94 protein-coding genes and 1 riboswitch (2 of these 95 only partly in view) are annotated in these 115,343 nt (G+C 73.2%); of the genes, 63 read left to right on the top strand and 31 right to left on the bottom strand.

Annotated elements, in window-relative coordinates:
- The 3 genes in view from ACZ5T9_RS11675 to ACZ5T9_RS11665 are tightly spaced (each overlapping or abutting the next) and all read left to right on the top strand, a layout consistent with a single transcriptional unit that may run on beyond the window.
- Positions 1-66: the 3' portion of an ABC transporter permease gene (locus tag ACZ5T9_RS11675; protein ID WP_464833263.1), read on the top strand. The gene continues 1,629 nt to the left of window position 1, outside the view; only the last 66 of its 1,695 coding nucleotides appear in the window; its start codon lies off the left edge, out of view; it ends in the stop codon at positions 64-66.
- Entirely contained in the window at positions 63-1,397 is a 1,335-nt protein-coding gene (locus ACZ5T9_RS11670) for an ABC transporter ATP-binding protein (protein ID WP_464833262.1), read from the top strand. Before ACZ5T9_RS11675 ends, ACZ5T9_RS11670 begins: the two co-directional genes overlap by 4 nt.
- Positions 1,394-2,461 carry a GDP-mannose 4,6-dehydratase gene (locus ACZ5T9_RS11665; RefSeq protein ID WP_464833261.1) on the top strand — a complete coding sequence of 356 codons (1,068 nt, stop codon included), beginning with the start codon at positions 1,394-1,396 and terminating at the stop codon, positions 2,459-2,461. Before ACZ5T9_RS11670 ends, ACZ5T9_RS11665 begins: the two co-directional genes overlap by 4 nt.
- Before the next feature lie 398 nt (positions 2,462-2,859).
- On the opposite strand, the gene ACZ5T9_RS11660 is transcribed toward ACZ5T9_RS11665, so the two are convergent.
- On the bottom strand, positions 2,860-4,869 hold the full coding sequence (locus tag ACZ5T9_RS11660; RefSeq protein WP_006904342.1) for a sodium-translocating pyrophosphatase: 2,010 nt from the start codon (positions 4,867-4,869) through the stop codon (positions 2,860-2,862).
- Between the two features lie 448 nt (positions 4,870-5,317).
- Between ACZ5T9_RS11660 and ACZ5T9_RS11655 the strand changes: the two genes are divergently transcribed.
- The 3 genes from ACZ5T9_RS11655 (at position 5,318) to ACZ5T9_RS11645 (ending at position 9,439) form a co-directional block, all read left to right on the top strand.
- Positions 5,318-6,679 carry a 5-formyltetrahydrofolate cyclo-ligase gene (locus ACZ5T9_RS11655; protein WP_464833260.1) on the top strand — a complete coding sequence of 454 codons (1,362 nt, stop codon included), beginning with the start codon at positions 5,318-5,320 and terminating at the stop codon, positions 6,677-6,679.
- A gap of 113 nt (positions 6,680-6,792) precedes the next feature.
- Positions 6,793-7,299, top strand: a complete 507-nt coding sequence (locus ACZ5T9_RS11650) for a MarR family winged helix-turn-helix transcriptional regulator (RefSeq protein WP_464833259.1) — start codon at positions 6,793-6,795, stop codon at positions 7,297-7,299.
- A complete protein-coding gene (locus ACZ5T9_RS11645) occupies positions 7,289-9,439 on the top strand; it encodes an MDR family MFS transporter (protein WP_464833258.1) in 2,151 nt (716 codons plus the stop codon). Before ACZ5T9_RS11650 ends, ACZ5T9_RS11645 begins: the two co-directional genes overlap by 11 nt.
- Positions 9,440-9,785: 346 nt before the next feature.
- Here ACZ5T9_RS11645 and ACZ5T9_RS11640 read toward each other — a convergent pair whose 3' ends face one another.
- The gene (locus tag ACZ5T9_RS11640; RefSeq protein ID WP_464833257.1) at positions 9,786-10,349 is read right to left on the bottom strand and encodes an MOSC domain-containing protein; all 564 of its coding nucleotides are present in this window, start codon (positions 10,347-10,349) and stop codon (positions 9,786-9,788) included.
- A gap of 188 nt (positions 10,350-10,537) precedes the next feature.
- Between ACZ5T9_RS11640 and ACZ5T9_RS11635 the strand changes: the two genes are divergently transcribed.
- Positions 10,538-10,936, top strand: coding sequence for an HIT family protein (locus ACZ5T9_RS11635; protein ID WP_006904337.1), 399 nt, complete (start codon positions 10,538-10,540; stop codon positions 10,934-10,936).
- Between the two features lie 68 nt (positions 10,937-11,004).
- Here the strand turns inward: ACZ5T9_RS11635 and ACZ5T9_RS11630 are convergent, their stop codons facing one another.
- The gene (locus ACZ5T9_RS11630; RefSeq protein ID WP_464833256.1) at positions 11,005-11,979 is read right to left on the bottom strand and encodes a lysylphosphatidylglycerol synthase transmembrane domain-containing protein; all 975 of its coding nucleotides are present in this window, start codon (positions 11,977-11,979) and stop codon (positions 11,005-11,007) included.
- Positions 11,980-12,143: 164 nt separating this feature from the next.
- Here ACZ5T9_RS11630 and ACZ5T9_RS11625 point away from each other — a divergent pair, with 164 nt between their 5' ends.
- From ACZ5T9_RS11625 to serA, 11 genes are all read left to right on the top strand, one after another.
- Entirely contained in the window at positions 12,144-13,286 is a 1,143-nt protein-coding gene (locus ACZ5T9_RS11625) for an ROK family protein (RefSeq protein WP_464833255.1), read from the top strand.
- Positions 13,287-13,507: 221 nt separating this feature from the next.
- Positions 13,508-13,978 carry a DUF4260 family protein gene (locus tag ACZ5T9_RS11620; RefSeq protein ID WP_460038476.1) on the top strand — a complete coding sequence of 157 codons (471 nt, stop codon included), beginning with the start codon at positions 13,508-13,510 and terminating at the stop codon, positions 13,976-13,978.
- Positions 13,979-14,426: 448 nt separating this feature from the next.
- The gene (locus tag ACZ5T9_RS11615; protein ID WP_464833254.1) at positions 14,427-15,161 is read left to right on the top strand and encodes an RNA polymerase sigma factor; all 735 of its coding nucleotides are present in this window, start codon (positions 14,427-14,429) and stop codon (positions 15,159-15,161) included.
- Entirely contained in the window at positions 15,148-16,479 is a 1,332-nt protein-coding gene (locus ACZ5T9_RS11610; RefSeq protein ID WP_464833253.1) for a hypothetical protein, read from the top strand. The genes ACZ5T9_RS11615 and ACZ5T9_RS11610 overlap by 14 nt, the downstream gene beginning before the upstream one ends.
- A 31-nt stretch (positions 16,480-16,510) precedes the next feature.
- Positions 16,511-17,194 (top strand): ABC transporter ATP-binding protein, encoded by a 684-nt coding sequence (locus tag ACZ5T9_RS11605; protein WP_464833251.1) that lies wholly within the window; start codon positions 16,511-16,513, stop codon positions 17,192-17,194.
- On the top strand, positions 17,119-17,646 hold the full coding sequence (locus ACZ5T9_RS11600; RefSeq protein ID WP_464833250.1) for a VanZ family protein: 528 nt from the start codon (positions 17,119-17,121) through the stop codon (positions 17,644-17,646). Before ACZ5T9_RS11605 ends, ACZ5T9_RS11600 begins: the two co-directional genes overlap by 76 nt.
- Positions 17,647-17,761: 115 nt before the next feature.
- Positions 17,762-18,931 carry an ABC transporter ATP-binding protein gene (locus tag ACZ5T9_RS11595; RefSeq protein WP_464833249.1) on the top strand — a complete coding sequence of 390 codons (1,170 nt, stop codon included), beginning with the start codon at positions 17,762-17,764 and terminating at the stop codon, positions 18,929-18,931.
- Complete coding sequence (locus ACZ5T9_RS11590) at positions 18,928-21,186, top strand: ABC transporter permease (protein WP_464833248.1); 2,259 nt, start codon at positions 18,928-18,930, stop codon at positions 21,184-21,186. The genes ACZ5T9_RS11595 and ACZ5T9_RS11590 overlap by 4 nt, the downstream gene beginning before the upstream one ends.
- Before the next feature lie 59 nt (positions 21,187-21,245).
- Positions 21,246-21,917 carry a hypothetical protein gene (locus tag ACZ5T9_RS11585; RefSeq protein WP_464833247.1) on the top strand — a complete coding sequence of 224 codons (672 nt, stop codon included), beginning with the start codon at positions 21,246-21,248 and terminating at the stop codon, positions 21,915-21,917.
- Positions 21,918-22,747: 830 nt separating this feature from the next.
- Entirely contained in the window at positions 22,748-24,049 is a 1,302-nt protein-coding gene (locus ACZ5T9_RS11580) for a pyridoxal-phosphate-dependent aminotransferase family protein (RefSeq protein WP_464833245.1), read from the top strand.
- Positions 24,046-25,806 (top strand): phosphoglycerate dehydrogenase, encoded by a 1,761-nt coding sequence (gene serA / locus ACZ5T9_RS11575; protein WP_464833244.1) that lies wholly within the window; start codon positions 24,046-24,048, stop codon positions 25,804-25,806. The genes ACZ5T9_RS11580 and serA overlap by 4 nt, the downstream gene beginning before the upstream one ends.
- A gap of 8 nt (positions 25,807-25,814) precedes the next feature.
- Here serA and ACZ5T9_RS11570 read toward each other — a convergent pair whose 3' ends face one another.
- Positions 25,815-25,946, bottom strand: a complete 132-nt coding sequence (locus ACZ5T9_RS11570) for a hypothetical protein (protein WP_464833242.1) — start codon at positions 25,944-25,946, stop codon at positions 25,815-25,817.
- A 120-nt stretch (positions 25,947-26,066) separates the two neighbouring features.
- On the opposite strand from ACZ5T9_RS11570, the gene ACZ5T9_RS11565 reads away from it, so the two are divergent.
- From ACZ5T9_RS11565 to ACZ5T9_RS11545, 5 genes are all read left to right on the top strand, one after another.
- Entirely contained in the window at positions 26,067-27,440 is a 1,374-nt protein-coding gene (locus ACZ5T9_RS11565; RefSeq protein WP_464833241.1) for an amino acid ABC transporter substrate-binding protein, read from the top strand.
- A gap of 115 nt (positions 27,441-27,555) precedes the next feature.
- Entirely contained in the window at positions 27,556-28,449 is an 894-nt protein-coding gene (locus tag ACZ5T9_RS11560) for a branched-chain amino acid ABC transporter permease (protein WP_464833239.1), read from the top strand.
- Positions 28,446-29,471 (top strand): branched-chain amino acid ABC transporter permease, encoded by a 1,026-nt coding sequence (locus ACZ5T9_RS11555; RefSeq protein ID WP_464833238.1) that lies wholly within the window; start codon positions 28,446-28,448, stop codon positions 29,469-29,471. Before ACZ5T9_RS11560 ends, ACZ5T9_RS11555 begins: the two co-directional genes overlap by 4 nt.
- Positions 29,468-30,352: an ABC transporter ATP-binding protein gene (locus ACZ5T9_RS11550; RefSeq protein WP_464833237.1), complete on the top strand. Its 885-nt coding sequence runs from the start codon at positions 29,468-29,470 to the stop codon at positions 30,350-30,352. Before ACZ5T9_RS11555 ends, ACZ5T9_RS11550 begins: the two co-directional genes overlap by 4 nt.
- A gap of 31 nt (positions 30,353-30,383) precedes the next feature.
- The gene (locus ACZ5T9_RS11545; RefSeq protein WP_464834451.1) at positions 30,384-31,088 is read left to right on the top strand and encodes an ABC transporter ATP-binding protein; all 705 of its coding nucleotides are present in this window, start codon (positions 30,384-30,386) and stop codon (positions 31,086-31,088) included.
- 216 nt (positions 31,089-31,304) lie between these two features.
- Here the strand turns inward: ACZ5T9_RS11545 and ACZ5T9_RS11540 are convergent, their stop codons facing one another.
- From ACZ5T9_RS11540 to ACZ5T9_RS11530, 3 genes are all read right to left on the bottom strand, one after another.
- Entirely contained in the window at positions 31,305-32,090 is a 786-nt protein-coding gene (locus ACZ5T9_RS11540; protein ID WP_464833236.1) for an enoyl-CoA hydratase/isomerase family protein, read from the bottom strand.
- Between the two features lie 128 nt (positions 32,091-32,218).
- The gene (locus ACZ5T9_RS11535) at positions 32,219-33,325 is read right to left on the bottom strand and encodes a lipid II:glycine glycyltransferase FemX (RefSeq protein ID WP_464833235.1); all 1,107 of its coding nucleotides are present in this window, start codon (positions 33,323-33,325) and stop codon (positions 32,219-32,221) included.
- Complete coding sequence (locus ACZ5T9_RS11530) at positions 33,322-34,851, bottom strand: alanine racemase (protein WP_464834450.1); 1,530 nt, start codon at positions 34,849-34,851, stop codon at positions 33,322-33,324. The genes ACZ5T9_RS11535 and ACZ5T9_RS11530 overlap by 4 nt, the downstream gene beginning before the upstream one ends.
- Positions 34,852-35,338: 487 nt before the next feature.
- Here ACZ5T9_RS11530 and ACZ5T9_RS11525 point away from each other — a divergent pair, with 487 nt between their 5' ends.
- Genes ACZ5T9_RS11525 through ACZ5T9_RS11515 form a run of 3 tightly spaced genes read left to right on the top strand, consistent with a single transcriptional unit; the run spans position 35,339 to position 39,004 of the window.
- A complete protein-coding gene (locus ACZ5T9_RS11525; RefSeq protein WP_006904319.1) occupies positions 35,339-36,922 on the top strand; it encodes a carboxypeptidase M32 in 1,584 nt (527 codons plus the stop codon).
- 31 nt (positions 36,923-36,953) lie between these two features.
- Positions 36,954-37,298, top strand: coding sequence for an MTH1187 family thiamine-binding protein (locus ACZ5T9_RS11520; protein ID WP_006904318.1), 345 nt, complete (start codon positions 36,954-36,956; stop codon positions 37,296-37,298).
- A complete protein-coding gene (locus ACZ5T9_RS11515; RefSeq protein WP_464833234.1) occupies positions 37,295-39,004 on the top strand; it encodes an MDR family MFS transporter in 1,710 nt (569 codons plus the stop codon). Before ACZ5T9_RS11520 ends, ACZ5T9_RS11515 begins: the two co-directional genes overlap by 4 nt.
- 167 nt (positions 39,005-39,171) lie before the next feature.
- Here ACZ5T9_RS11515 and safA read toward each other — a convergent pair whose 3' ends face one another.
- Positions 39,172-40,206: a SafA/ExsA family spore coat assembly protein gene (gene safA / locus ACZ5T9_RS11510; protein WP_464833232.1), complete on the bottom strand. Its 1,035-nt coding sequence runs from the start codon at positions 40,204-40,206 to the stop codon at positions 39,172-39,174.
- Between the two features lie 839 nt (positions 40,207-41,045).
- Here safA and pdxS point away from each other — a divergent pair.
- On the top strand, positions 41,046-41,885 hold the full coding sequence (pdxS, locus tag ACZ5T9_RS11505; RefSeq protein ID WP_464834449.1) for a pyridoxal 5'-phosphate synthase lyase subunit PdxS: 840 nt from the start codon (positions 41,046-41,048) through the stop codon (positions 41,883-41,885).
- Between the two features lie 36 nt (positions 41,886-41,921).
- Entirely contained in the window at positions 41,922-42,557 is a 636-nt protein-coding gene (gene pdxT / locus ACZ5T9_RS11500) for a pyridoxal 5'-phosphate synthase glutaminase subunit PdxT (RefSeq protein ID WP_464833231.1), read from the top strand.
- Between the two features lie 128 nt (positions 42,558-42,685).
- On the opposite strand, the gene ACZ5T9_RS11495 is transcribed toward pdxT, so the two are convergent.
- On the bottom strand, positions 42,686-43,519 hold the full coding sequence (locus tag ACZ5T9_RS11495) for a biotin transporter BioY (RefSeq protein ID WP_464833229.1): 834 nt from the start codon (positions 43,517-43,519) through the stop codon (positions 42,686-42,688).
- 462 nt (positions 43,520-43,981) lie between these two features.
- Here ACZ5T9_RS11495 and argC point away from each other — a divergent pair, with 462 nt between their 5' ends.
- The 9 genes from argC to ACZ5T9_RS11450 all read left to right on the top strand — a co-directional run bounded on the left by argC (position 43,982) and on the right by ACZ5T9_RS11450 (position 55,281).
- The gene (argC, locus tag ACZ5T9_RS11490) at positions 43,982-45,163 is read left to right on the top strand and encodes an N-acetyl-gamma-glutamyl-phosphate reductase (protein ID WP_464833228.1); all 1,182 of its coding nucleotides are present in this window, start codon (positions 43,982-43,984) and stop codon (positions 45,161-45,163) included.
- A gap of 104 nt (positions 45,164-45,267) precedes the next feature.
- Entirely contained in the window at positions 45,268-46,569 is a 1,302-nt protein-coding gene (gene argJ / locus ACZ5T9_RS11485) for a bifunctional glutamate N-acetyltransferase/amino-acid acetyltransferase ArgJ (protein ID WP_464833227.1), read from the top strand.
- 34 nt (positions 46,570-46,603) lie between these two features.
- Positions 46,604-47,749 (top strand): acetylglutamate kinase, encoded by a 1,146-nt coding sequence (gene argB, locus ACZ5T9_RS11480; RefSeq protein WP_464833226.1) that lies wholly within the window; start codon positions 46,604-46,606, stop codon positions 47,747-47,749.
- Positions 47,746-49,224, top strand: coding sequence for an aspartate aminotransferase family protein (locus ACZ5T9_RS11475; protein ID WP_464833224.1), 1,479 nt, complete (start codon positions 47,746-47,748; stop codon positions 49,222-49,224). Before argB ends, ACZ5T9_RS11475 begins: the two co-directional genes overlap by 4 nt.
- Positions 49,225-49,272: 48 nt before the next feature.
- Positions 49,273-50,274 carry an ornithine carbamoyltransferase gene (gene argF, locus ACZ5T9_RS11470; protein ID WP_464833223.1) on the top strand — a complete coding sequence of 334 codons (1,002 nt, stop codon included), beginning with the start codon at positions 49,273-49,275 and terminating at the stop codon, positions 50,272-50,274.
- A gap of 25 nt (positions 50,275-50,299) precedes the next feature.
- Positions 50,300-51,559, top strand: coding sequence for an argininosuccinate synthase (locus tag ACZ5T9_RS11465; RefSeq protein ID WP_464833222.1), 1,260 nt, complete (start codon positions 50,300-50,302; stop codon positions 51,557-51,559).
- Between the two features lie 19 nt (positions 51,560-51,578).
- Positions 51,579-52,073 carry an MOSC domain-containing protein gene (locus ACZ5T9_RS11460; RefSeq protein WP_464833221.1) on the top strand — a complete coding sequence of 165 codons (495 nt, stop codon included), beginning with the start codon at positions 51,579-51,581 and terminating at the stop codon, positions 52,071-52,073.
- A gap of 49 nt (positions 52,074-52,122) precedes the next feature.
- A complete protein-coding gene (argH, locus tag ACZ5T9_RS11455) occupies positions 52,123-53,760 on the top strand; it encodes an argininosuccinate lyase (RefSeq protein WP_464833220.1) in 1,638 nt (545 codons plus the stop codon).
- A 189-nt stretch (positions 53,761-53,949) separates the two neighbouring features.
- Positions 53,950-55,281 (top strand): MFS transporter, encoded by a 1,332-nt coding sequence (locus ACZ5T9_RS11450; RefSeq protein WP_464833219.1) that lies wholly within the window; start codon positions 53,950-53,952, stop codon positions 55,279-55,281.
- Positions 55,282-55,304: 23 nt separating this feature from the next.
- On the opposite strand, the gene ACZ5T9_RS11445 is transcribed toward ACZ5T9_RS11450, so the two are convergent.
- Both ACZ5T9_RS11445 and ACZ5T9_RS11440 read right to left on the bottom strand, forming a co-directional pair.
- Positions 55,305-56,486, bottom strand: a complete 1,182-nt coding sequence (locus tag ACZ5T9_RS11445) for a P1 family peptidase (RefSeq protein WP_464833218.1) — start codon at positions 56,484-56,486, stop codon at positions 55,305-55,307.
- On the bottom strand, positions 56,483-57,436 hold the full coding sequence (locus tag ACZ5T9_RS11440) for a uracil-DNA glycosylase (RefSeq protein ID WP_464833217.1): 954 nt from the start codon (positions 57,434-57,436) through the stop codon (positions 56,483-56,485). Before ACZ5T9_RS11440 ends, ACZ5T9_RS11445 begins: the two co-directional genes overlap by 4 nt.
- Before the next feature lie 506 nt (positions 57,437-57,942).
- On the opposite strand from ACZ5T9_RS11440, the gene ACZ5T9_RS11435 reads away from it, so the two are divergent.
- From ACZ5T9_RS11435 to ACZ5T9_RS11425, 3 genes are read left to right on the top strand one after another with little or no spacing between them, the layout of a single operon-like run.
- On the top strand, positions 57,943-58,464 hold the full coding sequence (locus ACZ5T9_RS11435) for a (2Fe-2S)-binding protein (protein ID WP_006904301.1): 522 nt from the start codon (positions 57,943-57,945) through the stop codon (positions 58,462-58,464).
- A gap of 27 nt (positions 58,465-58,491) precedes the next feature.
- Complete coding sequence (locus ACZ5T9_RS11430; RefSeq protein WP_464833216.1) at positions 58,492-60,882, top strand: xanthine dehydrogenase family protein molybdopterin-binding subunit; 2,391 nt, start codon at positions 58,492-58,494, stop codon at positions 60,880-60,882.
- On the top strand, positions 60,879-61,787 hold the full coding sequence (locus ACZ5T9_RS11425; protein ID WP_464833214.1) for an FAD binding domain-containing protein: 909 nt from the start codon (positions 60,879-60,881) through the stop codon (positions 61,785-61,787). Before ACZ5T9_RS11430 ends, ACZ5T9_RS11425 begins: the two co-directional genes overlap by 4 nt.
- A 200-nt stretch (positions 61,788-61,987) precedes the next feature.
- Here ACZ5T9_RS11425 and ACZ5T9_RS11420 read toward each other — a convergent pair whose 3' ends face one another.
- The 8 genes from ACZ5T9_RS11420 to ACZ5T9_RS11385 all read right to left on the bottom strand — a co-directional run bounded on the left by ACZ5T9_RS11420 (position 61,988) and on the right by ACZ5T9_RS11385 (position 72,339).
- Positions 61,988-62,542, bottom strand: a complete 555-nt coding sequence (locus ACZ5T9_RS11420; protein WP_464833212.1) for a DUF6230 family protein — start codon at positions 62,540-62,542, stop codon at positions 61,988-61,990.
- Positions 62,543-62,650: 108 nt separating this feature from the next.
- Positions 62,651-64,288 carry a hypothetical protein gene (locus ACZ5T9_RS11415; RefSeq protein ID WP_464833211.1) on the bottom strand — a complete coding sequence of 546 codons (1,638 nt, stop codon included), beginning with the start codon at positions 64,286-64,288 and terminating at the stop codon, positions 62,651-62,653.
- Positions 64,289-64,853: 565 nt separating this feature from the next.
- The gene (locus tag ACZ5T9_RS11410) at positions 64,854-65,807 is read right to left on the bottom strand and encodes an FAD-dependent oxidoreductase (RefSeq protein ID WP_464833210.1); all 954 of its coding nucleotides are present in this window, start codon (positions 65,805-65,807) and stop codon (positions 64,854-64,856) included.
- A 161-nt stretch (positions 65,808-65,968) separates the two neighbouring features.
- On the bottom strand, positions 65,969-67,456 hold the full coding sequence (locus ACZ5T9_RS11405; RefSeq protein ID WP_464833208.1) for an alpha,alpha-trehalose-phosphate synthase (UDP-forming): 1,488 nt from the start codon (positions 67,454-67,456) through the stop codon (positions 65,969-65,971).
- Positions 67,457-67,518: 62 nt separating this feature from the next.
- Positions 67,519-68,853: a DUF4236 domain-containing protein gene (locus ACZ5T9_RS11400; RefSeq protein ID WP_464833207.1), complete on the bottom strand. Its 1,335-nt coding sequence runs from the start codon at positions 68,851-68,853 to the stop codon at positions 67,519-67,521.
- A gap of 268 nt (positions 68,854-69,121) precedes the next feature.
- Positions 69,122-69,979, bottom strand: a complete 858-nt coding sequence (locus ACZ5T9_RS11395; RefSeq protein WP_464833205.1) for an ABC transporter permease — start codon at positions 69,977-69,979, stop codon at positions 69,122-69,124.
- Positions 69,969-71,219 (bottom strand): quaternary amine ABC transporter ATP-binding protein, encoded by a 1,251-nt coding sequence (locus ACZ5T9_RS11390; protein WP_464833204.1) that lies wholly within the window; start codon positions 71,217-71,219, stop codon positions 69,969-69,971. Before ACZ5T9_RS11390 ends, ACZ5T9_RS11395 begins: the two co-directional genes overlap by 11 nt.
- Position 71,220: 1 nt before the next feature.
- The gene (locus tag ACZ5T9_RS11385) at positions 71,221-72,339 is read right to left on the bottom strand and encodes an ABC transporter substrate-binding protein (RefSeq protein ID WP_464833203.1); all 1,119 of its coding nucleotides are present in this window, start codon (positions 72,337-72,339) and stop codon (positions 71,221-71,223) included.
- A gap of 653 nt (positions 72,340-72,992) precedes the next feature.
- Between ACZ5T9_RS11385 and ACZ5T9_RS11380 the strand changes: the two genes are divergently transcribed.
- Positions 72,993-75,230 (top strand): S8 family serine peptidase, encoded by a 2,238-nt coding sequence (locus ACZ5T9_RS11380; RefSeq protein ID WP_464833202.1) that lies wholly within the window; start codon positions 72,993-72,995, stop codon positions 75,228-75,230.
- A 291-nt stretch (positions 75,231-75,521) separates the two neighbouring features.
- On the opposite strand, the gene bshB2 is transcribed toward ACZ5T9_RS11380, so the two are convergent.
- From bshB2 to ACZ5T9_RS11365, 3 genes are all read right to left on the bottom strand, one after another.
- Positions 75,522-76,763: a bacillithiol biosynthesis deacetylase BshB2 gene (gene bshB2 / locus ACZ5T9_RS11375; RefSeq protein WP_464833200.1), complete on the bottom strand. Its 1,242-nt coding sequence runs from the start codon at positions 76,761-76,763 to the stop codon at positions 75,522-75,524.
- Between the two features lie 112 nt (positions 76,764-76,875).
- The gene (locus tag ACZ5T9_RS11370; RefSeq protein WP_464833198.1) at positions 76,876-78,066 is read right to left on the bottom strand and encodes an EamA family transporter; all 1,191 of its coding nucleotides are present in this window, start codon (positions 78,064-78,066) and stop codon (positions 76,876-76,878) included.
- A gap of 150 nt (positions 78,067-78,216) precedes the next feature.
- Positions 78,217-79,476, bottom strand: coding sequence for a helix-turn-helix domain-containing protein (locus tag ACZ5T9_RS11365; RefSeq protein ID WP_464833196.1), 1,260 nt, complete (start codon positions 79,474-79,476; stop codon positions 78,217-78,219).
- 149 nt (positions 79,477-79,625) lie between these two features.
- On the opposite strand from ACZ5T9_RS11365, the gene ACZ5T9_RS11360 reads away from it, so the two are divergent.
- Both ACZ5T9_RS11360 and ACZ5T9_RS11355 read left to right on the top strand, forming a co-directional pair.
- Complete coding sequence (locus ACZ5T9_RS11360; RefSeq protein ID WP_464833195.1) at positions 79,626-79,880, top strand: hypothetical protein; 255 nt, start codon at positions 79,626-79,628, stop codon at positions 79,878-79,880.
- A gap of 117 nt (positions 79,881-79,997) precedes the next feature.
- Entirely contained in the window at positions 79,998-80,339 is a 342-nt protein-coding gene (locus tag ACZ5T9_RS11355) for a hypothetical protein (RefSeq protein ID WP_464833194.1), read from the top strand.
- Between the two features lie 265 nt (positions 80,340-80,604).
- Here the strand turns inward: ACZ5T9_RS11355 and ACZ5T9_RS11350 are convergent, their stop codons facing one another.
- Positions 80,605-81,036 carry a Fur family transcriptional regulator gene (locus ACZ5T9_RS11350; protein ID WP_006904281.1) on the bottom strand — a complete coding sequence of 144 codons (432 nt, stop codon included), beginning with the start codon at positions 81,034-81,036 and terminating at the stop codon, positions 80,605-80,607.
- Between the two features lie 422 nt (positions 81,037-81,458).
- On the opposite strand from ACZ5T9_RS11350, the gene ACZ5T9_RS11345 reads away from it, so the two are divergent.
- The 4 genes from ACZ5T9_RS11345 (at position 81,459) to ACZ5T9_RS11330 (ending at position 86,243) form a co-directional block, all read left to right on the top strand.
- On the top strand, positions 81,459-82,358 hold the full coding sequence (locus tag ACZ5T9_RS11345) for a metal ABC transporter ATP-binding protein (protein ID WP_464833192.1): 900 nt from the start codon (positions 81,459-81,461) through the stop codon (positions 82,356-82,358).
- A gap of 156 nt (positions 82,359-82,514) precedes the next feature.
- Positions 82,515-83,372: a metal ABC transporter permease gene (locus tag ACZ5T9_RS11340; RefSeq protein ID WP_464833191.1), complete on the top strand. Its 858-nt coding sequence runs from the start codon at positions 82,515-82,517 to the stop codon at positions 83,370-83,372.
- A gap of 205 nt (positions 83,373-83,577) precedes the next feature.
- A complete protein-coding gene (locus tag ACZ5T9_RS11335; protein WP_464833189.1) occupies positions 83,578-84,741 on the top strand; it encodes a metal ABC transporter solute-binding protein, Zn/Mn family in 1,164 nt (387 codons plus the stop codon).
- A gap of 203 nt (positions 84,742-84,944) precedes the next feature.
- Complete coding sequence (locus tag ACZ5T9_RS11330) at positions 84,945-86,243, top strand: MFS transporter (protein WP_464833188.1); 1,299 nt, start codon at positions 84,945-84,947, stop codon at positions 86,241-86,243.
- Positions 86,244-86,394: 151 nt separating this feature from the next.
- Here the strand turns inward: ACZ5T9_RS11330 and ACZ5T9_RS11325 are convergent, their stop codons facing one another.
- Positions 86,395-86,613 (bottom strand): hypothetical protein, encoded by a 219-nt coding sequence (locus ACZ5T9_RS11325; RefSeq protein ID WP_464833187.1) that lies wholly within the window; start codon positions 86,611-86,613, stop codon positions 86,395-86,397.
- A 271-nt stretch (positions 86,614-86,884) separates the two neighbouring features.
- Here ACZ5T9_RS11325 and ACZ5T9_RS11320 point away from each other — a divergent pair, with 271 nt between their 5' ends.
- Together ACZ5T9_RS11320 and ACZ5T9_RS11315 are read left to right on the top strand one after the other, a co-directional pair.
- The gene (locus ACZ5T9_RS11320) at positions 86,885-87,568 is read left to right on the top strand and encodes an SCO family protein (protein WP_464833186.1); all 684 of its coding nucleotides are present in this window, start codon (positions 86,885-86,887) and stop codon (positions 87,566-87,568) included.
- 83 nt (positions 87,569-87,651) lie between these two features.
- A complete protein-coding gene (locus tag ACZ5T9_RS11315) occupies positions 87,652-88,206 on the top strand; it encodes a copper chaperone PCu(A)C (protein WP_464833185.1) in 555 nt (184 codons plus the stop codon).
- 222 nt (positions 88,207-88,428) lie between these two features.
- Here the strand turns inward: ACZ5T9_RS11315 and ACZ5T9_RS11310 are convergent, their stop codons facing one another.
- Together ACZ5T9_RS11310 and ACZ5T9_RS11305 are read right to left on the bottom strand one after the other, a co-directional pair.
- Positions 88,429-88,890 (bottom strand): Hsp20/alpha crystallin family protein, encoded by a 462-nt coding sequence (locus tag ACZ5T9_RS11310; protein ID WP_464834448.1) that lies wholly within the window; start codon positions 88,888-88,890, stop codon positions 88,429-88,431.
- Positions 88,891-88,938: 48 nt separating this feature from the next.
- Positions 88,939-90,708, bottom strand: coding sequence for an ABC-ATPase domain-containing protein (locus tag ACZ5T9_RS11305; protein WP_464833183.1), 1,770 nt, complete (start codon positions 90,706-90,708; stop codon positions 88,939-88,941).
- A 442-nt stretch (positions 90,709-91,150) separates the two neighbouring features.
- On the opposite strand from ACZ5T9_RS11305, the gene fmdA reads away from it, so the two are divergent.
- From fmdA to ACZ5T9_RS11285, 4 genes are all read left to right on the top strand, one after another.
- Positions 91,151-92,380, top strand: coding sequence for a formamidase (gene fmdA, locus ACZ5T9_RS11300; protein ID WP_464834447.1), 1,230 nt, complete (start codon positions 91,151-91,153; stop codon positions 92,378-92,380).
- Between the two features lie 263 nt (positions 92,381-92,643).
- A complete protein-coding gene (locus ACZ5T9_RS11295; protein ID WP_464833182.1) occupies positions 92,644-95,253 on the top strand; it encodes a S9 family peptidase in 2,610 nt (869 codons plus the stop codon).
- Positions 95,254-95,446: 193 nt separating this feature from the next.
- Complete coding sequence (locus tag ACZ5T9_RS11290; RefSeq protein ID WP_464833181.1) at positions 95,447-96,265, top strand: histidinol-phosphatase; 819 nt, start codon at positions 95,447-95,449, stop codon at positions 96,263-96,265.
- A gap of 16 nt (positions 96,266-96,281) precedes the next feature.
- The gene (locus tag ACZ5T9_RS11285; RefSeq protein WP_464833179.1) at positions 96,282-97,214 is read left to right on the top strand and encodes a lytic transglycosylase domain-containing protein; all 933 of its coding nucleotides are present in this window, start codon (positions 96,282-96,284) and stop codon (positions 97,212-97,214) included.
- A 228-nt stretch (positions 97,215-97,442) separates the two neighbouring features.
- On the opposite strand, the gene ACZ5T9_RS11280 is transcribed toward ACZ5T9_RS11285, so the two are convergent.
- The 4 genes from ACZ5T9_RS11280 to asnB form a co-directional block, all read right to left on the bottom strand.
- Entirely contained in the window at positions 97,443-98,369 is a 927-nt protein-coding gene (locus ACZ5T9_RS11280; RefSeq protein WP_464833177.1) for a MetQ/NlpA family ABC transporter substrate-binding protein, read from the bottom strand.
- Between the two features lie 108 nt (positions 98,370-98,477).
- Positions 98,478-99,152 carry a methionine ABC transporter permease gene (locus ACZ5T9_RS11275; protein ID WP_464833176.1) on the bottom strand — a complete coding sequence of 225 codons (675 nt, stop codon included), beginning with the start codon at positions 99,150-99,152 and terminating at the stop codon, positions 98,478-98,480.
- Between the two features lie 6 nt (positions 99,153-99,158).
- Positions 99,159-100,178: a methionine ABC transporter ATP-binding protein gene (locus tag ACZ5T9_RS11270; protein ID WP_464833174.1), complete on the bottom strand. Its 1,020-nt coding sequence runs from the start codon at positions 100,176-100,178 to the stop codon at positions 99,159-99,161.
- A 99-nt stretch (positions 100,179-100,277) separates the two neighbouring features.
- A riboswitch (SAM riboswitch) is annotated at positions 100,278-100,465 on the bottom strand.
- A 122-nt stretch (positions 100,466-100,587) separates the two neighbouring features.
- Positions 100,588-102,153: an asparagine synthase B gene (asnB, locus tag ACZ5T9_RS11265; protein ID WP_464833173.1), complete on the bottom strand. Its 1,566-nt coding sequence runs from the start codon at positions 102,151-102,153 to the stop codon at positions 100,588-100,590.
- Between the two features lie 511 nt (positions 102,154-102,664).
- Here asnB and ACZ5T9_RS11260 point away from each other — a divergent pair.
- From ACZ5T9_RS11260 to ACZ5T9_RS11240, 5 genes are all read left to right on the top strand, one after another.
- A complete protein-coding gene (locus tag ACZ5T9_RS11260) occupies positions 102,665-103,861 on the top strand; it encodes a branched-chain amino acid ABC transporter substrate-binding protein (RefSeq protein WP_464833171.1) in 1,197 nt (398 codons plus the stop codon).
- Positions 103,862-104,036: 175 nt separating this feature from the next.
- Positions 104,037-104,936, top strand: a complete 900-nt coding sequence (locus ACZ5T9_RS11255; protein ID WP_006904261.1) for a branched-chain amino acid ABC transporter permease — start codon at positions 104,037-104,039, stop codon at positions 104,934-104,936.
- Positions 104,937-104,994: 58 nt separating this feature from the next.
- A complete protein-coding gene (locus ACZ5T9_RS11250) occupies positions 104,995-106,104 on the top strand; it encodes a branched-chain amino acid ABC transporter permease (protein WP_464833169.1) in 1,110 nt (369 codons plus the stop codon).
- Positions 106,105-106,109: 5 nt separating this feature from the next.
- On the top strand, positions 106,110-106,880 hold the full coding sequence (locus ACZ5T9_RS11245) for an ABC transporter ATP-binding protein (RefSeq protein ID WP_006904259.1): 771 nt from the start codon (positions 106,110-106,112) through the stop codon (positions 106,878-106,880).
- Positions 106,880-107,614: an ABC transporter ATP-binding protein gene (locus ACZ5T9_RS11240; protein WP_464833167.1), complete on the top strand. Its 735-nt coding sequence runs from the start codon at positions 106,880-106,882 to the stop codon at positions 107,612-107,614. The genes ACZ5T9_RS11245 and ACZ5T9_RS11240 overlap by 1 nt, the downstream gene beginning before the upstream one ends.
- A gap of 201 nt (positions 107,615-107,815) precedes the next feature.
- Here ACZ5T9_RS11240 and ACZ5T9_RS11235 read toward each other — a convergent pair whose 3' ends face one another.
- Complete coding sequence (locus tag ACZ5T9_RS11235; protein ID WP_464833166.1) at positions 107,816-108,427, bottom strand: hypothetical protein; 612 nt, start codon at positions 108,425-108,427, stop codon at positions 107,816-107,818.
- A 387-nt stretch (positions 108,428-108,814) separates the two neighbouring features.
- Here ACZ5T9_RS11235 and ACZ5T9_RS11230 point away from each other — a divergent pair, with 387 nt between their 5' ends.
- From ACZ5T9_RS11230 to ACZ5T9_RS11210, 5 genes are all read left to right on the top strand, one after another.
- Positions 108,815-109,771, top strand: coding sequence for a DMT family transporter (locus tag ACZ5T9_RS11230; protein WP_464833165.1), 957 nt, complete (start codon positions 108,815-108,817; stop codon positions 109,769-109,771).
- Between the two features lie 396 nt (positions 109,772-110,167).
- The gene (locus tag ACZ5T9_RS11225; protein ID WP_464833164.1) at positions 110,168-111,757 is read left to right on the top strand and encodes a hypothetical protein; all 1,590 of its coding nucleotides are present in this window, start codon (positions 110,168-110,170) and stop codon (positions 111,755-111,757) included.
- Positions 111,758-111,888: 131 nt separating this feature from the next.
- Positions 111,889-113,652: a glycoside hydrolase family 3 protein gene (locus tag ACZ5T9_RS11220; protein WP_464833163.1), complete on the top strand. Its 1,764-nt coding sequence runs from the start codon at positions 111,889-111,891 to the stop codon at positions 113,650-113,652.
- Positions 113,653-113,657: 5 nt separating this feature from the next.
- Positions 113,658-114,209 carry a DUF1343 domain-containing protein gene (locus ACZ5T9_RS11215; RefSeq protein WP_464834446.1) on the top strand — a complete coding sequence of 184 codons (552 nt, stop codon included), beginning with the start codon at positions 113,658-113,660 and terminating at the stop codon, positions 114,207-114,209.
- Between the two features lie 229 nt (positions 114,210-114,438).
- A protein-coding gene (locus ACZ5T9_RS11210; protein WP_464833162.1) for a PTS transporter subunit EIIC crosses the window boundary here: on the top strand, positions 114,439-115,343 show its 5' portion. It continues 472 nt past the right edge of the window; only the first 905 of its 1,377 coding nucleotides appear in the window; the start codon lies at positions 114,439-114,441; its stop codon lies beyond the right edge, outside the window.

The raw sequence follows: 115,343 nt of genomic DNA, 5'->3' as shown, positions 1-115,343 counted from the left end.
CTGGTGGCGGCGTCGGCCGCCTCGGTCATGCTGATCCTGCGCCGGGAAGGGGAGTGGCAGGCGTGAAGGATGCCGGCGCGCCCGTCATCCGCTGCCGCGGGCTGGTGAAGCGCTTCGGGCCCACCCAGGCGGTGGCGGGCCTGGACCTGGATGTGTACCGGGGCGAGATCCTGGTGCTGGTGGGGCCCAGCGGCTGTGGCAAGACCACCACCCTCCGGCTGATCGCCGGCTTCGAGGTGCCCGACGCCGGCCGCATCGAGCTGAGCGGCCGGGTGGTGGCGGGAGCGGGCCGGCCGGTTCCTCCCGAAGAACGGCGGGCCGGGCTGGTGTTCCAGGAGTATGCCCTGTTCCCCCACCTGACGGTGGCGGAGAACATCGCCTTTGGCCTGCCCCGGGGGCCCGAGCGCCGGCGCCGCGTGGCGGAGATGGTCGAACTGGTGCGGCTGGAGGGCCTGGAAGACCGCTACCCCCACGAGCTCTCGGGCGGCCAGCAGCAGCGGGTGGCCCTGGCCCGGGCCCTGGCCCCGCGGCCCCAGATCCTGCTCTTGGACGAACCCTTCTCCAACCTGGACGCCGACCTGCGCCAGCAGGTGCGGGAAGAAGTCCGGGAGATCCTGCGCCGCACGGGGACCACCACCGTCCTGGTGACCCACGACCGGCGGGAAGCGCTCAACCTGGGCGACCGGGTGGCGGTCATGCACGGGGGCCGCATCGAGCAGGTGGGCACCCCGGAGGAGGTCTACTACCGGCCCCTGACCCCCTTCGTGGCGGAGTTCATGGGACCTGCCACCCTGCTGGAGGGCCGGGTCGAACCCGGCGGCATCGCCACCGAGCTGGGGTTCTTCCGGCAGGGCGTCACCGTGGCGCCGGGCACGCCGGTGCGGGTGCTGGTGCGGCCCGACGACATCACCCTGCGTCCCCTGGCGGGCGGGCGCGCCGCCGCCTGGACCGGGCCGGGGGCCACGGGCGTCATCGCCGGCCGGGAGCGGCGGGACGGCTACTACCATTACCGGGTGCGCCTGGACAGCGGGACCGTGGTGGGCAGCGAGCTGGTGCACGTCCACGACTACCCGGTGGGGACCCGGGTCGCCGTGACCGTGGAGGCCGGCCATCCCCTGCACTGGTTCCCGCAGGGGGACGAACCGGCCCCTGCCGCGGCAGGTCCTTCGCCGGCGGAGGGGGAGGCGATGGAAGCGGCGGCCGGGGGACCGGGCGGCAGGCCGGTGACAGGCCAGGGCGACACGCCCGGCCAGGCCGGCCAGGGCGGGCAAGCCCTTGAGCAGGTTGGCCGCCAGCGGCGGGGGGAGGGCCGCCCGGCAGGACCCCGCCCGGAAGCCTTGAACGGGCGGCAGCGCGCCCCGTGGGCCGCCCTCCGGGGCCGGGGGGAGCGGCCATGAGGCTCCTGATCACCGGCGGAGCCGGCTTCATCGGCTCCCACTTGGCCGAGTGGGCGCTGGTGCAGGGCGCCGACGTGGTGGTGCTGGACGCCTTCTCGTCGAATTACGATCCGGCCCTGAAGCAGGCCAACGTGGAGCTTCTGCGCCTGCGGGCGGCGCGGGCCTCGGGATCCTTCCGGTTCGTGCAGGGGGACGTGCGCAACGGGGAGCTGCTCGACCGCCTCTTCGCCCGTCACCGCTTCACCCATGTGGCCCACCTGGCGGCGCTGCCGGGGGTGCGCCCGTCCCTGGCCGAGCCCCGGCGCTATCTGGAGGCCAACGTGGGCGGCACGGTGGCCCTGTTCGAGGCCATCCGGCGGCACCCGGGGACGGTCCGGCGGGTGGTGGTGGCGTCGTCGTCGTCGGTCTACGGCGCCCAGCCCGGTCCCTGGCGGGAGGACATGCCGCCGGCGCCCCTGTCGCCCTATGCCGCATCCAAGGCGGCGGCCGAGCAGTACGCCCTGACGTACCAGCGGCTGCTGGGCATCGGGGTCAGCTGCCTGCGCTACTTCACGGTGTACGGGCCGCGCCAGCGGCCGGACATGGCCATCGCCCGCTTCACGGCCCGGGCGCTGGCCGGCCAGCCCATCCCCGTATTCGGCGACATCCAGAGCCGCCGCGACTACACCGAGGTGGGCGACGTGGTGCGGGGGACCTGGGCCGCCCTGCTGGAGCCGGGCACGGGCTTTGAGGTCTACAACCTGGGGAGCGGCCGGCCCGTCACCCTGCAGCAGCTGATCGCCGCCCTGGGACGGGTCCTGCACCGGCCCATCGCCCTGGATCTGCAGCCGCCGGCCCCTGGCGACGCGCCGGCCACCTGGGCGGACATCGGCCGGGCCCGGGAGCGGCTCGGGTACGAGCCCCGGGTCTCGCTGGAGCAGGGGCTGGCGCGGTACGTGGCCTGGGTGCGGTGGAACCTGCCCCTGGGCCGCGGGCTGCTCGGGCGGGAAACCCGGGCGGCGGGCGGGCCGGCCGGCCGCCCGGCGGGCCGCCGCGGGCAGCGGCGCCAGAGCCAGGGGCGCTAAGGGGCGGCCAGGGCTGCTGTGGGAGGGCCGCCGGCTGGGGCGGCCACTTGCCCCGGTTCCCGGGCAGGCTGGCCCGGCCCCGGCGGCCGTGCTCCCGGCCAGGCGGGTCCGGCCCGTTGCTGGCCCCGGGACGCGGTGCCCGGCCCCTGGCGGGAGCGGCCCGTTCCACCCACCGGGCAGGGTCCCCATGAGCAGCGAAAAGGCGAGTCTGTGGGAATGCAAAGGGGCAGGCCGTCCGGCCTGCCCCTTTGATCCCCCTGTTTTGATCTCTGCAGGATCGCTGTGGCCGCCGTGGCTCCCGGCGCGGGCCCGTTGAGCCCGGCCCCGAGCCGCGGCCCCTGGCCCCGCCCCGAGGCTTGGCCCCGGGGCGGGGCCAGGGGGCCAGCGGCTGCTGCGTCCTACAGCCACAGCGACGCGACGATGGGCGCGATCAGCAGGGCCACGATGTTGATGATCTTGATCATCGGGTTGATGGCCGGCCCCGCCGTGTCCTTGTACGGGTCGCCCACGGTGTCGCCGGTCACCGCCGCCGCGTGGGCCTCGGTGCCCTTGCCGCCGTAGTGGCCCATCTCGATGTACTTCTTGGCGTTGTCCCACGAGCCGCCGCCGTTGGTCATCTGGATGGCGATGAACAGGCCCGTGATGATCGAGCCCACGATCAGGCCGCCCAGCGCCTTGGGACCCAGGGCCAGGCCCACCACCACGGGACCCAGCACGGGGATCAGGCCGGGCACCACCATCTCGCGCAGGGCCGCCCGGGTGACGATGTCCACCGCCCGGCCGTAGTCGGGCTTCGCCTTGCGCTCCATGATGCCCGGGATCTCGCGGAACTGGCGCCGCACCTCCTCCACCACGTCGAAGGCTGCCCGGCCCACGGCCTCCATGCTCATGGAGGCGAAGAGGAAGGGCAGCACGCCGCCAATCAAGAGGCCGGCCAGCACGTAGGGATCGCCCAGGTCGAAGGTCAGGGCCTGGGCGCCGGCCTTGCCGAGTTCTTCCACGTAGGAGGCGAAGAGCACCAGGGCGGCCAGTCCCGCCGAACCGATGGCGTAGCCCTTGGTCACCGCCTTGGTGGTGTTGCCCACGGCGTCCAGCTGGTCGGTGACCTCCCGGACGGAGTCTTCCAGGTCGGCCATCTCCGCCAGGCCGCCGGCGTTGTCGGTGATGGGGCCGTAGGCGTCCATGGTGACGATGATGCCCGTCAGGGACAGCATCGCCATGGCCGCGATGGCCACGCCGTAGAGCCCGGCCAGGTTGTAGGCCAGCAGGATGGCCACGGCGATGACCAGGGCCGGTACCGCCGTGGAGCGCATGCCCACGGCCAGGCCGGCGATGATGTTGGTCGCGTGGCCGGTCTGGGAGGCGTGGGCGATGTTCTGCACCGGCCGGTAGTTGGCCGAGGTGTAGTACTCGGTGATGATGATCATCGCCACGGTGACGCCGAGGCCGATCAGGGAGGCATAGAACAGGCTCATGTCCAGGCCGAGCCATCGGGTCACCGCGAAGAAGCCGATGGTGCCGATGATGCCGCTGGCCAGGGCGCCCTGGTAGAGGGCCCGCATGATGCCCCCCGGCTTGGCCGGCGGGGTCGCCAGCACGCCGGCGATGGAGCTCACGATGCCCACGGCGCCCACCAGCAGCGGGAAGAAGACGAACCGGGAATCGCCGGCGAACTCCGGGGTCAGCAGGCCCAGGAGGATGGCCGCGACCGCCGTGACGGCGTAGGTCTCGAACAGGTCCGCCGCCATGCCGGCGTCGTCGCCCACGTTGTCGCCCACGTTGTCGGCGATGACCGCGGGGTTGCGCGGGTCGTCCTCAGGGATGCCGGCCTCCACCTTGCCCACCAGGTCGGCGCCCACGTCGGCCGCCTTGGTGTAGATGCCGCCGCCCAGGCGGGCGAAGACCGAGATCAGGCTGGCGCCGAAGCCGAAGCCCACCAGCGCCGAGTTGTTCTGGGCGCCGGTGAGCCACACCAGCGCCGTCACACCCAGCAGGCCGAGACCGACCACCATCAGGCCGGTGACGGCCCCGCCCTGCAGGGCCACGCGGAAGGCGGCCGCCAGCCCCTGGCGCGCCGCCATGGCCGTGCGCATGTTGGCCCGCACGGCCACGTTCATCCCGATGTAACCCGCCGCTGCTGACAGGACGGCACCCGCGAGGAACCAGACGGCCGTCGTCAGGCCCATCCCTGGCGCGGCCGCCAGGATGATGAACAGCACCGCGGCCACCACGGCCAGGGTGCGGTACTGGCGGTTCAGGTACGCCGTCGCCCCCGCCTGGATGTGGCTGCCGATGTCGACCACGGCGGGGTGATCCACCGGCAGCCGGACGATGCGGTTGGCAAAGACGAGTCCGGTGAGGAGTGACAGCAGGCTCCCGGCCAGCGGGATCCAGAGCAAGCTGTTCATGTGCTTTGCCCCGCTGTGAGGCGGGTCCCTCCTTTCTTTCCCCGACAAATGCTGACGGTCCGATGAACATGATAAAAGTGTTGGAGGAACGGGACCAGTCCTTGCAGCAAAAGTCACGTGAAGGCATATCCTGCCGCCGCCGGCCCGGGCCAAGCGGAGGACCCGCGGCCCTGGCGACCGCGCCGCCGGCCTGGCATCCGCAGCCCGGTCCCGCGCACGCGGCGCCGGCGACGGCGGACGGCGGCCGGACGGCGACGGTCGTCCGAGGTGCGGCGAGCCGGTGAGGGCCCTGGGCCGGGGTGGAACCCTGCCCGGCGGGACCGACCCCATCCGAGGCCCTGACCTCCAGGTCCCGGGCCCGGGACGGGCCTGCGCCGCTCAGCGGGCCAGGATCGGACCAGCGCGGGTGAAGCTTGTGACGAAAGATGGCGCATGGAGGGAGAGGGCCTTGGAGCCGGCGGCCGGGGAGGGCAAGGGCGGCGGCAGGGCGCCGGCGGGCGCCGGGCACCCCCGGGAGATCGAACCCGCCAGCGAGGCCGGCTCTGCCGGCGAGACCGGCGCCGCCAAGGCAGCGGCCCGTCAAGAGGTGTACCGGCGGCTGCGGGAGGCCGGTGCTGCCCGCTTCCCCTTTCCCATCGAAGGCCGCATCCCCAACTTCAAAGGCGCCGAGCGGGCGGCGGCCCGGCTGCGGGAGCTGGACGTCTACCGCCGCGCCCGGGCCCTGAAGGTCAACCCCGACACGCCCCAGCTGCCCGTCCGGGCCATGGCCCTGGCCGACGGCAAGACCGTGTACATGCCCACGCCGCGCCTCCGCGGGGCCTTCCTGCGCATCCGGCCCGAAGACGTCCCCCGCGGCGAGGAGCGGCGCGCGGCCCAGCTGGGCAGGGCTGCGGAGTACGGCCGGTTCGTCACCCTGGACGAGATGACGCCGGAGGCGGCGCCCATCGATCTGGTGGTGGCCGGCGCCGTGGCCGTCACCCGGGACGGGGCCCGGGCGGGGAAGGGGGAGGGCTATGCCGACTACGAGTATGCCCTCCTGCGGGAGCTCGGGCATCCCGAACTGCCCGTGGTGACCACGGTCCACCCCCTGCAGATTGTGGAGCGGCTGCCCGTGGCGCCCCACGACCTTTCGGTGGACATCATCGTCACCCCCGACGAGGTGATCTTCACCCGCACCCCCTACCCCAAGCCGCGGGGCATCCGCTGGGAGGCGGTGACCCCCGAGGATCTGGAGGCCATGCCCGTGCTGCGGGAGCTGCGGGCGCTCCGATGGGAACGCATGCAGGTCCCCGACGTGCTGGCGCCGGGGCTTGGGGCCGTGTTCGTCGGGCTCAACCCGGGGCGGGCCAGCGCCATCGCCGGCCACCACTTCGCCGGGCCCAACAACCTGTTCTGGCGCCTGCTGCACGAGGCGGGCTTCGTGCCGCGGGTCCTGCGGCCTGAAGAGGACGGGCTGCTGCCCCGGTGGGGGCTGGGGGTGACCAACGTGGTGCCCCGGGCCACCCGGGGGGAGGCCGATTTGACCTGGGACGAACTCCGCGCGGGCGGTGCCGCCCTGCGGGAGAAGGTGGCCCGCTTCCGGCCGCGGCTGGTGATCCTCCTGGGCAAGCAGGTCTACCGGGCCTACGCCGGGCTGGCCCGCACGGCGCCCGTGGAATGGGGCCTGCAGCCGCGCCAGACGGTGCCCGGGGTGGCCGAGTTCGCCGCGCCCAACCCGTCGGGCCGCAGCACGGTGCCCTATGCCGAGCGGCTGCGGCTCTTGCGGGAGGCCCGGTCCTGGCTGGCCGGCGGGGCGGGCGGCGGGCGGTAGCAGGGGGGCCGGCGGGCGGTCGCTGCGGTGCCGCGGGTGGTGGCTGGGGGTGCCGGCGGGCCGTGCCCGGCCACAATGACGTGCCGGCTTGTTTCATTGCGAAAATATTTCGCTTGACAAGGAACCTCGCCCCGCCTACGATCCCCATGATGAACGGCTGGGAGATCCTTCAGCACATCTGGCGCCTGCAGCAGGTCGTCCTGCGGGAGGCCACGCCCTGCCTGGAGCGGCACGGCCTCTTCCGCATGGCGCCCTTCGCCCTGGCCATGGTGCGGCGCTGCGGCACGCCCTCCGGCGTTGCCTCGGCCATGGGCGTGCCGGCTCCGACCGCCAGCCACATCCTGCGGCGCCTGGAGGCCGAGGGCTGGGTGAGGCGCCAGGTCGATCCCCAGGACCTGCGGCGCTACCGGCTGGCCCTGACCCCGGAGGGGCAGGAGGCCCTGCGGGCGGCCCGCGCCTGCCTGGAAGAGGCCGTCAACCGGCGGCTGGAGAGCCTGGCCCCCGAGGAACGGGATCTGCTGGCCCGGCTGCTGGCGCGCCTGCACGAGGATCTCCCGGGAGGATCGGCGGAACGCGAAGGAGCGGTGCCCGGTGAAGGAACGGAAACCCATGACCCGTGAGACCGTAGCCCGCGGCCAGCCCGGGGCGGGCGACCCCGGCCGGTCGGGAGCGGAGTCGCCGTCCACGGCGGCGTCCCGCGGCGCGGAAACGGCCCCAGCGCCTGGTGCCAGCGGGTGGGCCGGCCCCGCGGCCGGAGGGGCGGGTCAGGCCGGAGGGGCGGGTGAGGCCGGCACGGCGCCGACCGGCTACCGTCCGGGCGAGCGGCGCCTGGCGATGATCGGCGTGCTGCTGTCCATGTTCCTGGGCGCGCTGGACCAGACTATCGTGGCCACGGCCATGCCCCGGGTGGTGGAGGAACTCCACGGCCTGGACCGCTACGCCTGGGTGGCCACGGCCTACCTGCTGGCCACCGTGGTGGCCCTGCCCGTCTTCGGCCGCCTCAACGAGCTCCTGCCGGGCAAGTGGGTGTTCACCACGGCGGCCAGCCTGTTCCTGGCCGGGTCGGCCCTGTGCGGCCTCTCGCCCAGCATGGACGCCCTGATCGCCTTCCGCGCCTTCCAGGGCATCGGCGGCGGGGGCCTCTTCGCCACGTCCATCACCACCGTCGGCCTGCTCTACCCGCCCCGGGAGCGCGGCCGGGTCCAGGGCGTCTTCGCCGCGGTGTTCGGCCTGTCCAGCGTGATCGGTCCCTGGGTGGGCGGCCTTCTGACCGACCACATCAACTGGCGCTGGGTCTTCTACGTCAACATGCCCGTCGGCGTCGTGGCCCTCTACTTCCTGCTGCGGCACATGCCGCTGCTGCCGCCCGTGCGGCGGTCGGCCTTCGACCTGCCGGGCGCGGTGACCATGGCCCTGTGGACGGTGCCGCTGATCCTGGCCTGTGCCTGGGGCGGTTCGACCTACCCGTGGAGCTCGCCGGTCATCGTCGGGCTCCTGGCGCTGGCGGCGGTGGGTCTCGGCCTGTTCATCGCCGTCGAGCGGCGCAGCCCGCAGCCGCTGTTCGACCTGACCCTGTTCGCCAACCCCACCTTCCGCTGGTCGGTGCTGGCCCTGCTCTTCTTCGGCGGCACCTTCCTGGGCAGCGTGATGTTCCTGCCCCTCTACCTGGTGCAGGTCAAGGGTTTTTCGGCCTCCAACTCGGGCCTGGCCCTGACGCCCCTGACCTTCGGCACCATGGCCGGCAGCCTGCTGGCAGGCCAACTGGCCACCCGGTACGGGCGCTACAAGCCCATGCTGCTGGTGAGTTCGGTGGGCTCGGTGGCGCTGTTCCTGGTCTTCCACGAGGTGCTGCGGGTCGACACGCCCCTCTGGCAGGTGCTGGTGCTGATGGTCCTCCTGGGCTTCGTCTTCGGCCCGTCCATGCCCCTCTACGGCATGGCCGTGCAGAACAGCGTCTCCAGAGAGCGCCTCGGCACCGCCAGCAGCGCGACCCAGTTCTTCCGCCAGGTGGGGTCCACGGTGGCCGTGGCCTTGCTCGGCACGGTGCTCAGCGGCGCCCTTCACGACGGGATGATCCGGCACCTGCCGCCAGCCTACCAGGCGGCGACCCAGTCGATCCAGATGCCCGCCGAGGGCATGGCGGGCGGGACGGACCTGGCGGCCCGGGTGCGCCAGGGGTTCGAGGCGGTGCTGGCCGACGTGGAGAAGGCGCTGCGCGGGGACGAACAGGCCTACGCGCGGCTGCAGGCCGACCCGCGGGTGCCCGCGGCGCTCAAGGAAAAGCTGCCCGAGGGCGGCGTGCGCGCCCAGGTGCGCCAGCAGGTGGCGGGCCTCAAGGCGGCCCTGGCGGCGGCTCTCCAGGGGGACGAGCAGGCCCGGCAGGCCCTGCTGGCCAACCCGGCGCTGCCCGCTTCCCTGCGCCAGCTGGTGGAGCACCCGCCGGCCGAGCCGGCGCGCCGCCAGGCGGCCCTGGCGGCGGCCCAAAAGGCCCTGGATGCCCAGGTGGACGCCATGGCAGCCCGGGCGGAAGAACAGGCCATCGCCCAGGCCCGCCGGGCCATGGAGCAGCAGGTGGACCAGGCGGTGGCCACCTTCCGCAACGCCTTCAACCAAGCCGTCACCGAGGCCCTGAGCCAGGTGTACCTCTACACGGCGGCCATGGCGGTGATGGGGCTCTTCTGCCTGTTCTTCCTGCCGGATGAGGAGCTGAAGCGAAGCTACGCCCAGGCGGAGGCGGTGCCGGCGCCGGCCCGGCAGTGACGGCCGCCCGGCAGTGACGGCGGGCCGCCGGGTTCAGACGGAGCCGGCGACCGTCGGCATGGGGCCGAGGGCGGGCATCCCGCCTGCAGGCCTGCTCGCCCGCGCCCGCGGGTTGTCTTAAAGCCGCGTTGTCTGAAGATGCCGGGGTAGAGAACCGATGGACGGGATGGAAGACCTGCCGCAGGGCAGGCAATCCCGGAGGAAGCGGGCAGCCGGCACCGGCGCACGGCCGGGTGAGACCGGTACCGCCGATCCGCAAGGATCGGCTGCCTGAAACAGATGACGATGTTTCAGGTAACGGTTGGATTCCGCTGCGGTCTTGTGCGGTGATCGTCGCGACGGTGCCCTAGCTGCGCGGCAGCCAGATGCGCACCCGGTCTCCTTGGGCGATGCGGCCCGGCCGCTCCACCGAGAGGACGATGCCCCGCCGTCCCCGCGCCACCTGGACGAACCGCACAGGCAAGGCCTCCCGCTCGGGGTGGAGGGGGTGCAGGGCGGCCAGCACCTCGCCGGGATGGCGGCAGGGGCGGTTCTCGCCCTCGCAGACCAGTCCCGCGCCGCCGGGAAAGAGCAGCCGGGCTCCCGCCGGCAGGCGGGTCAGCTCCGGCAGACCCTCCAGCAGCAGGTTGGCGCCCAGCCACTCGGGCAGGACGGTATCCAGCCCGAGGCCGTCGGCGATGGCGGCGCACTCCTCCACCGACACGGCGCTGAGCTGGCGCCGGTTGCGGATGGGGGTGCCCCGCGGGTACATGGGCTCCCGGCTCCCCGCCGGGCGGGTCAGGCCGTGGTGGCGGTCACCGGGGATGCCGCCGAAATCCACTTCCACCGCCTCAACCCGCTGTGTCACGAAGGTTCCGGCATCCCAGGCTCCTAGTACGGCCTCAACGCGGGTGGTCAGCACGACGGCCACGGTGTTTCCTCCCATCCGGAGGGCATGTCAGAATGGCGTTATGGGCGGTAGGGCGCCGGTCAAGGCGCTGTCCGTTGATGCCTGTACTTGTACCACTCCTGCCCAGCAGCCTCAACCCGCGGCGGCGACGCCGGCGACGGCGGTCATTGGGCGACGAAGACGAAGCGGCGGGGACGAGGAGGATCTGCGTGGAACGGTGCCCGTTTTGTCACCTGGCCATTGACCCGGAACAACGGGTCGTGCTGCAGAACGAGCATTGTCTCTTCCTGCAAAAGCCGCAAAAGGTTCTGATCGGGTCTGGCGTGATCGTCCCGAAGCAGCACCGGGAGACGGTCTTGGACTTGACCGAGGAGGAGTGGGCGGCCACTTTTTCGTTGCTACAGGACGTGAAGCGGCTGCTCGACGAGCAATGCCGTCCCGATGGGTACAACCTTGGGTGGAATTGCGGTCCCACCGCCGGGCAGCACATCATGCATGCTCACCTGCATGTGATCCCGCGCTTTCGGGACGAGCCCCTGGCCGGCAAGGGAATCCGGTACTGGCTGAAGAGCGAGGATAACCGGCGGCATCACACCGGGCCGCATTGACGAAGTCCTCACGCAAGGACGCATTCACGAATCCGCAAAACGTATCTCGAGTTTGCGTCCCTGTCCCGTCACTCCCGCAACCGGCCCAGCAGGCGTATCGGGCCTCCCGCCAGCCGCCAGGCGGGCTCCAGCCCGGCGGCGAAGGCGAAGAGGTACTTGGCCAGGTGGGTGGCCAGGGCGATGCGGAAGGCGGCGGCGGGTTCCACCGCGTAGAGCTGGAGCGCCAGGATCATGTTCGCTTCGTAGGTGCCCAGGCCGCCCGGGGTGATGGCCAGGACCTGGCCGGCCACCGCCACCAGGGTGGCGGTGAGGGCGGCGGCCGGGTCCAGGGGCGCGCCAAGCCCCCGGGCCACCACCACCAGGATCCCCGCCTCCAGGGGCCAGCTGAGGGCCGAGAGCAGCCACGCCAGGGCCAGCCGGCGCCCGGAGACGGCGGCCAGGGCGCCGGCCACCGGTGCCAGGCGGGGCCAGCGCCGGGCCAGGCGCGGCGACAGGCGGGCTCCCGCCGCCAGCCCCACGGGGACGGCGAGACCCAGGGCCACCGCCGGCACGGCGGCCGCCTGGGCGGGCGACAGGAACAGGGCGGCGGCCGCCACCGCCAGCAAGGCGGCCGTGTCCACGGCCCGCGCCTGCACCACCGACACCAGGGCTTCCGCCCGGGGCAGGCCGGCTCGCGCCGCCAGGGCGATGCGGGCGACCTCGCCCAGCTTGCCCGGCGCCAGGTGGTTGACCAGGTTGGCCGCCAGGGTGAGGCGCCAGAGCAGCAAGAAGGGCGGCCGGCGGCCCCCCGGCGGCAGGAGCACCTGCCATGCCCAGGCCCGCAGGGCAAAGGCGGCGGCGTACGCGGCCACGGCTGCCAGGGCCGGGGCCGGTTCGTCCCGGAGGAACCGGCCCAGCGTGGCCAGGTCGGCGGGCCGTATCACCCGCGCCGCCACGGCCACCAGCCCGGCCAGCAAGGCCAAGCGCAGGGCCAGGAGCCCGTAGCGGGCGGCGGGCCCGGGCCGGGCGGTGGAGCGGAGGGCGGGAACGCGCATGGGGGTCATGACAACCGCATTGTACTACGGATGACGGGGTGCCAGGGGAACGGGCGGGCGCCAGAGGGACCGGGAGGCTACGGGTTCCAAGAGGACCGCCGGCGCCACCCGGTGAACTCTAGGGCGGAACCCATCGGGGTGCGTGATCCCATCCGGTTTGCGAGGCGCGATCGATGACGGGAACGTTCCATATTTACATTTACCGTTCTGGATCGGACGCGCGGGGCGGTGCCGGTGTCGGTGCCGCCGGCACCGCCGGCAACGACAGGGGTGGCGCCTGGCCCGCCGGCGTCCCCAGGGGCGCCGCCCGGCCCGCCCAGGACGGCGCGGCCCCCGCAGCCTCCCCGCCCCCCGCCCGGCCGGGCGAGGAGCCCGTGGTGGCGGGGATCGACCTGGGGGGCACCAAGATCGCGGCCGGCCTGGTCGACCGCCAGGGCAGGGTGCTGGCCAGCCGGACGCTCCCCACGGACGCGCCCTCCGGCCCCGCGGCGGCCATGGACCGCATCGCTGCAGCCGTCCGGGACCTGGCGGAAGAGGCCGGCCGCCGGCCGCAGGCGGTGGGGGTGGGCGCGCCCGGTCCCCTGGTGCTGCCCGAAGGCCGGTTCGCGGGCACGCCCAACCTGCCCGGGTGGAACGGGTTCGCCCTGCGGGACCAGCTGGCCGCACGCCTCGGCTTGCCCGTGGCCGTCAACAACGACGCCAACGCCGCGGCCCTGGCCGAAGCCCGGCTGGGTGCCGGCCGCGGGGCGGAGGTCATGGTGTACGTCACCGTCGGCACGGGCATCGGCGGCGGCCTGGTGATCGGCGGGCGGCTGTTCAGCGGCGTCAACGGCAACGGGGTGGAGATCGGCCATACCACCGTCGACCCCGACGGGCCGTCGTGCGGCTGCGGCAACCGGGGCTGCTGGGAGGCCGTGGCCGCCGGGCCCGCCCTGGGGCGGCTCGCCACCGAGCGCCTCGGCCCCCCGCCGGGCCGGCCGGGCGGCCGCTGGACCGCCCGCGAGCTGCTGGACGCGGCGACCGCGGGGGACGAGCGGGCCCGGGCGGTGGCGGAGGAATACGCCCGGCTGCTGGGGATCGGGCTGGCCAGCGCGGTCAACCTGTTCAACCCCGACCGCCTGGTGCTGGGGGGCGGGGTGATGGCCCGCTACCCGTTGCTGGCGCCGACCATGGAGGCCGAGATGCGCCGCCGGGCCCTGCCGGCCAACCTGGCGGCGGTTACCCTGGTACCCGCGGCCCTGGGCAAGGACGCGGGACTGGTGGGGGCGGCACTGCTGGCCTGGGACCTGCTGGACGAACCGGCGCCCCGGCGCTGACCGCCCTGCACCGGCGGCCCGTGGTCCGCATCCGCAGGGTGCCGCCTGGACGTCCGCTGGCCGGCCGAATGACGCGCCGGATGAAGCAAGCCCGGAGCGGCGCCTGCGGGGGGAGCCCGCGGCTTTGCCGGCCGCCCGCCCCGCGGACGGTCCGGCCCGCGGCCTGGCCTTCCGGAGCCGGTTGCGGCTTGTACGAGGGTGGCGGAGGGGAGGGGGAAACCGTGGCCCAGTGGTGGCTGCGGCTGGAGGGGTTGCTGCTGGCCGTGGCGGCGGTGGCGGCCTATGCGGCCGCCGGCGGCGGCTGGGCGACCTTTGCTGTGTTCTTCGCCCTGCCCGGGCTGATCGGTGGGATTCCCTTCCGCAGGGCGGCACGGCGCCTGGAGCGGGATGGGGTGCAGGGCCCCGCCCCGGCCCAGGGAGCCCGTGGCCGCCGGCGCCCGGCGGGCCAGGCGCCCGAACCGCTGGTCCCGCGCCGCTGGTTCCTCCTGTACAACGCCGTCCACAGCACGGTGCTGCCGCTGCTCCTGGGCCTTGGGGGGTGGTGGCTGGCGGGCCGGGTCTACCTGCCCCTGCTGGGCTGGCTGGCCTACATCGGGCTGAACCGGGCCCTGGGCCGGGGGCTGAAGCTGTACCCCTACCTGCGGTCGACCCACCTGCAGCTGGAAGAGGCGCCCCTCCGGCCGCGCTGGTGAGAGAACGGGGCGCAGCTCAAGGATGGGGCGCATTCCCGCCTGCGCCTGCGGCGCACCCGCCAAGGGCGCAGGCCATCTGGCTGCCCCTCTGGCCGGTCCCCCGGCGGGAACCCGGCCGGGGGTGGTTCGTCTTGTTTGACGAGATGGGACCCCATGCCTGGCCGGCACGCCGCCCTTCGCCAGGCTGGCGGCGCTGAACTGGGGATTGGGGGCGGCCGGCGGGTGGGGGAGGAGGATCGCAACGTTGGACGGCGGCGGCTATGCTGCGGACATCCCCTGGCGGCTGCGCAGCCTGGGATCCCGCCGTTCCCCGCGGCAACCCGGAACCCGCAGCCACTCGGCAGTCGCCCGCTGCCCTGACGGCGCAGGGCTCGGGGCCGGGGAAGGGGATGGCGGCCGGCTCCAAGCCCCCGCCGCACGGGCGGGCGGGCTTCCCGGACGGGCCGTCATGGGGGTGACCTTGGACCCTGGGATCCGAGACGCCGGGGCTCTTGCCGGCGCGGGTTCCCCCTCCCGGACGCCTTTCCGCGAGCCGGAGGTGGATGCCTCCTGGGAGGCCGGCCTGCGGGCGGGCGATCCGGCCGCCCTGCAGCGGCTGGCCGAGCACTGGGCACCCCGCCTGTACCGCTATGCCCTCCGGCTGGGAGCGGATCCCGAAGCCGCCCAGGACCTGGTGCAGGACACCCTGGTGCGGGCGCTGGGCAGCTTCCGCGCCGGGACCATGCCCGCCCGCCTGGGCCCCTGGCTCTACACCATCCTGACGAACCGGCTGCGGGACGACGCCCGCAGCGCCTACCGCCGGCGGGTGGCCCTGGCGGCCGCCTTGCCCGAGGGACCGCCGCCCTGGCACGCCGGATCTTCCCCTGACGGGGCCGCGGTGGACGACCCCGGCTGCGATCCGGCGGAGGTGGTGGCCTGGCGCGCCGGCCACGCGGCCCGGGCCGAGAGGCTGCGGGCGGCCCTTGGCACCCTGCCGGAACCCTGGCGGCAGGTGGTGGTCCTGCGGATCCTGGAGGAACGCCCGGTGGCCGAGGTGGCGGCCATTCTCGGCGTGGCCGAAGGGACCGTCAAGTCCCGCCTGCACCGGGCGCTGAAGAGCCTGCGCCAGGCACTTGAAGAGCTGGACCGGGAGTTGGAACCGGCGGGCGGCCAGGGGGAGGTGACGCGCGATGACGAGCCCTGACGCGGCGGCTCGCCGCAAGGGCGAGCGGCGGGAGCCCCCGGCGGCGAATCGGCCCGCACCGGCTGGGGAAGAACGGCCTGCTGCGCCCAACCCCTCCGCCGCGGCCCCGGCCGGTGCTCCGGACCACGATCCGGCCGCAGGGTCTGATGACCCCCGTCTCGCGGGGGCCACGGCGGCTCCCCAGGGCGCGGCGCAGGCCTGGGAGATGCTCTGGCAGGAAGCGGCGGAAGGGGCCCGCCGGGAGGGGGACGATCCCCTCTCCCCGGCGGAGGTGAAGGCCCTGTGGGCGGACTTCGCGGCCCTGCGGGCCCGCCCCGAACCCGTTCCCCAGGACCTGGTCGCCCGGGTGACCCGGGCCTTGCTGGAGACGGCGGGCGGGCAGGAGGAACCCGAGCCCGTTGCCGCGCTGCCCGCCGGCCCGGTCCCGGCCCGGGCCGGCGGCGGGCCCCTGGACCGGGACGCCCTGATCCCGGCCGGTACGGTGCGGCCTCGTATGGTGCCGCTGCTGAGGCTTCTGGCCGCGGAAGCCCGCTGCTTTCCCCTGTCGTTTCTCGCCCTGCAGCTGCTTTTGATGGCCGGCGGCCTTCTGCTGCACCTGGTGGCGGTGGAGACGGCCCGGGGGCTCTGGCCGGACTGGACCCCGGCGCTCCGTGCGGCCGGCGACGGGGCGGGAGCCCTGGGTCCCGCAAGCCGGCCGGTGCTGGACGGCTGGCGCCTCATCCTGCTCTCCGCCGACAGCCTGGCCCTGGTGGCGCCCTGGCTGGGCACCCTGGTGGCCCTGGCGGCCGTCTGGCCCCGGCGGCAGATGCTATGGGCAGATCTGGAGACCCTGTCGCCCTTCCCTGCGGCCAGCCGGCTGCTGGCGCGGGCCGGCGTGGCGGGCCTGCTGGCGACCCTGTTCCTCCTGGTGACGGGGTGGATCCAGCCGGCCGCGGTGCAGGCGTTCATGGGCCTGCCGCCCGGGGGTCCCGCTCCAGACACCGTGCTGGCGTGGTCGGCCGCGGGGGCGGCGGCCGGTGTGCCGGGCGGGAGCCCCGGCGGGACGTTGGGGGTGATCCTGGCCCGGCTGGCGCCCCTCTGGCTGGCGGCGGCGTGGGCCCTGTGGTGGCACATGCGCGCGGGCACCCTGGGCGCGATGTTGGCCTCCGCCGGGCTTTGGACGGCCGTGACCCTGGGGGGGCACTGGCTTGGTCCCTGGAACCCGCTGGCCGCGGGCCCCGTGCCGGCGGTGGCCGTGCAGGTCGCCATGCTCCTTCTGGCGACCCTGCTGGGGTGGGGACTGGCCAAGCAGGCGGGTGCCGGGGAGGTCGCCGCATGAACGGGGCTCGTGGCGTGGGGGGATGGATCCCGTGCCCCTGACCCTGGCCGGGGTGCAGCGCCTGGCGTGGGAGGGGCTGGTCCTGCCGGGCCGGCAGCCCGTGGCGGTCCCGGACACGGTGTTGGCTCCCGGGGTGGTGCTGGTCACGGGGCCGCCGGGGGCGGGCAAGTCGCTGTTGCTCCGGGTGCTGGCGACGCTGGCCGTTCCTCGCCGGGGGCAGGTGCACTACCCCTGGCCGGCTCCCGGCGGGGAGCCGGTCTCCTTCCCCGGGGCAGGGCCCGGCGCCCTGGCCGCGGTCCGGGGATGCACCGGCTACGTGCCCCAGGAAGGCCGCGTGGTCCGGGGGATGAAGGTGGCAGCCGCCCTGGCCTATCTGGCGGCCTTGCGGGCCGTGCCCGAGCCACGGAAGGCGGTGGCCGCGGCCCTCCGGCGATGGGGCCTGGACGGTGCGGCCGGCCAGCGCCTGGAGGAGCTCTCGGGCGGCCGGTGGCGCCGCTGGCTGCTGGCCCAGAGCCTGCTGGCGCGCCCGGCCCTCTGGATCCTGGACGAACCCGCCCGGGGCCTGGACCACGACGGCGTGATCCTGTTGCGGGCCGCCTTGGAGGAATACCGGGCGGCGGCCGCCGGCGGGCGGCCGGTGTGGGCGGTGGTGGTCGACAGCGAGGGGCGGCTGGTCGACCTGGCGGACCAGTGCCTGGTCCTGCCGGGGCGGTGAGCGGGGCTGCGCCATGGGGGCTGCACGCCGTCCGTTGCCTGGCCGGGACAGCCGGAGCCCCGGGTGCAAAACGGAAACAGCAGCGGTGGGGCAAAACCGGAACCGGAGCAGGGACAATACAAAACCTGGCCGGTAATGTGCTGCTCTTCGTGCCGTGGGGAGTCCTCTGGGCCTGGTGCTGGCCGCGGCGGGCACAGGCCCGGCACGTTGCCGTCAGCGCCTTGATCGCCAGCGGTGTCCTGGAGACGGCCGAGTTCCTCCTGGGGACCGGTTCCTGGGACGTCGACGACCTGCTGCTTAACGTTGTCGGTGCCTTGCTCGGCTACGGGGCCGCCCGGGCGGCCGGGTTCGGGTTCAAGCATGCCTGGGCAAGTCCGCAACAAGCAAGTTCGCGAGATTCTGTGCAAGAGGGCAAAGAGGGCAAGGCAAGAGGGCAAGTGCGCCCTCGGTAGGCGGCAGGGCAAGCACGCCGGCCGGATCCTCCCGGCCGGCGTGCTGCTTGTGGGGAACGCCCGGCCGTCTCGCCCGTCCCTCCGGGTGGAAGAGACGGTGCGGGGAGGGTGGAGGATGGACGCGAGCCGTCACGCTGCCTCACGGCGCCCGGGCGGTCCCGCGGCGGCCGCCACGGCTATCGCGGGAGAGGAAACGGGCATGCGGCTGCACCTGACCGGCGTCAGCAAGATCTACGGCCGCCGGAAGGTGGCCCTCGACGACGTGAACCTGGCCTGGGGACCCGGCGTGCTGGGTCTTCTGGGGCCCAACGGAGCCGGCAAGAGCACCCTGCTGGGGATCCTGGCGACCCTGGTGGAACCCAGCCGGGGGCAGGTCCGCATCGGGCCCTGGACCCTGCCCCGGGACCAGCACGCGGTCCGCCAGCACCTGGGCTATCTCCCGCAGGAAGGCGGCTGGTTCCCCCAGCTGACGGTCTACGAGACCCTGGACTTCGCCGCCATCTTCAAGGGGATCGCCGACTCGGCCGCCCGCCGGCGGGAGATCGAGCACCGGCTCGAGCAAGTGGGACTTCTGGACGTGCGCCATGTCCGGGCCGGCCGCCTCTCGGGCGGCATGCGCCGGCGCCTTGGCATCGCCATGGCCCTCCTGGGGGATCCCTCCCTGATCCTGCTGGACGAACCCACCGCGGGGCTCGACCCCGAGGAGCGCGTCCGCTTCCGCCAGCTGCTGGGCGGCCTGGGCCCCGAGCGGCTGGTTATCTTCTCCACCCATGTGGTGGAGGACATCGCCGCCACCTGCGAGGAGGTGGCCGTCATCGCTGGCGGGCGGCTGCGCTGGCTGGGACCGCCCCAGGACCTGGCCGCCTGTGCCGCAGGCCTGGTCTGGGAAGTGGAAGGGAGTGCGCCCCAAGGGGCCGTGGTGGTCTCGTCCCGCCGGGAGGGGGGCACCGCCCTGCTGCGGGTGCTGGCCTGGCACCGGCCGCCGGGAGCCCGTCCCGCGGAGCCCCGGGTGGAAGACGGCTACGTGGCCCTGCTGCGGGGCCTGGCGGCCGGGCGGCCGGGAACGGGAAGCTCCGGCAGGGAGTACCGGCCGTGGCCCGTGGGTGAGGCGGAGCCGGCGCATCGGAAGGACCCGGCTGGGGCGCCACCGCCGCAGCGGGTGACCGGTCCGGAGGCGCCGGATAGGGAGGAATCGGCGGGGGCGGCGGGGGGCGACGCCGCCGGCGGGGCCCCCGGAGGGCGCGGGACTGGTTCGTCCTCCCATGGGAAGGGGGGCAGGCCGTGAGCTGGCTCGCTTCCTTCCGGACGGCGGCCCGCTTCACCTGGACCCAGGTGCGGCGCAGCTGGTGGTTGCCGGCCGCCGCGGCCGGCGGCCTGGCCACGGGCCTGGTGACCGTGACCCAGACCGTGGCGGAGACCGGAGCCGGCGTCCTCCAGCAGGCGGCCCAGTTCCTCGCCTTCCTCCAGGTGGGGGTCATGGTGCTGGCGGGGCTGGCGGCCGATCCCGAGCGGGATGAGGACAGCGCCGCGGTGCTGTGGTCCTGGCCGGTGGACAAGGCGGCCCTGGTCCTGGGCAAGTTCGCCGGGACGGCACCCCTGGCTCTGCTGGCGGCCCTGGGGGCGGTGGTGCCGCCGGCGGTGCGGATGGCCATACTGGCCCGGTCGGCCGGACTACCATGGGGTTACGTGCTCGCCGAGTGGGGCCTGCTGACGCTGTGGATCGTTTCGGGAGCGCTGTGGGCCGGTGTCCTCGGCGGCGCGTTGGGGCTGGGCTTGCGGGGTCTGCCGCTGTTCGCGGCGATCCTGGCCACGTGGCTGGCGGGCCTTGTGGGACCATATGTCTTCCAATCTCTCGTCAGACCCTTCATCCCCGTGGCGTGGCTTCTACAGTGGACCGGCTCGGGGATGCTCCCTGGGGATTGGCAGGACGTCGCGTTGGCGGCCCTCGCCGAAGACGTGCCCCTGTTTGTCGCCCATCGGGTGCTGTACCTGGCGGCGGCCGGGGTCGTGGTGGTGACCCTGGCCCTGGCCTACCGCCGGGGCCGTTGGGTCAAGACACGGGTGCGATGGGGCTTGCGAATGACCGCAGCCGCCCTTGTGCTGCTCACCCTGGCATCGTCGGCAGGCTTCGTCGCCACCTTGTATGCCCAGGCGGACGCCGCCCGTGCTGAGCTGCTGCACTACGCCCGGAACGGGGTTGCTTCCCTTTATGCTGGTCCTGAGCCGGATCCGGCGCCCCCGTTCGCCATCAGCCGCTACGAACTCGACGTCGACGCCCGCCGGGCGCCGGAGGTCGTCGTCCATGCCCGGCTCCGCCTGGAGAACCGCGGCCGCGAGGCCGTGGAAGATCCCGTCCTCACCCTTCGCCACGTCTTCACCGTGACCCGGCTCCAGGTGATGGCGCCGGGCGGCGATGCCGTCCGCTGGTCCCAGGAAGGCGATGTCATCCGCATCCAAGACCTGGTCTTGCCACCCCGCGGGGCGGCGACGGTCGCCCTGTCCTACCGGGGACGGGTCGACCAGTGGTTGTTGCCCTTCGAATACCCGCCGGTGCGGACGGCGGGCATGACCATCGCGCCGCCACCCATGCGAGGTGCCCAGGTGGGGCCCGCCAGCCTCAGCCTGCCGCCGTCCTATGGCTGGTACCCGTTGCCGGGAGCGGTGACCTTGGCCCGGGTCCTTGCCACCCGTGCTGATCCGGACGGCGGCGGTCAAGAGGTCTGGTGGTTTGGCGAAGGTCCGGACAGGACCTCCGCCGGCGCCATCCGGTGGGCGGGCGTCGCGGCGCCCCGGCCGCCGTACGTCCCGGAGAGCTTGCGGGCATCGTTCCAGGTGACGGTTCGCCATGCGGGTCGGTATCCCGTGCTGTCGAATCTGCAGACCGTGGAGAGGCCCTGGGGACCGGTGACCGTGATGCGAGGCACCACGGCCTTCCTGGAACTGGTAGGTGGGCACCTGGTGCAAGCGAACGACTCTAGCGCGGAAATCTGGTACTCCCCTGAGGACTTGGGGAGCCGCGACGATGCCCTGCGGTGGGCCCGCGACCTGGTCGAGGCCTACCGCTGGGTCGGCCGGACCGTCCGACCCCGGGTGGTCACGCTGCCCCCTGGTCGCGGCGACGCCCATTGGGTCCACCTCGATCCGGACACCGGCACGGTCATCGAGCGTGGCTCCAACATCTTGGTTCCGCAACAGGTGGCGCAAGCCGTGCTCTACGGACGCCGGGAGGTGGCAGGCGACGCCGAGGGGTGCTTGCTCGCCGTTCTCGCCGATGTGGTGGGTGCGTCCTCAGGTCGGACGCCGGCAGGCCCGCCGTTTCCGACCCCCGGCGGCGACGCGCCGACCGCCCCGGGGGCCGGGGGGGCGCCGCCGCAGGGACCCTGTGAGAATCTGCCCGACGGACCGCGGTACGAAGAGGTGCAGCGCTGGCTCCTCGGCACCCCCCGTTCTCAGGTGACGGCCCGGTTGAGCCGACTGCGTGAGATGGCCGCCCAGCGGCCCCTGACGGCCGCGGACCTGAGGGAGGTCATGACGCGATGAGCGCCGGTCTGGTGCGATTGCACCTCCGTTTGGCGCGACCAGGCCTGGCGGTCACCGCGGTGTTGGGCTTGGCGTTCGTCCCGGTGTTGGTGTGGCCCGAGCGGCTGATGGGCCACCCCCTGGCGCTGCACACCCTGTTGCGGCTCGTCGAGGAGTTCCTGGTCCTGGCCGTCCTGCCCGTGACCGTGTCCCTGTGGGCGGACGTGGAGGGGCGGCGGCCGGGACTCTGGCGGGCGCTGCCGTTTCGCCGGACGGTGGTCGTGCTAGAGCGGGTCGGCTTGGCGCTGGCGACCTACCTCCTGGTCGCCCTCGGGATGACCACCGTGGCCGTTCTCCGGCTGGCCCCAGCCGGGGGAGCCCCCTGGGGGACCGGCCTACGGGCGGTGGGCCTCGCGCTGCCCGCCGCGGCCTGGCTCGGCGCTCTGGCAGCCTTGGTGGCCGTGCTCGTCCGGACCCCGGTGGCCGGCGCCGGGGCGGCCGTGGCCTGGTGGGCGCTGGAGGCCGTCACCCGCGGCGACCTCACCGGGTCGCTCTACCTCTTCGCGGCCAGTGGCGGCTTGCGCGCGGCCGGGGTCGATCCCGCTGCCATCGTGGAAGCCCTGGCCCTGGGACAGCCGCTGCCGCCCGCCTTGGTCGCGAACCGCTGGGCGCTGGTGGGCCTGGCTGGCCTGGCGGCGCTGGCGACGGCCGAACGCTACCGGAGGAACGAGCGGTTCCTCCGTCAAGGATGACGCGATGACGCGGGGCCTCGCGAGCTACGGAGGCACGTCCGCGAATGCCGCGCTGTCGAAAGATCGATTCCTGACGCCGACGAACATTCGCAAAATCCCCGCGACGCCGCCTTGCCTGGCCGGGGCGCCTATGCTAGAATCCCGCCCAAACCTGAACGATGGTCGAGGCGCCGTTGAAGGGGCTAGTACCCTGCTGACGCTGCCGCCAGAGAGCCGGCGGATGGTGCGAGCCGGTGGGGCGGGCAGGGGAATCCACCCCGGAGGTGGCCCCGAGGGTCCGGCAGGGATCGGAAGGGGTCCGGCAGGCCGCCGTTAACGGCCGAGAGGGGGCCTCGCCACCGGGCGGGCGCCGGCCGGCAGCGAAGGGCATCCATCGGGCGGATGCCGGTCGCGAGCCGCCCGGTCCGATGCGCGCGAGGTCAAGCGGGGTGGCACCGCGGGTGAGAACCCGTCCCGGAAGGGACGGGTTCTCGTGTTTTCCTGCCCCGTTGCCGGCCCGTCGCCGCGGGCCGCGCGGGCCGGAACGTCCCTTCCGGGCCCCCTGGCCTGGCGTGCAGGAGGCTCGGCTGCAAGGGGCTGTGCGGGCCAAGACGTCCCCTCCCGGGCCCCCCTTCGCGTGCGGTGGTCGGGGCGGGTCCGGGAGCGGCGCTCGGGATCGCGTCTCGAGGCGCGACCCGGCGTTCTGGGGCCTGCTGCGGGGGCGTAGTCCCCCGGTCTCCCGCGCCCCGGGGTCCGACCCGGTACGCGGCGCGCGGCGTTGCCGGGGGATCGCGAGGGTGCTTCGACCGTCCGGGCACCGCTGCCCGGCTCGCCCAAAGGAGGGTGTCGCCATGCACCAGCCGCTGGAGAGGGTGGCCGGAGCCTTCTCCGCCCAGCCGGCCGCGGGACCGGCCGGCGAGACCGATGCCGAGCGGGTCGACAGGCGTCGTCGCGAGCCGGTTCGTCCGGCGAAGGTGTTCCTGTCGCCGGGACCCACCGCCGTCCCCGATGAGGTGCGGGCCGCCTGTGGCCGGCAGGTGGTCCTGCACCGCAGCCGCGAGTTCGACCGGGTCAGCGCCGCCGTGCGGGAAGGACTGCGGCGGCTGTTCCGCACCAGCGGCCGCGTGGTGGTGTTCCCCTGCTCGGGGACGGGGGCGTTGGAGGCGGCGGTGGTCAACACCCTGTCGCCGGGCGACCGGGTGCTGGCGGTGGTGATGGGCCTCTTCGGCGATCGCTTTGCCGCCGTCGCCGAAGCCTACGGCCTGGAGGTCGACCGCCTGGAGGTGCCCTGGGGCCAGATCCCCCGGACCGAACAGGTGCTGGAGCGGCTGGAGGCCGCGGGTCGCGGGGCGGGCCGGCCGTACCGGGCCGTGTTCCTCACCCACTCGGAGACCTCCACCGGGGCGCTCCTGCCGCTGGAGCAGCTGGTGCCCGCCATCCGCCGGGCGGCGCCCGAGGCGCTGGTGCTGGTCGACATGGTGAGCTCCTTTGCCGCGGTCCCCGTGGCCATGGACGCGTTGGGCATCGACGTGGCGGTGACGGGGTCCCAGAAGGCGCTGATGACGCCGCCCGGCCTGGGCATCGTGGCCCTGGGGCCCCGGGCCCTGGAGGCGGTGGAACAGGCCCGGCTGCCCCGGTTCACCTGGGACGTGCGGCCCTACCTGGCGGGCGAGGGCGACTTCCCCTACACCCCGGCGGTGACCCTCTGGTTCGGCCTCCAGGCGGCCCTGGAGCGGATCGCCGCCGAAGGGGAGGGAAACGTCTACCGCCGCCACCGGCTGCTCTCCGCCATGGTGCGGGCGGGAGTGCGGGCCCTGGGGCTGGAGCCCCTGGCGCGGGACGAGGAGGCCTCCCCCACGGTGACGGCGGTGCCGCTGCCTGACGGGGTGCGGCCCGGCGAGGTGATCCGCCGCCTGGCGGACGGCCACGGCGTGGTGGTGGTCAGCGCCCAGGGGCCCCTCAAGGACCGGGCCTTCCGCATCGGCCACATGGGTGCCCTGGAGCCGGCCGACATCCTGACCGCCATGGCGGCCCTGGACGCCGTGCTGGCCCCCATGCTGACAGAAACCGGCCGGCCGGTGCCGCCCGGTGCCGCGGCGGCCGCCGCCCGGGCGGTCTGGGCCCAAGCCGCGGGGGAGGAGGTGGGCGCATGAGTCAGAGGCCCAGGGTGGTGGTGGCCGATCCCTTGCCCCGGGACGGCCTGGCCCTGCTGGAAGAGCACTGCCATCTCATCGACGCCGCGGGGGCGAACCTCGAGACCCTGAAGCGGGATCTCCTGCCCGCCGCCGACGCCCTGATCGTGCGCAGCCGGGTCAAGGTGACCGCGGACCTCATCGCCGCGGCGCCTCGGCTGCGGGTGATCGGCCGGGCGGGGGTGGGGGTCGACAACATCGACCTGGAGGCGGCCACCGAGCGGGGCATCGTGGTGGTCAACGTGGCCGACGGCAACACCGTGGCCGTCGCCGAGCACGTCTTCGCCCTGCTGCTGGCCCTGGTCCGGCGGCTCGTGCCGGCCGCCGCCTCCCTGCGCCAGGGGCGCTGGGAGAGGAACCGGTTCGTCGGGGAGGAACTGCGCGGCAAGGTGATGGGACTGGTGGGCTTCGGGCGCATCGGCCAGGAGGTGGCCCAGCGGGCCCGGGCCTTCGGCATGGTCGTGCTGGCCTATGATCCCTACGTGCCCGAGGCCCGCATCCGCCAGCTGGGGGCCGAGCCCGCAGCCCTGGACGACCTGCTGGCCCGCGCCGACGTGGTCAGCGTCCACACGCCCCTGACGCCGGCGACCCGCAACCTGATCGACGCCGGAGCCCTGGCCCGCATGCGCCCGGGCGCCTACCTCATCCACACCGCCCGCGGCGGCATCGTGGACGAACAGGCCCTCTACCAGGCCCTGACCGAGGGCCGCCTGGCAGGGGCGGGGCTGGATGTGTTCGCCACCGAGCCGCCGGGGGAAAGCCCCCTGCTGGAGCTGCCCAACGTGGTGGCCACGCCCCACCTGGGTGGTTCGACCCGGGAAGCCCAGGCCTACAATGCCCGGGCCATCGCCGAGCAGGTGCTGCGCGCCCTGCAGGGCCAGCCGGTGCGGGGCGCCGTCAACCTGCCGCCCCTGTCGGATCAGGACTGGCACGCGGCCGGGCCCCTGGCGCCGGTGGCGGAGCTGGTGGGCCTGGTCTACCGCGAGGGGCTGGGCGGCCCGCTGGAGGATTTGGAGCTGCGGGTGGCGGCCCGGGACCTGCCCTCGGAGCGGGGCTTCGAGCTGCTGGCGGGGGCCGTTCTCAAGGGCCTGCTGGCCGGGGTGGTGGACGGCCCGGTGAACGCCGTCAACGCCGCGGTGCTGGCGGCCCGGCGGGGCATCACCCTGCGCTGGCGCAGCGAGCGCCACCCCGACCTGCCGGTCCCGGTGGTGGAACTGGCCGGCGGCCGGGGGCCGCGGCGGGCGGTGGCCGGGAGCCTGAGCCCCGAAGGGCTGCCGCGGCTGGTCCACCTGGACGGGCTGCCCCTGGACATGGTGCCGGCGCCCCGGCTGCTGCTCACACGGCATCACGACCGGCCGGGCATGATCGGCAAGGTGGGCGGCCTGCTGGGCATGGGGGAGATCAACATCGCGGCCATGCAGGTGGCCCGGCGGCGGGTGCGGGGCGAGGCCATCATGGTCCTGGCCCTGGACGATCCCGTGCCCCCGCCCCTGCTGGCGGAGATCCGCCGGCTGCCCGGCATGGAGGAAGCGCGGCTGGTGCACGTGCCGGCGGCCCTGCTCCAGCCGGTGCCCCGGCCCGCACCGGGCGCGACTGCGGAGCCCGCCGGCGGGGACGGGCCGGCCCGGCGCCAGGGAGGGACCGGGCCGGCCCCGGGAGCCGCCGGGCCGCCCGCTGGCATGGCGGCGACCCCGGCCGTGCAGGAGCGGGCGGGCTGATCTGGCCGCTAGCGGAACAGCGGAATCACGTAATTGGCCAGGAAGTACAGCACGGCCAGCAGCATGATGATCCAGGCACCGTACTTGATGGCCGTGGCGCCGGCCCCGTTGCCGGCGCCCTGCTTTTCTTCGCCCATCATCCGACACCTCACAATATCTGGAACCCGGGGCCGTTTCCGTTCAAAGGGCAGGATTTCCCCCGCCCCTTCGCAAAACAGGATGACATTCTACTCCACCTTTCATCACTGGGGGGTACGGCGGTGGAACGCAGTACGGGCAGGCTGCCGGCGGGCGCCGGCGGCGAGGCGGAAGTCGCGGTGGCAGGGCAACGCCCGGCTCGCCGGCGGCGGCGCCGGTCCGGCCGCTGGGCGGTGGCGGCAGGTCTGGCCCTGGCGCTGGCGGCGCTGACGGCGTGCGGCGGCGGTGGCGGCGGGGCCGGCGGCGGGGCTGGCGCAGGTGAGGGCGGCAGCTCCGGCGGGGCCGGGGGCGCGGAATCCATCAAGGTCGGCATCGTCCTGCCCCAGACGGGGCGGGAGGCCAAGCCCGGCACCTACCAGCTGGAAGGCATCCAGCTGGCCATCGAGCAGATCAATGCGGCCGGCGGGATCGAGGTCGCCGGAAAGCAGCTCAAGGTGGAGCCGGTCGTCTACGACGACGAGTCCGACCAGGCCAAGTCGGCTTCACTGGTCCAGCGCGCCATGGAGCAGGACAAGGTGGTGGCGGTGATCGGCGGCTATTCCACCGCCCTGGGTCAGGCCGAATCGCCCATGGCGGACCGCTACCAGGTGCCCTGGATCACGCCGGGCGCGGCGGCCAGCTCCATCTTCAGCCAGGGCTACCAGTACACCTTCGGTACGCTGGCTCCGGTGAGCCTGCTCGGCTACACCACCGGGGAGTTCCTGGGCTGGCTGGTCGACCAGGGCAAGCTGGAGAAGGGCCTGTCCATCGCGCTGGTGGTCGAGAACACCGACCACGGCGTGGACTACGCCGACGGCATCAAGAAGTGGATCGAAGAACATCCGGGCTACTTCGAGATCGTGGTGGAGGACACCTTCGAGCTGGGCGGCACCGACTTCTCCGGCGTCCTGCAGAAGGTGAAGAACGCCAACGCGGACATCTTCCTCTCCGACGCGCACCTGGAAGACTACATCACCATGCACCGGCAGTACGTCCAGATGGGCCTGCATCACCAGATGATCAGCTACGGCGCCCGCGGTCCGGAGGCAGCGGCGCGGGAGGCGCTGGGCGACGCCGTCGACTACATCTTCGCGGGCATCTGGTGGTCCAAGGAACTGCCCTACCCGCAGGTGAAGAAGTTCGTCGAGGACTACAAGGCCAAGTACCGCCGCGAGCCCGATTCCTGGTACGCGGCCACGGCCTACGACGCCATGCGCATCCTGGCCAAGGCCATCGACCAGGCGGACAGCCTGGATCCCACGGCGATCCGCGATGCGCTGCGCCAGGTAGAGCTCACCGACTCGCTGCTGCCCGGCCAGCGGCTGAACTTCCCTGAGAACGGTCAGGTGGAGTTGCCCTTCGTCATCGTGCAGAACAAGCCCGGCGGTGAGGTTGACATCGTGTACCCCGAGGATGCCGCCACGGGCGAGGCCGTGGCCCCCGTGCCGGCCCGCTGACCGCCGGAGCCCGGTCCCTGCCGCAACGGCATTCGACCAGTTGGGGAAGGGAACGCGGCCCACGGCCCTCGGGCCGGGGCCGCGTTCCCCTGTCCCCGGAGGGGGTGCAGCACCGTTGGGTTGGCTGGACGTCCTGAACCTGCTGGTGGCCTCGCTGCTGCTGGCGGGGATCTACACCACCATGTCCTTCGGCATGACGATCATCTACGGCGTGATGAAGATCATCAACCTGGCCCACGCCGGCTTCATGATGCTGGGGGCGTACTTCGTCTTCGAGCTGTTCAACCGGGCGGGGCTCAACCCCATCCTGGGCGCGCTGCTGGCCTTTCCGGTGTTCTTCGTGCTCGGCATGGCCGTGCACTGGCTGCTGGTCCGCTGGCTGCCGGTCTCGGACCAGCCCACCCTGCCGTCGCTCCTGCTCCTGTTCGGCCTGTGGCTGGTCCTGCAGAACATCGGCTACGCCATCTGGGGCAACCACGACCGGTCCATCTACACGGACATGACGCTGGCCACGGTGAAGGTGGGGCCCCTGACCCTGTCGGTGGTCCAGCTGGTGGTCTTCGCGGTGGCCGTGGTCTCCCTGGTCCTGCTGCAGCTGCTGCTGACCCGCACCTGGTTCGGGCGGGCGGTGCGCGCCCTGACCCAGAACCCGTTCGCCGGCCGGCTGGTGGGCATCGACACGGCCCGGACCGCCCGGCTCAGCTTCGGGCTGGGCATCGCCTTTGCAGGACTTGCCGGCGCGCTGCTGGCCTCCCTGTACTCCTTCGACCCCGACTTCGGCCGGCCGTTCCTCTTGCGATCCTTCGTCATCATCGTGCTGGGCGGGCTGGAATCCTTTGCCGGCGTGGCGCTGGGGGCGCTGATCCTGGCCCTGGTGGAGACCTTCAGCGTGCAGTTCGTGCCGGCCGGGTACCAGATGGCCATCTCCTTCTCGCTGCTGGTGGTGGCCCTGCTGGTCCTGCCGGGCGGCGTGGCCAGCCTGCTGGAGCGAAGGGGGCGGGCCACATGACGGCGGCATCCCCTCCGGCCGGACAGGCCCTGGCCCGGGTCACGGCCACCCGCGATCTGGCGGTGGCTTTCGCCCTGACGGCCTTCCTCATCGCCCTGCCCCTGGCAGGGTGGCAGGGCAACCTGCGGCTGATCTTCACGACCCTGCTCTGGACCACCTGCAGCATCGCCTGGAATCTGGTGGGAGGCTTTGCCGGGCAGGTCTCCTTCGGTTTTGCCGTGTTCTACGGCCTGGGGGCCTACGCCGCGGCGGTGCTGATCACCGCGGGGCACGTCAACCCGTACCTGTCCCTGGCGGGAGCCGCGCTGGTGGCGGCGGCGGCCTCCTTGCTGATCGGCCTGCCCACCTTTCGCCTGCGGGGGCCCTACTTCGCCATTGCCACCATCGGCGTCAACGAGGCGGTGCGGGTGGTGATGAACAACCTGGAGGCCCTGGGTGCCGCCAGCGGCTACCGGGTCGACGAGGTGATCGGCGGCCGGCGGGTGCCCTTCGTCATGGAGCACCACTACCTGACGGCGGTGGCGATCTTCGGCCTGGCGCTGGCGGTCTCCATCCTGGTGGCCCGCTCCCGCTTCGGCCTGGCCCTGAATGCCATCCGGGACGACGAGGACGCGGCGGCCGACATCGGCATCAACCCCTTCCTGCACAAGCTGGCGGTCCATGCCCTGGCCGCCGCCCTGGTGGGCGCGGCGGGCGGGGCGTATGCCCGGTATGCGGCCTTCATCGACCCCAGCGGGGTCTTCAACTTCAACAACAGCGTCTCCATCCTGCTGATGCCGGTGATCGGCGGGCTCGCCACCATCTGGGGACCGGTGATCGGCGGTGCCGTCTACGGCATCGTGCAGGAAGAGCTGGTCGCCCGCTTCGCCCAGATCCACCTGGGCCTGTACGGCGCCCTGCTGATCCTGGTGATCCTCTTCGAACCCGGGGGCGTGGTGGGCCTGGCCCGGCGCATCTGGAAGACCCTGTTCCAACGGCGGGCGACCGGCGCGCCGGTGCAGGCTGGGGGGGTGAAGGCATGACGAGCCCGGTCAGGCTGGCCCGGGAGCCCGGGGCCGCCCGGGGACCGGTCCCGGATTCCGCCGGTCCCGCGTCCCGGGGCGATGCCGGGCCCGGAGGCGGGAGCAGCGACCAGGCCGGAGGGGCGGCCCGCGGGGTTCCGGTCCTGGAGGTCAAGGGGCTGAGCCGCTATTTCGGCGGCCTGGCTGCCGTGAAGGACGTCGACCTGGTGGTGCCCCAAGGGAGCATCTTCGGGCTCATCGGGCCCAACGGGGCGGGGAAGACCACCACCTTCAGCATGATCGCCGGGTCGCTGGTGCCCAGCTCCGGCCGGGTCATCTACCGGGGGCGCGATGTCACGCGGCTCAAGGCCTTTCAGCGGGTGCGGCTGGGGATCGCCCGCACCCACCAGATCGTCCGCCCCTTCCGGTCGCTGACGGTGGTCGAGAACGTGGAGCTGGCCACCCGCTACGGGCGGCGGCCGCCCCGCACGGCCGCCGAGGCCCGCCGGCGCGCCCTGGAGGTGCTGGAGTTCGTCGGCCTGGGTGCCCAGGCCGGCCTGCCGGCCGCGGTCCTCCCCGTAGGCCAGCAGAAGCTGCTGGAGCTGGCCCGGGCCCTGGCCACGGCACCGGACCTGCTCTTGTGCGACGAGATCTGCGGCGGCCTGACCGACGCGGAAACCCGCAACGTCATGGACCTGCTGCGCAGGATCCGGGATGCCGGCACCACGATCCTGTACATCGAGCACGACATGCGAGCCGTCATGTCGGTGTGCGACCGGATTGCCGTGCTCAACTTCGGAGAGAAGCTGGCCGAGGGAAGTCCCGAGGAGATCCAGCGCAACCCGGCGGTGATCGAGGCGTACCTGGGCCGGGCGGCGGTGGAGGTGGAGACCGGTGCCTGACGCCCGTGGAGCCCGCCCCGGCGGGGAGCCCCTGCTGGAGGCGGAGGGGCTGGAGATCGCCTACGGGGCGGTCCAGGTGGTGTGGGGCCTGAGCTTTCAGGTGGCCCGGGGCCAGGTGGTCGCCCTGATCGGGTCCAACGGTGCCGGCAAGACCACCACCCTGCGGGCCGTCGCGGGGGTCTTGCCGCTCAAGGCCGGGCGGCTGCGGCTGGCGGGGGAAGACATCAGCAGCCTTCCGGCCCACGCCCGGGTCGCCCGGGGCCTGGTCCTGGTTCCTGAAGGCCGCCAGCTGTGGCCCCGCATGACCGTGGAAGAGAACCTCATCCTGGGCGCCTATTCGCCGGCCCTGCGCCGCCGGGTGGGGGAGAACCTGGAACGGGTCTATGCCATGTTCCCTCGCCTCAAGGAACGCCGGGCCCAGCTGGCCGGCACCCTCTCCGGCGGCGAGCAGCAGATGCTGGCCATCGGCCGGGGACTGATGGCCGAACCCCGGGTCCTGATGCTGGACGAGCCGTCCCTGGGCCTGGCCCCCCGGCTGGTGGAGGACATCTTCCGGTTCGTGCGGGCGATCGCCGCCCAGGGGGTGACGATCCTGCTGGTGGAGCAGAACGTGCACTACACCCTGGAGATGGCCGATTACGTCTACGTGCTGGAGACCGGGCGCCTTGCCCTGGAGGGGCCCGCGGCGGAACTGCGCCAGAACGACTACGTCCGCCGGGCCTACCTGGGCGCTTAGCCCCCGGACCGGCGGGAGGGTCCTGGGCCCGGCCCTGGCCCGGGCGACCCCGGCGGCCAGGGCGGCGCCGGCGGCCAGGGCCGGGGTACAGGGCCGGCGGTCAGGGCAAGGGATGGGTCGTTCGAGACGGATTCTTGCGGGGGCACCTCGGACGGGTGCCCCCGCGGCCTTGGGCGGGGACGGCGGCACCGGCCGGGGACGGAAGGGACCGGCCCCCTAGCGGCCCCGGAAGACCGGGGGCCGCCGCTCGACGAAGGAGCGCATGCCCTCCCGGCGGTCGTCGGTGGGGACGCAGGCGGCGTAGAGTTCCAGCTCCCGCCGCCGGCCCTCTTCCCACCCCAGGGACCGGGTGGCGCGGATGGCCTGCTTGACCTGGCGGACGCTGATGGGGGCGTTGGCCGCAATCACCCCGGCCAGCTCCAGGGCCCGCGGCACCACCCGCTCGGGTTCGGTCACCTCGGTGACCAGGCCGATCTGCCGGGCCGTCTCCACGTCGATGATCTCCCCGGTCATGATCAGCCGGCTGGCCCAGGCTTCGCCCACGACCCGGGGCAGGATCTGGGTGGCGCCGCCACCCGGCATGATGCCCCGGGTGACCTCGGGCAGGCCGAAGCGGGCGTCGGCCGCCGCGACGATGAAGTCGCAGTTCAGGGCGATCTCGAACCCGCCGGCCAGGCAGTACCCCCTCACCGCCGCGATGACCGGCACGGGCGTCTCCGACACCGCCCGGAACATCCGCTGGAAGACGTGGTGCTGGGCGAACCAGGCCTGTTCGTCCAGGGTGGCGCGCTCCTTGAGGTCGGCACCGGTGCAGAAGGCCCGGTCGCCGGCGCCGCAGAGCACCACCGCCCGCAAGCCTTCCTCCCGGCGCAGGTCTTCGAAGTAGGCCGCCACGGCTTCCGCCATGGCGGTGTTGAAGGCGTTGAGCCGGTCCGGGCGGTTCAGCCGCACCAGGGCGACCTCGGGCTGGGGCCACTCCAGCTGGACCAGGGTGTGATCCACGGCGGTCCACCTCCGTAGGCCGAAAGTTCCATGGACCCGGGCGGCGCCCCTGCCGGCGTCCCCCGGCGGATCCCGTCCCGTCCCTCCCTTGGAGCCCGAGGAGAGGTGGAACCGGTGCCCCGGCGGCCTCATTCCGTTGCACCCGGGGCCGCGGCCCCGCCCCGGCTCCGGCGCAGGGCCCGCAGCAGCCGGCGGCGGGCAGCGAAGGCGGCGCGGAAGGCCCAGTAGCGGGCGGGGGCGTAGACCCGCTCGAACTCGCCGACGTACTCCACCAGCTCGGCGCCAAAACCCTTCTTGAACCGGTAGAGGCCGTAGTGGGGGTCGGAGGGGTCCAGGTTGCCGGACACGCCGCGGAAGTCGTAGATCCGGCACCCCTCGGCGATGGCCCACTGGATGGCCGCCCACTGGGCGGCGTGGCTGGGCATCACCTTGCGGGCCTCGTAATCGGTCCCGCCGTAGAGGTACCAGACCGTATCGCCGCAGCGGAAGACCATGATTCCCGCCACGGGCCGGCCCTGGTGTTCGGCCAGGAAGATGCGGCCATGGCCCGGAACCAGCAGGTGGCGCCAGAGCGCCTCGTAGTAGGAGAAGGCGCGGATGGCAAAGCGCTGCCGGGCCGCCGTCAGCTGCAGCAGCCGGTAGAAGGCGGCCAGGTCCTGCTCGTCCCGGGCGGCCCGGGCCGTCACCCCCTGGCGGGCGGCGTAGCGGATGTTGTACCGCGTCTTGGACTCGAAGCGGGCCAGGGTCTCTTCCGGGGTCGGCGCCAGTTCCAGGCGCATGACGAAGCGCGGCTGCAGGGCCTCGAAGGCCGTGGCCTCCGTCCCGCGGCGAAAGCCCAGGCGGGTCAGGAGCTCGACCGCATCGCGCCGTCCGGCGGGGATGTCGGGGTCGACCCGCAGGACGAAGGCCCGGTGCCGGCGGGCCTCCTCGGCGGCCGCGGCCAGCAGCGACCGGACCGTCTCCTGGTCGGCATAGTCCACGGCGGGTCCCGTGGGGGCGTAGAACACCGTCCCCAGCCCGGGCAGGCGCCGGGCCAGCACCGTCATGGCACCGGTGACCCGGCCGCCCCGGGTGGCCAGGAAGCGCAAAGGTTCCCAACCGGTGGCCCGCTTGACCTCGCCCCAGCCCCAGAGCTGCATGAAGTGGGGCTTCCCGGACCCGGCCACCGCCCGGTCGTAGGCCTCCCGGTCCTGGGGGCCGGCGCGGACCACCTTCAGGCTGGCTGTCTGGTTCATCCCATCGTCTCCTCGTCCGGATGCGCCGGGCCGCCGGCCACAGGAGGGGCCACCGCAGCTTCCGGGCTTGCCGCTCCTGCCCCTGGGCTCGCCGCCCCCGTCACCGGCCGGAGTTCCTGCCCGTCCCCGGCACCGGCGGGAGCCTCGGCCGCCGCCGGTGCGTCCCCGCCGGCCATTCCACCCGGCCCGGCCGTTGCGGTCCCGGCCGCGACGCATTCCAGCACCTGGCGCTGGGGCCAGGCCACGGCCACGGGACGCCCGCCGCGCAGGTACACCACCGGCAGGTGGGCGGGCGCCGTCAGCCGGCTGACCAATAGCTCCACCTCCTGGCCGGGGGCGAGGGGGAGACCCGTGGCGTCGAACAGGCAGTGGTTCATCATGAACTCGCCGCGCAAGGGCACCTCCCGGTGCCCGGCGCGAACCCGCGGGCCCGGGGGTGCGGTGCTGGCGCCCAGCACCTGGCGGGCCCCCAGGGCGCCCAGCAGCCGGCGGCCCAGGATCACCATGCGGTCGCCCCAGTGGCGGGCTTCCCGGGCGGGGCGCAGGCCGTCGGCCAGCCCCACCGGCAACACCGCGACGGGGGTCCCCGGCCGGGCCCACCCGCCGCGGTAGCCGGGGGTCATGTCGCCGGCCCGGTGGACCGCCCATACGCGCACCACCAGCCGCGACGGGGGCCGCACGGCCAGGCCCGCCCGCCGGGCCGCCCGCGGCGCGTAACCGTAGAGCAGGTTGCCCACCCGAACCATGTCCAGCTGGGCGTAAGGGGCCAGGACCAGCAGGTGGCTCTCGGCGCAGTGCACCAGGGGCGGCCGGAGGCCGCGTTCTTCCAGGTCCCGGACCAGCCGCAGGAACCGGTCCAGCAGGCGCAGGGCCAGGCGGGGCCGGGCGGCCGTGGGCAGGTGGGTGTAAAGCCCCTCGATCCGTACGCCCGGAAGGGAGGCGGCGCCCGCCACGAGCGGCGCCACCTGGCCGGGCGCCAGCCCGCCGCGGCCCAGGCCCATGTCCACCTCCAGGTGGACCGCCAGGGGGCGGCCCACTCCCAGCGCAACAGCCCGCTGGGACAGGGCGTGCAGGGTCGCGGCGTCATGGACCGTGGCCTGCAGGCCTTCCCGCAGCCAGAAGTCCAGCAGCGGCGGCTCCGGCGGCTGAAAGACCAGGATGGGCGCCGTGATGCCGGACCGCCGCAGGCGCAGGGCGCTTTCCAGGGTAGCGGTGCCCAGGGCGTCGGCGCCGGCGGCCGCGAAGGTGCGGGCGGCCATCTCCGCGCCCACGCCGTACCCGTCGCCCTTCACCACGGCCAGGAGGCGCGTCCCGGGCCGGAGGAACCGCCGCACGGCGGCCAGATTGGCGGCCAGCACGTCCAGGTCGACTTCGATGCGCGCCCGGGCCAGGGTCGCCGCCAGTTCGTCCGGCCAGGTGGCCAGCGTGTCCGTCGCAGACAGGCTGGCGATACCCTTACCGTCGGAACCGGCGGGCCCGGCGGCAGGCCCCTGGCCGTCGCCGCTGGCCTGGAGATGGTGCTCCACCGTCAACGCCCTTTCCTGCTGCCGCCCGGCCGGCGCCTGCCGGCCGGGCGGGATCCCGCCGCCTCCCGCCGGGCCGCGGCTGGCCCAGGAGCGCCAGGGGACCTTGCCCGGGGCCGCAGGGTTGCCTTGTGGTTCGCGTCCGGCGGGGCGGGATCCTGTCACCGGCGGTTGTGGCTTTCGTCGGCGGCGGCTTTTCATCAAAAGGCTTCCTGGGGGGCCGGCCTTCCATTCCCGCTTTCCCGTTGCCCTGCGGAATCCGGCGACCTGCATGGACCGCCCCCGTCGCCTTCGCCGGGATCTGGCAGGCTTTGACCGGCCCGCCGCCGAACCGCAACATATCCAAAAAAAGCACCATGGCCCCGGACAGGCAAGCCCCCGCCCCCGGCCACCCCTCCGCACCGATCCGGCCGGGTCCGGGCCCATGGTGTCGCCGGGGCCGGCGGGGCTCGGGGCCGGCCCCGGCTGCGGGCAGGAAAGGAGAAGGGATATGCCAGAGACGCCGGTGCAGGACGCCACGAGAGGAGTGACCGCAACGGGCCGGGCGACCGGCCTGGTGCCGCCGGACGCGCCGCCGGCCTACCATCGCCTGCTGGAGCGGCTGGGGCAGGTGAGCGATCTTCACGCGGCGACCACCCTGCTGAACTGGGACGAGGAGGTCAACATGCCGCCCGGCGGAGCGGCGGCCCGGGCCGAACAGAAGGCGACCCTAAACCGGCTGGCCCACGAGGCCTTTACGGCTCCCGAGGTGGGGCAGTGGCTGGACGAGCTGGCCGGGTGGGAAGCCCAGCTGGACCCGGAGAGCGACGCCGCCGCCCTCCTGCGGGTCACCCGCCGGGACTACGAGCGGGCGCGCCGGGTTCCTCCGGACCTGGTGGCCGAACTGGCCCGGGCGTCGTCCCAGGGGTACCAGGCCTGGGTGGAGGCCCGCTCCCAGCAGCGGTTCGCCGTCTTTGCCCCGGCCCTGGCCCGGCTGCTTGAGCTGCGCCGCCAGATGGCCGACGCCCTGGGCTACCCCGAAGAGCGGTACGACGCCCTTCTGGAGGGCCACGAGCCGGGCATGCGCACGCGGCAGGTGCGGGAGCTCTTCGCCCGCCTCAAGGAAGGCCTGGTCCCACTGGTCCAGGCTATCGCCGAGCGGCAGGACCGGGTGCGGGACGACTTCCTCCATGGCGATTACCCCGACGCCGCCCAGTGGGAGATCACCCTGGAGGCCCTGGAGGCCATCGGCTTCGATTTCCAGCGGGGACGCCAGGACCGGTCCATCCACCCTTTCACCGCGCCCCTGGCCACCGGCGACGTGCGGCTGACCACCCGCATCAACCCCCGCGTCTTCGGGCCGGCATTCTTCAGCAGCCTGCACGAGGGCGGCCACGGCTTGTACGAGCAGGGCTTCCCCGCCGCCTGGCACCGGACCCCCCTGGCCGACGGCGCCTCCTCGGCGGTGCACGAGTCCCAGAGCCGGCTGTGGGAGAACGTGATCGGGCGTTCCCGGGAGTTCTGGCGTTTCTTCTTCCCGCGGGTCCAGGCCCGTTTCCCGCAGCAGCTGGCCGGCGTGGACGCCGAGGCGATGTACCGGGCGGTCAACCGCTCGCGCCCGTCGCTGATCCGGGTGGACGCCGACGAGGTTACCTATAATCTTCACATCATGCTGCGGTTCGAGCTGGAGCTGGCCCTCCTGTCGGGCGACCTGCCCGTGGACGACCTGCCCGGCGCCTGGCGGGAGAAGACCCGGGCCTACCTGGGCATCGAACCGGCGCACGACGTGGAGGGCGTGCTGCAGGACATCCACTGGTCCTGGGGCGGCTTCGGCTATTTCCCCAGCTATGCCCTGGGCAACCTGATCGCCCTGCAGCTCTGGGAGGCGGCCCTGCGGGACGAACCCGGCCTGCCGGAGGAGATCGCCCGCGGGCGGCTGGGCGGCGTCCTGCAATGGATGCGGCAGCACGTGCACCGGCACGGCGCCCGGTACGAGCCTCTGGAACTGGTGCGCCGGGTCACGGGTGCCGAGCTCAGCGAGCAGCCCTTCCTGCGCTACATCCGCCGCAAGTACGGAGAGCTCTACGGGCTCTGATGACGGGCTCTGATTCGGGGGAGGTGGAACCGTGGCCATCGTAGCCGTCAGCATCGCTCCCGTGGGGGAGGGGGTGAGCGTCAGCCCCTGGGTGGCCAGGGCCCTTGAGGTGCTGGCCGGCCAGGACCGGGTGCGTTACCAGGTGGGGCCCATGTTTACCACCCTGGAGGGCGACCTGGACGAGATCCTGCGCCTGATCCGGGCCATGCACGAGGCCATGTTCGAGGGCGGGGCCCGGCGGGTGTCCACGGTGATCAAGATCGACGACCGCCGGGACCGGGCCCAGACCATGGCAGACAAGGTGGCGGCCGTGGAGCGGCGGCTGGCTGCGACCCAGGGTGAAGGGGCTCCGGGCGCCGGGGCCCGCCCGTCGTGAAGGACCGGCGGCGCCATCCGGGCCACCCGGGGGCGGCAGGGGGCGCCGGGATACCGGCGGCGGCCCGCCCGGCCGGCCTGGCCGGGACGCCCGGACCCGCGGCGCGGGGGGCAGGACCCGCGGGGGCCGAGACCGGACCGGCCGCGGCCGGCAGGAGTGCGGCCTCCGCCGGTACCCAGGTGGGCGCCACCCACAAGGGGCTCATCCTGGCGGCCCTCATGCTGGCCATGTTCATGGCGGCCATCGAGGGGACCATCGTGGCCACGGCGATCCCGTCCATCGTGGCGGACCTGGGGGGCTTCGCCCGGTTCAGCTGGGTCTTCTCGGCCTTTCTTCTGACGTCGGCGGCGTCGGTGCCCATCTACGGCAAGCTGGCCGACCTGTACGGCCGCAAGCCCGTGTTCCTGGCCGGCGCCGGCCTGTTCCTCCTGGGTTCGGCCCTGTGCGGCACGGCCAGCACCATCGGGCAGCTGGTGGCCTACCGGGCCCTGCAGGGGCTGGGCGCCGGGGCGGTGCAGCCCATCACCATGACCATCGTCGGCGACCTCTACCGGCTGGAAGAACGGGCGCGCATCCAGGGCTACCTGTCCAGCGTGTGGGGCGTCTCGGCGGTGGTGGGGCCGGCGGCCGGCGGCCTGCTGGTCCAGTATGCCGGCTGGCCGTGGGTGTTCTATATCAACCTGCCCATCGGCCTGCTGGCCTGCCTGGGCCTGGCGCTGTTCCTGCACGAGCCGCCGCGCCACGGCCGGGTGGCCGTCGACCTGGCCGGTTCCTTCTGGATGGTGGTGGCCGTCTCGGCCCTGCTGGTCCAGCTGGTGGAGGGAGGCAGCGCCTGGCCCTGGCTCTCGGGAACCACGGCGGCCCTGCTGGCCATGGCGCTCGGCGCGGGCTGGATGTTCGTCCGCCAGGAGCGGCGGGCGCCCGAGCCCCTGCTGCCCCTGGAACTGCTGGGCCGGCCCGTCATCCGGGCGGGGAACCTGGGCGGGCTGGTGGGCGGGATCATCCTGGTGGGGCTGTCGTCCACCGTCCCCACCTTCGTGCAGGGGGTCCTGGGACGCTCGCCCGTGGTGGCGGGCTTTGCCGTGGCCACCCTGTCCATCGGCTGGCCCCTGGCGAGCACCATCTCCGGCCGGCTGATGATGCGCTGGGGCTTCCGCGCCACCGCCGTGACGGGATCCCTGTTCGGCATCGCCGGTATGCTGGTGCTGTGGCTGACCGGCCCCGATGGGTCGCCGCTGCAGGTGGCCGCCGGCTGTTTCCTGGTGGGCGTCAGCATGGGGCTGGCCATGACGACCTACATCGTGTCGATCCAGGAGTCGGTGCCCCGCCATGAGCGGGGCGTGGCCACGGGATCCCAGGCCTTCGCCCGCATGCTGGGCAGCGCCGTGGGCGCCGCCCTGCTGGGCGGGGTGATCAACACCCGGCTGGAAGGCGCCCTGCTGGCTGCAGGCCAGCCCGGCCTGGCCCGCCTGGGGGCTGATGCCGGCAACTGGCTGCTGGATCCCCAGCGGCGGGCCGCCCTGGATCCCGCTGCCCTGGAGGCGCTGCGCCAGGCCCTGGCCGTCGCCTTCCGGGCGGCCATGACGGTGGTGCTGGGCCTGGCGGTGCTGGTCCTGCCCATCACCCGCACCCTGCCCCGGGGGGTCGAACCGGCCGCGGCCGGCCGCTCCCCGGCGGGTGAACGCTCCCCGGCGGACGACCGCTGAGCTGGCGGTGGCCCCACCCCGCGGCCGCCAGGTACCGGGCTGCCCGGCCCGCTTCCCGGCGGGCGGCCGGTGACGGCGGCGGTCGCCGCTGAAGGGCCAGGGGGCCGGGACACCCGGGTGTCCCGGCCCCCTGGCCCGTGAAGGAGCGCCCTGTGGCGCGGAGGCCGTCAACCGCAGCACCCCGAGCCGCCCGAGCCGCCCTGGCCTCCGCTCCCGCCGGCGGCCGGCCCGGGGTTGCCTCCCAACAGGAGCTGGGGCTGGCACTGGGCGAACAGGCCGATCAGCACGATCCGGTTGAGGCTGGGCTGCATCACGTCGGCGCTGAGCTCGGCGGTGACGATCAGGTCGTTGAAGGGCGCCAGCTGCTTGCCCGGCGGCACCGCCAGGGAGCCGGCCCAGACCCGCGGCGTCAGCAGCGGGTTCGTCCGGACCAGGGGGACCTTGACGGTGCGGCCGTTGGGCGCCACGCCCCGCAGCCAGGCCACGAAGGTGTTGCCGCCGAAGGTGGTCGGCGCCGGCAGGTCGATGGTGCCGATCAGCACGTTGGCGCCCGCCGCGGCCGACTGGAAGATGCGGGCCACCCCGCCGGCCTCCGGTCCCCGGGGCACGTTGGCCGTGCGGAAGAGCAGCATGCAGCACTCCACCGTGGGCACCTGGGGCGGGCCGCCCACCGGCACGCAGATCTGCTGGCCGGGGAAGATCAGGTTGGGATTGGTGATCTGCGGGTTGGCCGCGATCAGCGCCTGCAGGCTCACCCCGAACCGTTGGGCGATGAGGAACAGGGTGTCGCCGGGCTGCACCGTGTAGATGAACCCGTTGGGGCACGGCGGCGGCGGCGGGAACACCCCGGTGGGCACGCAGATCTGCTGGCCGGGGAAGATCAGGCTGGGGTTGGGGATCTGCGGGTTGGCCGCGATCAGCGCCTGCAGGCTCACCCCGAACCGCTGGGCGATAAGGAACAGGGTGTCCCCCGGCTGCACCGTGTAGATGAACCCGTTGGGGCACGGGGGCGGCGGCGGCAGCTGCGGGGCCATGGGGCCGCCGGCCGCCCCGGCGGCCACCTCCTCGCTGGCCGCCGCCTGCTCCGTCACGCCGGCCGGTTCACCTGGGCCGCCGGCGGCAATCTGCGCTGCGCGGGTTTCTTCCGGGGTGTCCGGTTCGACCCCGGCACCGCCCGTGGGTCGAGCATCGTCATGGGCCATCGGTGTTCCACCTCCCACGGCGATGTATGCCGGCCGCGGGGGGCAGGTCCCGGGCGGGGACCGAGCTTGGGCTTTCGCACAGGCAATCGGGCGCGGAACCCATGGCGCGGGCGCGTCCGGGACCGGGTGCCGCCCTTGCGGCCCGGGGGCCGTTGACAGATCGCGCCGGCGGCGTCATGGTAGGGATAACAAACGCTGCATCGCCACGTGGTGTGCCTTTCCTTTGGGGCAGGGTGAGGTGCCGGCCCTGGTGCCGGCACCAATTCCCGACCGGCAGTGATGGGGCGGCCCGGGTGCGGGCCAGCCCACGAGCCTGCCAGCCTCGGCGGTTGATCCGGTGAGAATCCGGAGCCGACGGTATAGTCCGAACGGGCAGAGGTGGCGCACCCGGGCGTTGCGGGCGCGGGACGGCTGGTTCCCTGGTGGCCGCCCAGCGGCGAAAGACCGGCCAGCCGCCGGCGGCCTGCGGAGTCTCCGTCCGGCCGCGGCGGCCTGCCAGGTCCCTGGCCGCTGCCCGACCGCTGGCCGGGATCCGCCCGCCGGCCCCCCGCCCGGCACCGCCCGTCCAGGCAAGGGTCCCCCGTACCCTTGCGGGAAACCTCTGCCCGGCGCCCATCCTCCCGATGGCGCCGGGTTCTTTTATCAGAACGGCCCCGCGGGCGATGCCGGCGGCATGGTGGGAGGTGGAGCCGGTGGCCAGCGACCAGCTGGTGGGAGAGGTCCGGGAACCCGTCCGGGCCCGGGCAGGGACGGAGCCGGTCGCGACGGGGGAGGAACCCGGCCGGGACTCCGGCCGGCCCCTGCGGGGCACCTGGGCCCTGAAGACGGGCCTGGCCCGCATGCTCAAGGGCGGCGTGATCATGGACGTCACCACCCCCGAGCAGGCTCGCATCGCCGAGGAGGCCGGGGCGGTGGCGGTGATGGCCTTGGAGCGCGTGCCGGCCGACATCCGGGCGGCGGGCGGGGTGGCCCGCATGGCGGACCCGGACCGGATCCGGGCCATCATGGAGGCGGTGACCATTCCCGTGATGGCCAAGTGCCGGATCGGGCATTTTGTCGAGGCGCAGATCCTGGAGGCCCTGGGGGTCGACTTCATCGACGAGAGCGAGGTGCTGACCCCCGCCGACGACCGCTTCCATATCGACAAGCATGCCTTCACCGTGCCCTTCGTCTGCGGGGCCCGGGACCTGGGCGAGGCGTTGCGCCGCATCGCCGAGGGGGCGGCCATGATCCGCACCAAGGGCGAGCCCGGCACGGGCGACGTGGCCGAGGCCGTGCGCCACATGCGGCGGATGAACGAGCAGATTCGCCAGGTTTGCGCCGCCGGGGAGGAGGAGCTGGTGGCCCTGGCCCGGGATCTGGGGGCGCCGGTGGAGCTTTTGCAGGACGTGCGGCGCTTGGGCCGCTTGCCGGTGGTGAATTTCGCGGCGGGCGGCATCGCCACCCCGGCCGACGCCGCCCTGATGATGCAGCTGGGCGCCGACGGCGTGTTCGTCGGGTCGGGGATCTTCAAGTCGGAGAACCCCGCCGCCCGGGCCCGGGCCATCGTGGAGGCCGTAGCCCATTACGACGATCCCGCCTGGCTGGCCCGGATCTCGGGCGGCCTGGGGGAGGCCATGGCCGGGGTGGCGGCGGCCAGCCTGGCGGCAGACCAGCGGATGCAGCAGCGCAGCGCCTGACGGCGGTGCCGGAGCGACGGAAAGGGGAGGGGCGAGGTGGCGTTCGGGACAGGCGGTGACGACGCCGGCGGCCGGGGGCACGGTGCCGGGGAGGACCGGCCCCGCGTCGGTGTCCTGGCCCTGCAGGGCGATGTCAGCGAGCACCTGGACTACTTCCGGCGGGCCGGCGCCGCGGTGCGGCCCGTGCGGGTGCCCCGGGACCTGGAGGGGCTCGAGGGGCTGGTTCTTCCGGGAGGGGAGAGCACGGCCATCGGCCGGCTGATGGAGCGGGCCGGGCTCCTGGCTGCCGTGGCGGAACGCAGCCGGCGCGGCGACCTGGCCCTGTTCGGCACCTGCGCAGGCCTGATCCTGCTGGCCCGGCAGGTGGAGGGAGGCCAGCCGCCCCGGCTGGGCCTGCTGGACCTGGCCGTGGTGCGCAACGGCTACGGCCGCCAGGTGGACAGCTTCGAGGCGGACCTGGAGGTACCCGCCCTGGGCGATGCCCCCGTGCGGGCCCTGTTCATCCGGGCACCGGTGGTGGAGTCCGCCGGCGCCGGGGTGGAGGTCCTGGCCCGCTTTCGGGGCCGGCCCGTGCTGGTGCGGCAGGGGCGCTGCATGGCCAGCACCTTCCACCCGGAGCTGGGTGAGGACCTGCGGGTGGCCCGGCTCTTCCTCTCGCTGCTGGCGGCATGAGCGGCGGCGGGACAGGCCGGAGTTGACGAGCGGGCAAAAAGAGGTCGAAGCGGCCGGCGGGCCTGCCCGGGATCGGACAGGCCCGCCGGCCTTCCCGCGGCCCCTGGCGGCGGGGGGATGAGGCGTTTTCAGATGCCGGGAGCGAGCCGGCCGCCCAGGGCCCGCAGCACCCGTGGCGCCAGCCAGGCCGCCACCAGCGCCTTGGCCAGGTCGCCCGGGACGAAGGGCAGCACGGCGGCGGTTGCCACCCCCGGCCACGGCGTGCCCGTCTCCACGGCGAGCCAGGGTGCACCGATGGCATACACCAGCAGGATGCCGCCCGCCACGCTGGCCAGGAAGGCCCGGCCGAAGCCGGGCGCCCGAGCGGGGGAGGCGGCTTGATCCCGGGCCGGCTGCGCGGCCTGTGCCGTGGTCCGTGGGCCGCCCCGGGCCCCTTCGCCGCCACTGGCCGGCCCCGGGCGGTGGGCGGTGCCGGCCCGGAAAAGAAGCCCGGTCAGCCCGGCGGCCAGGGGATAGCTCAGGAGGAACCCGCCGGTGGGGCCGAGCACCACGGCGAGCCCCGCCGCGCCCCCGGCGAAGACGGGTACGCCCGCGATGCCCAGCAAGAGGTACGCCAGCTGGGCGGCGAAGCCCCAGCGCGGGCCCAGGAGCAGCCCGGAAAGCATGACGCCCAGGGTCTGCCCCGTGATGGGCACGGGGGTGAAGGGGAGCGGGATCCGCAGGTAGCTGAGGACGGCGGTCAGCCCGGCCATCAGGCCCGCCAGGACCAGCGGGCGCAGGGTGGCCGCGGTACTGCCCGAAGCTGCTGCCAGATCGCCGGTGCGGCTTCCTCCCGGTGCCAGGCGGGTGGGGTGGGCCGGCCCGGCCAGGGGCGCAGGCCCCGCCGCCTCTCCGGCCGGCGATCCGGCCGGGGCGGCCCGGGCCCCCCGGTCCGGGGCATCCAGCGGGGGCTGGGATGGCATGGTCCGTCCCTCCTCGGCAGGCCGGCAGGGCCCGGCAGGTCAGGCCGGGGATGGGCCTGCTCCGGGCGCCGGCTGGTAACGGTACCAGCCTACCCCGGGTCGCGCCCATTGTCAACCTTATATAGTGTTAGGTTGACAATACAGCCGTCAGGAATGAACCGGAAGCCCACCTCCTGTGGTACCCATCCCTTCCCCCACGGTAAGGAAGCCTCCGCAACGGATTGCATTAATATACATACGGACGTATACTCATACACAAGTGCCGGACCGGTTCGCCCGGGGGACCCGGCTGGCGTGGCGACCGGGGTACCCGCCGGCACCGGCCCGGTTCCGGCAGGCACCTCCCGGCCCGGGCGCCCCGGCGGTGGGACGGCCGGTAGCGGGCCGGCGGGCCCGCCGCGGGGACGGCCCCGCCCGGCCGGGGTGCCGGCGGCGGGGAATGCGGGGAAGGAGAGGCCAGCGGTGACAGCAAGGGTTGCGGTGCTGGGAGCAAGCGGGTACGCGGGTGGGGAGCTGGTGCGGCTGCTGGCGCGCCACCCTCGGGTCGAGCTGGTGGCGGTGGCCGGTTCGTCCCGGGCGGGCGAGCCCATGGCGGCGGTGTTCCCCCACCTGCGGGGCCTGGTGTCCCTGGACCTGGCCGACGCCGCCCGCCCCGACCTCTGGGACCGGCTGGAGGCCGACTTTGTCTTCCTGGCCCTGCCCAGCGGGCAGGCGGCGGCGCTGCTGCCGCAGGTCTTCCCGCCCGCCCGGGAGCGGGGGGTGCGAGTGATCGACCTCAGCGGGGACCTGCGCCTGCCCCGCCAGTCCTACGAGGCCTGGTACGGGCGGCCCGCCGTCGATCCTGCCCTCCAGGCGGAGGCGGTGTACGGCCTGAGCGAGCTGTTTTCTGGCCGGATCCGCACGGCCCGGCTGGTGGCCAACCCCGGCTGCTACCCCACGGCCATCCTCCTGGCCCTGGCGCCCCTGGCGGTGGCGGGAGCGCTGGCCGGGGGCCAGGTGGTGGTGGACGCCAAGAGCGGCGTCTCCGGCGCCGGGCGGAGCGCCTCCCTGGCCACGGCCTTCGCCGAGGTGAACGAAAACTTCGCGCCCTACAAGGTGGGGCGGCACCAGCACACACCCGAGGTGGAACAGGTGCTGGGCTGGCTGGCCGGCCGGGACGTGACGGTGCTGCTGACCACCCACCTCCTGCCGGTCACCCGCGGCATCCTGGCCACCTGCTACGTGCGGCCGCCGGCGGGCTGGCAGCCCCGGTCCGGCCCTGGCCGGGCCGGGGGCCAGGGGACCCGGCCGCCGGGGCAGGAACGGGGCTTCCCGGGCGGCGAGGCGGCGGCGGGCCAGGAACCGCTAGCGGAGGCGGCCAGCGATCCGGGCGAGGCCCTCTACGGCCTGTACCGGTCCTTCTACGCCGGCAAGCCTTTCGTGCGGGTTCTTCCGCCGGGGCAGGTGCCGGCCATCAAGCACGTGCAGGGTTCGAACCTGTGCGACATCGGCTTGCACTACGACCCGCGCACCGGCTGGATCACCGTGTTCGCCGCCATTGACAACCTGGTCAAGGGTGCGGCCGGCCAGGCGGTGCAGAACCTCAACCTCATGGCCGGCTGGGATGAGACCACGGGCCTCGACCTGGTGCCCCTCTTCCCCTGAGGGCACGGCGCCGGGCCGTGCCGGGCTCCCGCGGGCCGCCGGCGCAGGGCGTCCCCGGGGCGGGCCGGGCGGGCACCGGGTGAAGGGCCGGGAAGGAGTTCGGGATGAACCAGCAGGATGGGGTGGCCACCTCCACGGCCATGCCGGCGGCCGGGCCGGGTCCGGTCCCCGCGCCGGCGGCGGGCGGGTATGCCCTGCAGCCGGGCTGGGGTGTCACGGCGCCCGCCGGCTTCCGGGCCGGCGGCCTGCACTGCGGCATCAAGAAACGCAAGCCCGACCTGGGCTGGATCGTGGCCGATGCGCCCTGTGCGGCGGCGGCCGTCTACACCCGGAACCGGGTCCACGCCCCCTGCCTGGACGTGACCCGGGATGCCCTGGCGGCGTCGGGCGGGCACCTGCAGGCGGTGGTCTGCAACAGCGGCAACGCCAACGTCTGCACGCCCCGGGCGGCCGCCGACGCGGTGGAGATCCAGGCGCTGGCGGCCGCGGTGCTGGGCGTGGCGCCCGAGCTGGTGGCGGTGGCCCAGACGGGGGTCATCGGCGAGCCCATGCCCATGGCGGCCGTGCGCCAGGGGCTGGCGGCCCTGCCGGCGGTGACGGGGCCGGCGGGCGGCGACGCCTTTGCCGAGGCGATCCTCACCACCGACACCCGCACCAAGCAGTGGGGCGCCCTCTGCCAGCTGCCGGGACCCGGGGAGGGACGGTTCGCCCGCATCGGCGGGGCCGCCAAGGGGTCGGGGATGATCCACCCCCAGATGGCCACCATGCTGGCCTTCATCACCACCGACGCGGCGGTGGAGCCACAAGCGCTGCAGGCCTGGCTGCGCCAGGCCACCGAGCGCACGTTCAACTGCATCACCGTGGACGGCGACACCAGCACCAACGACATGGTGGTGGTGCTGGCCAGCGGCCGGGCCGGCGGGCCGCCCCTGGCGCCGGGCCTTCCGGGCTGGGAGGCCTGGGCCGCGGCGGCCGAGGCCGTCTGCGACCGGCTGGCCCGGGAGATCGCCGCCGACGGCGAAGGGGCGACGCGCCTGATCACCGTGGAGGTGGAAGGCGCCCCCGACGACGCCGCGGCCCGGCAGGTGGCCCGTACGGTGGCCTCCTCACCGCTGGTCAAGTCGGCGGTGCACGGGGCCGATGCCAACTGGGGCCGGATTCTCGCCGCCGCCGGCCGCTCGGGGGTTGACCTCGATCCCTCCCGGGTGGACATCGACCTCGGCCCCGTGCCGGTCTGCCGCGGAGGCCTGGGGGTGCCCTTCGACGAGGCGGCCGCTGCGGACTACCTGCGCTCGACCGAGGTGCTGATCCGGCTGCGGCTGGGTGCCGGGCCGGGCCGGGGCCGGGCCTACGGCTGCGACCTGAGTCCGGATTACGTGCACATCAACGCCAGCTACCGCACCTAGGCGGTCGAGCGGCGGGGGAGGGAGGAACCCAGCCGTGGCCCTGGAGGCCCTTCAGGAAGGGACGGTGGAGCAGGCGGGCGGCGGCGGCCCGGCCGGCCTGGCTGCCCCCGGTCTGCCGGCGGAGGTCAAGGCGGCCGTCCTGACCGACGTGCTGCCCTGGGTGCAGCGCTTTGCCGGCCGGATTATCGTCGTCAAGCACGGGGGCTCCACCCTGGGTCCCGCCCCGGGCCGGGCGCCGGTGCCCGGGTGCGGTCCTGCCCCGGGGCGGGAAGCTGCCGGCCCGGCCCGGGCACCGGGGAGCCCTTCCTCCTGGGAACAGGCCCCGGGCGGGTCAGGGGTCGGGGGGCCGGGTCGGGCGCCCGTGCCCGAGGGGGCCGCGACCATCCCCGCTGCCCCCATCTGCGGGGGCGACGCCGTCCTCCAGGACATCGCCATGCTGCGGGCCCTGGGGGTCCGGCCGGTGGTGGTCCACGGCGGGGGCAAGGCCATCACCGCGTGGCTCGACCGGCTCGACCTGCCCGCCCGGTTCGTCGACGGCCTGCGCGTCACCGACGCCGCCACCCTGGCGGTGGTGGAGATGGTCCTGGCCGGGCAGGTGAACAAGGCGCTGGTGACGGGGCTCAACCAGGCCGCCGGCCGGCCGCTGGCCGTCGGCCTGTCCGGCTGCGACGCCGGGCTCCTCCAGGCCCGTCCCAAGCGTCCCGGCGGCCGGGACATCGGCTTCGTCGGCGAGATCGTCGCGGTGAACACGGCCTTCCTGGAACAGCTGCTGGGGGCCGGGTTCGTCCCGGTGATCGCGCCCCTGGCGGTGGGGGAGGGGGGCGTGCGGTACAACGTCAACGCCGACGACGCCGCCGCGGCGGTGGCGGGAGCCCTGGGCGCGGAAAAGCTGGTCTTCCTGACCGACGTGCCGGGGGTGATGGCCGACCGGGACGGGGACGGCCGGCCGGAAACCCTCTCCAGCCTGGACGCCGCCACCGCCCGGGAACTCATCGCCCGCGGGGAGATCCGCGGCGGCATGGTGCCCAAGGTGCAGGCAGGGCTGCGGGCCCTGGCGGCGGGTGCGGGCAGTGTGCACATCATCGACGGCCGGCGGCCCCACGCCCTGCTGGTCGAGCTCTTCACCAGCGAGGGGGTCGGGACCATGGTGGTAGCCCAGGGGGAGGAACGGGGAGCATGACGGTGGAGGAAGCGGGCGCGGCGGCCCCAGGGCCGGCCGCGGGGGCACCGGAAGCGGCTGCGGGGACCGCGGCGGCGGCGGAACGGGCCGTGGGGGCGGCACCAGGGGCAGCCGCCGGAGGGGCAGCAGCAACTGCGAAGGCGGCACCAGAGGGCGTACCGGCCACTTCTGCCGCGGCGCCGGCGGCGGCACTGCCCGCAGCCCCGGCGGCGGTGGCGTCGGAGGTGGCACCGACGGGATCCGTGCCGGGGTCGCATCTCTTCCCCAACTACCGGCGGCTGCCCGTGGCCTTCGCCCGCGGCCAGGGGGCGTGGCTCTATGACCAGGAGGGCCGGGCCTGGCTCGACTGCACCAGCGGCATCGGCGTCACCGTGCTGGGCCACGCCCACCCCGCGGTGACCGAGGCCATCCGGCACCAGGCCGGCCAGCTCTTGCACTGCTCCAACCTGTACCGGATCCCCCAGCAGGAAGAACTGGCCCGGCGCCTGGCCCGGCTCACGGGCCTGGATTGCGCCTTCTTTGCCAACAGCGGGGCCGAGGCCAACGAGGCGGCCATCAAGCTGGCCCGGAGGTACGGGTGGTTGCGCCGGGGCGGCGGTTCCGCCGCGGCTTCGGGAGCGGGTCCCGCCGCGGCGGGCGAGGGCGGCGACGGCCCGGAGATCATCGCCTTCAGCGGCAGCTTCCACGGCCGCACCCTGGGCGCCCTGGCGGCCACCGGCCAGCCCCACTACCACGAGGGGTTCGGCCCCCTGCCTGGCGGCTTTCGCCACGTTCCCTTCAACGACCTGGAGGCGGTGGCGGCCGCCATCACGCCCCGCACTTGCGCCATCCTGGTGGAACCCATCCAGGGGGAGGGCGGCGTGGTGCCTCCGGCTCCCGGGTTCCTGGCGGGGCTGCGGGAGCTGTGCGACCGCCACGGGCTGCTCCTGATCGCCGACGAGGTCCAGACGGGCTGCGGCCGCACGGGCACCTTCCTGGCCATGCAGGGGGAAGGGGTCCGGCCCGACGTGGTCACCCTGGCCAAGGCGCTGGCCAACGGCGTGCCCATCGGGGCCATGCTGGCCAGCGGCCGGCTGGCCGAGCTCCTGGGACCGGGGACCCATGCGTCGACCTTCGGGGGCAACCCCCTGGCGGCCACCGCCGCCCTGGCCACCCTGGACGTGCTGGAGCGGGAGAACCTGCCGGCCCGCGCGGCAGACCTGGGGGAGTATCTCCGCACCCGCCTGGCCCAGCTGGCGCGGCGCTACCCCGGCTGCCGCGAGGTCAGGGGCCGGGGCCTGATGCTGGGCTTGGTGCTGGACGGCCCGGCAGCCCCGGTCGTGGAGGCCTGCTTCGCCGAGGGCCTGCTGGTGACCGTGGCAGGAGGCCGCGTGGTCCGGTTCCTCCCGCCCCTGACCATCACGGTGGATGAGCTGGACCAGGCGGTGGAGCGACTGGAGCGGGCCCTGGCCCGGGTGACCCGGGCGACGGCCTGAGGAGGGGCCCCATGGGCCCAGGTCTGGACGGAGACGGGAGGGAGCGCGGTGAACCCGTGGACGAAGGCAGGAGGGGCCGGACCGCTGGCCATGCCGGCGCCGGGCACGCCCCAGCCTGTGCCCGCCCTGGCCGGGCGGGACTTCCTGACGCTGGGTGATTTCACCCCCGACGAGCTGGTGGGCCTCTTGGACCTGGCGGCCGCCCTCAAGCAGGACTGGCAGGCGGGCCGGGGCGGTGAACCCCTCTACGGCAAGACCCTGGCCATGATCTTCGAAAAGCCCTCCACCCGCACCCGGGTCTCCTTCGAGGTGGGAATGCAGCAGCTGGGCGGCCGCGTGCTCAACCTGAGCCCGCGGGAACTCCAGCTGAGCCGCGGCGAGACCCTGGCCGACACCGCCCGGGTGCTGTCCCGCTATGTCGATGCCCTGATGGTGCGGGCCTACTCCCACGCCACCGTGGAGGAACTGGCCGCGGCGGCCACCATCCCCGTGATCAACGGCCTGACGGACCTCTACCACCCCTGCCAGGTCATGGCCGACCTGCTCACCATCCGCGAGCACAAGGGCCGGCTGCGGGGGATCCGGGTGGCGTACGTCGGCGACAGCAACAACGTGGCCCACACCTGGCTGCTGGGCGCGGCCCTGCTGGGCCTGCACCTGCGGCTGGCCTGCCCGCCGGGGTACGAGCCCCACCCGGAGATCCTGGCCCTGGCCGCCAGCCTGGCCCGGGGCACGGGCGCCACGGTGGAGGTGGGCCACGACCCGGTGACCGCCGTCCGGGGCGCCGACGTGGTGTACACCGACGTCTGGACCAGCATGGGGCAGGAAGGCGAGGAGGAGGATCGCCGCCGGGCGTTCGCCCCGTACCAGGTGAACGCCCAGCTGGTGGCCCACGCGGCCCCGGATTACATCTTCATGCACTGCCTGCCGGCCCACCGGGGGGAGGAAGTGACCTCCGACGTGCTGGACGGTCCCCATTCGGTGGTGTGGGACCAGGCGGAAAACCGGCTGCACGCGCAGAAAGCCATTCTGCTGGCTCTTCTGGCCTGACGAGACGGGATGGAGGGACGCCGCCGTGGCGGAGAAGATCGTGCTGGCCTACTCGGGGGGACTGGACACCTCCGTGGCCATTCCCTGGCTCAAGGAAACCTACGGCTATGACGTGATCGCCCTCTCGGCCGACGTGGGCGAAGGCAAGGACCTGGACTTCATCCGGCAGAAGGCGCTGCAGGTGGGGGCCGTGGAGGCGGTGGTGGTCGACGCCCGGGAACGCTTCGCCCGGGACTTCGTGCTGCCGGCCCTCCAGGCCAATGCCCTCTACCAGGGGCGGTACCCCTTGTCGGCCGCCCTCTCGCGGCCCCTGATCGCCCAGCTGCTGGTGGAGACCGCCCGGCAGTACGGCGCCACCGCCGTGGCCCACGGGTGCACCGGCAAGGGCAACGACCAGGTGCGCTTCGACGTCTCCGTGGCGGCCCTGGCGCCCGACCTCAAGGTGGTGGCCCCGGTGCGGGAGTGGGCCTGGTCCCGGGACGAGGAGATCGCCTACGCCCGCCGGCACGGCATCCCCATCCCGGTGACCGAGGAGAACCCCTTCTCCATCGACGCCAACCTGTGGGGCCGCAGCTGCGAGGCGGGGGTCCTGGAAGACCCCTGGGCCGAGCCGCCGGAGGAGGCCTACGCCATGACGGTGGCCCCCGAGCAGGCGCCGGCCGAGCCCGAGTCCATCACCCTGGCCTTCGAGGCCGGCGTGCCCGTGGCCCTGAACGGCGAGCCCCTGGGGCTGGTCCAGCTCATCGAACGGCTGAACCAGGTGGCCGGCCGTCACGGCGTGGGCCGGATCGACATGGTGGAAGACCGGCTGGTGGGGATCAAATCCCGGGAGGTCTATGAAGCCCCGGCGGCGGTGGTGCTGGTGGAGGCCCACCGGGCCCTGGAGGCCCTCTGCCTGCCCCGGGAGGTGCTGCACTTCAAGCCGGTCATCGAGCAGCAGGTGGCCCAGGTGATCTACAACGGCCTCTGGTTCTCGCCCTTCAAGCGGGCCCTGGACGCCTTCGTGGCCGAGACCCAGCGGCACGTCACGGGGGAGGTGCGGATCAAGCTCTACCGCGGGACCGCCACGGTGGTGGGGCGGCGCTCGCCCTACTCCCTCTACCGCCACGAGCTGGCCACCTACTCCCCCGGTGACCGGTTCGACCACCGGGCGGCCGTGGGGTTCATCCAGCTGTGGGGCCTGCCCACGCGGGTCCATGCGGCGGTCCACGGCCCGGGGGCACCCGGGGCAGGAGGCACCGGTGCTGCGGTCGAACCCAGCCCGGCGGCTGCGCCCGGCGCGTAACATGGGAGGCGACCGGACCATGCCCGGCGGCCGGGTGGTGCTGCTTTGCCTTGCCCCGGCGGGCGGGGCGCCGGTGGTGACGGTGCCCGCGGCCCGGGCCGTGGCCGGCCGGGGCCTGGAGGGCGACCGCTACTTCCTCGGGACGGGGACGTGGCTGGGCTGGCCCGATGTCCAGCTGACGCTGATCGAAGAAGAGGTGGTGGCGGCCGTCGCCCAGGCCCTGGGCCGGCCCCTGCACCCCGCGGACCTGCGGCGCAACGTGGTGCCCCGCGGCGTCCGCCTGGCCGGCCTGATAGGCCGTCGCTTCCGCCTGGGTGCCGTCTGGGTGGAGGGCGTGCGACCCTGCGATCCCTGCGGTTACCTGGAGGGGCGGGTCGCCCCGGGGCTCAATACCGCCCTGGCCGGCCGCGGCGGCCTGCGGGCGCGGATCCTCACCACGGGGTGGATCTGCACCGGCGACCCGGTGGTGGCCGCCGGTCCGGAAGACGACCCCGGCCCCCTTCCCGCAGCGTGATCACCTTGATCACCCGAGTCATGCCACACCATAAAGGAGGCGACCGCCCGTGCCCGCAACCGGGCCCGCACCCGGCGACCTTCCGTTGCCGCACCAGGCCCGCTCCGGCGAGACTTTGCCCGAAACCCCGGTCAACGCCAGGCCCGAACCCCCGGCCAGCGCCAAGCCCGAACTCCCGGCGAATGCCAAGCCCTGGGGCGGCCGCTTCACCGCCGCTACCCACCGGGCGGTGGAGGCCTTCACCGCCTCCATCGACGTGGATCGCCGGCTGCTGGAGGTGGACATCCGGGCCAGCCAGGCCCACGCCCGGATGCTGGGGGCCTGCGGTGTCCTGCCGCCGGAAGAAGCCCGGACCCTGGTGGAGGGGCTGGCCGAGGTCCGGCGCCGCCTGGAAGAGGGCACCTTCGCCCTGGACCCCGCCCTGGAGGACGTCCACATGAACGTGGAGCACCTGCTGGGCCGGGTGGTGGGTCCGGTGGCGGGCAAGCTTCACACGGGGCGCAGCCGCAACGACCAGGTGGCCACGGACATGCACCTTTACATGAAAGAAGCCCTGGACCGGCTGGCGGCGGCGGTGCGGGGACTGCAGCAGGCGCTGGTGGAGAAGGCCGAGGCGCACCTGGACGTGATCATGCCCGGCTACACCCACCTGCAGCGGGCCCAGCCGGTGCTCTTCAGCCACCACCTCCTGGCCTATTTCTGGATGCTGGAACGGGACGCGGGGCGGCTGGCCGATGCCCGCCGGCGGGCGGACTGGTGCCCCCTGGGGGCCGCCGCCCTGGCGGGCACGGGCTTCCCCCTGGACCGGGAGCAGGTGGCCCGGGAGCTGGGGTTCGGCCGGATCTACCCCAACAGCATCGACGCCGTCAGCGACCGCGACTACCTGCTGGAGTTCCTGGCGGCGGCCAGCATCCTGATGATGCACCTCTCCCGGCTGTGCGAGGAGCTGGTGCTGTGGTCGTCGGAGGAGTTCGGCTTCATCGAGCTGGACGACGCCTACTGCACCGGCTCCAGCATCATGCCCCAGAAGAAGAACCCCGACGTGGCCGAGCTGATCCGCGGCAAGACCGGCCGGGTCTACGGCGCCCTGGTGGGCCTGCTGACGGTGCTCAAGGGCCTGCCCCTGAGCTACAACCGGGACCTGCAGGAAGACAAGGCCGGCGTCTTCGATGCCCTGGATACCCTGGAGGCCGCCCTGCCCCTCTGCGCCGGGATGATCCGCACCATGAGGGTGAGGGCAGACCGCATGGCAGCCGCCCTGGAGCGCGACTTCTCCGCCGCCACCGACCTGGCGGACCACCTGGTCGAACGCGGCGTCCCCTTCCGCGAGGCCCACCGCATCGTGGGCGAGCTGGTCCTGCACTGCATCCGGGCCGGCCGCCGGCTGCAGGACCTGACCCTGGACGACCTGCGGGCCCACAGCCCCCTGTTCGGCCCCGAGGCCCTGGGGCGGCTTTCGCCGCGGGCGGTGGTGGAAGCCCGGAAGCTGTACGGCGGCACGGCCCGCCAGGCGGTGGAGCGGCAGCTGGCGGAAGCCCGGGCCATCCTGGCCGCTGCGGCAGAGCAGGCGGCACGGGACGGGTTCACAGGACCGGCGAGCCCAGGACAGGGCCTGGCCGGTGGAGGCGGCGCGGGAGAAGGGGGCCCGGGCGCGGTTGCAGGCGGGGAGGTCTCCCCGGCCCCGTGACGTCGGCCCGATGCCCCTCTATGATGGGGGCACTGGCATTGCGGGGCGCCGGCGGGGCGGCGCGGGCCGCTCCTCCCTGGGGACCGGTCCGGAAGGTCCCACCCGGCGCCGGACCGGGGTGGGCCTATGGAATGGTGGCGGCGTGATCGCCGGCCTCCCCTCCCGTCCGTGGGGGGCGACCCGGCATCGGTGTACGTGGCGTATCGCTTCGGCATGGCCTTCCTTCTCACCACGGCCCACACCGTGGCCGCCCTCTATCGCATCCAGCAGGCCGGTCTGGGGCCCCTGGAACTGGCACTGGTGGGCACCGTCCTGGAGATCACCGTCACCCTCTGCGAGGTGCCCACGGGCGTGGTCGCCGACCTCTACGGGCGCCGAGCCTCGGTCCTCCTGGGCCTGGCCACCATCGGGGCCGGCCTGCTGGTGGAAGGGGCGGTGCCCGCCCTGCCGGCCATCATGCTGGGCCAGGTACTCTGGGGACTGGGCTACACCTTCACGAGCGGCGCCGACGCCGCCTGGATCGCCGACGAGGTGGGGGAGGAACGAGCCCGCTACCTGTACGTGCGCGGTGCCCAGGCCGCCCAGGCGGCCACGCTGCTGGGCATTGGTGCCAGCGTGGCACTGGGCAGCCTGCGGCTGAACCTGCCCCTGCGGGTGGCTGGGGCCGGCATGTGGGTGCTGGCCCTGGTGCTGGCTCTGATGATGTCCGAACGGGGGTACCGGCCCCGGTGGCGACCGGGCGACTCCCTCTGGCAGGGGGTGGGGGGGACCTGGCGGCACGGGTGGCGGGCTGTGCAGGGCCGGCCCGGCCTGCGGCTGCTGCTGGCCATCGGGATCTTCTACGGGCTGGCCAGCGAGGGATTCGACCGTCTCTGGCAACTGCACCTATTGACCCGCTTCCCCCAGCTGGGGGGCGCGGCGGGCGGGGCGGCGGGCCCGGCGGGCACCGGGGCGGTGGTTTGGATCGGCTTGCTGACCGCCGGGGCCATGCTGCTGAGCATGGCTGCTGCGGAGGTCGTCCGCCGGCGGGGGGTGGGCGACCCTGCCAGGGTGGGGCGGATGCTTCTGGCCATCAGCATGCTGCTGGTGCCCAGTGTGGCCGGCTTCGGCCTGGCCGGGTCCCTGGCCGCGGCCACCGGCTTTTACTGGCTCACCGCCCTGCTGCGCGAAACCTACGATCCCCTGCAGGTGGCCTGGGTCAACCAGGGCCTCGACCCCCGCGCCCGGGCCACCGTGTTGTCGATGGTGGAGCAGTTTCACTCCTTCGGCGAGATCATCGGCGGTCCCGTCCTGGGCGGTATCGCGGCAGCGATTGCCGTGGAAGCCGGCCTGGTGGCCAGCGCCGCCTTCCTGTTGCCGGTGGTGGGGATGTACGCAGTGCTGGTGCGGCGGGTGGCCGGGGCGGGGTCCCGGTTGGGGGCGGTGGCGGCCCCAGCGGCCCCCCCGGCCGGCACCACCGCGGCCGCTGGAGGGGCCGGAGAGAAGGCGACCGTGCCGCCGGGGGCGGCGGATTGGTCTTGAGGCGGGCCGGCGGCGGGATGCCCCTAGGCACCCTCCGGCTCGGGGCCGTAGTCCCAGGCGATGCCGCGTTCTTCCAGAAGGCGGCGCACCTGGTCGACGGGCAGGGCGGGTACCCGGTGGCCGTCGCGTCCCGTCACCGGCCGGGCCGCCACCAGGGCCCGGATCACCGCCTCCTCCGTCACGGCGGCGGCCGCTTCAAAGAACGGGTTCAGGTACGCCCCCTCGTCGGGCAGGTAGGGCGGGTAGCCGCGGGCCGTGCTGAAGGCCAGCACGAAATCGCCGCTGCCGTGCCAGTAGACGGTGCCCGTCCGGGCCAGGCCCGCGGCGGCCCGCCGGGCGATGCGGCCCAGCTGGCGCGAGCTCAAGGGGGCGTCGGTGGCCAGGATCACCACCACCGAGCCCCCCTCGCCGGCCCCAGGCCCGGGTTGCCCGGCGGGCTCCGGCCCCGGGCCGAGCCGGGCAGGGGCCGGCCGGGCAGCCTGGCCGCCCGGCCGGGGCCGGGCGGCCGGTTCGTCGGGGCCGGCCAGCAGCCGGCCCACGGGGACCCCGGCAATGGTGAGATCGCGCCGGCGGCCGAAGTTGGCCAGCACCAGGCCGCCCAGGGTGACCGTCACCTCGCCGGCACCGGGCAGGGCGGCCCGCCACCTCCGGGAGGCGCTGCCGATTCCCCCCTTGAAGCCGTAACAGACCATGCCCGTCCCCGCGCCCACGCTGCCTTCCGCCACCGGGCCGCCGGCAGCCCCCGCCAGCGCCGCCGCCACCTCCGCCGGCCCCACATGGCGGCCGCGGATGTCGTTCAGCCAGCCGTCATTGCACTCGCCCGCCACCACGTTGACCGTGGGGGCCGTGATGCCGATGGCAGGGTGGGCGGCCAGGATGTGATCCAGCAGGGCGTCGGCGGCCCGCCAGATGGAAAGGGTGCTGGTCAGGAGAATGGGTGTCTCCAGCCGGCCCAGCTCGGTGACCTGGGCCAGGCCCAGGGCCTTGCCGAAGCCGTTGATCACGTGGGCGGCGGCCGTGAACTTGCCGTCGTAGATGGAGCGCAGGTCGCCGGGCGGCAGGATCACGGTGACGCCCGTTCGCACCGGCCCCTGGCCCGCCCGCAAGGGGCCCTCGCCGCGGATCACCGTGGCGTGGCCCACCCGGACGCCGGCCACGTCGGTGATGGCGTTGAACGGGCCGCGCTGCATGGCCCCGGGCGTCATGCGCCTTCCCTCCGGCTCTCGCCCGGCGCGGCCGGGGCGGGGGCTGCCGGCAGGTACCCGCCGTCCACCAGCTCCCGGGCCCGGCGGAAGACGGCATCGAACATGGCTTCCGTCAACCGGCCGGTCTGGGTGTTCTGGCGGCTGGGGTGGTAGCTGGCCAGAAGCACGGGCAGGGGGAGCGGGGGCCGTTCCCCAGGGGCCGCCGGGCCTCCCGGGTCTCCCGCGGTGGGGACCCGGGAAGGTGCCGGCCAGCGGTACTCGCCCCCGTGGCGGAAGCGGGGACGAACCGGCCGGGGCCGGTTCGTCCCGGCCAGGGCACCGGCTCCGGGCGGAACCTCCACAGGCCAGCCCAGGCCCCGATCCCGGACCTGCCGCAGCACGGCATCGAAGGCGATCTGCCCCAGGCACACGATGACCCGGACCCCGGGCCAGAGGACGTCCAGCTCCCGGCGGAGGAAGGCGCTGCAGGCGGCCAGCTCCTCCCGGGAAGGCTTGTTGTCCGGGGGAGCGCAGCGGCAGGCCGCGGTGATATAGGCGCCGTGGAGCCGCAGGCCGTCGTCCCGGTGGGTGGCCGTGGGCTGGCTGGCGAAGCCGGCCCGGTACAGGGCGCGGTAGAGCCAGTCGCCCGAGGAATCGCCGGTGAACATGCGGCCGGTGCGGTTGGCGCCGTGGGCGGCCGGGGCGAGGCCCACCACCAGCAGCCGGGCCTGGGGGTCGCCGAAGCCGGGCACAGGCCGGCCCCAGTAGTCCCAGTCCCGGTAGGCCCGGCGCCGGGTCCGGGCCACCTGGGCCGTGTAGGCCACCAGGCGGGGGCAGCGCCGGCAAGCGACGATGTCCTGGTGGATGCGGGCGATGGCGGCGGCCGCGTCCCCCGCCGCCGCGACGGGATCGCAGGGGGGCACGGCGGCTGCCGCGGGCACCGTCCCGGGTTGCCGCTGGGAACCGTTCATACCGCCATTGTACCAGCCCGCCCGGCGGCCTTGCCCTTTCCCACGCTGAAGCGAGAGCCCCGGTGCAGGCGAGGGCGACCCGTGACCGCCCGCCCCCGCCCCCGGCCGCCCGCGCTCCCGCAAGGGGCCGACGCAAGGGGCTGACCGGGGACGAGCGCTCGCCGGGGCGCCCGGGGTCCGGCAGGAGTTGGAACCTGTCCGCCGTATTCCATTGCCTAACGGGGGATGCATCGCGGTTCCAGCCACTCGCTAGCACCCATCGTGCCACTTTTCGCCCTTCCACCGGTCTCCGGTCACGGTGGCCGGCGGTGCCAGGCACGGCAGGGGGCCGGTTCGTCCCCGCACCGGCCCGCCCCAAGCCGGGCGGCACGCACCGGCTACCCCGCGAGCTGCAGGTGCCATGTGCGGCACCCATCCCCCAGCGGCGGTCCCGGTTCCCCGTGCCGGTGCCGGGAGCCGGAATGCCATAGCGGGCGCGGGCCCGTGAAAGGAGGTCGGGCGGCGTCATGGCAGCGACCGGCCAGGAAGCGGCCGGCCAGCGGGTGACGGTCACCGTGACGGTCAACGGCCGCACCTACACGCGGGAGGTGGAACCCCGCACCCTCCTGGTCCACTTCCTGCGGGAGGAACTGGGCCTGACCGGCACCCACGTCGGCTGCGACACGTCGAACTGCGGGGCCTGCACGGTCCACCTCAACGGCCAGGCGGTCAAGTCCTGCACCGTGCTGGCGGTGCAGGCCGACGGCGCCGAGGTGGTGACCATCGAAGGCCTGGCTCGGGACGGCCGGCTCCACCCCGTCCAGGAGGGGTTCTGGGAGCAGCACGGCCTGCAGTGCGGCTTCTGCACGCCGGGCATGATCATGGCCGCGGCGCACCTGCTGGAGGTGAACCCCAACCCCACGGAGGAGGAGATCCGCCAGGGGCTCGAGGGCGTCCTCTGCCGCTGCACGGGCTACCAGAACATCGTCCGGGCGGTGCAGTACGCCGCCCGCCGGTTGCAGGAACAGCGCAGTGCGGCCGCCGACTGATCCCGGCCGCCGGCGAGGGGGGTGAAGATGGTGCCGGTTGCAGGCATTGGCGCGCGGCTCAAGCGCAAGGAAGACCCCCGCTTGATCACGGGCTCGGGCACCTATACCGACGACATCAAGCTGCCCGGTATGGTCCACATGGCCGTGGTGCGCAGCCCCCATGCCCATGCCCGGATCCGGGGGATCCATACCGCCGCGGCCCGCTCGGCACCGGGTGTGGTGGCGGTGCTGACGGGCGAGGAGCTGAAGCAGGGCTTGCAGGCGCCCCTGCCCTGCGCGTGGCTGTACGAGGGGCTGAAGAACCCGCCCCACTGGCCCCTGGCCATCGACGTGGTGCGCCACGTGGGCGAGGGGGTGGCCGTGGTGGTGGCGGAGACCCGGGCGGCGGCCCGGGACGCCGCGGCCCTGGTGGAGGTCGACTATGAGCCGCTGCCGGCCGTGGTCGACCCCGAGAGGGCCATGGATCCGGGCGCCCCCCGGGTCCACGAGCAGTTCGACAGCAACGTGGCCTACACCTGGGAGGCGGCCGGCGGCGACGTGGAGGCCGCGTTCCGGGAAGCCGACGTGGTGATCCGCCAGCGGCACCTGCAGCAGCGGCTGGTGCCCATGGCCCTGGAGCCCCGGGCGGTGGTGGCCGACTGCCACCCGGCCACGGGCGAGCTCACCGTCTGGAGCACCACCCAGATCCCGCACCTGCTCAAGATCAACCTCTGCGGGATCCTGGGCGTCCCTGAGCACCAGATGCGGGTGATCGCCCCGGAGGTCGGGGGCGGCTTCGGGGCCAAGCTCAACGTCTACCCGGAGGAGGTCATCGTCCCCTTCCTGGCCCGCCGGCTGCGGCGCCCCGTGAAGTGGGTGGAGGACCGGCGGGAGAACTTCGTCACCACCATCCACGGCCGGGAGGGCATCATCGACGTGGAGGTGGCCGCCCGGCGCGACGGCGAGATCCTGGGCATGCGGATCAACTGGATCTGCGACCTGGGGGCCTACAACCAGCTGAACACGCCCTACATCCCCATCCTGGGGCTCATCGTCTCGCCCGGACCCTACCGCCACAAGCACCACGCCATCAAGATCACCGGGGTCTTCACCAACAAGACGCCCACCGACGCCTACCGGGGGGCCGGCCGGCCCGAGGCCACCCACTTCCTGGAGCGGACCATCGACCGGCTGGCGGACGAACTCGGCCTGGATCCGGCCGAGGTGCGGCGCAAGAACTTCGTGCGCAAGGACGAGTTCCCGTACACCAACCCGGTGGGCATCACCTACGACTCCGGCGACTACCACGCCGCCCTGGACAAGGCGCTGGAGGCCGTAGGGTACGAGGAGCTCGAGCGGGAGCAGGCCGAGCGGCGCCGGCGGGGCGACCGGCTGCAGCTGGGAATCGGGATCTCCAGCTACATCGAGGCCTGCGGCCTGGCGCCGTCGGCGGCCCTGGCGGGGACCTTCTACGGGGGCAACCTGTTCGAGTCGGCCCAGGTGCGGGTCCACCACACCGGCAAGGTGACGGTCTACACGGGCTCGTCGGCCCACGGCCAGGGCCACGAGACCGCCTGGTCCCAGATCGTCGCCAGCGAGCTGGGCATTCCGCCGGAAGACGTGGAGGTGCTCCACGGCGACACGGGCCGCGGCCCCATCGGCCTGGGGACCTACGGCAGCCGCTCGGCGGCGGTGGGCGGCATCGCCCTCTACCACGCCCTGCAGAAGGTGAAGAAGAAGGCCGCCCTGATCGCGGCGCACCAGCTGGAGTGCAGCCCCGAGGACCTGGAGTTCGTGGACGGCGAGTTCCGGGTCAAGGGGGCGCCCCAGCGGGCTCTGAAGTTCACCCAGATCGCCGCCGCCGCCAACCTGGCGTCCCACATCAACTTCCCGCCGGGCCTGGAGCCGGGGCTGGAGGAGACGGCCTTCTGGCAGCCGGAGAACTTCACCTTCCCCTTCGGCACCCACGTGTGCGTGGTGGAGGTGGACACCGAGGACGGCCGCACCCGGATCCTGCGGTACGTCTGCGTGGACGACTGCGGCAACGTGATCAACCCGCTGCTGGCCGAGGGCCAGGTCCACGGCGGCATCGCCCAGGGCATCGCCCAGGCGCTGTTCGAGGAGCTGGTCTACGACGAGAACGGCCAGCCCGTCAACGCCTCGCTGATGGAGTACGCCGTGCCGACGGCGGCGGAGCTCCCGTCCTTCGAGTCGCACTTCACCTGCACGCCGTCGCCGGTCAACCCGCTGGGCGTCAAGGGCATCGGGGAGGCGGGCACCATCGCCGCCACGCCGGCGGTGGTCAACGCCATCGTCGACGCCGTCTCGCACCTGGGCGTGCGGCACATCGACATGCCCTGCAAGCCGGAGCGGGTGTGGCGGGCCATCCAGCAGGCCCAGGAAGCGGCGGCGGCCGCGGAAGGGGGGGAGGGGCGGTGATCCCCAGCGCCTTCGCCTATCACCGGCCGGAAAGCCTGGATGAGGTGTTCCGGCTGCTGGCGCAGTACGGCGACGGGGCCAAGCTTTTGGCGGGCGGGCACAGCCTGCTGCCCGCCATGAAGCTGCGCCTGGCCCAGCCCCAGGTCCTGATCGACCTGGGCCGGGTCCGGGAACTGTCCGGGATCTCGGTGGAACCGGACGGCGCCCTGCGCCTGGGGGCCCTGACGACCCACCACCAGGTGATGACCGACGCCACCATCCGCCGGCATGCGCCCTTGCTGTCCGAAGTGGCCGGGGTGATCGGCGACATGCAGGTGCGCTACCGCGGCACCCTGGGCGGCAGCATCGCCCACGCCGACCCTGCGGCCGACTACCCCGCGGCCCTCTTGGCGCTCGAGGCGGAGATCGAAGTGGCCGGGCCCGGCGGGGGGCGGACGATCCCGGCGGGGGAGTTCTTCTTCGGCCCCTTCATCACCGCCTTGCAGCCGGATGAGGTGGTGACGGCCGTCCGCATTCCGGCGGCTGCCGGCGGGGACCGGGGATGGAGCTGGGGGTACCGCTACCTGAAGATGGCCCGCAGGGCGTCCGACTTTGCCCTGGTGGGGGTCGCCGCCGCCGTGGCCCGGGACGGGGAGGGGGCTGCGGCCGCGGTCCGGGTGGCCCTGAACGGGGTGACGGGGGCGGCCTACCGGGCGTCGGCGGTGGAAGAGCACCTCACGGGCCGGGTCCCCACGGCGGAGCTTCTGGCGGAGGCCGCCCAGCGGGCGGTGGAAGGCGTGGACGTGGACGGGGACGCCCTGACCTCCGCCGAGTACCGGGCCCATCTGGCCCGGGTGTACACCCGCCGGGCGCTGGAAGAAGCCTGGCAGCGGGCCGGCGGGGAGGGGGCCATGGCCGCCGACTGAAGATGGGCGGCCGGGCTTGGCACCGGCCCTTCGGGTGGGGGCAGGGGGCGGCGGGCGCCGGCGGAGGGCGGCGCCCGCCGCTATCCGGGGAGGGCGCAAGGGTGCGGGCCGGGGCATGGTGCCCCGGCCCGCACCCTTGCAGGGGGTTGAGGGGCGGCTCCACCGGTGGCCCGCCTGGATGGCCGATGGTGGCTCGCCCGTCAGTCGATCACCTTGACCTCCAGCTTCATCCCGGGCAGCTTGGCCTTGTTCTGGAACAGGTAGTGGGCGACGATTTTGGCGTCCTCGATCACCACATCGGGTGCGGTCATGGACAGCGGGCTGCTGCCGCGCTGCTCGTCGACCGTCTGCTGGTTGAAGGAGATGGAGCCGGCCTCCTGGTAGGTCATGTCCTGCACCAGCCCGCTGATCTTTACCGGCGACGCAGTGATGGAGACCCGCACCGTCTTGCCGCCCACGTTGAGGTCCTTGTACAGGTGCAGGTTGGTGATCACCAGGTGGTCGATCTTGGCCCGGGCCATGGGCACGCCCGCCGCCTTGTCGGTGTCGTTGGTGACGGGCAACATCTGAAAGCCCGTGCCTTCCAGCCGGTCGAACTCCAGCATGACCCCGCCGATTCCCGCCAGCGGGGCCGCCAGGGCGATGCCCTGGGACATCATGACGAACAGCATGGCGCCCAACACGGCCATGGAGATGCCGAAGGTGACCCAGAAACGGCGCCGGGAGAAGGTCCCGGTGGTCACGGCGTACGACATGGGTCTTCCCCTCCCTGATGCCACGTACTGATCCGCTCACCCTGCCGTCCAGGCTTCGTCATGCCGGGGCGGGGGGCCGGGCAGGGACGGCTTCCTCTGCCCGGTGCCTCACGGCCCCTTGCGCAGCAGTCCACCCAGCCCCGCCGAGCCCAGAAGACCTCCTAGCAGGGGCAGCAGGCCGCCCTGGCCGTCGCCGGCTGGGGTTCCTGAACCGGTTCCGCTGGTATGGGCGGTCCCGTCCTGACCCGCTGCCTCCGGGCCGGACGAGCCGGTTCCTCCCAGCAGGCTGGTGACCAGGCGATCCAGGTCAGGCCAGTAGCGGCCGCAATCCCGGGCCAGCTGCAGGGTGACCGAACCCAGCTCTTTCGGTTCCACCAGGTGGTGCTCGACCAGGCCGCCCAGCAGCTCCGCCGCCGTCAGGGACGGGTCAGCGGCCAGAGGCTGGAAGGCACCGGCCGAGAGGTCCAGGGACTGGGCCACACAGGCCAGAGCCGGGGTCAGGTCGGGAAGCTGGGGCTGCACCGGCAGTGAAAGGGCCGGCTTGGAACCCTGCCGGGTCGGGCCCGAATCCGGCGCCTCCGGCGAGCCGGCCTCTGGGGCCGAGGTCGGTTCCTCCCCAAGGCAACTCAGCACGGCCTGGGGATCCAGGTGGCGCAGGGGCTTAAGGGCCGCCGCCAGATCCCCCTGCCGCAGCGCCTCCAGGTCCAGGAGGGACAGCGGATCCCGGTCGAGCGCCCCCTCCAGGCAGTGCACCAGCTCCCGGGCCTCAGGCGGCAGCGGCACGCCGGGCACGTCGGGGGTGGGAATCCGCGGCCTGGGCAGCGGCAGGTCCGGAAGGGGCGCCGACGGGATCTCGGGTCCGGGCCGTTGGGGCAAGGGCAGGTTCGGCAAAGGTAGCGGCAGGGCGGATCCTGTCCCCGCTTGTTGCCGCTGCCGATCGCGGCGCAGGTCGTCCGGGTTCCGGTACCTGCCGTGCAGCGCCGCCGCCTGCCGCTCCACCCACTGGATGCGGTCCCGCTGGGCCAGTTCGGCCGGGTCCGTGACGAAGCGCAGGACCGATCCCGGCAGCACGGCGGTGCCGGTGTGCATCCAGGTGGCCCGCATGCCCATGTCGCGCACGCGCAGGGTGACCTGCCCGCCGCTTTCCAAAAGGTCCAGCACGAACTGGATGGGGTCGGCGGACTGGACAGCCCCCGGGATGGTGCCGATCAGGGACAGCAGGTCGGTGCGCATGGCGGTGTCGGTCACCCGGGCCACCCCCTGGCTGGTGATCTGCAGGTACAGGGGCGAGCCCTGGCTGAGATCCTGGGTCAGGGCCAGGTTGTGGATCTCCGCCGACTCGAACCGCACGATGACCTCAAAGGGGCTGGCGCCGGGTTCCGTCACGGGCATGACGCTGGCCCCCCGTCCGACCATCTCGTCGGCGGTCACGATGAAGTAGCGATCGGGGACGAGAAGGTCTTCCAGGCTGGCGGTGCCGGGGCTGGCGGCACCGGCGGGTCCCGCGCCCACCAGGGCAAGGACCACCAGCATGACCGCCAGGGCGGGAAGAGCCGGCTGCCACCGGCGGCGCCACCGGTCCCGGCGAACCCGGCCGCCGGGCGCCGTGCCGGGCGAAAGGCCGCCGGCGGTGCCGGCCGTCGGCGACCGGCCGGGAACGCAGGCGGCGCCGGTACCGCCCGGGGCGCCGGGGTTGGGCGGGACGGCGGGCCGGTGGCCCCGGCCGGCGATGCGGGCGTTGTCCACGCTGTCACCCTCCTTTCTCCCGCAGGATGGGCCGGTTCTGGGGGAAAGGACGGGCAGCGAGGAGGGGCCGCGTCCCGGCCGTGCCCTTGCCCTCCCGCAGGTTTCGCCCCGAGGGATGTCCGCGGCGGCCCGGCCGGAGGCAGCGGCCGGGCACCGGGGTGCCCGGCCGCCGGCCTGAGAGGGGTGCAGCCACCCGGCCGGCCGGTTCGACGACCGGCCGGTCGGGACGGGTGCCCACCGTTGGGTGCCGAGGGTGGTCGCGGTGGCGGTGGGTGGTTGACGCCGTTCCCCCAGAACGGTTCACTAAGCGGATTCGGCGGGGTGACCGGCCTTATGAGGGTCGGGCGGGAGGCGGTGGTGCCGCCGGGCGGTGGCGGGGCGACCGGAGGGCAGGTGGCCGAGGGCGGGCGGGACAGGGTGGGACCGAACGGTCGGCAGGTGGGGGGCCGACGGGGAGTGGGTGGGGTATGAGGCCGGCGGTGGGCGCCGGGTCCGGCGGGCGATGGGCGCCGGTGCCGCCGGCCCCGATGCAGAGGAGACCGAGCGCCGGTTGCCCCTGCTGCCCTTACCGCATGGGGGATGGGGCCAGGCCGGTGTAGGCGGTCACCGCGGCGGCGACCTGGCGGGCGGCGCCCAGGGCCAGGGACAGGCCCTCCAGCCCCAGCCCGGCCAGGACGAAGAGTCCCTCGGCCCCGCCCAGGGGGGCCACGGGGCCGGCAAAGGGCAGGCCGCCGGGACCCCGCAGGTCGATCAGGGTCCGGGTGCGGCCCAGTTCCGCCTCGCCGGGCAGGTCGAAGCGGGTCACCAGATCGTCCACCAGGGCCACCAGCTGGTCGAAGGAGGGGGGCGCCCAGTCGCCTTCCAGGCGGGCAGCGGCCAGGAGGGCGCGGGGCTCGGGCCCCAGGACGAACTGCCAGATGAGGGAGCGCCGGGTGTACACGGCGGGCTCGGCCCGGCTGCCCTCCGGCAGCCGGAAGGGGATCACCACGTCTTTCACCCGGACGAACCGGCTGGCGAACCCGCCGGGCAGGCCGTCCATGGCCAGGCTGTCCGGCCGCGGGCCGGGCGCCAGCACCAGGGCGGCGGCCGGGATGGCTTCGCAGGGGCCGCCGGGCCGCTGGACCCGCACCCCCACCACCCGGCCGCCCCGGAGGACCGGTTCCACCACCCGGGCGCGGGTGAGCAGCTGCAGGCCGCTGCGCCGGGCCAAAAGCAGCATGGCGTCGAGGAACAGGAGGTGGTCCAGGAAGGCGGCGCGATCCGGCCGCCCGTTCAGGGCGGCGAAGGTCAGGCGGATGGGGGAGCGGGGGTGGTGGTGCTGGGCCAGGGCGAAATCCCAGGTGGTGCGGGCCCACCCGTCCAGCAGGGGATGACCCGCCACGGCCTTCAGCACCCCCACGGCCGTGCGGGTTTCGCCCAGACCCGGGAACTCCCCGTCATCAACCAGGAGCACGGGCCCATGGGGCTGCAGGGCGAAGGCCACGGCCGTGCCGGCGATGCCGCCGCCGGCCACCACCACGGGTGCGCGCCCGCCCGCCGGCCGGCGGTTCGTGTCCGGCTCCTGGGGTGATGGGATCGTCGCTTCCTGGGCAGGGGCCGGTGGCGTCCCCGGCGGGGTCCCAAGAGGGTGGAACGGGGCGTCCTGGTCCGGAGTCCTGGGCAAGGGGAAATGCTCCTTTCTCATGCGGAACCGCCCGGGGAGCCGCCGCCTAGGGGGCCTTTGGGGGCCGCCGTCGCTGCCCCCGGCGCTGCCGCACTCCGCCGGGGCGGGCCCGCGGGCACCGCCGGCGCCTGTTCCAGGGAGGCGAGGAACCGCGCCGCCCAGCCGTGCACGTCCAGGGCGGCCACCCGCTCCTTCAAGGCGGCCCGCCGCGCCTCCCAGGTGCGGCGGCCGCGCCCCTCCGCCAGCGACGCCAGAATGCCGTGCAGGGTCTCGGCCAGCCCGTCGACGTCATAGGGATTGACCCGAAGGGCCTCGGGCAATACCGCCGCCGCCCCGGCCAGGTTCGACAGCACCAGTACCCCATTCTCCGTCACCCAGGCGTACTCCTGGGCCACCAGGTTCATGCCGTCCCGCAGGGGCGTGACCAGGGCGACGTCGGCGGCCAGGTAGAAGGCCACCAGCTCCTGGGGCGGGAAGGCCCGGTAGAGGTAGCGGACGGGAAGCCACCCGTCCTGCATGAAGGCCCCGTTGATCCGGCCCACCTGCTCGTCGACCCGCCGCTTCAGCTGGCGGTAGGACTCCAGGCGCGTCCGGCTGGGCACGGCGATCTGGTACAGGGTGGCCTGGCCCCGCCACTGGGGGTGCTGCTCCAGCAGCCGCTCCCAGGCCGCCAGGCGTTCCGGGATGCCCTTGGTGTAATCCAGCCGGTCGACCCCCACCAGGACGAACCGGCCGCCGGCGGCACGGCGAAGGCGGGCGGCCCGCTCCCGGATGCGGGGCTCGGCGGCCCACCGGCGGAACCGGGCGGTGTCGATGCCGATGGGGTGGGCCTCCACCCGTACGGCCCGCCCCTGCCAGAGCACCCGCTGGCCCCGCACCACGGCACCGGGCAGCAGGCGGCAGGTGGCGAGGAAGTTGTCCACGTATTCCGCGGTGTGAAGGCCCACCAGGTCGGCGCCCAGCACGCCGGCCAGCAGCTCCTCCAGCCAGGGCAAGACCTGCCAGACCTCGGGCGGCGGCCAGGGGATGTGCCAGAAGAAGCCGATGCGGCCCTGGGGCCGGGCGGCCCGCAGCAGGGCGGGGACCAGCATCAGGTGGTAGTCCTGCACCCAGACGGGGACATGGGGATCGTCCCACAGGGAGAGCACGGCCTCGGCGAAGCGGCGGTTGGTCGACCGGTAGGCCGTGAGGAAGTCGCGGCGGATCTCCACCCGGTCCAGCAGGTAGTGGGCCAGGGGCCACAGGGTGCGGTTGGCCATGCCGTGGTACGAGCCGGCCACTTCCCGCGGCGGCAGGAAGAGCCGGTGCACGGCGAAGCGGGGTGCCGCGGGAGGATAGTGGAGAAGGGGCAGGGAGCCGGCGTCCTTCTCACCCCAGGCGACCCAGGCCCCACCCCGCCGCTCCAGGACGGGGAGGAGGGCCGTGGCCAGGCCCCCTACGGCCGGGACCCAGCCGTCGCCCTCCCGCCGGAGGGGCTCGCGGTTCGCCACCACCACCAGGGACACCGCCACCACCTCCTCGGGATTCCGGCTCCTCGGGATTCCGGGCCCGCCCGCATCCGGCGGGTTCAACTTCTTCCCCCCGATGCGGGCCCGTCCCGGCCAGCGCCCGGTTCTTGCCGGCCAGGGACGCGGGCCGGGGCGGGCCGCCCTCTCCGGCCGCCTCCTCCCGGCCTGGGATCCCGGCCGCCCCGGGCGGTCCCGCCCCATTGTTCGAGCAGCTGCCGGGCGTCCCGGTAGCCGATGTCTTCGGTGACGATTCGAGCCAGCTGTTCCCGCGCCCGGCGCAGATCGCCCAGGTCGTGGTAGGCCAGGGCCAGCTGGTAGCGGATTGCCTTCAGTGCCTCCGGGTCGCGCCGGAAGCGGGTCGCGGTCCTCAGGGTGGCCACCGCCAGGTCAGGGTGGCCGGCTTCCCGGAAGGCCTGGCCCATGATCGCCACCGCCCATAGATAGAGGGCATCGTCCCGGGGGATGTCCTGCAAGAGGGCCACGGCCTGGTGCAGGGCGTCGCCGGCCCCGGCACCGGGGGCCGAACCCGCCGAGCCGCCAGGGGCGGCCCCGCGCCCCTGGTGCCCTTCCACCAGGATCAGGGCCTTGAGCAGCCGGGCGGCATGATACCCCGGGTTCAGGGCCAGGGCGCCGTCCAGCTGGGCCACGGCTTCCCCATGGTGGCCGGTGCGTGCCAGCAGGTACGCCTGCAACAGGTCGACGCCCGGTGCCGACGGCAGCTCGACCCGCAAGGGCCAAGGCCGGAACTCCACCTCCCAGGCGGTGCGGGTGCGCCCGGCCAGCCGGCCCAGGGTATCGGGGCAGGCGTCGATCCGCAGCAGGGCGCCGGCGGCCTCGGCCTCCTGCCCGGCCTGCCAGAGGATGAGACCCCAGAGCAGCCACAGGTCAGCCTCCTCGGGATGCCGGGACAGCAGGGGTTCCACCAGCCGCCGGCCCTCTTCCCAGCGCCCGGCCCGGCAGGCCGTGGCGGCCTGCTGCCAGGTGCGCACCAGCTGCCCGTCCTTCCAGGACAAGAACAGCGCAGCCGCCAGGGTGCCCACGGCCAGCGGCCAGAGCCACGGTACGCCGGTGGCCACCAGGAGCAGCACCAGGCCGAGGCAGCCCAGGGCGCCGGTGGCCGGCCCGCCGTCCACCCGGCCGTCGGGGAACGACCGCACGGTCGTGGCGGGAGCAGCCTGCGCCGCCTCCCGGTGGCGGCGGCCCCGGCGCCGGGCGGGGGGAGCCAGGGTCTTGCGGTAATAGATCCCGCCGGTGCCGGCGTGGACGTAAGCTCCTCGGGGGCCGACGCCGATGCGGGCGCCCCGGGTGCCCACCGACACCCCCAGACCGGAGCGGGACAGGTTGAGCCGCACTCCAGGGGCCAGGCGGAAGCTCTTGCGCAGGTACCAGCCCATGACCCAGGCCGTGCTCCTTCCTCACGGGAGCCTCACCGGAGGCTGCTCCCGTTACCCTCAGCCCTTCGCCCCGGGATCCGAGGGTTCCTGGTTCTCCGGCCCGGGCCCCGGCGGCCCCCGGGCCGGTGCCTGCGGGCCCGCCTTGCCGCCGCACCAGCTGGCCCGCCGGCCTGCACCGCCGGGTGGAGCCGGGCACCGGCCGTCCAACCGCCCGCCCGCCGCGTTGGCTGCCGGGGTTCCGTCGCCCGCCGGTCGGGCGTTGCCCGTTTCAGCCGGTGCGGGGCACCTGCCAGCGCCGGGCCAGTCCCTGGGACAGCCGGTCCATCACGATGGCCAGGGCCACGATGGTGAAGCCCGATTCGAACCCCGCGCCGGGGTCGACCCGCTGGATGGCCCGCATCACGGCCTCGCCCACGCCCCCTGCGCCGACCATGCTGGCGATCACCACCATGGCCAGGGCCATCATGGTGGTCTGGTTGATCCCGGCCATGATGCTGGGCAGGGCCAGGGGCAGCCGGACCTGGGCCAGCAGCTGCCAGCGGGTGGCGCCGAAGGCCCGGGCCGCTTCCTGCACGTCGGCGGGTACCTGCCGGATACCCAGGTCGACCAGCCGCGCCACGGGCGGCAGGGCGTAGACCACCGTGGCCAGCGTCCCGGGGACCGGTCCCAGGGCTTGAAACAGCATCATCACCGGGATCAGGTACACGAAGCTGGGCATGGTCTGCATGGCGTCCAGGACGGGAATCACCAGGGCGTGGACCCGGCGCGACTCGGCCATGGCGATGCCCAGGGGCAGGCCGATGGCCACCGCCAGCGCCACGGCCACGATCACCATGGCCAGGGTCTCGATGGCCGCCTCCCAGTAGCCGAAGGCGCCGATGGCCAGCATCAGGGCCGCCAGGGTGAGGGCGGTCAGGGGCCGCCGGGTGATGGCCCAGCCGGCCAGCAGCACCCCGCCGATCCATACCCACCAGGGCACGGCCAGAAGGCCGGCTTCGATGGTGTTCAGCGAGCGGGTGATGGCCACGGAGATGCCGTGGAAGAACCCGCCACCGCGGTCCACCAGCCAGGCCAGGCCGTGCTGGATCCACGGCGCCACGTGGAATTCCAGCGCTTCAGGGAACAAGGTCCGATCCCCTCCGGCCCGGACCCCAGCCGGCCTTTCCTGCCTCCAGGGTGGGCGAGAGCAGGGTTTCCGCCAGGGGTTCCGCCAGCCCGCCCGCGGCCGGTTCGGCTGCCACGGCCCGGAAGGATTCCCCGGCGGCCCACCGCGGCTCGCCGGCGGCCGCGGGAAGGGTATCGGGCACGGCGGCCCGCAGGGGTCCCGCCGCCAGGGCGGCCGCCTCCCGCACGTCCCGGACGAACCGGCGGACGTAGTCGTCGGCAGGAGCCTGGATGATCTCCCGGGGCCTCCCCACCTGGACGATGCGCCCCGCCCGCATGATGGCCAGCCGGTCGCCCAGGCGCAGGGCTTCCTGCAGGTCGTGGGTGATGAAGACGATGGTCTTGTGCAGCTCCTCCTGCAGGCGCAGCAGCTCGTCCTGCAGCTCCCGCCGGATCAGGGGGTCCAGGCCGCTGAACGGTTCGTCCATCAAAAGCAGGTCGGCGTCCCGGGCCAGGGCGCGGGCGATGCCCACCCGCTGGCGCATGCCGCCCGACAGGGCGGCCGGGTAGCGGCCGGCCCACTTCTCCAGGCCCACCCGGGCCAGGGCCTCCCGGGCCCGCTCCACCTGCACCGGGCGGGGCTCGCCCCGCAGGCGCAGGCCGAAGGCCACGTTCTCCAGCACCGTCCGGTGGGGGAGCAGGCCGTAGTGCTGGAAGACCATGGCCACCCGGGTGCGGCGGAAGGCCGTGAGCTGGCGGGCGTCCATGGCGGTGACGTCCTCGCCGTCGAAGAGGATGCGGCCCGCCGTGGGCTCGACCAGGCGGAGCAGGCAGCGGACCAGGGTCGACTTCCCGCTGCCGGAGAGACCCATCACCACGAAGATCTCGCCGCGCCGGACGCGAAAGCTGGCTTCCCGCACGGCCACCACCGCGCCCCGCGCCTCCGCCCGGGCCACGGCCTCGGGATCATGGACATCGATGTCCTTGTCCCGGCGGGCGAAGATCTTCCAGAGGTCCTGGACGGCCAGCAGCACGGGGCTCGGGGTGGCGGCTTCATCCCGGCCCGGGCGGCCGCGGCCCCGGTGGCCGGTGGTGGCGTCGGGGCGGGCCGGTCCGGGCCCCCGGCCTCCCAACCCGGCATCGGAGCGGGAAGACCCCGGTTCGCGGTTACCGGACCCGCCGCCCGGGCGGGATGGGGCCGGCCCCCGGCCGCCGGGCCCGCCGCCCGCCCGGCCCGTTCCTCCGGTCGGAGATGCCGTCACGTCAGTTCACCTCCTCCAGGGCCTGCTTCACCCGCTGGTGCACCTCCGCGGGGACCCACTGTTCCCAGTCGTGATAGGTCTTGAGGAACCAGTGGGCCGCGCCGGCGGGGTCGCCGCCCTGTTCTTCCATGTAGGCCAGGGCCGCCGCCGTCTGGTCCAGGGTGGTCTCGTACTTCTTGAGGAACTCGACGACGTCCGGCGCCATGTCCTGCAGGCGGCTGTTGGCCGCCACCAGGACCTGGCTGGGCGGGTAGGCACAGGCCTTGCCGGAGTTCCAGCACTCCTCACTGTAGGCCGGTTCTTCCAGCCGGATCAGCTCGTACTTGCCGGTGATCCAGGTGGGCTCCCAGTAGTAGCCCACCCACGGCTTGCCCTGCCGGTAGGCGGTGGTGATGGACGTGTTGAGACCCGCTTCCGAACCGGGGTTGAAGGCGGTGAAGTGGTCGTCCAGGCCGTAGGCCTTGAGCTTCTGGGCGTTGATGTCCGAGCAGACCCAGCCCGTCGGGCAGTTGTAGAACCGGCCCTTGCCGGGCTCGGAGGGATCCTCGAAGAGCTGCCAGTAGCGCTCCAGGTCCTGCACCGAGCGCAGATCCGGCGCCATGGGCTCGATGCCGCGCTCGGGGTCGCCCTTGATGACATACGCGGGCACGTACCAGCCCTGGGGGGACTCGGGGTAGTTCTGGCCCAGGTCCAGCACCTTGCCCGAATCCAGGGCCTTCTGCCAGGCTTCGCGGATGTTGTCCGGCCACATCTCCATGGTGATGTGGACGCTGCCGTCCTGCAGGCCCTGGAGGATCGGGATGGTGTCGCCAAACTTGTAGTCCACGGGGTAGCCGTAGCCGTGCTCGATGATGAAGCCCGCGATGCGGTTGTGCACCTGCACGCTGTCCCAGCTGAAGTCGCCGAAGACCAGGGTGGGTTTGTCGCCGGCAGCGGCGCCCCCGCCGTTGCCGTCCCCGGCGGCCGGTGGGGCGTCACCGGTGTTGCCGCTGCCGCCGGTGCCGTTGCCGCACGCTGCTGTGAAGAGAAGCAGGACCAGGGTCAACAGGGACAGGGCCCACGTTCGGACCCGCGGGGCGCGCCGGCGGCCGTCCGCCGCCCGCCATGCCGCGGTGTTCACGCAACGACCTCCCTCCGCGGCAGGCCGCGGGGACGCGGGGGAAGGAACACGACGGGTGCTTCCGGGGTGGTGGAACCCCGCCGCAAGGGGGAAAGAGCAGGCAGGATGTGGCGTACATGCCAACGCCCGCGTGCCTACGGGGTTAGCTGGCGGGCTCGGGCCGGGCTGCCCTATCCCGGAGTCGCCGCGGTGGCCCGCGCGGTGGACCCTACCGCCCGCCGCCTGGCGCCGTTCAGCGGGCGCCGTGCCGCTTGGGCAGGGGTTCCAACGCTGGCCGGGCCGCGGCGGCCGGGAATTCGCCCCAAAGACGGTTCCCCCGCGCCCCCGGAGGGGGCTTCGGCCTGCCAGATTGGATTTGTGTTCCCAATATTATAAGAATGCTGCGGTCCTGTGCAAGGTTAAAAACGTCATTCAAAGCGGAGGGGACCGGCCCGGCGAGAGGCAAGGGCACAATCAAGCGCGGCGGCGGGGGCGGGAGCAAGCTCGCCGGGGGCGATCTGTTCGGCGCCGGCTGGCAGGAACTGGCTCGGCCGCCCCGGATTGTTCTTGCACCTCTTGTACGTCTTGAGGTGGACGACCCCCCGCATCGTCCCCCAGCCCAGCGCGGCCGGGCGGGCGGGTCGGGCCCCATACCGTCCCCGGGAGGGATGTGCATGGAGCGGTGGAGGCGTTACGTGCCCGCGTTGCTGGCAGGGCTCCTGATCCTGGCCCTGGCCGGCAACGTGGCGGCAGGGGTCGCGGCGGATCCCCGTCACGACTTCACGGAGGAGCGCGGGCAGCCGGCGGTTGGCGGCACGGGGTACGCCATCGTGGAGCTGGTCGACCCGCCGGCCGCTTCGTATACGGGCGGCATCGGCAAGCTGAAGGCCACCAAGCCTGCCCCGGGCAAGAAGCTGGACGCCAACAGCCGGGATGTGCAGGCGTATGTGCAATACCTGCGCGACCGGCACGAGCAGATCAAGGCGGCGATGCGGTCGGCCGCCCCCAAGGCCCGGGTGGTGCGGGAGTTCTTCCTGACGGGCAACGCCCTGGTGGTGGAGTTGAACGGCCACAATCCGGGCCAGCTGGCGGGGATCCGGGGCGTCAAGCGGGTGAGCGAGAGCTGGCTCTACCGGCCCGCCATGAACGTCAGCGCCGGGTTGATCGGGGCCGGTGCCCTCTGGACCAAGCTGGGCGACGGCCAGATGGACCAGGGCCGGGCCCGCGCGGGCGAGGGCATCAAGGTGGGGGTCATCGACTCGGGGATCGACCGGACCCACCCCTTCTTCCGGTGCAAGGACTACGACGGCGACGGGGACGTGGACGAGAAGGACATCCCGTCGAAGGTGTACGCCAGCGGCCTGGCGGGCGATCCCTCCCAGGTGCTGGTGAGCGACCACGGCACCCACGTGGCCGGGACCATCGCCGGCTGCGTGACGACCCTGCAGGAGGGGCCTGTTCGGGACACCTTGAGCGGCATCGCCCCGGCGGCCCGATTGTACGACTACAACGTGTTCCCCGGCTTCGGGGCCGGCTGGGTGGCCTACGGGGGCTCGGCCTTCAGCCACGATATCGCGGCCGCCCTGGAAGATGCGGTGCGTGACGGCATGGACGTGGTGAACATGAGCCTGGGTGGCGGTGTCCAGGGGCCCCACGACTACCTGGCCGAGGCGGTCAACGCGGCCGTGGACGCCGGCGTGGTGGTGGTGGCGGCGGCCGGCAACTCGGGGCCGGGCGACATGACGGTGGAATCGCCGGGCAGCGCCGCGCGGGCCATCACCGTGGGGGCGACCACCAACGCCCATTACATCGGCATCCCGGTCAGCGCCGGGGGGCGTGACTTCGGCGCCGCCACGGGCGACTTCTCACCCTTCGGCAGGGTGACCTCGCCCTACGCACTGGCCCGGGACGGCTCGGCACGGCCCGAGGAAGCCTGCTACCCGCTGGTGAACGGGGCGGAGGTGCGGGGCAAGATCGCCCTGGTGAAGCGCGGCAGCTGCACCTTCACCACCAAGGTGCGCAATGCCGAAGCCGCCGGTGCCACGGGGGTGCTGATCATCAACAACGTGGCGGGTGATCCCGTCGCCCCGGGGAGCGACGGGACGGCGCCGGCACCCACCATCCCTGCCGCCATGGTGTCGATGGCCGACGGCCAGTTCCTGATCGACCTGCTGGCTGCCGATCCCCAGGCCACGGTGACCATCGACGGGACGGTGGAGACGGAGATCCGCACCGGCTCTGGCGACATCCTGGCCGGGTTCTCGTCCCGTGGTCCCACGCCCTACACGTACCTGATCAAGCCCGATGTCACGGCGCCGGGGGTCAACATCTACTCGTCGGTCTTCGACGGCCAGTGGGCCATGTTCCAGGGGACCAGCATGGCCACGCCCCATGTGGCGGGTGCGGCCGCCCTGCTGCTCCAGCTGCACCCCGGCTGGTCACCCGCCGACGTCAAGTCGGCCCTGGTCAACACGGCGGCCCGCGTGGTCAAGGACCCGGTGAAGGCCATGTATGATCCCGGCGTGCTGGCCCGCGGGGGCGGGCGGATCGACCTGGCCCAGGCCGAGCCCACGCCGCTGACCCTGGACCCGGTCAGCGTGAGCTTCGGCTACTTCAACGGCAACGCACCGGTCAAGGGCCGCCAGGACATCACCCTGCACAACGTCAGCAGCTCCACCCAGACCTGCACGGTCACGGTGGTTCGGGATGCGGCCGACCCGGCCGTCACCGTGTCGGCGGAGCAGGTCACCCTGGCGGCGGGCGCCACCGCGACCCTGACCGTGAGCATGGAGGGGGGCCGCAGCGACCGGCTGCCCAGTGGCGACTATGACGGTGAGCTGGTCCTGGACTGCGGCGGCAAGGTGCTGCGGGCACCCTGGTGGTTGCGGGTGAACCGTGAGGCCAAGCCGTAAGGACCGGGACCTCCGCCGGGGCCGTGAAGACGGCGGATCCGCACTCGGGACGGGGGCGGCACTCCGAGGTCCCCGGGTGGCCGCCGCGCAGGCCTGAGGCTGAGAAGCAAGGAGGCGCCCATTGGGCGCCTCCTTGCTTTCCTGGGTGGCCGGCACGGGGCTTCGCTGGGCGGCTGCCACGGGCCGGCCGGTTCTTCCGTCGTGAGGGAGCTGCCCGTACGGGCTTGTGGGGTCCCCCGGTTCCAGCCGGGAGAGGCGAAACCAGGGGCCGGGTCCGGCGCCAGGCGGCCTTCAGGAATCAGCCTGGGCGCTGGCCGGTTCCCCGCCCTTCCGGCCGGCGGGACCGGGCCAGTAGACCCAGAAGGTCTCTTCGGTGAAGAGCCGGGCGAAGCGCCGGGCCATCTCCGGGTCCTGTTCCATGCGCTCCTCCCAGCCGTAGGTCTGGGAGCGGTGGGCACGGAAGGCCGCTTCCTTCTGGGGCCGGACCGCCGCCACCGGGACGGTGACCAGGGGCAGGCCGGGGTCGGCGTCGCGCACGGGGCCGCGCACGCACAGCAGGCGCGGCCGGCGGGCAGGAGGGATGCCCATGACGGCCTCCACGGTGACGGCGCCGGTGGCGTTGTGGTCGGGGTGCCCGCCCAGCTCCGGGTGGAAGGTGATGACGGTGGTCGCGCCCGTCTCCTCGAGAATCCCCCGGATCCGTGCGGCCAGCCGGCTGCGGTCCTCGAACTCCACGGTCTTGTCCCACACCCCCAGGACCCGGACGTCGCCGACGCCCACGGCGGCCATGGCCTGCCGCAGCTCGCCGATGCGCAGGGGCCCCAGTCCTTCCCGCGTGGCCAGGGGGGGCTGGCCGACCCGGCGACCCATCTGCCCGGCGGTGACCGAGACCATGGTGACGGCGATGCCCTGCCCCACCGCCAGGGCCATGGTGCCCGCGGCACCGAAGGACTCGTCGTCAGGATGGGCCAGGACCACCACCAGATGCCGGTCCCAGGGCGCCGGGACCGGCTCGGGCACCGGCTCGGCGTGCGGGCCGGCGGCCACGGTGGCACCGCCATCCCTTGCAGCCGGCGCCTCCGGCGCGGTCCGACCCGCAGGGACGGTGCGGCCCGGCCCCTCCTCCAGGGCGGAAGGGGAAGCCGGCTCCACCCCCCCTTCACCGGCGGGGACGGTTCTGGCGGAGACGCCATCCCCAGGAGTTGACAGGGGGAACGGGCCCCGGCTCAGTTCCAGGACCACCGTCAGCCGTCCCTCGTCGTCGTGCCCCTCCAGGATCAGCCGCCCCGGTTCTTCCTGCCAGTGGGTCAGCCCCTCGGCGTAGACCCACCCGCCGGCCACCCGCAGCCCGGCCCGGAAGGGGCCGGCACCGCGCAGGGCGGCGTCCTCCAACTGGACCTGCACGTTTCGGGCGAAGGCGCCGAATCCGCCCCGGGTGTAGGCCCCGTGGGTCGTCTCCAGGTGCAGGTAGACCGGTGCTCCCACAAAAGCTTGCAAAGCCCGCTGGACGCGGGCCGGTTCGATGGCCTCCATCGCTGCGCCTCCTGGAGTGGTGTGCGCTGGTGTGCGGCCGGCGAGCGTGCACCACCGGCCGGCTTGCGAACCCGTTGCAAACCGCCAAGACATGAATGCAGTCTAATGCAGTTTAACCCTTCGCCAGAAGGCGCGCCTCTCCCTGCGCAGCGGGGCCGGGCACCAGGTCCACCGGGGCGCGGCGGCCCACGGCCACCACGGCCGCCACCGCCAGGGCCGCCAGCACCGTGATGCCGCCCACCGGCTCACCCAGGCCCACCCTGGCGGCCAGCAGGGTCAGGAAGGGCTGCAGCAGCTGGAGCTGGCTGGTGCGGGCCACGCCGGCCAGGGCCATGGCCCGGTACCACAGGACGAACCCGGCCAGCTGGGTCACCCCGGTGATGTACATCCACGCCAGCCAGGCGAGGACCGCCTTGTCCCAGGGCACCGGTGCGGGGGAGGGGAGGACCCCGCCGGCGGCTGCAGCCGGACCTGCCGGCGGTCCTGCCGCCGGTCCTGGTACCGGTCCTGCTGGCGGTCCGGACACCGGCCCTGCGGCGCCGGCGGCGCCGGGGAGGGCGGTCATGACGGCCGTGCCGGCCAGGGTGACAGGCAGGGCCACCCACAACCCCCAGGCGATGGGGAGGAACCCGCCGTGGCGGCGGGCCAGGCGGCCGCCTGCGGCGTGGCCGGCGGCCGCCGCCACGATGGCCGCCAGCATCCAAAGGTCGGCCGGCCGGGACTTGCCGGCGCCTATGTAGACCGCAAATCCCGTGACCACTCCACTGCCCGCCAGTGCGGCCATCCAGAAGCGGCCCGACGGGCGCTCCCCGGCCCGCCACGTGGCGAAGCCCGAGGTTAGCAGGGGGAGCAGGCCCAGGAGCACGGCGCCGTGGGCGGACGGAAGGCGGGTCAGGGCCAGGGTAGAAAACCATGGAAATACGGTGACGGTGCCGAAGGCCACCAGCAGCACCCCCGGCCAGTCGTCCCGGGGCGGCCACACCGGCCCCCAGGGTTTGCGGCCGCCGGGGCATTGCCGGGCCGTCCCAGGATTCGGGGTGTTCCGGGCCTTCCGCCGGTGGCCGGGACTCCGGCCCGTCAGGATCCCGGCCGCCAGGGCGGCCAGCACCGCGGCGCCCGCGGCCCGGCCGGGTCCCACCAGCCCCGGCGGCAGGACCTCGAGGGCCAGCCGGGTGGCGGGCAGCGTCAGGCTGAAAAGGGCGACGGCCAGAAGGCCGAGGGTTGCTCCGAGCAGGCCCTGGCGCGAGTCCGGCTGCCGGGGCGGGTGGCCGGTCGTGGGGGCGGCAGTCGAGGCCGCGGGCACGGGATCTTCACCCTTCGGGCGGCCGGGGTGCCGGCCGCTACCGCACCATACGCCGGGGCGGCCCGGATGGTGCGGCCACGCTTGCCGGGGCGGCGGGGCCGCCCGAAGCGGGTGCGGCCTGCCTTCCCGGTCCGGGTGGCATGGCGCCCCTTAGCCAAGCGCCCGCAGGTCCCGGACCACGCCGTCCAGGGTCCGGGCAGTGGCGGGGTCGAGCGCCGCCAGGGCCTGCGCCTCCACGTCCATGGCGCTGAGATAGAGCCGGGCCTGCAACGCCTGCCGGGCCCGGCTGCGGGCCGCGCGGGCCAGGGTCAGGGCCCGCCGGTACCGGCCGGCCGCCAGTTCCAGGGAAGCCAGGTCCGTCAGGGCGCTGGCGATCCCGTCGGCCCGCCCCGCCCGCCGGTAGGCCCGCAGGCAGTCGAGCAGCCGCCGGCGGCCTGCCCGGAAGGCCCCTTGCCGGATCTGCACCAGGGCCAGGTCGTGGTGGGCCAGGAGGAGCCGTTCGGGGTCCCGTCCTCGGTACAGGCGGATGGCCCGCTCCAGGTGGTAGGCCGCCAGGTCCAGCCGGCCCAGGGCACAGCAGCAGCAGCCGAGACCGTGATGGCAAGCCGCCACCAGGCCGCGCGGCAGGCCCCGTACCGGAACCGGCATGGGAAGCGCGACCGGCGGCGCGGCGGGCTCCGCGGCACACCCGGCGGCAGCCGGGGCTGCGCCCGCCGGCCCGGTTCCTCCGGCACCGGCCGGCCCCCCGGGCAGGCCCACGGCATAGGCAGCGGCGGCCTCCTCGTACGCCCCCTGGCGGAACAGGGTGCTGCCGAGGGCCACGTGGGCGCGGACCCGGTCGGCCGGGCGGCTGGCCGCCGCCGCGGCCAGCCGGAAGGCCTCCGCGGCCACGGCCAGTTCCTCCCGCTGGAAGGCCAGCTTGCCCCGGGTGTAGTGGAGACGGAAGGCCGTCCCGGGCGGGCAGCGGTCCAGGGGGACGCGGGGCAGCAGCTGGAGGGCGGCAAACAGGTGCTGGCCGGCGTCGTCCGGCCGGTTCCCGGAGGCCAGGGCGTAGGCCAGCTCCACGTGCACCGCCAGAAGGAGTGGCGAGTCGTCCTCGTGCTGGAGCAGTTCGAGGGCCAGGCGATAGGACTCCACGGCCTCGGCGTACCGCCGGCGGCCGGCATACCGGCGGGCCCGCCGGACGTAGTCATGGATCACCCGGCTGCGGGTGAAGGCGTCTTCATCACCCAGGAAGTAGGCCACGGGTTTGCCGAGGCGGCCGGCCAGAAGCTGCAGGGTCGGCAGCGGCGGCACCACCTCGTTGGCCTCGATGCGGCTGATGTACGAGCGGTCGAAGAGTCCGGCGGCCAGCTGTTCCTGGGTCATGCCCAGCTCGCGGCGCCGGGCACGGATACGGTCGCCGATCATGGGCGGCCCTCCCTTCGCGATGCGGCGGCGGCCGGATCGCACCGTGCAGCCCGTGGCGTTCACGCCCGTGAGGGGCCGGCACGCCGTGGACAGGCGGCCCTGCCTCATCATGGACATCGATACTCCCGCTGTGGCCGGAGGGTGAGGACATGATCAGGGTTCGGTGGCTGGCGGCGGCAACCCTGTTGACATGGCTGACATGGTGGGCGGTGGCCGGAGCCGGCTTGACGGGCCGGGCGGTCGCTCAAGGTGCCGGGCCGGGCGGCCCGGAGGGACCTGTGACCGGGCTCGGGCACCAGTCCCCCGGCGCGGAGCTGCGGGCCGACCTCATGGGGCCCGGCATCCCTGACATGTGGCGGCTGGCCGACCTGATGGGACCCGGGGTTCCGGACATGTGGAGCTAGGTCTGCCCACCTCAAGGCCCCCCTGAGCGGCGGCGGTGCGCTGGCACCGCCGCCGCGGCTTTTAGGCGGGCTCCGGCGCGCATCCTAACCGCAGGCAGGAAAACGGAGGGATGCACCATGGCCGGCGGAAGGTTGAACGGGCATAGCCGCCCGGGCGGTGCCGGTCGGGCGGGAGCCGAACACGGCCGCGCGGCGGCCGGCACCCGCGGCGCCGGCAAGGCCGAGGGGGAGGAGGAGCCCGCCGGGGTCCCGGACGGCGGTGAGCGCGAAGCGGTGGCAGCGGGGGGAGGCGGTGCCGGCGGCGCCGTGTGGAATGCGGTGCAGGCGCCGCTGCATGAGATCGTCGACCTGGCCCGGGACCTGGAACGGCATCTGGAAGGCGCCCACGGGGCGCGGGCCCACCGGTTGCGCCAGCTGGCGGAGGAAGTAGTGGCAAGGCTCCGTCCCGGCGAGGAGTGAGATCCGGCAGGGAGAACAGCGGGCGGGAACTGCCGGCCGGAGAAGGCCCAGAGCCGCGCGGGATCCGGCGTTGAACACAGGGGCTTCGGGGCGGCGGGCCTGCCCGGCGGGACCAGGCCGGTTCGGGGCCGGCGCAGGGCGGGGCCGGCACGGGGCCGGAGCCGGGCGGGGCAGGGGCGGTTCAGGGCCGGGGCGGCTCGGGACTGGTGCGGGCGCGGTTCGGGACCGGGGCCGAGGCGGTTCCCCGCCGGCCCGTTGCCTCAGGTCATCCTGCCTTCTGGCAGCGGCTGCAGTAGCCGTACACCTCGAAGGCGTGCCCGAGCACGCGGAAACCGGGGTCCTGGGACGGCACGGCCTGCAGGGTGGCCGTCGGGCACCACTCCACGCAGAAGGAGCGGCCGCAGGCCACGCAGACGAAATGGTGGTGGTGGCGGTCGTCCCCCTGGTACTCGAAGCGGGTGCCGTCCCGCCCCTGCAGGTTGACAGGGCTGATCAAGCCGCAGCGGGTCAGCACGGTCAGGTTGCGGTAGACGGTGTCCACGCTCACCCGGGGGTGGCGGGCACGAACGGCGTCGGTCACCTCCCGGGCCGTGACGGGACGCCCCGCCCGCATCACCGCTTTGAGGATCTCCATCCGCTGGGGCGTCACCTTCAGCCCCCGCTCCCTGAGCCGCTGTACCGCGCGCTGCAGGTTCATGCCGGTTCCCTGCCTTCGCTACCTAAAATGACATGATGGTCAGGCGGCGATCCGGGCCCCTCCCGCCGGGTTTACGGGGCAACACCGGCGGGCATGCCGCCGGGGCTGGACTCTGTCCCGGGGAAGGTGGCCATGGCCGCGTGCTGTCCGGAATATTCAGAATAAGCTGATCCTTTCTCCAATCTAACCTGCTACCTTCGTTGTGTCAAAACCGAGGGACAACGGCCTGAGAACATGGGCGGTGGGCGCAGGTGGGCCACTGCCGGCCGCCACGGCCGGGGGCTCGCCCGCTCGCGGCGCACCGTGCCGTGCCCGGCAGCAGGACCAACCCTTGACAGGCTGCCCGGCGCCCATCTATTACTAGATAGGAATATTCCGATTCAGCTGCGGGGGGCACCCGTAGCGGAAGGCAGGTCCAGGACATGCCGGATACGGAGCGGTCCGCGACACCATGCAAAGGCCTCGGCGGGACGAACCCGGCAGCGGGGGCCGGACGGGGTGCCTCCGCCCGCGGTGCTGCCGCCCGGACCGGTTCGTCCGCACCGGCGGCCGCCGGCGAGGCGGCCCCGGTGGTGGTGGAACTGGAGGCGATCCATTTCGCCTACGGTACGGAACCTGTGCTGGAGAACGTGTCGCTGGTGGTGCGGCGGGGCGAGTTTCTGGGCCTGGTGGGACCCAACGGTTCGGGGAAGACCACCCTCTTGCGCATCCTGCTGGGCCTGCAGGCTCCCACCCGGGGGCGGGTGCGCCTCTTCGGCGAGGACATCGCCGCCTTTCGCCAGTGGTGGCGGGTGGGCTACGTCCCCCAGCGCCCGGCGGCCCTGGCCGGGGGCTTCCCCGCCACGGTGGAGGAAGTGGTGGCCACCGGGCTGGCGGCGGGTGGCCGTGGCCGGGCCGGCTCCGGCAGGAGCCCCGCCGGACCGCCACCGCCCCGCTCCCCCCGGGAGGCCCTGGCGCTGGTGGGGATGGAGCACCTGGCCCACCGGCCCATCGGCCGGCTGTCCGGCGGGCAGCAGCAGCGGGTCTTCCTGGCCCGGGCCCTGGTCAGCCGCCCGGAGCTTCTGGTGCTGGACGAACCCCTGGAGGGGGTGGATGCGGCCACCCAGGAGCGGTTCTACGGTCTGGTGCGGCGGCTGCGGGAGCAGGAGGGGCTGACGGTTATCATGGTGTCCCATGACATCGGCGTCGTCAGTACCGAGGTCAGCACCCTGGCCTGCCTCAACCGGCGCCTGTTCTTCCACGGGGCGCCGGAAAGGCTGGAGCCCGGTGCCATGGCGGAGCTGTACGGCTTTCCGGTGACCACCGTCGACCACCGCCATTAGGCGGGGTGGCTCGAGGCGGCGGCCCGGCCGGCGCTGGAGGCCGGAGGTCCGCTGGAGATCGGCGGCGGGCGGGGCTTCCGGCGGCCCGGCCCGGGTCCGACGCCCCGGGGCGGCGGGTCGGGCGGAAGGGCAGGGGAGTGCCGAACCCAGGAGGAGGTGGCCGGGCTGACCGGCCTGGTGGGGATGGTTCAGAGTCTGGCGGCGATGTTTCAGTACGACTTCATGGTCCGCGCCCTGGTGGCCGGGACCCTGGTGGGCCTGCTGGCGCCGGTGGTCGGGCTCTTCCTTGTGCTGCGGCGCCTCTCGCTGATGGGCGATGCTCTGGCCCACGTGGCCCTGGCGGGGCTGGCCGGGGGACTCTGGCTGGGGGTGTACCCCACCGGCGCGGCCCTGGGCCTGGCGGCCGCGGCCGCCGCGGCCATGGAGGCCTTGCGCGCCCGGTACCGGCGGCACGGCGAGCTGGCAGTGGCCATCACCCTGTCGACGGCGGTCGCCCTGGCGGCCGTGTTCTTCAGCCTGGGAGGGACGGCGGGCCTGGATCTCTTCGCCTACCTGTTCGGCAGCGTGCTGACCGTCGCCCCGGCGGACGTGACGCTGATCGGCGCCCTGACCGTGGTGGTGCTGGCGGTGGTGGCCGCGCTCTACCGGGACCTGCTGGCCGTCACCCTGGACGAGCAACTGGCGCAGGTGGCGGGCCTGCCCGTGGGCGCGCTGAACGCCCTCTTCACCATGATGGCGGCGGCCGGGGTGGCGGCCAGCATGCGGGTGGTGGGCGTGCTGCTGGTCTCGTCCCTAATGGTCCTGCCCGTGGCGGCCAGCCTGCAGGTGGCCCGGAGCTTTCGCGGGGCACTGGGGCTCGCCGTGGTCTTCGCCCAGGCCGCCGTCTGGGTGGGGCTCAGCACGGCCTACTGGATGAACCTGCCCCCCGGCGCCACGGTGGTGCTGGCGGCGGTGGTGGTGCTGCTGGGCACCCTGGTGGCCAGGCGGGTCTGGCCCGAGCTGGGGCCGGCGTGAAGCGGCAGGTTGCGGTGGAAGGGAGCTGGCCGAAGGGATGAGGGAATGGTTCGACCGGCGAAGGATGGCCAGGCAAGGCCCGGCCCGCCGGCCCCGTCTTCCGGAATGGGAGGAGCCTGCCCGGAGGCGGCGGCCCGCCGGCTCCGGCGGGATCCCGCCTTCCGATCCGGACCGGCCCTCCGGGGCGGCCCGGCGGCCAGGGGAGGTGCCCGCAGCGAGAGGTGCCCGGCGGGGCCGGGGGCAGCGCCTCCTGCTGGCGGCACTTCTCCTGATCCTGGTGGTGGCGGCGGGCTGTGGAAGGCCGCAGGGGCCGGCCGGGTCCCAGCGCGACGGCGGAGAGGCCGGTGCGGCGGGGGACCGGCTGCCGGTGGCGGTGACGTTCTACCCCCTGGAGTTCATGACCCGGTTCATCGGTGGCGACCGGGTGGCGGTCACACCCCTGATCCCGGCCGGAGCCGATGCCCACCACTGGGAACCCCGGCCGGCCGACGTCCGGGCCGTGGCGGCGGCGCGGGTCTTCATTTACAACGGGGCGGGGCTTGAGCCCTGGGTGCCCCGCCTGCTGGCGGCCGCCGGCCGGTCCGACCTGGTCCGGGTCGAGGCGACGGCGGGGCTTCCCCTGGTGCCTGCCGGAACGGCCACCGCGGTGCTGGACGGCGGCGTTGCCGAACCCGGTGCGGGCGGGGCCGGTGAGGGCGGCCGCGGCGGGGATGCGGGCGGCGAAACCGCCGGCCATGGCGACCATGGTACCCACGAGGAGGGCCGTGCCGCCCCGGGCGACGACCACGGCGACGACCATGGCCGGCCGGGGGCTGGGGGCGAGCCGTTGCCCGGCGGCGCACCCGACCCCCACGTCTGGCTGGATCCGGCCCTGGCCGCCCAGCAGGCGCAGGCCATCGCCCGGGGCCTGGCCCAGGCCGATCCTCAGCACCGGGCGGAGTACCTGCGGCGGGGCGAGGAACTGGCCGGCCGCCTGAACGATCTGGCCGCCGGTTACCGCCGGCTGGGTACCTGCCCGCGGCGGGAACTGGTGATCACCCACGCCTTCCTGACCTACCCCGCCCATCGCTACGGCCTGGTGCAGGTGCCCCTCTACGGGCTGTCGGCGGAGAGCGAGCCGGGCCCGCGGCAGCTGGCGGCGGTGGCCGCGTTCATCCGGCAGCGGCGGGTGCCTTACATCCTGGTCGAACCCGGCCGCACCGGCGGGGCGGCTGCAACCCTGGCCAGGGAGACCGGGGCCCAGCTGCTGGAGATTCATCCCCTGGAGGCGCTGACGAGCGCCGACCGCCAGGCGGGCCGCGATTTTCTCGACCTGCTGCAGCAAAACCTGGTGAACCTGCGGCAGGCGCTGGGGTGTGCCGGCAGCTAGCATCGCGCCGGCCGCCGGCGCGTGCCTGCCGCCAGCGACGTACCGGCTGCCACCGCTGCACCGGGCCGGCGCGGCGACGGCGCCGGCAGGGAATATCCTTCGGGTCGCGAAGTACCGTCCAGTTTGCAGCGCCGCGCCGGTCCCGGCCGTGGCGGGCAGCAGCCCGGCGGCGGGCCCGAAGGTGTTGCAGGGGAGGCGAGGGCATGTTGAAGGGGGCGCTGGGGTATCTGGTGCTCCTGAGCCTTGCCCACCTGGTGACCGACCTGAACCAGGGCGGCATGCCCGCCCTGCTGCCCCAGGTGAAGGAGAGCTACGGCCTCACCTACGCTCAGCTCGGCGTCGTCATGCTGGTGCTCAACATCACCTCCTCGCTCATCCAGCCGGTCTTCGGCTACTGGAGCGACAAGCGGCCCCAGGGGTGGCTGGTGGTGGCGGGACCCCTGCTGGCGGCGCTGGGGTTGGGGATGGTGGGATACGCCCGCAGCTATGAGGGCGTGCTGGTGGCGGCCATCCTCTGCGGCATCGGCATCGCCCTCTTCCACCCCGAGGGGGCGCGGGCGGCCCGGGGCGTGTCGGGAGGCCAGCGCGCCACGGCCATGTCGATCTTTTCCGTGGGCGGCAACCTGGGGTTTGCCCTGGGGCCTGTGGCGGCGTCGATGGTCGTTGGCCTGTGGGGGCCCGAGGGGCTGGGATGGCTGGTTCTACCGGCCGTGGTGCTGGCTGTGGCCATGGTGGCCGCCCTGCCCGGGATGAACCGGCTGGAGCAGAAGGCGGCCCTGCACGAGGCGGCCCGGCGGGCGGCAGCCGCGGCGGGACCCGCCGGCAACCGCCATGGGGCGCCCGCCGGAGATCGGCAGGGCCACCCCCAGCCGCCTCAGGACGGACCATCCGGAGCCGGGGAGACCAACTGGCTGGCCGAACTGCTGCTCATCGGGGTGGTCGGCACCCGCTCGTGGCTGCAGTTCGGCGTCCTCACCCTGATGCCGTTCCTGTACCTGGAAAAGGCGGGGCCGGATGGGGTATCCACGGGCGTTCTGCTTTTCGTCTTTCTCGTCGCGGGGGCGGTGGGGACCCTGGTGGGTGGGCCCCTGGCGGACCGCATCGGCACCCGGAGGGTGCTGCTCGGCTCCATGGCCGTGCTGATCCCGCTGCACTGGGGCCTGGTGCACGGGCCGGCGTGGGCCACCCTGCCGCTGCTGGCGGCGACCGGATTTGCCCTGGTGGCCACCTTCAGCATCACCCTGGTGATGAGCCAGGACTTCATGCCGCGCTATGTGGCGGTGGCCTCGGGGCTCAACACCGGCTTCTCCATCGGCCTTGGGGGCATCGGCGCCGCGGCCCTGGGCGCCCTGGCGGACCGGTGGGGGCTGGAGACGACCCTGTCCGTCATGGTGCTGCTGCCGGTCATCGGACTCTTGCTGACCCTCCTGGTGCCGGTGCCCGAGCGGGACCGGCGGCAGCAGTTGGAGGCTGCGGGCCGGCCGCGGCCGGCCGAGACGTGAGGGAGGGGCGCCGGACCGTCCGGTTCCGGTGGAGGCACCGGGGAGCGGCGTGCCCGCGCCGGATGCGGGCGCCATGCCATGCCCCGGACCGGCACGATCCTCGCCCATGAACCGCAACGCCTCACCGTGGCTGGTGCTGCCGGCCACTGCGTCACTCCTCCCACCGCGTGCGCCACACAAGGATGATCGACACGACGAGTGCCAAAATCGCTTCGATAACGCCACGGGAGGCGTGGTAACTCTGACCGCCTGTCCCAAATGGAAACATGTAAACGACGGCTCCGGGTTCGAGCTGTGCAGACACCAAGGCCACGAAGATCAGATGGAAGACAAGGACGAGAACGATCGTCAACGCCCACTTGGGCGACATGATCGCACCCCCTGGCATCCACCGGAGGACCCCGAGGCCTTGTCCCTCCGGGGTGAGGCCCCTTAGGATCGCCGCCCCCCAGGGATCTCGTCTTCTTGAAACCCAGTCTATGGCAACTCGTTCCATCGGGCCAGAACCGGATGCGCTCCGTGAGCGACCGGGCTTACACTGGAGTCGGCGGCAGATCCCCCGGTGGCGATACCCGTGGTGACCCGGGTGCCCCATGGGGAGCACCCGTGCGCCCAGCTACCGGTGGCGAGGGGGCGATCCGATGCGCAGGCGATGGTGGCTTGCACTCGCTGGCCTGGCGGTGGTCGCCGTCGTGGCCCTGGTGGTGCTGCAAACGGGAGCCGGCTGGGATCCGCGCCCCAATGGCCCCGCGACGCCGGCCCCCGGGCCGGCGGCCGGCCCGGGCGACAGCAAGGGCGAGGGCGGCTTTCGCGGCATGACCCTGGTGGATCCGCAGCCGGCGCCCGATTTCGCCCTGCCCGCGGCCGATGGTTCGACCTTCCGCCTGGCCGACCAGCGCGGCAAGATCGTGCTGCTCTTCTTCGGCTACACCTACTGTCCCGACGTCTGTCCGGCCACTCTGGCCGTATGGCGGGAGCTGGCGGACCGCTTGCAGGACGATGCTGGCAGCGTCCGTATGGTGTTCGTCACCGTGGACCCCGAGCGGGATACGCCCGAGCGGCTGCGGGAGCACCTGCCCCAGTTCGGCCGGCACATCGTCGGCCTGACGGGGACGCGGGAGCAACTGCGGCCCGTGTGGGATGCTTACGGCGTGAAGCCCGAGCGCATCGAGCTGCCTGAGAGCTCCATGAAGTACGCGGTAGCCCACCCGGCCCAGGTGTACCTGATCGACCAGGAAGGGCGCCAGCGGCTCCTCTATCCTCTGGGCTTCACCGCCGAGGACATCGAGGCGGACATCCGGTTGCTGCTGGCGCAGGGGAGTTGAACCCGGCCTACGGCCGGTGCCGGTCGATCCCGGCCCGGCGTTTGCCCGGCCGCGGATTGCGTTGACCTGAGAGGAGGGCCCTCATGGCGCGATCGTGGCGGAACACCAGGCGTTTTCGCCTCCTGGTGCTCGCCGGTACGGCGGCCATCGTCCTCGGCGTCCTGGCCGGCTGCGGCCGCCAGGCCGGCTCGACCCGTCAGCCGGCGCCCGGCGGCGGTGCGGAGCAGGCCGGCGGGCCCCAGGTGACGGTGACCGGTGCCTGGGTGCGGGCGGCTGCCGAGGGGGACATGTCGGCAGCGTATTTCACCGTGACGAACCAGGGCCAATCCGCGGTCCGCCTCACCGGCGTGCGCACCGGTGTCGCGGGGGCGGCGGAGGTTCACGAGAGCGTGCAGGAAGGGAACACGGTGCGCATGCAGCCCGTCGCTGCCGTGGAGATCCCGGCCGGCGGCCGCGTCACCTTCGCCCCTGGCGGATACCACGTGATGCTCATGGACCTGAAGCAAGCCCTGCATCCCGGGGACCGGGTCGACCTGACCCTGGTCTTCGAGGGCGGCCTGGAGGTGCCGGTGACCGCGGAGGTCCGGGACGCGGCCGGCACGGGCGCCGGTGGAGGGGAGCATTCGGGAGGGCACTGACGCGCCGGCCGGTGGCCAACAGGCTGCCCCGCCTTGGGCCGGAACCAGCCGGTGGCGATCGCGCTGGCGAGCACTGGGGCATGGACCGCCGCGGCCGGGGCGCCCCCACTAGGGGGACGCCCCGGCCGCACCGCTTGGGCTTGGCCGGACACGCCGACTCGTGCCGGAATCCGCCGGCCAGGCCGGGGCTCTTGCCCGCGATGGAGGTTCGTGCGTTCCTCCCTACGCCCCGGTCACCGGCACGCGGCGCCCGCGCCCCTGGTCCCGCACCTTAGGGATCTCGACCCGCAGCACGCCGTTCCGGCAGCGGGCCTGCGCCCCCTCGGGGTTGACCCGCTCCGGCAGCGGCACCACCCGGTGGAACCGGCCGAAGCGCCGCTCCATCAGGTAGTAGCCGTCGCCCTCGTTCCGGGTCTCGCGCCGGGTCTCGGAGCGGATCACCACCCGGTCTTCGTAGACGTCCAGCTGGATGTCCTCCGGCTCGACCCCGGGCATCTCCGCTTCAACGACCACCTTGTCCCCGGCGTCGGTGACGTCGACGGACGGGCGCTGGCCCAAGGCCCAGTCCGCCTCGCCATCCAAAGCGCGCCAGAAGTCCCACGGGCGCCAGAACATCTCACGCCAGCTGCCCAGGCCGCGGCCGGCGGGCGCGGGCCACGACCAGCGGTCCAGGTCGGTGCGCATCCCCACGTGGACCACCTCCTGTCCATCGGTGCAGGCGGGCCGTTCCCGCTAGGAAGTATGTCCGCGGGAGTCCTCGCCCACCGCCGGCCCGCGCACCTCCACCCGCAGGGAACGCAGGCGGTTGATGGCCGCTCCCACCTCGAACCGCCGCGGCAGGGCCAGGTCGCCCGCCGGGGTGGGGAAGGGGGAGACGCGGTCCAGGCCGTGTTCGTCCAGCTCGGCGTACAGGGCCTCCAGAGCCTCCCGCAGGGTGCGCCGGCCGTCCAGGTAGCGGCCTGTCATGTACCGGATCATGGCGCCCACCGCCCGGGTCTGGGAGGGGTCCACCAGCTGCTCGACGGCGCTCAGATCGATCTCCTCGAAGCCGAAGGTGATCTCGTCGGTGCCGTGGGCGCGGATCTTGACCTTGTTGCCCCGGCGCGGATCGAGGCTCGAGGGCAGGGGGACCCGCTCGGGGACGGGCGGGAAGGGGCCGGGGTCTTCCGCGATGCGGCCCGTGGGGAAGCGGGCCGCCACCTCCCGGGCCTCGGCCGTGGCGTCCTGGGCCCGGTAGGCATCCATCCGGATCACCGTGTCGGCCACGTCCAGGTAGTCGCCGGCGCCACCCACCACCAGGATGCTGGAGACGCCCCGGTCGCGGTAGAGCGCCCGCACCCGGTCGATGAAGGGCGTGATGGGCTCGCGGTCCTTGCTGACCAGGGCCTGCATGCGCCGGTCGCGGATCATGAAGTTCGTCGCGCTGGTGTCCTCGTCGATGAGCAGGACCCGGGCGCCCAGCTCCAGGGCCTCCATGATGTTGGCGGCCTGGCTGGTGCTCCCCGAGGCCTCGTCGGTGGAGAAGCGCCGGGTGTCGGCGTCGAAGGGGAGGTTGCGGATGAACGGGCTGATGTCCACCTGTTCGATGCGCCGGCCGTCCTCGGCGCGGATCTTGACCGCGGTCGGGTCCGTCACCACCAGTTCCCGGCCGTCGCCGGGGATGTGGTCGTAGACGCCCCGGGCCAGGGCCCGCAGCAGGGTGGACTTGCCGTGGTAGCCGCCGCCGACGATCAGGGTGATGCCGCGGGGGATGCCCAGGCCCCGCACCTTGCCCCGGTGGGGGGTGTCCAGCTCGACGGCCAGGGAATCGGGCGCGGTGAAGGGGATCACCCGCGGCCCGCGCAGGGGGCGGTCGCTGACCCCGCTTTCCCGGGGCAGGATGGAGCCGTCGCCCACGAAGGCGACCAGCCGGCGCTCGGCCAGGGCGGCCCGCAGGGCCGCCTGGTCTTCGGTCACGGCGATGTGGCGCTCCAGGTCCCGCTGGTCGGCGGCCCTGAGCACCAGGGACCCTTCCACCAGCCGGGGGATGTCCACGCAGAGCATCTCCATGGCCTGCCGGCCCAGGATGCGCCGCCCCGCGGCCGGCAGCCCCGCGAAGAAGCGGACCTCCACCCGCCCGGGGAAGACCACGCAGGCGGTGCGGGGCAGGATCTCCTGGCCCGGGCGGTCGACGGTGATGAGGCCGCTCTTGCCGCTGCCGCGGCGGGCAGCGGCCATGCCCGTGGCGCGGTGGAACCGGCGCAGCAGCCAGTCCGCGGTGGCGGTGCGGCGCAGGGCCGTGGTGGCGGCCCAGTCCGGCAGCTGCATGCGCGCCGGCGCCATGATGACGCGAAGCCGCGAGGGGGCGGCGAAGGGGTCGCCCTGGACGTGGTCGATGGCCAGGGTGAAGGTGCTGAAGTCGTAGGTTCCGGCGATGTCCTTGTAGGCCGGATAGGGCCGGCCGTCGATGCGGGCCAGCAGCTGGCGCAAATCGTCACGGGAGCGGGTCGGGTTCGGGTGCACCGGTGTCAACCTCCGGTCGACGTCGTCGTTCCGTCGGCACGATCATCTCGAGGCTGGGGTTGCCCTCGCCCTGATGATGTTACCCGTTCCAGTGGCCGGGCGGCCAGCCGCATGGCCTGCACCGGGTGCGCCCGCGGCGGGGTGGGTGGGGGGGCACCTTCGGCCCCTCTGAACGGGCGAGCCGGGCGGGGGAGCGGGCGGAGCAACCGGCGCCATTCTTGAAAGGAACTCGCGCGGGAAAAGACATATTTATGAGCACCAATTCGAATTTATTCGTCATAAGGTCGGCCGAAAGGATTCGCAAAAGCACAAGAGATGAACACTGCTCCCCAGGGGCATTCCCATCGGGTGGCTGAAGCCATCTTTCGGCTTTGACTTGTCCTTCCCCGTGCCCTGTACCCTGGACATACCGACCGATTTCTTCGAGGGGGGTGCGGTGGCGATGGGACGGCCCCTGATCGAGGTGGATCCGACCCGCCCGGTGGAAGAACAGAGGGAGGTCTTGCAGAACCGCTGGCATCCGGACATTCCGGCCATCGCAGAGGTTCGTCCGGGCGAGACGTTCGTGGTCGAGTGCTTGGATTGGACCGGTGGGCAAGTCCGCAATGACGACGATGCCTCGGACATTCGGGACATGGATCTCACGCCGAACCACCACTTGACGGGACCCATCGCCGTCCGCGGCGCCGAACCCGGCGACCTGCTCGTCGTCGACATCCTGGATCTCGGGCCCCACCGCAAGATGCCATGGGGCTACACCGGGATCTTTGCCCGCAACAACGGTGGAGGGTTCTTGACGGACCATTTTCCCGAGGCGCATAAAGCCATCTGGGAGTTCCAAGGCGTCTACGCCGTCTCGCGTCATGTACCGGGCGTCAAGATCCCTGCCATTCCCCACCCGGGGATCTTGGGCACCGCACCTTCCCACGCGTTGCTGCAGCAATGGAATGAGCGGGAGAGGAAGCTGATCGCGAAAAATCCCCATCGGGTACCTCCCTTGGCACTGCCACCGGAACCGCGCAATGCGATCCTCGGTGCCCTCAAGCCGGGCACGCCCGAGTATGAGCGGATTGCCCGGGAAGGTGCACGCACCATTCCTCCGCGGGAGAACGGAGGGAATCGGGATATCAAGAACCTGACCCGGGGCGCCCGGGCCTATCTGCCGGTGTATGTTCCCGGGGCCAAACTGACGGTGGGCGATCTCCACTTTACCCAGGGCGACGGCGAGATCACCTTCTGCGGCGCCATCGAGATGGCGGGCTGGATCGAGCTCCACGTGGACCTGATCAAGGACGGGATGAACAAATACGGCATACGGCACCCGCTGTTCGAGCCAAGCCCCATCGAGCCCCGGTTCACGCGCTACCTCGTCTTCGAGGGGTATTCGGTGGACGAAGAGGGGGAGCAGTACTATCTCGATCCCCACGTTGCCTATCGCCGAGCGTGCTTAGAAGCGGTCCAGTACTTGAAGGGGTTCGGGTATACCGGCGAAGAGGCCTACACCATCCTGGGTGCCGCGCCGGTTGAAGGACGCATCAGCGCCATCGTCGACATCCCGAACGCTTGCTGCACCTTGTGGCTGCCCACCGACATCTTCGAGTTCGACATCCGGCCCAACGCCCAGGGGCCGGTCCCCCGGGTCCAAGGCGGGCGGCTGGCCCGGGCCCACTGAAGGCGCGGGCCAACTCAAAAAGGTGGTTCAAAGCCCCATCACGCAGGGGTACCGAGGCGGGAACCCGGGCCATCGTCCCCATGGCCCGGGTTCCCGCCCGGCCCTTTTGCCGCCGGTGGTCAAAGGGTTCCGGGGTGGGGACGCGAAACCTCCCCGATGGGGCCGTCCCGCGACAGGACGCCCCGTGACGTGGGATGCCCCCGGCCTGCGGCGCTCGACGGCCCTGGCACCCCACGGCAACGCCTGACCACCGAGGTGACACCATGACAAACGGCACCGATACGGCCAACGGCTTCAGGGTGGACCACCCCCGCGCCCAGGGGGTGGCGAGGGACCGGCAGGAGAGGGAGGCCGGGCGCCGTCCCGTCACCTCCCGGGACCTGCTGGACCTCCGCTTCGCCGGCGACCCGCGCCTGGCGCCCGGCGGGGACCGGGTGGTGTGGGTCGAGCGCTGGATCGACGCCGATCGCAACCAGTACCGGTCGAACCTGTACGCGGCCCCGGCCTCCGGCGACGGCGTGCCGGCACCGCTGACCACCGGTCCGGGCAGCGACCGGGCGCCGCGCTGGTCGCCCGACGGCCGCTGGCTGGCCTTCCTGTCCGACCGGCCCCTGCCGCCCGACGCCCGCCCCCGCCGCCGGGACGAACCGGCCGCGAGCGGCGGGGGACCGGGCTCGGTGGCTCCGGCTGCCCGGCCCGGCCGGGGCGGCGAGGACAAGCCCCGGCCCCAGCTCTACGTGCTGCCGTCCGGTGGCGGCGAAGCCCGCCTGCTCACCCTCTTCAAGCAAGGCAGCGGGCCGGCCGTCTGGTCGCCCGACGGCCGGTACGTGGCCACCATCGTGCAGGTTCATCCCGAGCGGGGGCTGGAGGCGTCCGGCGATCCTGAACCCGGTGAAGGCGACCCCTACCGGCGGTTCAACCGCGACGTGAAGGTGGTGCGGCGCCTCCGCTACAAGCTGGACGGGGTGGGTTACTTCAACGAGCACCGCCACCATGTGGTGGTCCTGGACCTGGGACCGGATGGCGCCCACCTGGCGGCGCCGGGTGGCTCGGAGCCGCCGGGCGATGGCGGGAACGGAGCCGCCCGCGATGCCGGCACCGGTGGCCCGGGCGGCAAGGGTGCCGCCGCCGCAGCCGCGGTCCCCGGTGCGGAGGCCCACCCCGCGGCCCTGGTCCCCCTGGCCCGCGTCACCGCCGGTGAGTACGACGTGCGGGCCGTGGCCTGGATGCCCTCGGGGCGGGAGCTGGTGGTGGTGACGAACCCGCACCCCGACGCCGACCGCCAGCCCTGGACCGACGTCTACCTGGTGTCCCTGCCGGCGACCGGCCCGGAGGGCGAGGCCGGCGGCGGCTCCCGCGCCGGGGCCGCCACGCGGCTGCCCCTCGACCTCTCCCGCGACCCGCTGCCGGCGGGCGTCCGCAAGCTGACCAGCTCGGATATCGACGTCTACGAAGCCCTGCCGTCCCCCGACGGGCGCTGGATCGCCGTGCGCGGCCAGGACGCCCGCCGCTACCGGGCCTACAGCAACACCCACCTGTACCTGATCGCCGCCGACGGCAGCCAGCGGCGGTGCCTGACCGCCGAGGCCGACCTGACGGTGGGGGACGAGAGCGTCAACGACGTGGTGGGCGAGGCGGGGGCGACCCTGGCCTGGGCTCCCGACGGGTCGGGGCTCTACGCCCTGGTGAGCCGCCGCGGGGAGGTGCAGCTCTACTGGTTCGGCGTCGACGGCACCATCCGGCCCCTGACGGGCGGCCCCCAGGTGCTGCGGGGCATCAGCCTGGACCGGGAGGGGCGGCGCTGCGCCTACCTGCGGCTGACGGCCACCGATCCCGGGGAGATCTGGGTGGCCGATCTCCCTGCCCTGGACGAACCGGCGGCGGCTCCGCCTGCCGCGGCAGCCCGGGACGCGACCTCCGCCGGCCCGGGCGCCTCCGCCGCGGGAGCGGCGGCATGGCAGGGCGCGGCCCGCAACGGGCACCCCGTCCTGACCGGCCGGCGCCTCTCCCGGGCCAACGACGGCTGGCTGGCCCGGATTCAGGTGGTGGAACCCGAGCACTTCACCTTCGAATCCGACGGCAACGTGCTGGACGGTTGGCTGATCCGGCCCGTGGGCTTCGAGCCGGGGAAGAAGTACCCGGCCATCCTCCAGATCCACGGCGGCCCCATGGCGATGTACGGATACGCCTTCTTCCACGAGTTCCAGTTGCTGGCGGCCCGGGGCTACGCCGTGTTCTACACCAACCCGCGGGGCAGCCAGGGTTACGGCCAGGCCTTCTGCGCGGCCATCCGCGGCGACTGGGGCAACCGGGACTACCGGGACCTGATGACCTTCGTCGACGCGGTGCTGGAGCGGTACGACTTCATCGACCGCGAGCGGCTGGGGGTGGCGGGCGGAAGCTACGGGGGCTACATGACCAACTGGATCGTCACCCACACCGACCGCTTCCGGGCGGGGGTCACCATGCGCTGCGTGGCCAACGAGCACAGCTTCTTCGGCACCAGCGACATCGGCTTCTATGACCTCTTCGACCTGGACGTGCCGCCGTGGGAGGACCCGCTGCGGTATCTGGAGATGTCGCCCATCCACCACATCGCCCGGTGCAAGACGCCGCTGCTGGTGATGCATGCGGAGATGGACCTGCGCTGCCCCATCGAGCAGGCGGAGCAGATCTACACGGCCCTCAAGGTCCTGGGGGTGCCCACGGAGTTCGTCCGCTTCCCCGACGAGAGCCACGGCCTGAGCCGGGGCGGCCAGCCGTGGCACCGGGTCTACCGGCTGGACCGGATCGTGGACTGGTTCGACCGCTACCTCAAGCCCGAACCGGCCCCCGCGGCAGGCCGGGCGGAGGAACGGGCCGCCCCCCGTTGAGACGCGGCACGGCCGGGAAGGGGGATGGGCGGGGAGCGGACCGGCGGCCCCGCTGCCTGGCCGGGGCGGGGGCCTGCTCGCTCCGGCCGGGCGGTGGCCTTCTGGTCCTGACCGGCAGGCCGGGCGACCGCTCCGGCCGGGACGCCGGGACGCCGGCAGCGCGAAGGCGGCGGGGAGGAGGCGGGAGGCAGGCATGCTGATCGACTACCACATGCACCTGGAGCGGGGCGGGCTGACCCGCGAGTACCTGCTGCGGTTCGTGGAGACCGCCCGGGCCCGAGGGATCGGCGAGATCGGGATCACGGAACATGCCTACAACTTCGTGGAGGGGGCGCCCCTGCTGGGCCGTCCCTGGTACGTGGAGCGCTACAGCAGCGGCTTCCGCATGGCCGACTACGTGGCCCTGCTCCAGGCCGCCCGGGCCGAGGGCCTGCCCGTCAAGGCGGGCATCGAGATGGACTACATCCCCGGCCGGGAGGAGGAGATCCGGGCCTTCCTGGCGTCCTACCCGCTGGACTTCGTCATCGGTTCGGTCCACTGGATCGACGACTGGGGCTTCGATCTGGACCCCGCCACCTGGCCGGGCCGGGACGTGCGCGAGGCCTACCGGCGGTACTTCGACCTGGCCGAACAGGCCGTCCGCAGCGGGCTCTTCGACGTCTTGGGGCACCCCGATGTGATCAAGGTGTTCGGCTACAAGCTTCCGCCCGCATACCGGGACGAACTGGCGGAGTACCACCGGCGCCTGGCGCGGGCGGCGGCAGAGACGGGCGTCTGCCTGGAGATCTCCAGCGCTGGGGTGCGCAAGCCGGTGGGCGAGTTCTACCCCGACCCCGGCCTGCTGGAGGAGGCCCGCCGGCTGGGCGTCCGGGTGACCCTGGCCTCCGATGCCCACGAGCCCGAGCACGTGGGCTGGGCCTACCCGGAACTGGTGCTCTACGCCCGGCGCCACGGTTTTGACACGGTGACGGTCTTCACCGGGCGGGTCGGCCGGCAGGAGCCCCTGGGTTAGGCGGGAGGTGGCGGCGGTGTCCATCCACGGGACCTGGGGCCCGGGGGGCGCCGGGGGGAGCTGGCGGGAGATCGAGCTGCTCCTCTGGGCGGCGGCCCTGCGGGCGGGGCGGCAGCCGGGGGCAGGGGCCCTGCCGGGGTCTTCGCCCTCGCTGGCGGGCCCCGGCGGGGGTCCGGGCGGCGACGGTGGCGGCGGCCGGCTCGACTTTGCCGCGCTCATGGCGGGCCTGCTGGCCGGTTCCACCCCGGACGGGATGCCGGCAGGCACCGGAGCCTTGACCCCAATCCCGCCACTGTTCACGGCGCTGGCGTCCACGCTGTCGGCAGCCACGACGGCGCCGTCCACGCCGGCGGCGCCCGCGCCGGGTGCGTCCGTGCCCGCGGCATCCATCGGCCCGGGCCAGGCGGCCGCCACGGCGGCCCCCACGGACGCGGCCTCCCGCGCGGCAGCGCCCGCGCCCGGCACTGCGGCATCCGGCCTCCCTCCGTCCGGGACCGCCCCTCCGGGGTCCCTCTCCTGGGCAGGCGCTGCGGCCGGCCTGTCCTGGGCCCGGCAGGTGCTGGAGGCGCTGGCGGGGGCGGTGGCCCGCCGCCACGGCCTCGACCCCGCTCTGCTGCGGGCGGTGATCCAAGCCGAGTCGGGGTGGAACCCGGCCGCCCGCTCGCCGGCGGGCGCCGTGGGCCTGATGCAGCTCATGCCCGCCACGGCGCGGGAGCTGGGCGTGACCGACCCCCTCGACCCGGTGCAGAACCTGGAGGCCGGTGCCCGGTACCTGCGCCGCCAGTTCGACCGCTTCGGCGACTGGCGGCTGGCCCTGGCGGCTTACAACGCGGGGCCCGAGGCGGTGGCGGCCCACGGCGGCGTGCCGCCCTTTGCCGAGACCCGGACCTACGTGGAGAAGGTGCTGCGGCTGTGGGCCACCCAGGCCGCGCGGCGGGAGGAGGCGTGAGGCCGGCGAAAGGCGGCCAAAGGGCACAAGGCAGCCCTGCCGCCGGCCGGAACCGTTGGACACCGGCAGGGTCCGGTGACAAGCCGGTGGCGGCCAGGCCCCGTGGCCAGTGCAAACAAGGCAGGGGAAGTAAGACAGCGGGGGTCGCCGCCGGCGACCCCCGCTGTCCTTGCGTCACCCTGGTTGGCCTCTGCCGTCGCCCCCGCCGCCGCCCGCGCCTGCACAGGCTTACTGGATCAGCGCCTGGGCGGGCACCACGGCGCCCTGGTAATGCTCTTCAATGTACTGCTTGACCTCGGGCCCCACCAGGATCTCCGCCAGCGCCTGGATCTCGGGCCGTTTTACGTCCTCCGGCCGCACCGCCAGCACGTTGGCGAAGGGCGAGTCGGCGTCCTCGACGAACAGGGGATCGGGGTTCTTCAGCGCTCCCGCTTCCTTGGCCTCCAGGACGTAGTTCGTGTTGATGGCCGCCAGGTCCACGTCGGCCAGGGTGCGCGGGATCAGCTCCGCCGCCACCTCGCGGATCTGCAGGTTCTTCGGGTTCTCCACGATGTCCCGCACCGTGGCGGTGTAATCCGCGCCCTCCTTGAGTTTGACCAGGCCCGCCGCCTGGAGCAGGAGCAGCGCCCGGCCCCCGTTGGTGGGGTCGTTGGGAATGGCCACCGTGGCGCCGTCCCGCAGCTGGTCGAGGCTGGTGATCTTGTCCGAATAGAGCCCCATGGGCTCGATGTGGACCTTGGCCACCGGCGTGATGTTGGTGCCGTGGTCCTTATTGAACTGGTCCAGGTAGGGGATGTGCTGGAAGTAGTTGGCGTCCAGTTCCCCGTCGACCAGGGCCGGGTTGAGCTTGGTGTAGTCGCTGAACTCCATCACTTCCAGCTTGATGCCCTGCTCCTCCAGGGCAGGGGCCGCCACGTCGCGCAGGATCTCGGCGTGGGGCACCGCCGTGGCCCCCACCTTCAGGGTGACGGTACCGCTCGTGCCACCCGATCCGGACCCGTTGCCACCGGCCGAGTTGTCGCCCTGCGCACCGGACGAACCGGCCCCGCCGGCACCGCACCCGGCGACCAGGACGGCGATCAGCAGGGTCGCCACCAGCACCGCCGCCCGGCGGGTCCACCGGCGGCCAGGGAAAACCAGGGAGAGGACACCCATGGCCTTCGACCTCCTTCTCGATCTATCGCACCAGGGTCCCTTCCCGGACGAACCGGCCCGCCCCCCGCGAGCCATCCCCCAAAAATCGCCTTCCCGGAGCGCCGGGCGCTAGCGGTGGTTCAGCCGCCGGGCCAGGGTCTCCCCGGCCCACTGGACCCCCTGCACCAGGGCGACCAGCAGGACCACGCAGACCAAGAGGACCCCCGCCTCCCAGCGCTGGTAGCCCATGCGGAAGGCCAGGTCGCCCAGCCCGCCCCCGCCCACGGCCCCCGCCACCGCCGAGAACTCGATGAGCCCGACGGTGGCGATGGTGATCCCCAGGACCACGGCGGGCAGGGCCTCGGGCAGCAGCACCTTGCGTACCACCTGCCACGGGCTGGCGCCCATGGCCACGGCGGCATCCACGGTGCCGCGGTCGACCTCCCGCAGGGCCGTCTCCACCACCCGCGCCACCAGCGGGGTGGCGGCGACCGCCATGGGCGGCACGGCCGCCGCCGTCCCCAGGGAGGTGCCGACCAGCAGGCGGGTGAAGGGGGCCAGGGTGATCAGCAGGATGATGAAGGGCACCGACCGCCCGGTGTTGACGACGAACGCCAGCACCGCCCGCAGGGGCGGAAAAGCGGCGATGTGCCCCCGGTCCATCACCACCAGCAGGGTGCCGATGGGAACCCCGGCCAGGGTGGCGAAGAGGATCGCCAGTCCCACCATGTACAGGGTCTGGCCCGTGGCCGTCACGATGTCAGGTCCGAACTCGCGCAGGGCGCTGAAAAGCTCCGCTGCCATCCGCCGTCACCTCCCTCCGGCCAGGGAGCGAGCCGCCTGCGGGGCAAGGGGGCCGGACCCGGTGGCCGGCGCCGCGCCGGCACCGCTCCGCCCGGGTGCGCCGGGCGAGGCGGAGGCCAGGGGTGCCCAGCGGGCGACTGCAGCCCCCGCGGCCGCCGCCGGGGCTGCCTGCCGGTCCGCCAGGGCCGGATCGGCAACGGCCTGTGGGGCCGCCCCGGGGCCGGGTTCGTCCCCGGTACCGGGTGCCGGGGCCGCCCGGTCTCCGGCCGGACCGCCGGCAGCGGCGGCGGCCAGCAGCCGCCGGGTGGCCGCCGCCCGCGGGTTCCGGAAGACCTGTTCCACGGGCCCGGCTTCCACCACTCGCCCGGCGTCCATCACGGCCACCCGCTGGCAGGCGGCCTCCACCAGCTCCAGCTGGTGGGTGATCAGCAGCACGGTGATTCCCAATTCGCGGTGAACCCGCCGCAGCAGCTCCAGCACCGCGCGGCTGGTGGCCGCATCCAGCGCGGAGGTGGGTTCGTCGCACAAGAGGAGTTCCGGTTGCGTCGCCAGGGCCCGGGCGATGGCCACCCGCTGCTTCTGGCCTCCGCTCAGCTGGGAGGGGTAGGCCCCCGCCTTGTCGGCCAGTCCCACCCAGTCCAGCAGCTCCGCCACCCGGCGCCGGATCTGCTCCCGCGGCACCCCGGCGATCTCCAGGGGCAGCGCCACGTTGCCGGCGGCGGTGCGGGACCACAGCAGGTGAAAGTGCTGGAAGACCAGGCCGATCCGCCGCCGTTGCTGCCGCAGGGCCCGGCCGCGCAGCCCGGTCAGCTCGACGCCACCCAGACGGATGGAGCCCGCCGTGGGCCGCTCCAGCAGGGTGATGCACTTGACCAGGGTGCTCTTGCCGGCCCCCGAGGCGCCGACGACGCCGAAGAACTCGCCCCGGCCCACCTCCAGGCTGGCGCCGTCCAGGGCCGTGGTCACGCCGCGGCGGCCGCGGTAGACCTTGACCAGGTTGCGGACCTCCAGCATTGCTTCCGTCACTGCGCTCACCCCCGTGGCCCCACCCCGCACCGGGTGAAGGGCAACAAAAAACCATCCTTCCTGAGAGACGCAGAAAGGATGGCCCAAGGGTGCCATCCCTTCTTATCTCTCAGAACGGCGTCCCGGCACCAGGACGCGGTTCTGCGGGAGTTGGCACCACCCGCCGGCGTTGAACCCCGGGGAACCCGCCCGGCCGCCGTGCCGGGCCGGAGCGGGCGGGGCCGCGCCGCCGCGCGGAGGTTGCCGTGGCTTCATCGGGCCCGTCCCTCCGCCACTCTGGATAAGAAGAGATGTTGCGGATTCGGTTGTTGAAGGTCCCGCGCTGAACGTCCTGCGGGTACTGCGGTACAGCGGCCGGCTCAGCCGTACGACGCCGATTATGCGACCCCTGCCCCGGCCTGTCAACAGGTCAGGCCATCTCCGTCCCCGTCCCGGGTTGGGCGCGCCAGGCGGGGGCGTAGAGCTGGTGGGGGTTCAGGCTGCGGCTCCGCCCCACCAGCCGGGCCGCCATCCGGGCCCGGTGGCCGAAGGCCTGGCAGAACCAGCGGAAGTACAGCAGCTCCTCCTTGCTGCCCAGCTCCAGCCCCGGCCACGGCTCCCGGCCCGCCGCCAGCTCCCGGTCGCTGACGGCGGCGTTGGCGAAGCGCTCCAAGGTGGGGCCCACGCCCGTGCCCATGGCGAACTTGGCCTTCTCCCGCTGGACCACCGCCGCGGGGAGGAACCGGCGGGCCGCCTGCCGCAGGATCCACTTCTCGGTCCCGGTGCGGTCGTGGATCTTCCAGCGCGGCGGGATCCGCCAGGCCAGGTCGACCAGGGTCACCGACAGGAAGGGAACCCGCCCTTCCAGGCCGTGGGCCATGGTCATGCGGTCGACCCGCTGCAGGTTGGTGTTGTGCAGCGCCAGGGTGATCTCCCGCAGCTCGTCCTGCAGCCGCGCCCGGATCTCCGGCCGCTTGAGGTACTGGTAGCCGCCGAAGAGCTCGTCCGCTCCCTCGCCGGAGAGCACCACCTTGACATACCGGCGCGCCAGCCGCGACACCAGGTAGGTGGGCACCGCGCTGCGCACCAGGGCAGGGTCGAAGGACTCCAGGCGCCGGATCACGGTGGGCAGCAGGGCCAGCAGTTCCTGGCGGGTGAAGACGTACTCGTGGTGGAGCGTCCCCAGGTGGGTCGCCACCAGCCGGGCCCGCTCCAGGTCCTCGCTGCCCTCCATGCCCACGGCGAAGGAATGGACCGGCTCTCCGGTTTCCGCCCGCGCTTCCGCCACCAGGGCGGCGATCAGGCTGCTGTCCAGGCCGCCGCTGAGGAACACCCCCACGGGGACGTCGGCCACCAGGCGCCGCCGCACCGCCTGCCGCAGCCGGGCGATGAGTTCCTCCACCGCCGCTTCGGGGCTCTCCAGGTCGTACCGTACCGGGGGCAGCTCGTAGTACCGGACGAACCCGTCCCGTTCCGTCCAGTAGTGCCCGGGGGGAAACTCGTCGATGGTCTCCACGTGGGGCAGCAGGGCCCCCATCTCCGAAGCGAAGAGGAGCGCCCCATCCCGGTCCCTGCCCACATAGAGGGGTTTGATCCCCAGGGGGTCGCGGGCCAAAAAGAGCCCGTCGGGGGTGGAGAGGGCGAAGGCGAACATGCCGTAGAGCCGCCGCACCATGGCCGGTCCCTCGTCTTCGTAGAGGTGCACCAGCACCTCGGTGTCGCTGCGGGTACGGAAGCGGTGGCCGCGGCTCTCGAGTTCGGCCTGCAGCTCGCGGTAGTTGTAGATCTCGCCGTTGAAGACCACCCGGATCGCGCCGTCTTCGCTGGCCAGGGGCTGGTGCCCGCCCGCCAGGTCGATGATGGACAGCCGGCGGTGGCCCAGGGTGTGCTGCCCGACCCAAAGTCCCTGGTCGTCGGGGCCCCGGTGGGCCATGGCCTCCAGCATGCGGGCCACCGCTTCACCGCGGGGAGCGGTGGCGCCGGCGATGCCGCACATGAAGTCCCGCCTCCTTTCGGGCCAGGCCGCGGCGCCCCCGGCACGGGAGCGCTCCGCAGCCCGGTTGAAAAAAGACCGGGTGCGTTGGCCCGCGGGCAACGTCCACCCGGTTTTGGTTCCACCCGTTCTGCATGTTGACGCTTTTCATCACACCAGAAGCCGGCCGGTGTGTCAACGTTCGGACAGGGCCCTGGCCGCTGCGGGCAGGCCCAGAGAAGGGCGGCAGCACCCTGGCGGCCGCCCCCTGCCTGCTGGTTAACGCCGGTACCGTCGCTGGCAAGGCCGGCACCATGGCGCGGGAAGGATTCCATCAGTGGCAGGAGTTTGATCGCCCCGTTTGCAGGATCGGGGGTGAAATTGCCGAATTTTGACCACTGTTTGGGACAATCCGCAACACATCCTGCCCGGCTGGTGGCACGTTCCGCCGGATCGGCCGTATCGACGGATGGGGCGACCGGTTCGCGGCTGCCGGGAACGGGCCGGCCCGGGCAGCAGTGAATGGGGGGGCATTATGTTCGGGGGTACCTGGTTGCGCGGTGCGCGCCGCGGGATGGTGGCCCTGCTGGCGGGCGCCCTGATGGTGGGGACCGCGGCCTGCGGCGGGGCAGGCGGTGACGCGGGCAGCGGGAACAGCGGGAGCAGCGACAAGATCGTCATCGGCGTGCAGGGGCCCTTCACCGGCGACTATGCCGCCGAAGGCAAGGGCTTCCGTCAGGCCATCGAGCTGGTCAAGGAACAGGTGAACGCCCAGGGCGGGGTCCTCGGCAAGCAGATCGAAGTGATCTACGAAGACGACAAGGGCCAGCCCAACGAGTCGACCCTGGCGGCCCAGAAGCTGGCCTCCCAGGGCGTGGTGGCCGTGATCGGCTCCTACAACTCGACGGCGACCGAGGCGGCCCAGCAGGTGTACGCCGACGCCGGCATCCTGCACATCACGCCGTCGTCCACGGCCACCCACCTGACGGAAAAGGGCCTGAAGAACTTCTTCCGCATGGCCTTCCTGGACAGCGCCCAGGGCCAGTTCGCCGCCACGCTGCTGCTTGAGAAGCTGGGTGCCCGGAAGGTCGCGCTGGTCCACGACAGCTCGACCTACGCGGAGGGCCTGGCCAAGTGGACCCGGAAGTTCCTGGAGGAGAAGGGCGCGCAGGTGGTGTTCTACGACGCCATCAATCCCCAGGAGAGCGACTACTCCGCCCTGCTGAGCAACCTCAAGAGCACCAATCCCGACGCGATCTACTTCACGGGCTACTTCAGCCAGGCGGGGCTCCTGGTCAAGCAGGCGCGCGACCTCGGCATCACCGTGCCCATCGCCGCCGGCAACGCCTCGAACAACGATGAGGTGATCAAGACGGCCGGCGCGGCCGCGGAGGGCTTCATCACCACCACCGAGCCTGCGCCCGCCGACCTGCCATACGAAGAGGCGCGCCAGTTCGTCCAGGACTACAAGGCCAAGTACAACGAGGATCCGGTGAGCATCTGGACGGCCATGGCGGCCGACAGCTTCCGGGTCATCGTCGAGGCCATCAAGCAGACCCAGTCCACCGATCCTGCCAAGCTGGCCGACTACCTGCGCAACGACCTCGAGGCTTTCCCCGGCATCTCCGGCCCCATCACCTTCGACGACAAGGGCGACCGGGAAGGCACCGTGTACGCGGCGTACCAGGTGAAGGACGGCAAGTTCACCCTGTTCGTGCCGCCGCAGCAGTAGGCGGACGCCGGCCGGAGCCGCCGTGCCGCCCGGGCCGCGGCCCGGGCGGCACGGGAAGGCCGAGCCAACGGGCGACCGGCACCAGGGACGGCGGGGAGGGACCGGGCGCGGTATGCCGCCTGCGCGGCACGCGCCCGGATCCTTCCCCGCCAGCGTGCCGGGGGAGGGATGCCAGATGCTGGTCCAGCAGGTAGTCAACGGGCTCACCGTGGGCTCGATCTACGCCCTGGTTGCCCTGGGCTACACCATGGTCTTCGGCGTGCTGAAGATGATCAACTTCGCCCACGGCGACCTGTTTGCCCTGGGGGCGTATCTGGGCCTGACCTTCTTGATCTGGGGGGCCCTCGGCCAGGGCACGGGCGGGCTGGCGGGGGTCCTGCTGGCCGGGCTGCTGGCGGCGCTGAGCGTGGGCCTGGCCGGCGTGCTGGTGGAGCGGGTGGCGTACCGGCCCCTGCGCGGTGCCGGCCGCTTACCCGCCGTGGTGTCGGCCCTGGGCATGTCCGTGTTCATCCAGAACGGGATCATGCTGATCTGGGGCGCCTTTCCGGTGGCCTTTCCCCACGACATGCTGCCGGAGGCCAGCTGGTCCGTGGGCGGCGTGACCGTCAGCCTGATGCGCCTGGTGATCCTGGGCGGCTCGCTGGTTCTGATGCTGGCCCTTTACCTGTTCGTCCAGTACACCAGGCTGGGCGCGGCCATGCGCGCCATCGCCGTGGACCACGAGACGGCGCGGCTGATGGGGATCGACGTCAACCGCCTGATCCAGCTGGTGTTCTTGCTGGGCGCGGCCCTGGGCGGGCTGGCCGGGGTCATGGTGGGGCTCTACTACGGCCAGCTCAACTTCACCATGGGCTGGCTCTACGGCCTCAAGGCGTTCACCGCCGCCATCCTGGGCGGCATCGGGAACATCCCGGGCGCCATGGTGGGCGGCCTGGTGCTGGGCCTGGCCGAAACCCTGGCCGCCGGCTACGTGGCGGGCGAGTGGAAGGACGCCGTGGCCTTCTTCATCCTGATCCTGATCCTGCTGGTGCGGCCCACGGGCCTGCTGGGCGAGCGGGTGGCCGAGAAGATCTAGGTGCCGGCCCGGCACCAGGCGGCCTCCGGCAGGCCCGCCGGGGGAAGGGGGGAACACCATGGCAACGCAGGCGGCCACGGCCGGCGGGCGTGGCCTGACCCGGTCCCGGGTGGCGGCCGGTCTGGCCCTCGTGCTGGCTCTGGCCTTCCCCGCCCTGGTGGGGTACAACGGCTACTACCTGGAGATCGGCTTCAACTTCTTCCTCTGGGCGGTGCTCGGCCTGTCCTTGAACTTCATTCTCGGTGGAACGGGCCAGTACAACCTGGGCCACGCGGCCTTCTTCGCCGCGGGCGCCTACACCACGGCCATCCTCAACACGCGCCTCGACATCCCGGTGCTGGTCCTGGCGCCGGTGGCGGCGCTGGTGGCGGGCGTGCTGGCGGTGGCCGTGGCCCGGCCCATCATTCACCTGCGGGGCGACTACCTGCTGATCGTCACCGTGGGGTTCGCCGAGATCGTCCGCATCACCCTGCGCAACAACGTGTTCGGCCTCACGGGCGGCAGCAACGGCATCCTGGGCATCGACCGGCCGGTGATCCTCGGCTTCCGCCTGGCCCAGATGAGCCACCTCTATTACCTTAGTCTGGTCCTCCTGCTTCTGACCCTGTTCATCGCCGTGCGGCTCGAAAACAGCCGCATCGGCCGCGCCTGGAGCTACATCCGCGAGGACGAGGTGGCGGCGGCGGCCATGGGCATCGACACGGGGCGCTACAAGGTCCTGGCCTTCGCCGTGGGCGGCGCCCTGGCCGGCCTGGCGGGGAACGTGTACGCCGCCAAGATGACGGTCATCGCGCCGGAGAGCTTCTCCTTCTGGGAGTCGGTGGTGATGTTCGCCATCGTCATCCTGGGCGGTACCGGCTCCATCCCCGGCGTGTTCCTCGGCACCTTCGGCATGGTGGTCTTGCCCCAGCTGTTCCGCGGCCTGGCCGACTACCGCATGCTGGTGTTCGGCGCGGCCATGGTGCTGCTGATGATCTTCCGGCCCGAGGGGCTCTGGCCCAACCGGCGCTGGCGGCTGGCGGTGCGCGGGGGCGACGAACCGGCCGTGGCGGCCGCCGGAACGGGCCGGCCGGCAGCCGGGCCGGAGGCCGGTACCGGGGCGGCGGCCGGGGGCGGCCCCGGGAGCGGTACGGGCGCGGCGGCGGGCGGCGCCCCCGGGGGGAGGTGACGGCCATGGCCCTGCTGGCGGTGGAAAACCTGACCAAGCGCTTCGGCGGCCTGGTGGCGGTCGATCAGGTCACCTTCGAGGTGCGCCAGGGGGAGATCCTCGCCCTGATCGGTCCCAACGGGGCCGGCAAGACCACGGTGTTCAACCTGATCACCGGCATCTACCGCCCCGACGCGGGTGAGGTGCGGCTGGCCGGCACCCGGGTGACGGGCCGGCCGCCCCACCAGATGGCCGCCATGGGGGTTGCCCGAACCTTCCAGAACCTGCGCCTGTTCCGCAACCTGACGGTGCTGGAGAACGTGATGTCCGGGCCCCACTGCCACGCCCGGGCCGGATTCTGGGCTTCGGTGCTGCGCACGCCCGCCCAGCGGCGGGAGGAAGCGCAGATCCGGGCGGAAGCGGAGGCGGCCCTGCGCCGCGTGGGGCTGTGGGATCTGCGGGACGAGCTGGCGCGCAACCTGCCCTATGGCCAGCAAAAGCGGCTGGAGATCGCCCGCGCCCTGGCCACCCGCCCGCGACTGCTGATCCTGGACGAACCGGCCGGCGGCCTCAACGAGCAGGAACGGGCGGAACTGGTGGAGCTGGTGCGCCAGGTGCGGGCGGACGGCATCACGGTGCTCCTGATCGAGCACGACATGAAGCTGGTCATGGGCCTTTCGGACCGCGTGGTGGTGCTGGACAACGGCGTGAAGATCGCCGAGGGGACGCCGGCGGAAGTGCAGGCCAACCCCCAGGTCATCGAGGCCTACCTGGGCCGGGAAGAGGATGAGTTCTGATGGCGATGCTGGAACTGGCGGGAGTCCACGTCTACTACGGGCACGTCCACGCCTTGAAGGGCATCGACCTGGAGGTGGAGGAGGGCGAGATCGTCGCCCTGCTGGGCGCCAACGGCGCCGGCAAGTCGACCACCCTGCGGGCCATCTCCGGGCTGGTGCGGCCGCGGGAAGGCAGCATCCGCTTCCAGGGCCAGGACCTGCTGAGGCTGCCCGCCCACCAGCTGCCGGCCCTGGGAATCGCCCACGCCCCCGAGGGGCGCCGGGTCTTCGGCCCCCTCACGGTGGACGAGAACCTGACCCTGGGGGCCTACCGCCAGGCCGACCGGGCGGTGGTGGAGGAGACGCGGCGGTGGGTCTTCGACCTGTTCCCGCGCCTCCAGGAGCGCCGGCGCCAGCTGGCGGGGACCATGTCGGGCGGCGAGCAGCAGATGCTGGCCATCGGCCGCGCCCTGATGTCCCGGCCCAGGCTGCTCTTGCTGGACGAACCCAGCCTGGGCCTGGCGCCCCTGGTGGTGCGCCAGATCTTCCACACCATCCGGGAGATCAACCGCCAGGGCGTGACGGTGCTGCTGGTCGAGCAGAACGCCCGGGCCGCGCTGAAGCTGGCCCACCGGGCCTACGTCCTGGAAACGGGCACCGTGGCCGTGGCCGGACCCGCGGGCGAGCTGCTGCGGGATCCCCGCATGCAGGAGGCCTACCTGGGCGGGCGGGCCGGTTCGGCCGGTGCCCGGTAGGCTGGAGCCGGCGTTGGACGATCCGGTCGCAAAGACGGGCCCCGGGGCGGTGGCTGGCCGCCCCGGGGCCCGTGCTGTTCCCGGCCGGCGCCAGGTCCCCACCGCGCTGGGGCAGGAAGAAAGCGGCAGGCCGGGGAAGATTCCTGGGGCAGACTCCTGCCGGTGCAACCCGCCGCTCCCCGGCACGGAGGGCGTCCCTGGCTACCGGCTGTCCGGTTCCCAGCCGCCTGGTGGCGGGGTCCCGTTGCCGGGCGAAGGGTACGGCCGGTGGCCGGGTTTGCCGTTCTCCGGGTCGCTGCCGCCGGCGGCTCCGGTAGGGCCGGCCGTCGGGCCGGCCTCGTCCGCCCGGGCGGGGCCGGCGGCCGGGGACGATGCCGGCGGGGCCGGGGAGGGCGGCGGGGCCGCCGCCGCGGGGGCGCCCGCACCTTCCCCCGCAGCGGCGGCCTGGTCGAGGCGGCGGGCGATCCGCTCCAGCTCCCCGGCGATGCGCCGCAGGTCATCGGCCAGCTGGGCCAGGAGCAGGGTACCGCCGGGTCGTGGCCGGCCGGGGGCAGGTCGGGCGCGCCGCACCATCACGCCGGGGTCGCGGGCGGGGTCACCACCGAAGGCCTGGAGAACCTCCCACCGCATGGCCATCTGCTCGGGGGAGGGTGCCACACGGGGACCCGATGCCTGCAGCGCCTGGGCAAACCGGTGGCACCCGTCCAGCACGGTGCCGCCCTCGTCCAGGGCCTGCTGGACGAAGGCGATCAGCAACCGGTCGGCCTCCGGCTCCCAGAAGCGCAGGTGATCGGGGATGCGCAAGGTGCTCATGCCCTTCACCTCGTTTTGCCCGAAGGCAGGTGGTGCGGCCGGGGGCGGGTGCCACGGGCCGCCCGGAAGAAGGGTCGGGGGCGGATTGCCCGGCGCCAGGACCCATCATGGCGGCCCCGGGTGCCGCAAGGGCTCCGGATGCGCCAGCTGTGCTGGAACCGTCCCTGCAGCCCGGTAAAGTGCCAGGAACCATGGATGGAACCTGGAAAAGTGCCGGAAAACGTTAGATAGTTCTGACAGTGTTTCGTCGCCGCAAGGTCCCGTTCCTTCCGCCCGGGTGCGAGTCCGGCCGGGAAAAACCTGGCTGAACATCACACCGCGTTCCACGCCGCCCATTATTCCATACGCAGGGGCGGGACGACCTCTGGCGCAAGGTGGTGGCGATCGGTGGCCTACCTTCTGCTGGCCCTCACCCCCCTGCTCTGGGCGGGCAACTGGACCATCGCCAAGGAACTGGTGCGCCGGGTGAACCCGGCGGATCTGGTGATGGCCCGGTGGCTTCTGGCATCCCTGGTCTTGGCGCCCATTGTCTACCTGCGGGAAGGCCGGTTGCCGCGCCCGCAGGGAGTAGACTGGCTGTGGATCGCCCTGTGCGGCCTGACGGGGATGGCGGGCTACAACACCTTGCAGTACGTGGCCCAGCAGCAGACCACCAACATCAACGGCACGTTGATTTACACCGCCTCGCCCGCCCTGACCTTCCTGCTGGCGGTGCCCCTGCTGGGGGAGCGGGTGACGCTCCGGCGGGCGGCCGGCGTGGCGCTCAGCCTGGCCGGGACCGCATGGATCCTGGCCGGCGGTTCCCTGGAGGTGCTGCGCTCCTGGCGGTTCAACCCCGGCGACGTGCTGATGGTGGTGGCTTCGGCAGGCTGGGCGGTGTACACCGTGGTGACCCGCTTCGGTACCCGCCGCCTCTCGCCCCTGGCCCTGACCCTGTACGCATCGGCTGCCGGGACCCTGATGATGGCCGCCACCCGGGGCGCCGCCCTGGCCGCCGGGAGGGGGGCGTGGAGCCTGTCGGCGGGTGACACCTGGGCGGTGCTTTACATCGGGGTGATGTCGTCGGCCGTCGCGTACCTGTTCTGGAACGAGGGGGTGCGGCGAGTCGGCGCCGGGGCCGCGTCGATCTTTGCCAACCTGCTGCCGGTGTACACGGCGGTGCTGTCCACCACGCTGCTGGACGAGCGGCTGACCCTGGCCCACCTGACGGGCGGCCTGGCGGTTCTGGCGGGCGTGTACCTGGTGGCGGCGCCGGCGGGCGGCACGGGGGCGGTGTCCAGCCGCGCCCGGCCCCGGGAGGCGCTGCCGGCGGAGCGGCCTTCCGGCCGGCACCTGGAGCGTTGAGATGCGGGCACGGGCCGCCCGGGCCCGTTCGGTCCGCCGGCGGCACACGGCCCGCCGGAAGCCTCACGGCCCCCTCGGATCCCGCGGCGCCAGGCGCATGCGGCGCCTGAAGCGGACGGCGGGGGAGGCCGCCAGGAAGCGGAGGCCGCCAGGCAGTGGAGGTCGCAAGACAGCGGAGGTCGCAAGGCCGGAGCGGTGGGAAATCGCCGAAATCTGTGATGAAGGGTCGAATCAGGCGCGGCCATGGGGCCGCGCCTTTCGTTGATTTTTCGTTGCTTCCTGTCAGGGCGGCGGGGACGAGCTTCCACCGCCCGACAGAACCTGGCACCCTTCACGGAAGGAAGGCCTGGCCGGGGCGGCGAACGGTGGCCGGGCACACGGCGGGAGGTGGCAACGTTGCCGGGCCGGCGATCCCGAACCAACCCCTGGATTACCGTGGCCATCCTGGTGGCGCTGCTGGCAGGTGCCGGCTACGGCTGGTGGCGCACGGAGGGGGACGGTGCGGGACCCTCGGGACCGGGTCCGGCGGTCCCCGGGGGTGGGAACCCTGCTCCAGGAGCCGGCCCGGACCCGGCGGACGAACCGGCCGTGCCGGATCCGGCCCCCGCGCCCGGCGGGGAAGGGGCGGCCGCTGCCAACCCGCTCTGGCCTTTCATCCAGCCCGTCGACCTCACGGCCGGCGCGGGGCTCTTGCCGCGGCCCATGGCCATGGAGTCCGAGGGGACGGCAGGCATCCTGGCCGTGGACGGCGACGCCCTGTGGTTCGCCGGGGCCGCGGGTGATCCGGTGAGGGTCTTCCAGCTGCCGCCGGGCCACCGCTGGGCCAGCCCCGTGGTGCCGTCGCCTGCCGGCGATGCCGTGGCCTTCCTGACCCGGGCCGAGGCGGGGACACCGTACCTGTGGGTCGTGCACAGTGATCTGACTTCCACGCCGCATCCGGTGCCCCGCGGGCTGGACCGCCCCGGCAGCCTGGCCTGGGCCGGCCCGGGTACGGTGGTGGCGGGGGACCCGCCCTTCCAGCTGGAGATCGAATCGGGCCGCTGGTCCCGCCTCCCGGGGTCCGGCCTGATCTGGGCGGGACCACCGTCGCCCACCGGGCGCTGGTGGGTGTACGGTGCCGCGGCCGAGGAGGGGGGTGCGGGCCCCGATCTTTATCTGGTCGACCACCACCAGGGCGGAGCCCGTCCCCTGGAGCTGGCCGGGGGCGAGCAGCCGGCGCTTCCGGGCCCCTGGCTGGCCGAGGACCGTTTCCTCGTGGCACTTGGAGAACCGCTGCAGCCGGCTGATTCAGGCGAGCGGGCGGGTCCGGGAGAGCCTGGTGCAGGGCCAGGCGGGGGAGCCGGGGCCGGTTCACCCGGCGGGTCCGGTGCGGGCTCCGGAGCGGCACCGGCACCGGGTTCCACTGCTGCCGCGGTGGGACCTGCGGCACGCCCTGGTACCGGTCCGGCGGCGGTGCAGGTGCTTCAGCGGCTCGTGGTGGTCGACGCCGGGACGGGCAAGGAGAGCACCTTGTTCGACGCGCCCCCCGGCGAGCGCTGGCAGGTGGTGGCCGCCAGCCCCGGCGGCCGCTGGGTGGTGCTGGCCCCGGTGGCCGGTGAAGGGGGATGGCGCCTGCTGGACACCGTGTCGGGGCGTACCCGGGATCTCCCCTCGGGAGTGGCGGCAGCGGGTGCGGTGTGGGGCGGCGGCACGTGGCTCTTCTACCTGGCTCCGGACCCGGCGGCCGGGGCCGGGGCCCTGCGCCTGGTCGCTCACCAGCTGCCTTCAGAGGAAGCCGAGCCGGAAACCGGCGAGGCGGATGTCCCCCTCCCGGGGTCCTGGCCGACCCTTCGCCCGCAACCCGCCGCCGTCCGCCGGCTCCTGGCGGTGGACCCGGCGGCCGGGGTGGCCTGGGTGGAGCTGGTTCCCGCCGGCGCGGCCGCACCAGCGGCGGCCCGGTGGGTGCTGTTGGAAGGGCGGCTTGAGCCGGTAAGGGGGCGTCATTAGACCTACAGGCAAAAGAAAGGACATGCTGCCGAACTTGTATAGATATCCAGTGTAGAGTCCAAAGGGGGTGCCGTGCGGTGCGGCGTGTTAGCCTGTACGGGCGGTGGCTGGCAGGGTGGATCGCTCTTGCCATGATGCTCGTCCTGGCCGGGGTTCCCACTCGGGCGGCCGGTTTCACGGATGCCGGCTGGGCCGGTGTACCCAAGAGGGGTTGGCAGGATGACGAGGTGCGCCGCGGGTGGATCCAGCGTTTTATCGCCCACATGACGCTGGAGGAAAAGGTGGGCCAGATGTTCATGATCGACGTCTACGGCCGGACTCCCACCGATCCCGCATATGAAGATGAAAACCTTGCGTCCGGGCGTGGCGTCCGCAACTTTGCCGAAGCGATCGAACGTTATCACGTGGGCGGGTTCATCTACTTCAACTGGAACGGGAACATCGGCGTCCCTCTTGACCCCCAGCAGGTGCAGGACCTGTCCAACGGGTTGCAGGAGATTGCACGGAAACAGCGGATACCCATTCCTCTTCTCATCGCGACCGACCAGGAAGGGGGCATCGTTGCTCGGGTGCGGCAGCCAGCAACCGAGTTCCCCGGCAACATGGCCCTGGGTGCGGCGCGCTCCCCGCAACTGGCTCATCAGGCCGCTCGCATGACCGCTCGGGAACTGCGGGCGCTGGGAATCAATATGAACCTGGCGCCGGTCCTTGACGTCAACGTCAATCCGTCCAACCCGGTCATTGGGGTACGCTCTTTTGGCGAGGATCCCGAACTCGCGGCGGACCTCGGAGTGGCGCAGGTCCTCGGCTACCAGGACGAGGGCGTGATCGCCACGGTGAAGCATTTCCCGGGACACGGGGACACCAATGTCGATTCCCACTATGGTTTGCCGATCATCCACCATGACCGCGCAACCCTCGACCGGGTTGATCTGGCCCCGTTCAAAGCTGCCGTCGCTGCAGGTGTCGATGCGGTGATGACAGCGCACATCGTGGTTCCGGCGCTGGATGACTCGGGATTACCGGCAACCTTGTCGCGTCCGATCCTAACGGGCCTGCTCCGGGAGGAGCTGGGCTTTGACGGTGTGATCCTCACCGACGCATTAGGGATGCAGGGCGCCCAGGTGTTGCCGCCCGAGCGAATTCCTGTGGAGGCAATCAAGGCGGGAGCCGACATCTTGCTGATGCCTCCCGACGTGGCCCTGGCCTATGAGGCCGTTCTGGACGCTGTCCGCCGCGGCGAAATCTCCGAACGGCGGATCGATCAGTCGGTTGCCCGCATCCTCGAACTGAAGATGCGGCGGGGGTTATTCGAATGGGAGTTGCCCGGCAGGGATGACCTGACCGTCCTGGGACGGGCTGACCACCGGGCCGTCTCCCAGCGGATCGCCGACGGAAGCATCACCCTGCTGCGGAATACGGGCAATGTCCTGCCCCTGCAGGCTGGTTCCCGTGTTCTCGTGGTGGGGCCCCAGACGGCTGGACCCATGTTCCTGGCCCGGGAGTTGCAGTCCAGGGGGTTGGGGGTCACAACACTGGTTACAGGACTGAACCCCACGGCCGCCGAGAGGGATGAAGCGGTACGCCGGGCGGGCGATGCCGACGTGGTGGTGGTCACCACGTACAACGCCAATTCCTATCCCGGTCAACGCCAACTGGTGGAGCGGCTGGCGGGAACGAACCAGCCGGTTGTGGTGGCCGCTACCCGGAATCCTTATGACGCCGCCGTGTTGCCTCCCACAGCCGGTTATGTGGTGACCTACGGTTACCAGCCCGTTTCCCTGGTGGCACTGGCTCGCGTACTGGTGGGCGAGGTGAACCCCTCCGGCCTGCTACCGGTGACCATTCCCGGCCTGTTCCCCTATGGGGCAGGACTCAGGTATCCGGCACCTTGAAAGGGGTGTTGGAGGAAACCGGCCTGCCCTGGGTGATGCCGTCGCCGAATATGCCGACTGTCGACACCGCCATGGCCTACATCGGAATGGGGCTTATGGAGGGCACGAACCTGTCGGAGGGAAGGGGGACGACCCGCCCGTTCGAGCTGATCGGTGCGCCGTACATCGACTGGCGACTCGGTCAGCGTCTCGCTCATGCCAAGCTGCCCGGCGTGCGCTTTCGTGAGGCGTATTTCGTGCCCACGTTCAGCAAATATGCCGGCCGAACCATCGGTGGAATCCGACTGTACGTGACGGACAGGGACCAGTTTGACCCAATTCGCACGGCCATCACCATCATCGTTGAAACGAAACGCCTGTACGGTGACCGCTTTCAGTGGCGATCCGACCTCTGGATCGACCGCTTGACGGGCTCCACCCAGGTCAGGACGGCGGTAGATGCCGGGCAAAGCCCTGAGGCCATCGTCGCGGGATGGCAAGACGAGCTGGCAGAGTTCCGCGCCCTTAGGGAGCAGTATTTGCTATATGGTCTGCGTGGTAACGGCCGGTACCGGTAGAGTCCGGCGATACAGGGGGGCGGGCAGGGAGCCCGCCCCCCGCCTTGTCAGGGAGTTCCAACTGCCGGGAACACGGGCTACAGCCCGCCGCAGGTATGCGGGATGGCGGGTGATCTAGCACGGGGAGCAGGAAACAAGGCGGCCCAAGTGGTATATACATTATGCCCAGTCCTGGCCGGTGGCAACGGCCGGGGTGGAGCGAGACATCCCGCGAAGGGGGTGCGTCCGCGTGGCCCAGGAGGAATCCATCGCGCGGAGCATACTGGACGTGGTGGGCCGGGGTAACGTCCGGTCAGCGGAACACTGCATGACGCGCCTGCGCCTGGAATTGGTCGATGCCGGCTCCGTCGACCAGAACCAGCTCAAGAAGATCAGCGGCGGCAAGGGCGTCGTGCGGACCGGCAGCCAGTTGCAGATCATCTTTGGTCCTGGGCTGGCCGAGCGGGTCACCGCAGCGGTTGCCAGCGAGCTGAAGTCCGGGCAGGGCGGCCCGGCGCAGGCTCCGGCGCGAACCCAGAGCACCATCGAGCAGAAGGCAGCATCCCCCGGTGTGCGTGGCTTCCTCAAGAGGATCGCCAACATCTTTCTTCCTCTGCTGCCTGCCATCATCGGTAGCGGCCTCATCATCGGCCTCACCAACTTCTTCGTTCGCATCGGGTGGATCACGGACCAGACCACCGTCGCCGGAGTGCCCCTTCTGGCCGTACTGCAGGTTCTTGGCGGTACGTTTCTTGGCTTCATGCACATTCTGGTCGGGATGAACGCAGCGCGGGAGTACGGAGGCCCCGGGGCCATCGGCGCGCTGGCCGGCATGCTTCTGATCGCTCCCAGCTTGCAGAACATTCCCAACATGGCCCCCGGCCGTGGCGGTATCATCGGGGCTCTGATCGCAGGTGCCTTTCTCGGATGGCTGTACAAGACGGTGAACCGCCGCATGCCGGACACCATCAGCGTCATGGCGACGCCGTTCATCACGGTGCTGGTTGGCGGTGCCGTCATCCTGTTCGTCGTCCAGCCGATCGGCTTCTACGCGTCCAACTGGATTGCTACTGGTGTCAAGGCGCTGCTGGACGTGGGCGGCCCCCTGGTGGGCGCGGTGCTGGCGGGAACCTTCCTGCCTATGGTGATGCTGGG

The organism is Thermaerobacter nagasakiensis (genome assembly GCF_055396825.1).
The sequence above is the reverse complement of the archived record's forward strand: the minus strand, read 5'-3'. Positions and strand labels throughout refer to the sequence as shown.

What these genes read in the sequence shown, in the direction of transcription:
- ACZ5T9_RS11610 (WP_464833253.1), top strand. Translation starts at nt 15,148, where the DNA reads ATGACGAGCCCTGACGCGGCGGCTCGCCGCAAGGGCGAGCGGCGGGAG.
- ACZ5T9_RS11245 (WP_006904259.1), top strand. Translation starts at nt 106,110, where the DNA reads ATGGCCCTGCTGGCGGTGGAAAACCTGACCAAGCGCTTCGGCGGCCTG.
- ACZ5T9_RS11525 (WP_006904319.1), top strand. Translation starts at nt 35,339, where the DNA reads ATGCCAGAGACGCCGGTGCAGGACGCCACGAGAGGAGTGACCGCAACG.
- ACZ5T9_RS11555 (WP_464833238.1), top strand. Translation starts at nt 28,446, where the DNA reads ATGACGGCGGCATCCCCTCCGGCCGGACAGGCCCTGGCCCGGGTCACG.
- ACZ5T9_RS11400 (WP_464833207.1), bottom strand. Translation starts at nt 68,853, where the DNA reads ATGGGCTGGTACCTGCGCAAGAGCTTCCGCCTGGCCCCTGGAGTGCGG.
- ACZ5T9_RS11460 (WP_464833221.1), top strand. Translation starts at nt 51,579, where the DNA reads ATGCCCGGCGGCCGGGTGGTGCTGCTTTGCCTTGCCCCGGCGGGCGGG.
- ACZ5T9_RS11595 (WP_464833249.1), top strand. Translation starts at nt 17,762, where the DNA reads ATGGACGCGAGCCGTCACGCTGCCTCACGGCGCCCGGGCGGTCCCGCG.
- ACZ5T9_RS11535 (WP_464833235.1), bottom strand. Translation starts at nt 33,325, where the DNA reads ATGAACCAGACAGCCAGCCTGAAGGTGGTCCGCGCCGGCCCCCAGGAC.
- ACZ5T9_RS11365 (WP_464833196.1), bottom strand. Translation starts at nt 79,476, where the DNA reads ATGATCGGCGACCGTATCCGTGCCCGGCGCCGCGAGCTGGGCATGACC.
- ACZ5T9_RS11320 (WP_464833186.1), top strand. Translation starts at nt 86,885, where the DNA reads ATGCGCAGGCGATGGTGGCTTGCACTCGCTGGCCTGGCGGTGGTCGCC.
- ACZ5T9_RS11580 (WP_464833245.1), top strand. Translation starts at nt 22,748, where the DNA reads ATGCACCAGCCGCTGGAGAGGGTGGCCGGAGCCTTCTCCGCCCAGCCG.
- ACZ5T9_RS11430 (WP_464833216.1), top strand. Translation starts at nt 58,492, where the DNA reads ATGGTGCCGGTTGCAGGCATTGGCGCGCGGCTCAAGCGCAAGGAAGAC.
- ACZ5T9_RS11440 (WP_464833217.1), bottom strand. Translation starts at nt 57,436, where the DNA reads ATGAACGGTTCCCAGCGGCAACCCGGGACGGTGCCCGCGGCAGCCGCC.
- ACZ5T9_RS11280 (WP_464833177.1), bottom strand. Translation starts at nt 98,369, where the DNA reads ATGGGTGTCCTCTCCCTGGTTTTCCCTGGCCGCCGGTGGACCCGCCGG.
- ACZ5T9_RS11435 (WP_006904301.1), top strand. Translation starts at nt 57,943, where the DNA reads ATGGCAGCGACCGGCCAGGAAGCGGCCGGCCAGCGGGTGACGGTCACC.
- ACZ5T9_RS11665 (WP_464833261.1), top strand. Translation starts at nt 1,394, where the DNA reads ATGAGGCTCCTGATCACCGGCGGAGCCGGCTTCATCGGCTCCCACTTG.
- ACZ5T9_RS11645 (WP_464833258.1), top strand. Translation starts at nt 7,289, where the DNA reads ATGACCCGTGAGACCGTAGCCCGCGGCCAGCCCGGGGCGGGCGACCCC.
- bshB2 (WP_464833200.1), bottom strand. Translation starts at nt 76,763, where the DNA reads ATGGAGGCCATCGAACCGGCCCGCGTCCAGCGGGCTTTGCAAGCTTTT.
- ACZ5T9_RS11310 (WP_464834448.1), bottom strand. Translation starts at nt 88,890, where the DNA reads ATGCGCACCGACCTGGACCGCTGGTCGTGGCCCGCGCCCGCCGGCCGC.
- ACZ5T9_RS11350 (WP_006904281.1), bottom strand. Translation starts at nt 81,036, where the DNA reads ATGAACCTGCAGCGCGCGGTACAGCGGCTCAGGGAGCGGGGGCTGAAG.
- ACZ5T9_RS11345 (WP_464833192.1), top strand. Translation starts at nt 81,459, where the DNA reads ATGCCGGATACGGAGCGGTCCGCGACACCATGCAAAGGCCTCGGCGGG.
- ACZ5T9_RS11630 (WP_464833256.1), bottom strand. Translation starts at nt 11,979, where the DNA reads ATGACCCCCATGCGCGTTCCCGCCCTCCGCTCCACCGCCCGGCCCGGG.
- ACZ5T9_RS11330 (WP_464833188.1), top strand. Translation starts at nt 84,945, where the DNA reads ATGTTGAAGGGGGCGCTGGGGTATCTGGTGCTCCTGAGCCTTGCCCAC.
- ACZ5T9_RS11240 (WP_464833167.1), top strand. Translation starts at nt 106,880, where the DNA reads ATGGCGATGCTGGAACTGGCGGGAGTCCACGTCTACTACGGGCACGTC.
- ACZ5T9_RS11380 (WP_464833202.1), top strand. Translation starts at nt 72,993, where the DNA reads ATGGAGCGGTGGAGGCGTTACGTGCCCGCGTTGCTGGCAGGGCTCCTG.
- ACZ5T9_RS11250 (WP_464833169.1), top strand. Translation starts at nt 104,995, where the DNA reads ATGGCAACGCAGGCGGCCACGGCCGGCGGGCGTGGCCTGACCCGGTCC.
- fmdA (WP_464834447.1), top strand. Translation starts at nt 91,151, where the DNA reads ATGGGACGGCCCCTGATCGAGGTGGATCCGACCCGCCCGGTGGAAGAA.
- ACZ5T9_RS11420 (WP_464833212.1), bottom strand. Translation starts at nt 62,542, where the DNA reads ATGTCGTACGCCGTGACCACCGGGACCTTCTCCCGGCGCCGTTTCTGG.
- ACZ5T9_RS11360 (WP_464833195.1), top strand. Translation starts at nt 79,626, where the DNA reads ATGATCAGGGTTCGGTGGCTGGCGGCGGCAACCCTGTTGACATGGCTG.
- ACZ5T9_RS11220 (WP_464833163.1), top strand. Translation starts at nt 111,889, where the DNA reads ATGATGCTCGTCCTGGCCGGGGTTCCCACTCGGGCGGCCGGTTTCACG.
- ACZ5T9_RS11445 (WP_464833218.1), bottom strand. Translation starts at nt 56,486, where the DNA reads ATGACGCCCGGGGCCATGCAGCGCGGCCCGTTCAACGCCATCACCGAC.
- ACZ5T9_RS11275 (WP_464833176.1), bottom strand. Translation starts at nt 99,152, where the DNA reads ATGGCAGCGGAGCTTTTCAGCGCCCTGCGCGAGTTCGGACCTGACATC.
- serA (WP_464833244.1), top strand. Translation starts at nt 24,046, where the DNA reads ATGAGTCAGAGGCCCAGGGTGGTGGTGGCCGATCCCTTGCCCCGGGAC.
- ACZ5T9_RS11355 (WP_464833194.1), top strand. Translation starts at nt 79,998, where the DNA reads ATGGCCGGCGGAAGGTTGAACGGGCATAGCCGCCCGGGCGGTGCCGGT.
- ACZ5T9_RS11260 (WP_464833171.1), top strand. Translation starts at nt 102,665, where the DNA reads ATGTTCGGGGGTACCTGGTTGCGCGGTGCGCGCCGCGGGATGGTGGCC.
- asnB (WP_464833173.1), bottom strand. Translation starts at nt 102,153, where the DNA reads ATGTGCGGCATCGCCGGCGCCACCGCTCCCCGCGGTGAAGCGGTGGCC.
- argJ (WP_464833227.1), top strand. Translation starts at nt 45,268, where the DNA reads ATGAACCAGCAGGATGGGGTGGCCACCTCCACGGCCATGCCGGCGGCC.
- ACZ5T9_RS11615 (WP_464833254.1), top strand. Translation starts at nt 14,427, where the DNA reads ATGGGGGTGACCTTGGACCCTGGGATCCGAGACGCCGGGGCTCTTGCC.
- ACZ5T9_RS11235 (WP_464833166.1), bottom strand. Translation starts at nt 108,427, where the DNA reads ATGAGCACCTTGCGCATCCCCGATCACCTGCGCTTCTGGGAGCCGGAG.
- ACZ5T9_RS11315 (WP_464833185.1), top strand. Translation starts at nt 87,652, where the DNA reads ATGGCGCGATCGTGGCGGAACACCAGGCGTTTTCGCCTCCTGGTGCTC.
- ACZ5T9_RS11550 (WP_464833237.1), top strand. Translation starts at nt 29,468, where the DNA reads ATGACGAGCCCGGTCAGGCTGGCCCGGGAGCCCGGGGCCGCCCGGGGA.
- ACZ5T9_RS11295 (WP_464833182.1), top strand. Translation starts at nt 92,644, where the DNA reads ATGACAAACGGCACCGATACGGCCAACGGCTTCAGGGTGGACCACCCC.
- ACZ5T9_RS11625 (WP_464833255.1), top strand. Translation starts at nt 12,144, where the DNA reads ATGACGGGAACGTTCCATATTTACATTTACCGTTCTGGATCGGACGCG.
- ACZ5T9_RS11570 (WP_464833242.1), bottom strand. Translation starts at nt 25,946, where the DNA reads ATGATGGGCGAAGAAAAGCAGGGCGCCGGCAACGGGGCCGGCGCCACG.
- ACZ5T9_RS11290 (WP_464833181.1), top strand. Translation starts at nt 95,447, where the DNA reads ATGCTGATCGACTACCACATGCACCTGGAGCGGGGCGGGCTGACCCGC.
- ACZ5T9_RS11495 (WP_464833229.1), bottom strand. Translation starts at nt 43,519, where the DNA reads ATGCCATCCCAGCCCCCGCTGGATGCCCCGGACCGGGGGGCCCGGGCC.
- ACZ5T9_RS11660 (WP_006904342.1), bottom strand. Translation starts at nt 4,869, where the DNA reads ATGAACAGCTTGCTCTGGATCCCGCTGGCCGGGAGCCTGCTGTCACTC.
- ACZ5T9_RS11255 (WP_006904261.1), top strand. Translation starts at nt 104,037, where the DNA reads ATGCTGGTCCAGCAGGTAGTCAACGGGCTCACCGTGGGCTCGATCTAC.
- safA (WP_464833232.1), bottom strand. Translation starts at nt 40,206, where the DNA reads ATGGCCCATGACGATGCTCGACCCACGGGCGGTGCCGGGGTCGAACCG.
- ACZ5T9_RS11325 (WP_464833187.1), bottom strand. Translation starts at nt 86,613, where the DNA reads ATGTCGCCCAAGTGGGCGTTGACGATCGTTCTCGTCCTTGTCTTCCAT.
- ACZ5T9_RS11475 (WP_464833224.1), top strand. Translation starts at nt 47,746, where the DNA reads ATGACGGTGGAGGAAGCGGGCGCGGCGGCCCCAGGGCCGGCCGCGGGG.
- pdxS (WP_464834449.1), top strand. Translation starts at nt 41,046, where the DNA reads ATGCTCAAGGGCGGCGTGATCATGGACGTCACCACCCCCGAGCAGGCT.